The following is a 114922-nucleotide window of genomic DNA, read 5'->3' as shown; positions in this document are numbered from 1 at the left end:
CGGACGGCAGAGGGGGTCGAGGAGACGACTCGCGTGTGGGCCGATGTCGCCGGCGCCGGGGACGAGCGGGCGGAGGGCATCGGTCTCGCCGCGCGCGAATTCCTCGCGAGGGCGGCGGGGATCGGGATGCCGCTGCTCGGCGTCGCCTTCGCCGCCATCGGCTCGCCCGACCTCGCACGCCGGTCGACGGCCGCGATGCAGCCGGAGCCGCTCGCCCTCCTCGTCGGCCCGCCGGGGGTGCGGGCGGCGGGCATCGAGCCCAAGCGCTGGGCCGACGAGTTCGGAGCCGCCGTGGTCGGCAGTCCGCGGCTGCCCGGGGTGCTGCTGCGCCTGGGCTCGCCGGCGGGCGGCGGGTGGCAGCGCCTCGCCGAGGTGCTCGGCGCGCTCGACCCCGCACGGGTCGGCGCTCTCCTGTCCGTCTCGCCGCAGGTGGCGGCTCGGCTCCGCGCCGGCGGTGCGGGGACCGCGCCCGGCTTCCCGGGCCCCGGTCCGGAGTACGACCGCTCCACCCCCGGCGAAGGGACGGCCTGATGCCCGATCAGCGCGACACTGTGCTCATCGAGCAGGCGAGGATCCAGCGCATGCGGCTGGGCTCCGCCCTGCTCTACGGCCGCATCGACGAGCGGCGCACGGTCAACGACCACTCGAAGCGGCTCATGGGCTCGCTCATCCTCGCGGCCGTCGCGTGCGCCGCGTGCGTCGGCATCTCGTTCGTCATGCAGCTGCTCGCGAATCAGCAGGCCGCCACGCCGTCGCCGACGAGCACGTCCGTCTCGGCGCCTCCGTTCGACTCGACCCCCTGGGAAGCATCGTGAGCCCCTACACCCGGCTGACCGTCGCAGGCAGCACCCGCCGCGCCGAGGTCGTCGTCTCGAGCGACGAGCCCCTCGGGGCCGTCCTACCCCGTCTCCTCGATCTCCTGGGCGAGACGGGCGGCACGGTCGCCCGCCCGCTCACCCTCGTCGCGACGGACGGCGAGCAGCTCGACATCGGCCGCTCCCCGCAGCAGCTCGACCTCGGCGACGGCGCCCTGCTCCGACTCGTGCGCCTCGACGCGGCGCCTCCGCCCCCCGTCGTGATCGACGTGACGGATGCCGCCGCCGACGTCCACGACACGCGGCCCGACCGCTGGGACGATCGAGCCCGCGCCGTCGCGGGAGGCGTGGCCATCACGATCGCGGCGGCGGCAGCGGGTCTCCTCGCCCCTTACGGCGGCGCGGTGACGGCGGCCTGGGTGCTCCTCGTCACGATCGTCGTCCTCCTCGCCATCGCGACGATGCTCGGCCTCCTGCGCCTCCCGGGGGTCTCGGCGTGCGTGAGCGCGGCCGCCGCTGGCCTGACCGTCCCGCTCGGAATCGCCTCTCTCACGGCCGCCTCCGGCGTCGCGCCGGACTTCGCGACCGCCGCGCTCATCGGGGCGGCCGTCGCGATTGCGGCGGGATCGACCGTCGTCCTGCTCGGGCTCGGGGTGGCGCTGCGCCGCCCGGGGGCCGCGGCGGGCGGAGCGGTCGGGGCCGTCCTCGCCTCGATCCTGCTCGTCCTCCTGCTCCTCGGCGTCGGCGCGGCAGCATCTGCCGCCGTCGCGGGAACGATCGCCGCCTTCGCGACCGGTCCGCTGCCCTGGATCGCCCTCTCCGCCGCGGGCCTCACGCGCCTCGACCAGGGGGTCGCGGCCGGCGAGCGCCTCGAACGGCCTCGGGCCTCCGCCTCGATCGACGACGCCTACTCCGCGCTGACGTGGAGCGTCGTCGCCGTGTCCACCGTCCTCGCGGTGACCGGCGTGACGCTCGTGCTCGCGTCAGAGCTGTGGAGCGGACTCCTCGCGCTGGCGTTCGCGCTCGTCGCGGCCCTGCGCTCGCGCGCCTTCCCTCTTCGGGCGCAGGTCGGGTCGCTGTGGGCGGCCGTCGCCGCCATCGCGGCCACCGCCCTCCTGACCCAGCTCACCGGCACGCTCGCCTGGATCGGCGTCGCCGCCGCGGTGCTCGCGGCGGCGATGATCGCCGTCGCGGTCCTCGCTCGGCCCGCGCCGCACGTCCGAGCACGCCTCCGCGGCATCGGGAACGTCGTCGAGACGCTCACCGTCGTCGCGCTCCTCCCGCTTCTTCTCGGCGCGCTCGGCGTCTACGCCGAGCTGCTCGGCATGTTCGGCGGCGGCTCGTGAGCACCCTCGCGATCCGCGACATGCCGGCCGCTCTCTTCGGGAGCGCCGGCGCGCGCCGCGCGCGATTGACGGACTGGGATGCCTCGATCCGCGGCATCCGCTCGACCTCCCGGCGCATCGGGTTCGTGTCCCTCGAACCGGGCGCCGGTGCGACGACCCTCGCCGAGCAGGTGCTGCGGGTCATCGCGGCACGTCGCCCCGACCCGGCCCTCGCGATCGACGTGTCCGGCGGCGAGCGCGATCTCGGCGCGCGGCTCGGGGCCCCCGCGACGGCGCCCAGCGACGCGCGTGCCGGTGCGCGCACGACCGCGGACGCGCTCACGGGACTCTCCACCGGAATCGGCTGGTACGCACTCCGCCCGCCTCTGCCCGATGGAGGCGTCGCGGCGTGGCTGTCCGAGGCGGCGCCGATCACGCGGTTCTTCGACGTGTCGATCACGGACTTCGGGACGCGGCATCCGCTCGTCGACCTCGCCGCGTGCTCGGCGCTCTGCGACGTCGTCTGCCTCGTCAGCGACGGGCGGCGCTCGCCCGCCGAGCTCGCGCGGGCCGTCGCACCCGCCATCGCGGCGCTGCCGGAACGGCCGACGCCGGTGCTCGCCCTCGTCGACCACTCGCGAGCGGGAGGCGCTGTCGCGCGCACGATGGCCTCCGACGAATGGCCGGTCGTCGGCATCCCGTTCGATCGCGGCCTGCGCGGAGGCGGCCGCCCCGCCGGGCCTGCCCGCGACGCCGTCCTGCAGCTCGCGGCGACGCTGCTGTCGGCGCGGAAGGCGGTGGCCGCGTGACGGTCCGCGTCGTCCATCGCCCCGCCCGCGTCACGGAGCCCCTCGACGAGCCGGCCGAGGTCGTCCTCGCATCGCCGCCGCCGATCGGCGAGAGCTCGACCCCCTTCCCGGTGCAGTCGCTCCTGCCGATCCTCGGCAGCCTCTCCTCGATCACGATGATCGTGCTGCTGCGGAACAACCCCGTCATGGTCGTCGTGGGCGCCGTCATCCTCGTCGTCGCGCTCGTCGGCGGTCTGGGCATGGCGTTCACGGCGCGCGGCAACGCGGTCCGGCAGCGCCGCATCCAGCGCGAGCGCTACCTCGACTACCTCGAGGAGCAGCGCGCGACGGTCCGAGAGATCGCCGAGGCGCACCGGGATGCCTCGCTGGCCCTCGACCCCGCACCCGGCACGCTCGTCGAGGTCGGCGCCGATCCCGCCCGGCGCTGGGAGCGCCGCCCCGGCGACCCGGACTTCCTGCGGGTGCGGATCGGCACGGGCGACCTCCGCGCCGTGGAGGTGCGCCTGCCTCCCGAGCAGAACCCCGTCCAGCCCTTCGACCCGGTCATGAAGGGTGCCGCCGCCCGGCTGGTGCAGCTCGCGGGCGTCGTGCAGGGCCTTCCGGCCGTGCTCGACCTCGAACGCGGCGGTCACGTCTCGGTCGTCGGTCGGCGGGAAGAGGCCGTGGGCGTCTGCCGCGCCATCGCGGCGCAGATCGGTGCCCTGCACTCCCCCGACGACGTGCACGTCGCCGCCGTCATCCCGACGTGGGCCCGCGCGGAGTGGGAGGGGATCGACCTCCTCCCCCACGCCTCCGCGTCGACGGTCCCGCACGGGCAGGTCGCCGCGCGGCGCGTCGCCCCCACCCTGCCCGAGCTCATGACCCTCCTCTCGGAGGAGCTCCGCGACCGCGTCGCATCCGCTGCGGCGACCCGTCGCAGCGGCCGGCGCACGAAGCCCGCGCGTCTCGTGATCTTCATCGACGAGGGGACGGATGCCGCCTCCCCCCTGCCGAGACTCGACTCGGCGCTCGACCTCGCCGACCTCGGCATCACGGTCGTCCACGTCGTCGACGACCGTCTCAAGGAGCCCTCGGCCGTGTCGGCCCGCGTCACGCTCGACGACGGAACGGCCAAGGTCGAGACGCCCGGAGCCGGCGAGGACGCCGTGACCGGCATCCGTCCCGATCCCGTGCCCACCGCCCTCCTCGAGGTGATCGCCCGGCCGCTCGCGAGCCTGCGGCTGACCCGCACGAGCGCCGTGGACGCGCAGTCGACGCTCGCGCCCGACGTCACCGAGCTGCTCGGGATCGCGGACGTCGACACGATCGACCTGCGTGAGGCGTGGCATCCGCGCTCGGCGGGCGACTTCCTGCGCGTGCCGATCGGCGTCGACGACCGCGGCGCTCCGGTGCTGCTGGACCTCAAGGAGTCGGCGCAGCTCGGCATGGGTCCGCACGGCATCTGCATCGGCGCGACCGGCTCCGGCAAGAGCGAGCTCCTGCGCACGCTCATCCTCGGCCTCGCGCTCACGCACTCGCCCGACGACCTCAGCATGATCCTCGTCGACTACAAGGGCGGGGCGGCCTTCGCCCCCTTCGCCGGCCTGCCCCACGTCGCGGGCATCATCGACAACCTCGCCGACGACCCGCAGCTCACCGAGCGCGCTCGGGCGAGCATCCAGGGCGAGGTCGTCCGACGCCAGCGGCTGCTGAAGGACGCGGGGAACGCGGCATCCATCGGCCACTACCGCCAGCTGCGCCGAGAGCGACCCGACCTGCCCGCGCTGCCGCACCTCTTCCTCGTGATCGACGAGTTCGGCGAGCTGCTCACGGCCGAGCCCGACTTCGTCGAGCTGCTGCTCACGATCGGGCGCATCGGCCGCTCGATCGGCGTGCACCTGCTGCTGTCGAGCCAGCGCATCGAGGGCGGCCGGCTGCGCGGCCTCGACACCTACCTGTCGTACCGCATCGGCCTGCGCACCTTCTCGGAGTCGGAGTCCGCCGTCGTGCTCGACACACCGGACGCCTTCCACCTCCCCGCGATCCCCGGATTCGGCTATTTGAAAGTCGACACCTCCGTCTATACGCGCTTCCGAGCCGGCTACGTGTCGGGCCCCGTGCCCGCTCCCGTCGAGGCGGGTCCCTCGCGCTCGGACGAGCCGACCCTCCTCGAGCTGCCCCCGTACGATCGGGCGGCGGCCGACGACGACGATCTCGTCGTCTCGCCCGGTGCGCCGGAGACGCCGACGACGGGGCGGACCCTCGTGCAGGCCGCGACGTCGCGCCTCACGCGCGGCGTCACCCGCACCCGTCCGGTGTGGCTCCCGCCCCTTCCTCCCGTGCTGACGCTCGGCGGCGTGCTCTCGACCGCCGAGGGCCGCGGCGGCCTCCGGGCGCCCGTCGGACTGCTCGACGACCCCAGCCGGCAGCAGCAGGCGCCGTGGCTCCTCGACCTGACCCGCTCGGGTGGCCACGTGTCGATCACGGGCGCACCCCAGTCGGGCCGATCGACGTTCCTGCGGACGCTGGCGGCCTCCCTCGCCTTCACCCACTCTCCCCGCGAGGTCAGCCTCTACGGCATGGACCTGACGGGCGGCGGGCTCGCCCGGATCGAGCCGTTCCCGCACGTCGGCGGCGTCGCCACGCGCGGCCACCGCGAGCGCCTCTCCCGCCTCCTCGAGGAGCTCACCGGCATGCTGGCGACCCGGGAACGGGTCTTCCGCGAACACGGGCTCGACTCGCTGGCCGATATGCGCCGACAGCACGCCGAGGGGCGGCTGCGCGAGCTGCCGAGCGCCGACGTCGTGCTGCTCGTCGACGGGCTCGGCGCCCTCCGCGCGGAGTTCGAAGACCTCGAGCAGGCGTTCGGACAGCTCCTCGAGCGCGGCGGCAGCTTCGGCATCCACGTCGTCGTGACCCTGTCGCGGTGGAACGAGCTGCGCCTCAACCTGCAGGGCCTCGTCGGCACGCGCCTGGAGCTCAAGCTCAACGACCCGGCCGACTCGCAGGTGGCGCGCAAGCTCTCGTCGACGCTGCGGGCCGACGAGCCGGGCCGCGTGCTCACCGACGACAAGCTCTTCGCCCAGGTGGCCCTGCCTCTCCTGGAGGAGGTCGACGACGCCGACGTCGGCGAGGCCCTCGAGCGCATCGCCCGCGAGAGCGCCGCCCAGTGGGGCGGCCCCGGCGCCGCGCCCATCCGCCTGCTTCCCGAGGATCTCACGCCGCTCGAGCTTCCCGACGCCCTCGACGAGCCCGACGAGATCGCGGTGGGGATCCGCCAGGACACGATGACCCCCGTCCTCCTCGACCTCGCGAACCGCGATCCCCACCTGCTCGTGCTGGGCGACTCTCGATGCGGCAAGACGACGGCGCTCCGCGGCGTCGTGCAGGGGGCCATCGACCGGCACTCGCCCGAGGAGCTGGTGATCGCCCTCATGGATGCCCGCGGAGAGCTCGCCGCCGACGTCCCGGACGACTACCTCGGCGGCCATGCGACGTCGGGCCGCCAGGCCCGCCTGCTCGCCGAGTCGATCGCGACGGAGCTCGAGAAGCGCGCCGGCGACCGCAGCGCCGGCGGCCCGCGCATCCTCGTGATCGCCGACGACTTCGACATCCTCGCCGCAGGCGGCGCGGAGCCGCTGCGTCCGCTGCTGCCCTACCTCGCATCCGCGCGCGATCTCCGCCTCAACGTCGTGGTGAGCCGCCCCGTCGCCGGGGCGTCGCGAGCGATGTTCGACGTCGCCCTGCAGGGCGTGCGCGACACCGGCGGCACGGCGCTCATCATGTCGGGCGACCGCTCCGAGGGTCAGCTCCTCCCGAAGCTCTACGCCGAGCCGATGGTCGCCGGCCGCGGCCGGCTCGCGCGGCGCGGCGAGCGTCCCACGCTGGTGCAGATCGCGCGCTTCGAGCCCACGTCGGCGGCGGTTTCCACCGAACCGCTCGGCGCGGAGGCGACGGTCGCAGCGGCCGAGGCCGCCCCCGCCGCGCCGCCGCTCGAAGCGGTCGAGGGGACGGATGCCGGGGCATCCGTCGTCGTCGAATCCTCCGTCGATACCGGTGCTGCACCTCTCCCCGGCGGGGACGGCGAGACGCCTCGGACCGACGCGATCCCGCTCCGCCGGAGCCGGCGGAGGGCCGATACACCATAGGTGCGTCCGCGGAAAAGGGGACACGGGGGCGGTGCGACCATCGGCTAGCCTGGTGGACGTCCACGGAAGTCGAATCAGATCGGTGCGTTCCGTGCGCCGCGAAGAAGGGATGACGGACGAATGAAGTTCGCAATGGGTGCGGATACCCTGACCACGCTGACGAAGGCCACCTCGGGGTCGAGCGACGACCTGTCGGTGCTCGTCCGCCAGCTGTTCGAGGCGGCCGAGCCGCTCGAGGGCCGGTTCCAAGGTGCCGGACGCTCGGCGTTCGATCGCTTCAAGGGCCGCACCGATGCCATCTCGGCAGAGCTCAAGGCAGCCCTCGACGGCGTGCTCGGCGGCATCGGCGGCATGAACCGCTCGTTCATCGAGGGCGAGTCCGCGATGGTCGACCAGACGCAGAGCCTCGAAGCGGGGTCGTCGTTCGACGCCGCGCGCTTCGGCTCGAGCCGCTGAACCGGAAGGGACTGAGAGACATGGCGAACCAGAGCGACCGTCGCGACTACGACATCGCGGCATCCCAGAACGCACAGGACAACTTCAACCGCGTCGCGGCACAGCTCGAGGCGCTGATCGACCAGCGCGATCGTGACGTGCAGGCCGCGATGGCCGACTACGCCGCAGAGGGCGTGTCCGAGGACTACCGCGCCAAGGAGACCCGCTGGAAGAACGCGGCGGCCGAGGTGCGCGGCATCATCAACACCCTCCGCTCCTCGCTCGAGCGCAACGACGAGTCGGCGCAGGACGCGCTGCGCAAGGCGCGTGCGGCTGTGGAGTCGATCGGCTGAGTCCGGTCCGCAACTGATCGATGACGCACTGGAGCATCCAGCCGTCGGGGGTCGTATCCGTCCTCACGGACGTCAACACCTACGCGACCGCCCTCGGTGAGGCATTGAACGGGTTGAGCCCCGCCATGGAGGGGGCGGTGACGGCGACGCAGTCCGCCGCCATCTCAGAGGCGATCCAGTCGTACTTCACGCTCGAGGAGGGTCCCCGCATCCAGGGCATGAACGCCCGGATCGGTGCCGCGGCATCCGGAGTCGTCAAGGCCACCGAGGCCTACGTCGCGGGTGATCTCGAGATGGCCGCAAACGCGCAGTCGGCTTCGGTCGCCGCGGTGTACCCGCCCGACCTTCCGCGGGGGGTGAGGTGAGTGCCTTCTGCCATCGATCCCGACAAGATCCCCGGTAAGGACATCGATCCGGACGCGATCGAATCGAACGCGTCGACGATCAAGACGATCGGCGGCTCGGTCCGCGACAACGGGTCGAACGTGCACCTGAAGTGGCAGGGCATGGCCGGGGTCTACGAAGCCCCCGAGTCGGGCACGCTGCTGGGACTCATGCAGCCCGTGTCGTCGCAGGCGACGACGGCCGGCGACAACCTCGAGGTCGTCGCAGGCGCGCTGACGCAGTTCGCGGCCGACGTGCGGCCGATCAAGGCCGAGCTCGACTCGCTGCGCCTGCAGGCGCAGGCCTTCCGCGATGAGATCGCCGGCGGCGTGCAGGTGCAGGAGCTCAACCCCGCCTACCTCAGCACCCAGGGCTACTACGGCACCACACCGGCGTACTCCGGCTACTCGCCGTATTCGACGTCGAGCGGCAGCTCGACGACCGCGGCCGCCGACATCCCCAAGTACCAGAGCGTCACGAAGGAGTGGCACGAGGTCCAGGAGTACGTCGACCGCAACAACGATCTGATCAGCCAGGTCAACGCGCAGCAGGTCGCCCTCTGGGAGGCCGAGCGCACGTGCGCCAACAAGATCCGCGCTCTGTTCGGCGGAGCGCCGCTGCACGCCTACGAGTCCGAGAACGATCCGCTGGGCTACGGCCTCGATGAGATCCCCGAGGGCACCGAGATGCCGTGGGGAGCTCCGGTCGAGCGCAGCGAGGGCTGCGGCGAGGCCACCGCGAAGTTCGTCTTCAAGGACTTCCTCTGGGAAGGCGTCATCGTCGGCGGCGTATGGGGCACGATCGAGGGCCTCGGCACGCTCGTGCTCGGCTACAACCCCGCGACCGGCGACTGGTTCTCGGGCGACGCGTACGGCGCGGCGTGGGGCAACCTCGGCCTCCTGGTCGCCTCCGGTGTCATGAATTCCCCCGTCCTCGGACCCCTCATGTGGGCAGACCAGGGCATGGAGGCCTTCGGCGGCGGCGGGTTCCTCCCGCAGGAGGTCCGCGACTTCAAGGCCAAGGCCGACGAGGCCGCCCTCAACACGGGCAAGGCGCTCATCGCCTGGGACAAGTGGGCCGACGACCCCGGCACCGCGCTCGGCGAGTCGGTCTTCAACGTCGGCACGATCCTCATCCCCGGCGGCGCAGCGGTGACCGGCGTGAAGACGGCCGGGACCGCGGCATCCGTCCTGTCCAAGATGGCCCGCGTCGTCGACCTCGTCGACCCGGCATCGCTGGCCCTGAACGGCGTGACGCGCCTCGGCGGCCTCGGACTCGGATCGCTCGACAACATCATCGGCAACCTCGACCTCGGTTCGAAGCTCGACGCCCCCCACATCGAGGTCTACACGGCGACCGACACCGCGTCGGCGCTCAAGGCGCTCGACGATTGGGGCGTCGACATGAACACCGTCACAGCCCACGTCGACGGTCTCGGCAACAACGTTCTGGAGTTCCCCGGCGGCAAGATCGAGCTCCCCACGGGCTCGTTCGACAACGCCCTCGACGGTGTCCGCGGGGGCGACGGAGGGGTGGATGCCTCGGTTCCGTCGCCCGTCCGCGAGCCCGAGCTCGTGAACGCCGGCGGCGTGCGAGGCGAGACCGGTCCCGGCCCCGTGAACTCGATCGTCGACGAGGCGCCCGTGCGCACCGAGACGGGCGGGCCGGGCGAGTCGACCGTGGTGCGCGACCCCGAGACGACCGGCGGCACGCATACCGGCTCTGGCGGAGCCGGCCACGGAAGCGGCCATGGCTCCGGCGACAGCTCCGGCGGTGCCGGTGGCAATGGGCCCGACGACGGCGGTGCGGGCAGCGACGGTCCTGACGTTCGCGGGGATGAGACCCACGGTTCAGGCGACGACCTGACCGAGGGCACCGGCCCAGAGAACCCGGTCGACGGTGCCGCTTCGCCGAACAACGGTCCGGACCCACAAGACGTCGACCAGGTGTCGATCGGCGATCCGAGCATCTCCTGGGGAGGCGACTCCGGCTATGTCGACATCCGCTCCGTTCTCGACAACCCGACGCCGGAACCGCCGGTCGGCCCCGTGACTCCCGATGACGTCGTCTTCTCGATCGACCCGGACAAGCACGTGTTCTGGTCTGGTCGCACCGAGATCGATGTCGCGGGAGCGACGAAGCCCTACGGCAGCGGCGGCATCGCCGCTGGACTCGCGGAACGGTACGGGGCGACGACGCTCGAGCTGTACCTGCGCGACCACGCCATCGCCATGCCCCCTTGGGGGCGAAACACCGAGCACCTATGGGGCGAGGTGTCACGGAAGTTCGCAGAGAGCGCGTCGGGCGAGGTACGCGTCGTCCTCGGCCGTAGTCTGCGCCCCGGAAACGTCTGGGAGACCTACGAATTCGACGCACTCCGCAGCAACCCGGCCGTGACGAGGATCATTGCGATCGACCCGCAGTCCGGATCCATGCGACTGCTCTTCGACAGGGGGACCTGATGACCAGCGACGCTGTCCTGAGTGATGCCGTCTTTCGTTACGTCGGTCTAGACGTCAGTCCTCTTCCCGGCAGGCACCCGGAGCGCATCCAGTCTTCTGAGGAACGCGCCGAGGTCGAGGGGATCATCGCGCGTCTCGATGCGGTCGAACCGGACGAGACCGCGGACGATCTGTTCGACTGGGCCGAGCGGGAGGTTGACCGACTCCTCGCCACGGGCCCGGACCTCAACGCCCAGGCGCGCGAAGCGCTCGTGTCGCTCCTCAGTTTCACCTGGCGGTGAGCATCGGCGTGGTGACGTCTGACGTGCGAAGCCCTCGTGTCGATGACGTAGATCCCGTGGCGATCTGTCGTGATCCGCAACGCCGCTGAGGCTCGCCGACTCGGATCGACCCGACGCCGACGGAAGAGCGACCGAGGAACGGATGCCTCTCAGCAGCGTCGCACTGACAGCCGAGCCGCTCCGATGGTGACGACGAATGGCTGACCTGCTGGATGCCGGGCCGCTCGACACGTCGCGCGCGAGCTGCTGGCGCGGGCCGAGGCGGCCGGCGGTGTGCCGTGCGTCCTCGTCGGTGACACCGAAGACGACGGGCGCTGGTAGGTCCAGGGCTATCAGAGCCGCGCCTTCGTCGAGGACGGCGCCATCATGCGAGCCCTCGCCGGCAACGTGACAAGGGTCACCACGCCCCTCCGCGAGGCCGGATAGGCTCGGCAGGTCGCGGCGGATCCAACGTCCGCCGCCCGCAAGAGCAACGGAGGAACGGATGCCTCGCAGCAGCGTCGCACTGACGTCTGAGCCCCTCAGCGGCGACGCCGTCGTCTCGGCGGCGGGCCGCTTGTGGACCGCGACTGCCGGAGCCGATGCTGAGCCGCTGGAGGTTCGCGTGCTCGACGAGGGCGCCGTCCTGCAGCTCGTCGCCGGCGGCGAGGTCGTCTTGTCGGTTCTGCGGCCGCGGATGCTCCCCCGCCTCGACGAGGTCGAGCGGCTGCTCCCCGACGCCGAGGCGCCCGAGGGCACGCAGTGGTGGACGGATGCCTATACCCCCTGGCAGGCCGAAGGCACGATCGGCGTCGCGATCCTCGATGCGGCGGCCGAGGCATCCCGGGGCATCGTCGTCCACCAGGGGCTCACCCCGAACCGCATTCCTCGCTGATCCCGCTAGCCCCGCGCTGACCGCGCCGAGATCGCGCGAATCACCGTCAGCCCGACCCGCGACCGGTGATTCGTGCGATCTCGAGCCCCACCGGCCGACCCAGCGCCCCCGGGAGGCCGGGTCAGGCCCCGCGCAGGCGCTCGGCGAGGTAGTCGATGAGACCCTCGAGCGGCACGCGCTCCTGGCCCATCGTGTCGCGGTCGCGCACGGTCGCAGCCTTGTCGTCGAGCGAGTCGAAGTCGACCGTGACGCAGAAGGGCGTGCCGATCTCGTCCTGGCGGCGGTAGCGGCGGCCGATCGCGCCGGCGTCGTCGAAGTCGGTGTTCCAGCCGTGGGCGCGGAGGTCGTCGGCGAGCCCGCGCGCGATGGGTGAGAGCTGCTCGTTGCGCGAGAGCGGCAGGACAGCGACCTTGACCGGCGCAAGGCGCGGGTCGAGCTTGAGCACCGTGCGGGTGTCCATGCCGCCCTTCGCATTCGGTGCCTGCTCCTCGTGGTACGAGTCGACCAGGAACGCCATCATCGCCCGCGTGAGGCCGAACGACGGCTCGATGACGTAGGGGATGTACTTCTCGTTCGTCGCCTGGTCGAAGTAGCTGAGCGACTGCCCGGATGCCTCGGAGTGCGAGCGCAGGTCGTAGTCGGTGCGGTTGGCGATGCCCATGAGCTCGCCCCACTCCTTGCCCGGGAAGCCGAAGCGGTACTCGACGTCGATCGTGCCGTCGGAGTAGTGCGCGCGGTCCTCTTCCGGCACGTCGTAGCGCCGGATGTTCGCCGGGTCGATGCCGAGGTCGGTGAACCAGTTCCAGGATGCCTCGACCCAGTGCTCGAACCACTCGCCCGCCTCCGCCGGCGGCACGAAGAACTCGATCTCCATCTGCTCGAACTCCCGCGTGCGGAAGATGAAGTTTCCGGGCGTGATCTCGTTGCGGAACGCCTTGCCCACCTGGCCGACGCCGAAGGGCGGCTTCTTGCGCGAGACCGTCACGATGTTCGCGAAGTCGATGAAGATGCCCTGCGCCGTCTCGGGACGGAGGTAGTGCACACCCGACTCATCGTCGACGACACCGAGGTAGGTCTTCATGAGGCCCGAGAAGGCCTTCGGCTCGGTGTACTGGCCCTTGACGCCGCAGTTGGGGCACGGCACGTCGCCGAGCCCGTTCTCGGCCTTCCGCCCCTTGCGCGCCTCGAAGTCCTCGATGAGCGTGTCGGCGCGGAAGCGCTTGTGGCAGTTGAGGCACTCGACAAGCGGGTCGGTGAACGTGGCGACGTGACCGGATGCCTCCCACACACGCTTGGGCAGGATCACCGACGAGTCGAGGCCGACCATGTCGCCGCGGCCGCGCACGAAGGTCTGCCACCACTGGCGGCGGATGTTCTCCTTGAGCTCGGTGCCGAGGGGACCGTAGTCCCACGCCGAGCGGGATCCGCCGTAGATCTCGCCCGCCTGGAAGACGAACCCGCGGTGACGGGCGAGGGCGATGACTTTGTCGAGGCGGGACTGCTCGGCCACGGTGGCTCCAATGGTCGGGAATGTGCGGGGGTGTCGCGGAATCGCGGGAAGGGCGACGGATGCCGAGGCATCCGTGCATCTATGAATCCTAGCCGGGCGCAGCCTCGAGCGCCCGCGGGGTCCGCGGAGGTCAGAGCGGCACGGGCCGGCCGAAGACGACCGGAACCCCGGGCGAGTAGAGGACGCTCGGCGGCGGGCCGTCCGGTGCGGGCAGGCCGGCCGCCGCGATGAGCCCTTCGTCGAGGTCGGTGAGGGTCGCACGGTGAAGGGGCCAGCGGGGGTGGTCGTTCGGGACGTACAGCGTCCTCCCCCACGCGCGGGTGTGCAGCGCCCAGCGGGCGGTGACGAAGTGCTCGAGCGGCGTCGGCTCGGCGATCGGCTGTCCGACCTGCACCGAGAAGCGCACCGGGGCGCGGCCGGTCACATGGCGCGCGCTCCGGTAGGACACGACGTCGCCGGTGCGGGTCATCCGCATCCGTGACCACATGTACCGCAGCCGGAGCGCTGCCCGTGCGCCGAGGACCGGCACGAGCCGCGAAGCGTCGAGGGATCGGAAGACGACCCCGCGACGGCCGAGGCGGTCGACGCTGTACAGCCGCACGTTGGTCTCGCAGAACGTCCCGAAATACGGCAACCCGGGCCCGCGGCCGAGGCCGAGGCCCTCCATGCGGAAGCCGATGATGCCGACGAACGTGACGCCGTCGAGGATGTCGGGGCGGGTGCCGGCAGGGAGGAACGGTGCGACGACCTCCGGTGCGACGGGCCAGTGCAGGAACGTCGCCTCCTGCCAGCGCTGCACCATCAAGGGCCGCTCGACCGGGCGCGCGGGCTCGGGAGTGACGTCTTCGACGAACTGATCCATGGCCCCCCGCGCGACTCCGGAACTATTCGGCGGCGGGCTTCGGCGGCGGGAAAGGCCGGTCGTCCGACGCCTGGTCGAAGGCGCGGTCCCAGTCCTGCAGCTCCTTGCGCCGGCCGATGAGCCCGTCGAGCGAGACCTGGAAGTGCAGGCCACGACGCGCATTGACCTGCTTGATGTTCTCGAGGAGCTCGGTCGAGACGCCGTCCAGGGCGCCCTGCACCTCGCGCACCCGGTCGTCGGGGTCGTCCCACAGGTTGGGGTGCCGCAGGATGTCGAGCAGGTAGTCGCGGTTGAGGGCCGCCGTCAGCTTGCGCAGCTTGTCGTCGTACTCGACGGCGGCGATGTTCACCTGGTCCTCGACGCTGCGCCGGTCGAGGCGGTTGAAGAGCTCGGTGACGTTGTCGGCGAGCACGCCGATCTCCTGCGCCGTCTGCGCGGCGACGGCGTTGCCGGATGCCCCGACCGCCGCGTACTCCGGGACGAGACCGCGCAGGGCCACGACCTGGGCGCGCACGGCGTCCGGCAGCCCGCGGTTCTCGCTCGCTCGGCGGCGACGCGATCGCACGACGCCCACGACGGCGATGCCGGCGCCGAGGAGAACGGCGATCGTGAGGCCGATGCCGACGACGGGTCCGGCATCCACCCCCGGCGACGATGTGGCCGGGGTCTCGGCGATGATCTGCTGCACCGTCTGGGTGAGCGCAGCGTCGACGGAGTCGCTCGAGTTCTCGGCCTCGTTCGCGATGCGCAGCGCCTCACCCTTGGCGAGGGCGTTCGACCCGGCCGCCACGTCGTCGCCGACCGCCACGACGATCGTGTCGTACCCGGGGTTGGCCGATGCGAGCTCGCGGACGATGTCGGACGCCGACCCCTCGAGCCCCGCATTCTCGGAGAAGACGGCGACGCCGATCGAGGCATCCCCCACCTGCTGGTCGAGCTGCTGAGCGAGGGCCGGCGCGTTCGCGACCTCGTCCGAGACGTACACATTCGAGTTCTGCAGCGCCGCGACGGCGTCGTCGATGTACCCGTTCGTCGAGAGCGGGATCGGCGGAACCGGCATGATCCTCCCGCCGACTAGAAGTTGTTGATGACCGAGGCGAAGACGAGGTCGATCTTCGCCGCGTCCGACGCGTCGAACCACTGGCCGCCGGTCGCCTCGGCGATGCGCCGGAGCGCCGACGTGTCGGCACCTTCACCGTACGCGATCGGGAAGATGCGGACCGGCGCCGAGTCGTTGCCCTCACGGGACGACTTGCCGATTTTCGCGAGCAGCGAGTCGAGCGATGTCGACGAGTCGGTGTCCTGCCCGTCCGACAGCACGACGATGGCGTTGATGCGCCCGGGCTCGGCGCGCTGCTTCATCTCGTCGTACGCCTCGGCGATCGCGTCGTAGAGCGGCGTGCCCTGACGGTTGGAGAAGCGCAGGTCTTCGATCGAGGACTGCAGGGACTCCAGGTCCGACGCGAGGGGCGAGACGTCGCGGACGACGGCGATGTTCTCGCCGGCGGCGGATTCGAGCCCGGTCGTGAAAGCCCAGACGCCGACCTCGTCGGTGCGGCGGAAGTGGCCGAGCGTCTTCTGCGCCCCTTCGATCGCCCCGTCGAGCTTCGAGCGGCCGTCGCCGATCGGGTCGTCCATCGAGCCGGAGATGTCGATGACCTCCAGCACCGACGAGGGCTTGCGGATCTGCGTCCACTGGTCGATGGCCGTGGAGACGACGTCGACGCCGGGCTTCGGCAGCGACACCGTCGGCTTGGCCGGATCGACGCCGAACTTCTCGGTGAAGAGCTCGCCGAACGGCACCGACTCGTCGAGCGGACGGAAGCCGTACTCGGGGAGGATGCGCTGCGCGGCTTCGGTCTGCAGGAAGGCCGCGAACGCGAGGCCCGCTTCCCGCTGCACGTCGTCGACCCAGGGCGCGCCGAGCACCGTCACAGGGTTGTCGGACCACATCGATCCGCCCTTGGGATAGACGGCGACGAGCTTCTCTTTGGGAGGGGTGAGCTTCTCGCCCGGCTGAACGGTGTGCGAGTCGGGGTTGCCCTGGTTGTAGTTGAGGAGCGAGGTCTCTTCGAGCGCGATCGCCGAGACGTAGCCCGAGCCCCCCGTGCCGTTCTGCGTCTGGTCGTAGAGGCGCGAGAGCACCTTGCCCGTCGTGTCGCCGTAGTGGATGACGCACTCCTCGAACACCCGCGAGAAGTCGGCGGCCGCTTCGACATCGGCTGCCGTCAGGTCGGAGGTCTTGCCGGATGCCTCGTACGACTGCATCAGGATCGTCGACAGCCCCGTCGTCGAGGTGTTCGGGTTCGTCTTCGAGATCTTGAACGAGCCCCAGAGGTCCTTGCCGACGCTTCCCCAGCCTTCGGGGTCGGAGCACAGCTTCGCGAAGTCCGCGATGCCGATCTCGGCCGAGGGCCAGCCGAGCGCCTTGGCCATCGTCTCGGGAACGCCGAAGACGACGGGCGTGTGGGTGAACGACTCGGGCTCGCCCACGAGCGACGGGGATGCCGCGGCGGCGACCCGCTCGGTCCAGACCGTGGAGGCGGGCGACCACATCGTCGGCCAGCGGCGCGTGTTCTCGTCGGGCCAATCGCCGCCCGCCGTGAGATAGCGGGTGGCGTCGCCGGACGAGACGTTGATGGGCCGTACCGTGGCACACGTGTCGAGGCCGTCGAACTCGGGCGACTCCTTGAAGGCGTCGGCGAGCGCGTCGAGCATGTTGACCTTCTCCGACGACGTGGCGATGACGACGTTCGTGCAGCCGTCGTCGGCGAAGTCGCCGCCGTCGCCGTCCCCGCCGTCCGGCCCGGCGCCGAAGCATCCGGCGAGCGCGACCATCGATGCGATCGTCAGCACCGAGATCGCCGCGAGCCGCGCGGAACGCGATGCCCGCGGGTGGGGCGACGAGTGTTCAGAACCGGCGAGGGTGCGCCGAGGGCCGGCCATCATGGGAAAAGCATAAAGGGCCGGGAATTCCGCGTGCACCGGGGTGGGGACGACGGATGCCGCGCCCCGCGCTGCGGCGCGGGAATCCGGGGGTGTGCTCCCCCGCGGCCCTGTGATTGACTCACACCATCCGCACACCGGGGGGTTCACGCGTGCACACGAGCTGGATGAGTCGACGTACCTCTCGGCCGCCCGTGCGACGTGCCGTCGCCGCCGTCCTCTCGGCCGCGCTCCTCGTGGGCGGGCTTTCCGCGATCGCCGCTCCTGCCGCGGCCGACCCCCCGACGGGTGGCTCCGTCATCGTCGACGAGACCTTCCGGGGCGCGACCGTCGCCGACCCGGGGTGGACCGTTCAGGGCGACGCGTGCCTGACAGGTGCGGCAGCCGGCGCGACACCGCCGGCGGGTGCGGCGCAGATCCCCTCGTGTGTCGCGCACCGCTCGGGGCCCGTGCCGCCGATGGGCGGTGCGCCGGACGGCTTCCTCCAGCTCACCGACACCGCCGGCAACCGGGCAGGAAGCATCCTGTACAACCGTCCGGTGCCCGCGAGCAGCGGCATCTCGGTGACCTTCGAGCAGTACCAGTACGGCGGGAACGGGGCGGACGGCATCGGCTTCTTCCTCGTCGACGGGTCGACCTCGCTGACGAGCACCGGCGGTCTCGGCGGCAGCCTCGGCTACGCCCAGCGCAACAGCGAGCCCGGAGTCAACGGCGGGTACCTGGGAGTCGGGCTCGACGCGTACGGGAACTTCTACGGCGACGGAGAGAACCGCGGTGCGAACTGCCCGGTCGGTCAGAAATCGCCCACGACGGCGTCAGGTGCGCTCGCACCGAACGTCGTCACCCTCCGGGGGCCGGGCAACAACCTGACGGGCTACTGCTGGCTCGACTCGACGGTCCCGAAGCCCATCACGAACCCGACGAAGCCGGGGACGACGCTCAACGGCGGCACGGGCACGCTGCGCGCCGCGACGCTGGCGGCGTCGAAGCGAACCGTCAACGTGCAGGTCACTCCGGTGACGCCCGCCACTCCGGTCGCGCGCGTTATCGTGCAGATCCGCTACACCGACGCGGGTCCGTGGGTGACCGAGCTCGACATCCCCGCCCCGTCGAACACGCCGTCGACCTACAAGTTCGGCTTCTCGGCCTCGACCGGCGGGTCCAACGACGTCCACCTGCTCCGGCAGATGCGAATCGAGACGATTCTTCCGCTCGCCAGCCTCGCTCTCGAGAAGCAGGTGGACCGAACCGGCACGGCGCTGCCGCCCGTGATCACCGTCGGAACCGCTATCCCCTACCAGTACACCGTGACCAACACCGGAGCACCTGTCACCGGCCTGTTCGTCACCGACAACCAGATCGCCACGGCGAACATCGTGTGCGACGCGACGAGCCTCACGACGGCTCCCGCGGCGGGCTCGTCCACCGTGTGCCGCGGCTCGCATATCGTGACGGCGGCGGATGTCGCTGCCGGCCAGGTGGTCAACATCGCGACGGCCACCGCCGTCCCGCAGGGCGGCGGAATCGTCACGTCGCCCGAGGCGACGGTGACGGTCCCGCTCGTAGCGACCATGACCATCTCGAAGTCGGTGACGACGCCACCTCCGTACTCGATCGGACAGCAGGTCGCGTACTCGTACACGCTCACGAACACCGGGGGCAGCATCCTCCGCGGCTTCGTCGTCAGCGACGACCGCATGGCATCCAATGCCATCACGTGCCTCAGCGGCGAGCTCGCCCCCGGCGCCTCGACCACCTGCTCGGGATCGCACGCCATCCAGGCCGGGCAGATCAACAGCGCCGGGTTCCTCGTCAACACGGCGTCCGTAACAGGTCAGACACCGATCGGGCAGCGGGTGACGGCGGGACCCGCGCAGGCTCAGATCCCGGTCGCGACCGACGTCGGGGTCGCCAAGACCGTCGACGACAGCGCTCCCCTCGTCGGCAGCGACGTCACGTTCACGATCACCGCAACGGGCAACGGACCGGCGACCGCGACAGGTGTCGTCATCACCGACCTCGTGCCGGACGGCGACCCCGTGGGCAGCATCGTCTACCAGTCGTCGACCGTTACGCAGGGCGCTTACAACCCGCTCACCGGCGCGTGGACCGTGGGCACACTCGCGCCGACGCAGACGGCGACGCTCACGATCACGGCGACCGTCAACACCGGCACTCCCTTCACGAACACGGCGGTGCGGTCGCGCACCGATCAGCCGGACCGCGATCCGACCAACGACGTCGCATCCGTGACGATCAACCCGGTGCAGCCGTCCATGGACATCGCGGTCACGAAGGACGTCGATCTGCCCGAGATCCCCCTCGGCGCGCAGGCGACCTTCACGCTGACGGCTACCAATTCGGGGCCGCAGGACGCGACCGACGTCGAGGTCCGCGATGCGCTTCCGCCCGGACTCACGTTCGTTCCCGACGCCCCCGGAGACCCGGACGACGGCACGTACGATCCCGTCACCGGCATCTGGGACATCGGAGCCCTCGCGGCGGGGGACACAGCGACACGGACCATCACCGTCATCGGATCGGCGCTCGGCAGCTATGTCAACCTCGCCGCACTGACCGGGAACCCGAGCCCGCCCGACAGCAACCCCGGCAACAACGCGGACTCGGCGACGTTGCGCGTGGTGCCGGCGAGCTCCGACCTCGCGGTCGTGAAAGCCGTCTTCCCCCAGCGGATCGAGGTCGGTCAGGAGGTGACGTATCAGCTCGCGGCGTCCAACCTCGGGCCGGATGCCGCGCAGCAGGTCGTGGTGACGGACCTCATCCCCGCGGGGGTCGTCGTGCTGAGCGCGACGGCGACCGTCGGCACGATCACACCCGACGCGAGGACCTGGAATATCGGCGCGCTGGCCGTCGGGCAGCAGAACGTCACGGCCACCGTCACGGCGCGGATCGATAACGCGGGAACACTCGTCAACACCGCGACCATCAGCTCGCCCGTCGTGGACGACCCCGACCCGACGAACAATTCGTCCTCGGCGACGGTGACGTCGGCCGAGCCTGAGCTCGACATCGCCGTCGGCAAGAGCGTCGACGTGCCCTCCGGCGCCTCACCCGACGCCGTGCCGCTCGGCGACCAGGTCGAGTTCACCCTCACCGCCGAGAACATCCCCGGTCCGTCGAACGCCACGGCGACGGATGTCGTGCTGACCGACGCGCTTCCGGACGGCCTGGAATTCGTCTCGAGCGCCGGCGATGGCGCCTACGACCCCGCGACAGGGCTCTGGACCCTCGATTCGATCGCACCGGGAGCCACTGCGACCCGCACCGTCGTCGCCACGGTGACGGAGGCCATCTCGTTCGTGAACACCGTCAGTCTCACCTCTCTGACGCAGATCGACTCCGATCCGACGAACAACAGCGCATCCGTGCAGGTCGTGGGCGCCGTCGTGGCGGACCTCTCGATCACGAAGACCGCCGATCCGGCGATCGCGCGACCGGGCGACCACGTCACGTACACGGTCGTGGTGGCGAACGACGGCCCGAACGACGCGACGGGAGTCATCGCCTTCGACCCGTTCATGCCTGCGGCGGTCATCATCGACTCCTCGGTCACCGCCGGAACCTTCGACGAGGGCACCCGTGAATGGACCATCGGGGACCTCGCCGCGGGAGCCGACGCGACGCTGACCGTCGTCATCGAAGTGCAGCGGCCCGGCTGGACCCGCAACGTCGCGGTCGTGCTGGGACTGGACCAGACCGACCCGAACCTGGACAACAACGTCGACGACGCCGAGCTGTTCGTACCGGCGGCGGACATTGCCGTCGAGAAGACGGTCGACGCCCCCATCGTGTTCGTCGGCGACGACGTGACCTTCACCGTCCTGCTGTGGAATTACGGTCCGGATGCCTCGGGCGCCGTCGTCGTGAACGATCTGCTGCCCGCCGGACTCACCTTCGTGTCGGCGGCACCGAGCATCGGCACCTACGACCCGGCTACGGGAGCGTGGACCGTCGACAACCTCGAGGCGGCGAACCTTCCCCTGGCCGGGGCCGGCAGAGGGACTCCCCCGCCACAGGCGACCCTGACCATCGTCGCCACCGTCGATGCCGTGGGAGACTTCGAGAATGTCGCGACCGCTCCCCGGGAAGCGCCCGATGTCTTCGACCCCGATCTCGACAACAACGATGCATCGGCCGTCGTGACGGCGGTCCCCATCGAGGCGGAGCTGCACATCACCAAGACGGTGGATCCGGCATCCGTCCTCGCGGGTGGAGCGGTCACCTTCACCATGACCGTCTCCAACGCCGGTCCCGCCGACGCGGAGGACGTCGTCGTGGAGGATCCGTTCCCCGCGGGCGTGACGCCCCGGTCGACCGACACTCCGGGCTGCGAGATCGTCGCGGGGGTCTTCCGCTGCGACATCGGGACCCTCCCCGTCGATGCGACAGCGTCCCTCTCGGTCACGGCCACCGTCGATGAGGTGGGGCAGTTCCAGAACACCGCGACCGTCTCGACCTCGACCACCCTGGCGCCCGGATCCTCGTCAACGGCCTCGGCGACCGTCATCGGGGTAGCGAACTCGGGCGGCGGCTCGGGCGGCGGCGGGACGCTGCCGGTCACCGGCGGCACGGGGCCAGGGTCGGCCACGCCGCTCGCGGCGGTGGTGCTCACGATGACCGGCGTGCTGCTGCTCCTCTGGTCGCGGCGGCGGCGCCGTGAGGAATCGACGGCTTAGACGGCGCGGAGCGAGTCACGCCCGAGCTCGGCGATCGATGTGCAGCCCGCGAGGCCGAGCGTGATGTCGAGCTCGGCGAGGGTGTTGCGCACCACTTCGCGCACGCCCTCCTCCCCGGCGATCGCGAGACCGTACGCGTAGGGCCGGCCGAGGGCCACCACCGTCGCGCCCAGCGCGAGCGCGATGGCGACGTCGGCGCCCCCGCGCACGCCGGAGTCGAAGACGACGGGAACGCGGCCGCCGACCCGCTCGACGACGGCCGGCAGCGCGTCGAGCGTCGGGACCGACCGGTCGATCTGCCTGCCGCCGTGGTTCGACACCCACACGCCGTCGGCTCCGGCGTCGAGGGCGCGCGCCGCGTCGTCCGGATGCACGATGCCCTTCAGGATGATCGGCAGGCTCGTCCACTCGCGCGCCTTCGCGAGGTCGTCCCACGTCAGGGCGGGCGTCGAGAAGACGTCGAGGAAGGTCTCGACAGCGGCACGCGGCAGCGGCGAGCGCAGGCTCTCGCGCACGCCGGCCCCGGTGAGCGCCGAGCCTTTGCGAGCGATCGTGACCCCCGCCTTGACGGTCTTCGGGGTCACGCGCACCTTCGGGGCTGCGGGCGCCGCGGCATCCCGTCCTCGGCGCACACGCCCACGGACGAGCTCCTGGAAGACCGGGTCGCTCGTGTACTGCGCGATGCCGAGTCCGCGCGTGAACGGCAGGTAGGCCAGGTCGAGGTCACGCGTGCGCCACCCCAGTAGGTGCGTGTCGAGGGTGATGACGATCGCCTGGCAGCCGGATGCCTCGGCCCGCCGCAGCAGCGATGCGTTGAGCTCGTCGGAGGCCGACCAGTAGAGCTGGAACAGCCGCGCGCCGTCGGGCGCGGCATCCCGGACCTGCTCCATGGGGAACGAGGCCTGGTTGGAGAGCGTGTACGGAACGCCGAGGGATGCCGCGGCCCGCGCCACGGCGAGATCCGCCTCCTTGTGGGCCATCTCCATCACGCCGAGCGGCGCGAGGAGCAGCGGCGTCGGCCGGCGCATGCCGAGGAAGTCGGTCGCGAGGTCGCGCGTCGAGACGTCGCGGAGCGGGCGGGGCCACACCTGATGGCGCTCGAACGCGGCGCGGTTGGCTGCCATCGTGCGCTCCGCCCCCGCACCGCCGGCGATGTAGGCGAACGCCTCGGCGCTCAGCGCCCTGCGCGCAGCGTGCTCGAGCGCGACCGGGTCGACGGAAACACGAGGGCGGGTGCCGCTGATGCCCGCACGGTAGATGTCGGACTGGGTCCGGCGCGAGATTCCGCGGGCCGCGGCCGGATCGAGAGGAGCGACGTTGCTCATCCCGTCAGCCTACGGCCGACCCCTCCCCGTCGCCTCAGCTCGGGAATCCGCACCACTGACCGACCCACGTGAGGATGCGGCCACGCATCTCCTCGGTCGCCGCGAGCTGGATCTGACCCGGCTCGCCGTCGAGCTCGATGTCGACGTTGAAGACGGTGCCCCGCTTGTCCTCCTGCACGACGTGCGGGTCGCAGCGCAGCGGGACCATCGGCAGGTGGACCTCGATGGGTGCGACGTCGTCCTTTTTCACCTGGACGTCGAGCGGGTGCTCGACGTTGGGGTAGCCGACCCAAGTCAGGAGGTTGGTCGAATGGATGCCGTCGATCGCCGCCGCGCCGTCGCCCGTCGGTGCGATCGTGAGGGTCAGGTCGGCCGGCTGTCCGGATGGCGACGGCGTGAAGGACGAGATCGTCACATCGGCGGCCTCGGCGAGCGCCTGCGCCCGGCACTCGCGCTCGTGAAGCGGCGGCACGAACGAGAGCGGATCGGCCAGCGGCGCGGTCGCCGTGCCCGACGCTCCGTCCGTCGACCACCCGAGGGTCACCGTGCCGGTCCCCTCGTCGGGAGCCGGGCAGGCGACGGCCGGAAGCTGCACGGGGATCGCGACCTTCGACCCTGCTCGCACTGTGCTCTCGCGGTCGTTGATGCGCTCGGCCGGGCCGTCGAACCGGGGGTCATCGACGTGCAGCGGGCCCACGACGAGATCGGTTTCGCCGTCGTTGGTGATCATGACCTGCGCCCAGCGCGACGCGACGTCGGAGCGCAGCTGCCGCAGCTCGACCGTGACGTGCGCGGGCAGCGCCGTGGGCGAGGCATCCGTCGCTCCTGTGCCGCCCGCGGTCGTGCAGGCGGCGAGGGCCAGGGTCAGCGCGAGCGCTCCGCACGACCCGAGCGCGACGCGCCGCACCCGGCCCGCCCCGCGACGGCGTGCCGCCGTCTGGTCGTGCGCACGGCGCCGGCTCATGACCGGACGACGACCTTCTCGACCGTGACCTCGTCGAGGGCCACGGGGTCGATCTCGACGCCGAGCCCGGGGCCGGTCGGAACACGCACATGCCCGTCCTCGAGCACCGCGGGCTCGGTCACGATGTCGCGCCGGTAGAAGCGGCTCGACGCCGAGACGTCTCCGGGGAGCGTGAAGCCGGGAAGGGCGGCGAGGGCGGCATTGGCGGCGCGGCCGATTCCGGTCTCGAGCATGCCTCCGCACCACACGGGCACCGAGGCATCCCGGCACAGATCGTGCACGCGAACGGCTTCGAGATAGCCGCCGACGCGGCCGGCCTTGATGTTGATGACGGATGCCGAGCCCAGCGCGATCGCGTCGGCCGCGGCCTTGGCCGACACGATCGACTCGTCCAGGCACACAGGGGTTCTGAGCTGCTTCGCGAGCGTCGCGTGGTCGACGATGTCGTCCTCCTGCAGCGGCTGCTCGATGAGCAGGAGGTCGAACCGGTCGAGCTCGGCGAGGGTGCCGGCGTCGGCCAGCGTGTAGGCGGAGTTCGCATCGACCTGCAGCGGGATGCCGCCGAACGCGTCGCGCACCGCCGCCGTGTCGTCGACATCGCGGCCGGGCTTGATCTTGATCTTGATCCGCACGTACCCCTCGTCGAGGTAGCCCCGGACCGTCTCGACGAGGGCGGCGGGATCGCGCTGGATGCCGACGCTCACGCCGCTCGGCACCCGGTCGCGCACCGCTCCGAGGTGGTCTCCGAGCGATCGACCCTCCAGGCGGAGCGCCGCATCGAGCAGCGCGAGCTCGAGACCGGCCTTGGCCATGCGATGGCCGATGAAGGGCTCGAGTATGCCGGCCACCTCGTGCGGCGCCACTGTGCCGCGGCGGAGCAGCGCCGGGATGAGGAAGCGAGTCGCGACATCCCACGCTCCCTGCGTGTATTCGCTCGAGTAGAGGGGCGCGTCCTGCGTGACGATCTCGCCCCACCCCTCGCCGTCGGCCGTCATTGCGCGGACGACGATCACCTCGCGCACCGTCTCGGTCCCGAACGAGGTGGTGAAGGGTGAGACGAGCGGCAGGTGCAGCACGCGCAGCTCGAATCCCTCGAGGGCGACGGATGCCGCAGGCCGGGCGATGGGCATGGATTCAGGCTAGCCCCGCCCCGGCGCCGCAGTTCGGAGGCTTTCGGTTCCAAGCCCCTCAGTTCGGAGGCCTCAGTTCAGAGGTTGCGTGCCCTCGGGGATGCCGCCGCCCGCGTGCACATCCCGCACGAGGCTCTGCAGGGCAGTGAGCGCGACGCGCTGCGGGAACGGCCCATACGAGACGCGCGCGACGCCGAGCTCTTCGAGCTGGGCGAGTGGCAGCGAGCCGGGGACCGCGATGACCGAGAGCTTGCGGGGTCCGAAGGCGTCCACGAGGGTGCGCACCTGCGACTCGTCGAGGCGGCCGGGAACGAACACCACCGGCGCACCGGCCGCGAGGTAGGCCTGCCCGCGGGTCACGGCATCTTCGAGGTTCTGCTCGGGGGTGCGGTCCGCCCCGCGCACGAAGGCGTCCGTCCGGGCATTGAGCACGAACCGGATGCCCTCGGCCTCACCGGCGGAGAGCGCCGCCTCGACGCCGCGCACGGCCTCGTCGAGCGGCTTCAGCTGGTCCTCGATGTTGGCCCCGACGACCCCGACGCCGATGGCCCGGCGGATCGTCTCGCCGACGTCGCCGTACCCGGCCTCGAGATCGGCCGTGACGGGGAGGTCTGTGGCCTGCACGATCCGATCGATCGCGTCGAGGTGCAGGTCGAGCGGGATGTGCTCCCCGTCCTCGTAGCCGAAGCTCGCCGCGATCGAGTGGCTCGCCGTCGCAATGGCCTGGGTCGCGGGGTCGGCGGCCACGACCTTCGCCGAGATCGGGTCCCACACGTTGACGAGTGTCAGCAGCTTCGCGTCCTCGTGCAGCGAGAGCAGGCGGTCGGCGTTCTCCTTGAGTGTCATGCTCCGAGTCAACCGCGCGACCCCCTCGCCGTCTTCCCACTTGACGCCGGATGACGGCGAAGAGGACCAGGCCGCGAGCCGCCCGGTGGACCGCTCAGCCGAAGGGCGTCGACGTCGGCTCACCGGGCTCGCGGCGCCGGAGTGTCGGCGGAGCCGGCCATTCCAGCTCGAACCGCGTGACCGGCACGTCGATGGCTCCGAAGTCGTCGGTCTGCACGACGATCCGCCCGGCCGCGCCGACGCGACCGGGCGTCACCTCGACGAGCTTCACGCGCCACGCGTCGCCCTCGGGCATGTCGAGCACCCAGACCTCCGCCAGCCACGCGAGTCCGTTCGCCTCGAGCGCGGCTTCGGCCTCCAGCCACTCGACCGGCGTGGATGCCTCGTGCCCGAGCAGGTCGACGGCGACCCAGTCGTCGCCCTCGGGGCGGATCCAGCCGAGCAGCTCGCCGTCGTCACGTCGGTGCGGGGTCCAGTCGGCGGGAAGCATCCCGACACGCTATCGCCTCGCCGTCACGACTGCCGCACAGCCTCCATGTGCTGCTCGAGCCACCAGGTCTCGCCGCCGTCGGCCGACGACCAGCCGTCCCATGTGAAGGAGTCGGCGGTGATGTCGCTGAAGTTCCAGCGGATCGGGACATCGCGGTCGGCGCGGAAGTCGACGCCGTCCTGCCGGATGCCGTCGCCGCCGTGGGCGCGGGCGATGAGAGCGCCGTAGTTCGCGTGCAGCGTGCCGAACCAGTTCACCCGCCACGCGCCGATGCGCGGGTCGTACGCCCGCACCGTCGTTCCCGCCGCGACCTGGTCGTCGCCTCGGTCGCTGCCGATTATGACGTCCTGGATGGCCCGGCCGCCGAGCACCCACGAGAAGATCCACGTCCTCGCGGCCGACGTCCACTCCTCGTCGAGCGAGGATCGGTAGCGGTTCTGCACCCGCCACGAGCCGACGAACCGGCCGAAGAGATCGAGCTCGGCGGCGAGGGAGGGGTCGGGAGCATCGGCGACGAGGCCGGACACGAAGTCGCTCATGTTGCGACGCTACGGCGGGCCTCCGACATCCCCGGAGCCGCGGATAACCCATCGTCTGTCGGCTGTAAACCCCCGCGCCGGCGAGGCGGGAGCGACCTAGCGTCGGTCGCATGACCAAGACGCAGGAGTTCTTCCCCCGACGTGCGATCGTGACGGCCTCGGACTCGGGCATCGGGCAGGCGACGGCACTCGCCCTCGCCGATGCCGGCCTCGACGTCGGCATCACGTGGCACAGCGACGAGGAGGGCGCGCAGCGCACCGCCGACGGCGTGCGGGACCGCGGCCGCAACGCGTTCGTCGCCCAGTTCGACGCGACCAAGCTCGAGGAGGTGCCGGGCGTCGTCGACTCGCTCGTCGACCACCTCGGCGGACTCGACGTCTTCGTGAACAACGCCGGCGGAGGCTCCGGCGGACCCTTCCTCGAGATGTCGGTCGACGACTGGCGGCAGGTCGTGTCGCTCAACCTCGACGGGGCGTTCGTCGCGCTGCAGGCGGCTGCCCGGCAGATGGTCGAGGCGGGAGCGGGGGGTCGCCTCATCGCGATCACGAGCGTGCACGAGCATCAGCCCCGGGTGACCTCCGCTGCGTACGTCGCCGCGAAGCACGGCCTCGGCGGCCTGCTCAAGACGATGGCGCAGGAGCTCGGCGAGCACGACATCACGGTCAACGCCGTGGCGCCGGGCGAGATCGCCACGCCGCTGACGAGCCAGGAACCGGAGGATGCCGAACGCACCCACCGACCGGGTGTGCCGCTCGGCCGCCCCGGCAAGCCGGAGGAGATCGCGAACGTCGTCGCCTTCCTCGCCTCGCCTCGCGCGAGCTTCGTCACCGGCGCGAGCTGGGTGGTCGACGGCGGGATGCTGCAGATGGGCCCGCAGGCCGGCTCCCACCTCGAGAACGACGACTGGCGCAAGGGCTGACGCGCGCCCCTGGTCCCTGAGCTTGTCGAAGGGTCGAACCTGGGTGCCTCGCGGCCTCGGCCTCCGACCCTTCGGCAGGCTCAGGGACCGGCGTGGCGAAGGGACCCGGGTTCTACGCGGGCAGTTCGGCGAAGGCCCGCACGGGGAACGTGCCGAACCCCTCGACGGCGGGCGGCGCCGCCGTGAACCGGGCGCCGCTCGGCGGGAGGGAGCCGAGGTTCGTGAGGTGCTCGACGACGTGGATGCCGGCATCCAGCAGCAGTGAATGAGCCGGACGCTCGCCGCCCGACTCGGTGTCGTCGATGTTCAGCGCGTCGATGCCGACGAGCACGGCGCCCGCATCGATGAGGTGCCTGGTTCCCTCCTCCGTCAGGAACGGCGAGCCCTTGCCGTACTCGGGCCGGCCGAACCAGCGGTCCCACCCCGTGTGGAGCAGCACGGCGGCGCCTCGCACATCGCGGTCGAGCAGGGTCTCGGCGCGGATGCCCCGATGCTCCGGAGTCCAGGCATCCTCGAGGTGGAAGACCTCGGCGCGCAGCCCGACGAGCGTCGAGAGGTCGAGGCCGGCGAGGTCGGCTCCGTCCGCGTAGCGGTGGAAGGGCGAGTCGAGGTAGGTGCCCGTGTTGCCGATCATGTGGATGACGTCCATCGCGAACTCCGTGCCCGGCGCGTAGCGCGCCCGGGAATCCTCGCGCGTCAGGTGCGGCGTGATGGTTGGTGCGGGTAACCCCGGGTAGGTGACGAGCCCGGCCCGGATGCGGTGGCTCAGGTCGACGACGCGGGTCGCGGCATCCGTCACCGTCCCGGACGCCACCCCGCGGCTGCCGCGGTGGGGCTCCTCGACGATGCGGAGGCCGCGCAGCTCGACGCGGTCGACGAGGGCGAGGCCGAGGTGCTGCACGAGCAGCCGGCCGATGGCCGCCTCGTCGAGGTCGGCCGACGGCAGATCCAGGCGGAACCCGGTGCCGGCGAGCTCGCCGCCGTTCGCGAACGAGATCTGGAAGTCGAAGTGGGCTCGGTAGTCGGGCATGCGCGTCAGCCTAGGGGCGACGGATGCCTCGTCCCTCGCGAAGTCCGGACGATCGCGCGAACCTCGGACGATTCGGCAGGAATCCTCCGAGGTACGCGCATTTCTCCGACGTTCCCGCCTCAGGGCCGGACGAACAGATACCCGCGCTCGTCGTCGAAGCCCTCGACGACGAGGCCCTCGGCGAGGTGCCCGAGGAACCCCTCGCGCACGCGCAGACGCCAGGCCGCGGCATCCGTCGGCTCTTCGCGGCGCAGCGTCTCGATGTCGTGCGGGATCGCGACCGTCGCGACCACCTCGTCGTCGGCGGGGGTGGCGACCGGCGGCGCGGCGAGCGCCCACGTCACGAGCAGCCGGTCCGTCTCGTCGCCGCGGTTCACGCCGTCGTCCATGGGTCCGTACTGGTTGACGAGATACTCGGTCACCCGCGTGCCGAGCACCCGCAGGTTGAAGTGCGCGTTGCGCGCGACGAGCGGGTCGAACGTCCACGTGATGTGACCCACCTCCCGTGCGAACGCCCAGGCGCGCTGGTGCTGCTTGAGCACACGTCCGAGGCCCTGCGACTGGTACTGCGGCAGCACGCCGGTGATGTGGGAGTGCATCGAGCGCTCCGCGGGCGCCGCGAAGAAGGCGACGGATGCCCCGACCACCCGCTCCCCGTCGTAGAGGCCGACGGCGTAGTTGCCCGAGTGCGCGAGCGCGCGCAGGAGGTTCGGCGGCATCCCGCCGCGGTCTCCACCCCACACCTCGGCGAGGACCTCGGATGCCGCGAACACCTCCTCGACCGTCGTGAGGGGCCGGATCTCGATGCCGGGCGGCGTGACGGGCTCGGCGGAGGGGTCGGTCATGCGGTTAACCTACGCCGCCCCCGTCCCCGAACTCGTCGAGGGGTCGAACCCGCGCCGACGTCCTAAGCCGCCCGGTCCCCCCGGCGCCCGCCCCGCGCGGCGCCGATAGCCTTGAGGCGTGGCGTCGAAGGATGAGGAAGCGAGAAGGCGACTCACCCGGATGCCAAGCCAGGGCGCGATCGTCGCCGTGCTCGCGATCGCGGGCCTCGCCTCGTCGTTCATGTTCACGCTCGTCGTGCCCATCCAGTCGAAGCTCCCCGAGCTGCTCGACGCGAGTCGCGAAGACACGGCGTGGGTCGTCACCTCGACGCTGCTCGCGGCCGCCGTGCTGACGCCCATCTCGGGCCGCCTCGGCGACATGTACGGCAAGCGGCGCATCGTGCTCGTGCTCCTCGTGATCATGGTGATCGGGTCGGTCATCGCCGCGCTGTCGCCGGGGATCGTCGGCATCATCGTCGGCCGCACCCTGCAGGGCGCGATCGTCGGCGTCGTCCCGCTCGGCATCTCGATCCTGCGCGACGTGCTGCACGAGAACCGGGTCGACTCGGCCATCGCGCTCATCAGCGCGACCCTCGGCGTGGGCGGCGCGCTCGGGCTGCCGATCAGCGCGTTCATCACCGAGCGGGCCGATTGGCACGTGCTCTTCTGGGTCGCCGCGGGGCTCGGGGTCATCGTCTTCTGGCTGGTCCTGTGGATCGTGCCCGTGAGCGTGCTGCGGACGGCCGGACGCTTCGACTTCGTCGGCGCGGCGGGGCTCACGGTCGGACTGCTGGGACTGCTCCTCGCGATCTCGCGCGGCGACGAGTGGGGCTGGACCTCGACCCCCACCCTCGTGCTCGGCCTCGGCGGGCTCATCGTGCTGCTCGCGTGGGGCTGGTTCGAACTGCGCATCGACGCGCCGCTCCTCGACCTGCGGGTCGCGGCGCGGCGGCCGGTGCTGCTGACCAATCTCGCGTCCGTCGCGATGGGGTTCTCGCTCTTCGCGTCGAACGTCGCGTACCCGCAGATGCTGGAGCTCCCGGCCGTCGCGGGCGGCTTCGGGCTGTCGCTGCTCGCCGCGAGCTTTGTCGTGATGCCCGCCGGCATCGTCATGATGGTGCTCTCACCGTTCTCCGGTCGCCTCGCGCGCACCGTCGGGCCGAAACTCCTCCTCGTGCTCGGCGCCATCTCGCTCATCGTCGCCTACGGCTTCACGCTCCTGTTCTCGGCGGAGGTGTGGCAGCTCGTCGTCGCGAACTTCCTCATCGGCGCGGGGATCGGCTTCGGCTACGCCGCCATGCCGATGCTCATCATGCGTTCGGTGCCGCAGTCCGAGACGGGCGCCTCGAACGGGCTCAACGCCCTGTTCCGCTCGCTCGGCACGAGCACGGCCGCCGCCGTCATCGGCGCGGTCCTCGCGACATTCGTCGTGGACGTGGACGGGATGCCGGCACCCACCCCGACGGCGTTCACGCTGTCGTTCGTGCTCGGCGGCATCGCCGCCGTCATCGCCCTCGTCGTGGCGCTCTTCATCCCGCGTCGGCACGCGGCCGAGGAGAGGCATCCGTCGCTTCGCGAGTGAGTCCCCTGTCGGGCGGCGGGCTGCGCCGCTACCCTGACCGCATGAACGACCAGGCGCGGGGGCAAGGCGGCAGGGCGGGCGACGAACCGGAGCAGGTGCCGGTGGGGGCACCGGACGGTGCGACAGCGGCGGGCGCGGCGGCCGTCGATGCGACGGGTGTGATCGCGGCGGAGCGCAGCGGAATGGATGCCGCCGGCACGACCGGTCCGCGGAACGACGACACGCGATTCTTCGGGCAGCCGTGGCCGCTGTGGCACATCTTCGGCGTGGAGATGTGGGAGCGGTTCAGCTTCTACGGCATGCAGGGGATCCTGCTGCTCTACATGTACTACTCGGTCGCGCAGGGCGGCCTCGGCATCGACCAGGCGACCGCGACGGGCATCGTCGGCGCCTACGGCGGCACGGTCTATCTCTGCACGATCCTCGGGGCGTGGCTCGCGGACCGGCTCTTCGGGTCGGAGCGCGTGCTGTTCTGGAGCGCCGTCGTCATCATGGCGGGCCACATCGGGCTCGCGCTCCTGCCGAGCGTGTGGGGACTGGGCGTCGGGCTCATCCTCGTCGCGATCGGCTCGGGCGGTCTGAAGGCCAACGCGACGGCCGTCGTCGGAACGCTCTACCGCGCGGGTGACACGCGCCGGGATGCCGGCTTCTCGATCTTCTACCTCGGCATCAACCTCGGCGCGTTCCTGGGCCCGCTGGTGACAGGGTTCCTGCAGACGAACTACGGGTTCCACTGGGGCTTCGGCGCTGCCGCCGTCGGCATGGCGATCGGCCTCATCCAGTACTCGTTCGGGCGCAAGGAGCTGCCGGCATCCGCGAGCTTCGTCGCCAATCCGCTCCCGCGCAAGCGCTACGGCGCAGTCATCGGCATCGCACTCGCGGGCCTCGCCGTGATCGTCGCCCTGGTGCTGCTCGGGGTCATCCGGGCCGACAACCTGGCGGGCGTCGTCATCATCGTCACGCTTCTCGCCGCCGTCGCGTACTTCTTCGTCATCACCTCGTCGAAGGCGAACTCGTCGGACGAACGGTCGAGGGTGCTCGGGTTCATCCCGCTCTTCATCGTCAACGTGGGGTTCTGGTCGCTGTATCAGCAGCAGTTCACGGTGCTGACGATCTACTCGGATCAGCGCCTCAACCGCAGCATCTTCGGCTGGGAGATGCCGGTCTCGTGGGTGAACTCGATCAACCCGATCTTCGTCATCATCCTCTCGGGCGTCTTCGCCGCGGTCTGGACGCGGCTCGGCACACGCCAGCCCTCGGCGCCGGTGAAGTTCTCGCTCGGTGCGATCATCATGGGCCTGGCTTTCCTGCTGTTCCTGCCGTGGGCCAACGGCGCGCCGAACTCGACCCCGCTCCTCGCGATCGTGCTCATCCTCTTCGTCTTCACGATCGCCGAGATGTTCATCTCGCCCCCAGGCCTCTCGGTGACGACGAAGCTCGCGCCCGAGCGATTCCACACGCAGATGGTCGCCCTGTACTTCCTGTCGGTCGCGCTCGGCACGTCGATCGCCGGCTGGCTCGCGCAGTTCTACAACCCCGACGACGAGGTCCCGTACTTCACGATCCTCGGCGGCATCGCGATCGTGCTCGGCATCGCCCTCTGGCTCTCGGTCAAGCCCGTGCTCAAGCTCATGCGCGGGGTGCGCTGAGCGCACCGCGGGTGTCGCGTGCGTACGCTCTCGCCGAGAGCACACGTCCTCGTCGCGAAGAACGTGTGCTTTCGGCGAGTTCGTACGTTCTCGACCGCGTCGGAAGGGACGGATGCCGCGGCTGGGCGATGCGCGTCAGTCCGAGACCAGGGTTCCGCCGTCGATGACGATGTTCTGGCCCGAGACGAACGCTCCCGCTGGAGAGGCCAGCCACACCACGGCACCCGCGACCTCGGCGGGCGTGCCGAAGCGGCCGAGCGGCGTCTTGGCCAGGCGCGCGGGAGCGGCGGCCGGGTCGTCGGTGATCGGCCGGGCGAAGTCCGTTGCGACGACGCCCGGCGAGATGGCGTTGGCCCGGATGCCGCGGGAGCCCCACTGCACCGCGAGGTTGCGCGCGAGCTGTGCGTTGGCCGCCTTCGTGACCCCGTAGCCCGCCAGCACGCGGTTGCCGCGGAGCCCGGCGATGCTCGACATGACGATGAAGCTCCCGCCGCCACCCTCGGCGATGAGAGGGAGCGTCACCTCGGCGAGCCGCGCAACGGACCGCACGTGCAGGTCGAACATCCTGTCGAGCCGCTCGGCCGAGTCTTCGGCGCCGGGCTCGTCGAGCGCGATCCCGGCGTTCGCGACGACCGTGTCGATGCGGCCGAACCGTTCGACGGTCATGCCGACGAGGGCGGCGAGGAACGAGGCATCCGTCACGTCGCCCGCGAAGCCGACGGCCTCGAGGCCCTGCGCGCGCAGCTCGCTCGCGGCGGCCTCAGGGCCGGAAGACGGAAGCCCCGCGACCACGACCTTCGCGCCGGCGGCGGCGAGCGCCTCGGCGGTCGCGCGTCCGATGCCCGTCGCCGCGCCGGTCACGATCGCAACCTGGCCCTCGCACGAGAAGAGCCGCGCGGGCGCGAGCGGGGAGCCGTCCATGCTCACATCATGCCCGCGTCCAGGCGGCTGCCGCCCTCGGTCTCTTCGATGCCGCGCATCAGCGATGGCGCATTCCGGGAGCCCCGGTCCGCCGCTAGCGTCGAGCCATGAGCAGTGCCGGCCATCCGGGCCTCGAGGGCCGAACGATCGTCGTGACCGGGGCGGGCGGAGGGCAGGGCGCCGCCGCAGCCCTCGTGCTGGCCGCCGCCGGTGCTCAGGTCATCGCGACGGATGTGACGGATACCCCGGCCCTCGACCTCGACGGCGTCGACTACCGCCGGCTCGACGTCACGGATGAGGCTGGCTGGGCGTCCCTGGGGCGATCGCTCGCCGACGACCTCGGTGATGAGCCGCTCCGCGGGCTCGTCAACAACGCCGGTATCACCCACCGCGCACGGCTCGGCGCAGTGGCCCGCGAGGATTGGGACCGCGTGCTCGCCGTCAACCTCACGGGGCCCCTGCTCGGCATCCAGGCGCTCGCCCCGCTGATGGGGAGCGGGTCGTCGATCGTCAACATCGGCTCCTCGGCGGCGCTCAACGGGCACTACCCGGTCGCATACACGACCTCGAAATGGGGGCTTCGCGGACTGACCCACGCCGCGGCGACCGAGCTCGGGCCCCGAGGCATCCGCGTGAATCTCGTTCATCCGGGCTTCATCGAGACGCCCATGACGGCCGGTGCGCCCCAGGCGATGCGCGAGGCGCAGCTCGCCCTGACGCCGCTCGAGCGGGTGGGGTCCGCGGACGAGGTCGCGCAGGTCGTGGCGTTCCTGTTATCGGATGCCGCGTCCTACCTCTCCGGCGCCGAGATCCCCGTCGACGGCGCGTTCACGTCGTCGGCCGGCGCGAAGTTCATGTCCGACCGCATCGCCGGGGGCTGACGCTCCTCGGGACGGGTTCGACCCTTCGACAAGCTCAGGGACCGGGGTGCGAGGCATCCGTCATCGAACGACCTGCTCTGCCGGTGCGGCGGACAGCTCCTCTGCGAGGCGCCGAGCACCGCGGACCGCGATGGCGACGCTCATGAGGGTCGGGTTCATCGTGTTCGCGGTCGGGATGAGGGCGTTGCCGCCGACGACGAGGTTGTCGAAGCCCCACACGTGCGACCACGGGTCGGCCACCGACGTGCCGTCGTCGGCCGGGCCCATGCGCATCGTGCCCATGTAGTGCAGGCTCGAGCCGTTCGGCAGCAGCCTCGGCTCGGCGACGAACGTGCCGAGCGCGGCGCCGGCACGGCGCACGCGCGCGTGGGCCTCGTCGAGCTCGGGCTGCTCGGCATCCGTCAGCGCGTACTCGATCGTCATGTTCGGGAAGCCGCGGTAGTCGAGCTCGTCGTCGTCGAACGTGACGCCGTCCTCGACGCGCGGGTGCTTGCGCACGCCGTAGCCCATGTTCACGTAGCCCCAGCGGTTGCCCGCAGCGGGGTGCGAGGGGTCGAGCTGGAACGGCGGGTTCTCGGCGTACATGACCTGGAGCGACAAGGGGTGCTGGGGCTCCGAGAACGGGATGCGGTTCACCGCGGCGACCGGGTCGGCGGCGTTGACCGCGCGGCGGGCGAGCTCCGTCTCGAACTCCTCCTGCGAGATCAGCGCCCCCATGCGCTCCTCGTCGAGGGCGACCGTCGTGATGACGACGTGGTGCTCCGTGAGGTAGCGTCCCAGGGCGCGGGGACGGATGCCGGAGGCCCAGAGCAGCTGCGGAGACCGGAAGGCGTCCGCGGCGACGACCACGGCATCGGCCGGGAAGAACGAGACCTCCTTCGTCCGCAGGTCCTCGATCGTGACGCCCGTGACCCGTCCGCCGTCGTGCTCGATCCGCCGCACGAGCGTGAGGTCCCGCAGCTCGAAGCGGGCGGACTCGGGGGTGCCCTCCTCGATGAGCGGACCGAGGACCGTGTTCGCACCGGCCCACACCATCGATCCGTCGGGCTGCGGGTCGCCGGCCACCGGCAGGGTGCCGACGCCGTAGCCCGGGGGCAGCTCGGCGCCGAACTCGTCGTCGAGGATCGAGCGGATCGCCGCTCCGATCGGCGAGTCCGCGAACGCCGCGCTCTGCGCGTGCAGCAGGCCCTCGGCGGTCGTGATGAGTTCGTCCCACTCCTCGTCGTCGATGAAGTCGACCTTCTCGCTGAAGGCCGGGCGCGGGATCGCGCACGTCCAGTGCGCGCCCTGTCCTCCGACGTTGGTCGCGGCCGCGACGGCCGGGAAGGTCGGCGCGTGCGCCGAGCCCTCACCCCCGAAGTCGAGCAGGTGCGTGCCCTGGCGGGCGGTGAACATCCCCTCGACCACGGCCCCCGCCGGGATGCCGAGGGTCTCGCGATAGGCGCCGGACTGAGGACCCTGCGACATCTCACGCGCGCGGGCCTTCTCCTCAGGGTCGGCGATGTTGCGGACGCTCTCGCCCGGGATCGCGGTGAGCTGCGGACCGGCCTCGAACATCACGACGCGCGCGTCGGGGTCGTTCTCGAGGATCGTGCGGGCGTAGGCCGACCCGATGGGTCCGCTTCCGACGATGGCGACGGTGGGGATGTGCGACATGGGAGTACCTCTTCTTGTCACGCGGTGACGGGTTCGGGTGCAGTCGCGGGCTCCGACTCGTTCGAGAGCCGGCCCGCAGGAAGGAGGATCGCGGCGACGATGCCGGCCGCGTAGACGATGGCGAGCGCCGCGAAGACCGGCGCGAAGACGCCGGAGTAGATCGCGGCGACCTGTGCCTGGACGTCGGGGGATGCCGCGTGCACGAGCTGGGGCGTGAGGGTCGAGGCATCCATCGACCCGGGCAGCCGCGCGGCGACGCCGAAGCCGATGACCCCGCCGATGATCGCGGTCGCGACGGTCGAGCCGACCTGGCGCACGAGGTTGACCGTCGCGGTGACCGAGCCGGTGTCGCGCCGGGGCGCGGCGCTCTGCACGACGGCGATGACGAGGCTCATGAACGCCCCGGTGCCGACGCCGACGACCGCCATGACGAGCATCGGCACCCAGAGGGGCAGCCCGGCAGGGAGCAGCGACATCGTGAAGAGGCCGGCGGCCCCCAGTGCCGTGCCCACGATGGGGTACACGCGATAGTGGCCGGTGCGGCTCACGAGCCAGCCGGATGCGAGGTTGGCCACCAGCATCCCGAACACCGTCGCGATGGGAACGAGGCCCGAGACGGTCGCACTCGTGCGGTACGCCATCTGGAAGTACGTCGGGAGGTACGCGGTGATCGAGAACAGCCCCACGCCGATGATCGCCGAGAGCGCGACGCCCGCCGCGACGGTGCGGTTCGCGAAGAGACGCAGGGGCACGAGCGGCTCCTTCGCGCGCAGCTCGATGAGGAAGAAGGCGGCGAACGCCATCGCCGCGACGGCGAAGCAGACGACGGATGCCGCGGCCAGCGCCGCGTCGCCGATCCAGGTGACCGCGAGCACGAGGGCGACCATCGCGATCGTGAAGCTCACCGAGCCGGCCCAGTCGAACCGACGGCGGCCGAAGCCGGCGATGTGTGGCACGGCGACGGTCGCGAGGACGAGCGCCGCCACCCCGAACGGGAGGTTGATCCAGAAGACCCACTGCCAGCCCCAGTAGTCCGTGATGAGACCGCCGACGACGGGGCCGATCAGGATCGCGATCGGGAAGGCCGCCCCGATGATCGCGAGGTACTTGGGCCGTTCCCGCGGGGTGGTGACCTCGGCGACGATCGTCTGCGACATCAGCTGGATGCCCGCCGAGCTCATCCCCTGCACTACGCGGGCGGCGATGAGCTGGGGCATGTCCTGCGCGAAGCCGCACCACAGCGACGCCGCGAGGAAGAACGTGAGCGACGTGAGGAAGACGCCGCGCGGGCCGATGGCGTCGCCCAGCTTGCCGATCACGGGGAGGAGGACGGTGCTGGCCAGCGTGTAGCCGACGACGACCCAGCTCATGTGCTCGAGGGCGCCCAGCTCGCCCGCGACGGTCGCGAGCGACGTCGAGACGATCGTGTGATCGAGGGCACCCAGCAGCGACACCGTCAGGAGGGAGACGATGAGGAGGCGGAGCCTCCACGGTGACATGCTCATACGCGCAAAGACCCGTACGACCGGGCGATCGACGCGACGGGATGTGCCCCTGCTGCGGCTTCGCCCCAGGGAACGGGCTCCTTGCGGGCCCCGACGTCACTGTCGATTCTATCCGATCTTTCGTTCCTTTTCAACCAAAGGCGGGATTCGGGATCAACGATGGCGGGCGCGCGAGCGCTCCCTGGCGCGGGGAAGAGCCGGCGGCTCGACGGCGGGCCCGACGGTGCCGACGAGCTCGCCGATGCCTTCCACCGTCATGCGCACCTCGTCGCCCTCACGCAGCGCGGGGAGGGTGGAGCCCCGCCCCCACAGCTCGCCGAGGCATCCGCCGTTGCCGACCGTGCCGCTGCCGAGCACGTCGCCGGCCACCACCCGGGCGTTGCGCGACGCGTACGCGACGAGCTCGCCGAAGGGCCAGCCCATGTTCGAGACGAGGTCCTCGCCGACGAGCTCGCCGTTGACGCGCACCTCGGCGCGGATCGCGAGGAAGCCGTCGGCGTCGAGGTACTGCTCGAGCTCATCGGCCGTGACGATCCACGGGCCGAGGGTCGTGCCGAAGTCCTTGCCCTTCGCCGGGCCCAGGCGCACCTTCATCTCGCGGGCCTGGACGTCGCGCGCCGACCAGTCGTTCATGATCGTGTACCCGAAGATTCGGGATGCCGCGTCCCCCGCCGTGAGGTTCGACTCGCCGACCCCCGGGGCGTTGCCGATCACGACGGCGATCTCGAGCTCGAAGTCGAGGCGCTCCGTGACGGGCGGGCTCACGGCGTCGCCGGGACCCAGAATGGTGTGCGGGTTCGTGAAGTAGAAGGTCGGCGCCTCGTACCACTCCGGAGCGACGAAGCTCTTTCCCTCGACGCCCGCGCTCACGCCCTCGACGTGCTCCTCGAAGGCCACGAAGTCGCGGACGGATGCCGGGACCACCGGCGCGAGCAGCCGCACCTCGGCGAGCGGGGTGCCGAACTCGTCCTTCACTCGCCCGAGGGCCGCGTGAACGGCATCCCGTCCTCCGGCCAGGATGTCGGCGACGGTCTGCCCGTCGGGGAACGGGACGACCCGTTCGTCGATGACGAACCCCTCGCCGACGCCTGCCGCGGCCTCCCAGCGCGCGATCTTCATGCGCGCACCCGCGTCTCGAGGAGCGCCTCGGCGTTGCCCGAGAGGATGCGCTGAGCCACGTCGGCCGGGAGTCCGGCCTCGCCGACGAAGGCGACGGGGTCGTCGAGACCCATGTCGAAGGGGAAGTCGCTGCCCAGGACGACCTGGCTCTCACCCGCCACGTCCACGAGCTGCCGGAGGGCGGCCGGGTCGTGCACGACCGTGTCGAACCACAGCTTGCGGAGATAGGTCGACGGCAGGTGCTCGCACTTCTGCGCCTCGGGCCGCACCCGCCACGCGCGATCGGACCGCCCGATCGCGAACGGCAGATACCCGCCGCCGTGCGCCGCGACGATCTTGAGACCCGGGTGCCGGTCGAGGACGCCGGCGAAGATCAGGTGCGAGAGAGCGACGGCGTTCTCCGCGGGCTGGCCGACCGTGTTCGCGAGGTAGAACCGGTCGAGCCGCTCGTCGAGGCTGCAGCCGAAGGGGTGGAGGAACACCACTGCTCCGAGCTCTTCGGCACGGGCCCAGAAGGGCTCGAGCCGCTCGTCCGAGAGCTCGACGTCGCCCGCGAACGACGAGATCTCGACGCCGGCGAGTCCGCGGCCGAGGACCGCGTCGTCGAGGCACTCGAGGATCCGCGACGGATGCTGCAGCGGCACGAGCCCGAGGCCCGTGAGGCGGTCCGGGGCCTGCGCGACGTGCTCCGCGATGAGCCGGTTGGCCTCCGAGGCGATCCACACCCCGAGACCCTCGGGCGCCCACGGATAGAAGTGGTTCGGCGACGCGCTCACCCACTGCCGCTCGACGCCCTGGGCGTCCATCGCCGCGAGGCGCTCGGCGACCGAAGTGAGCTTGGGCACGCGGGCGCCGACCATCGGGCCCGAGACCGCCTGGCTCTCCGCGCCGTTGCGGCGGAGGTCCAGGGCCGCCGCCTCGGCGACCCCCTCGGGGGCTCGGCGCTCGACCTCGGCGTGCAGCGACGGCAGCAGGACGTGGGCGTGGACGTCTGTGACGCCCGTCGTGATCCCGCTCATGCGGGCTGCGCCATCTGCTGGGCGATGCCGAAGATCAGGCCGCCGGCGTCCGCATCGCGGTCTCCGTCGATCTGCCACTGCCCGAGCTGGACGGATGCCTCGACCACGGCCTTCGCGCGCGGCAGCCGACGGGCGTGGAACTCGTCCCACAGCGCCTGGTCGACGGCATCCCGCGTCGTCAGCAGCTCGGTGAGGACGAGGGCGTCCTCGAGGCCCTGCGCCGCGCCCTGCGCGATCGTCGGAGGGCAGCTGTGCGCGGCGTCGCCGATGATCACGACGCGGCCGCGGTTCCACGGCGCATCGACGATGTGCTTCGTGAACCACGTGTAGTTGGCGTGGGCGCCGTTCTCGAGATCGGTACGGATCGAGTTCCACGGCCCGTCGTAGGCGCGCGACTCCTCGAGCATGATGCGGGTCGCATCTTCGTCGCTGACGCCGAAGCGGTCCTGCGCCTTCTCGACCAGGAACGCGTACATCGAGTCCTCGCCGGTCGGGGTGTATCCGGCGATGTAGACCGGGCCGCCGTAGTAGAGCTCGCTGCGCTCGACCTCCGCGGGGCGCGAGACGAACGAGCGCCAGATGCCCATGCCGGTCGGCTCGGGCTTCTGCTCGATGCCGATGAGCTCGCGCACTGTCGAGTTGAGTCCGTCGGCGCCGATGACGAGGTCGTAGCGGCCGGCGGACGCGTCGTCGACGAAGACCACGACGCCGTCGTCGGTCTGCTCGAGGCCCGTGATCCTCTTGCCGAAGAGCAGGTTCGCCCCCGCCTTCTGCGCGTGCTCGAGGAGGATCCGGGCGAGTTCGGGCCGAGGCATCCCCATCGCCGACGGGTAGTCGGGACCACCGGTCTTGACGTCCGGAAGCTGCGCGACGATCGGCGCACCGGGGCCGGGCGCGCGCAGGTTGAGTCCCTCGAAGGGGTAGCCGGCCGCGCGGATGTCGTCCCACGCGCCGAGTGCGTCGAACACCCGGAGCGCGTTGCCCTGCAGCGAGATGCCCGATCCGAGGGCGCTCACCTCGGACTTGGCCTCGAAGAGATCGACCTCGACGCCGGCCTTGGCGAGCTGGATGGCGGCGGCGAGTCCCGCGACGCCGCTTCCGGCGATGGCGACCTTGCGAACTGCGGTCATGTCAGAACCTCCCTGTTCTGGTTCATCTGATTTCGGGTGCCTAGAGGACGGCTACGGGGTTGACGGGGGATCCGACCGCTCCTGTGATCGGAAGCGTCGGCGCGGCGAGGAAGAAGTCGTACCGGCCGAGGCGCGCGCACGTCTCGGCGAGCTCGTCGAGGTCCCACATCTCGCCGATCGACAGTCCCATGTTGGGGATGACGACCTGGTGCAGCGGCTGGAAGGACGGCACGTCGAACTCGTTCGGCCGCACCTCGAACCCCCACGTGTCGGTCGCGATGCCGGCGATCTCGGTGCGGTGGAGCCACCCGGCCGTGGTGAGCGACAATCCGGCGGCGGAGCCTCCCGCGTACCCGTTCCAGCCCTCACGGCGGGTGCGGGTGTACCGGCCGGTCCGCACGACGACGATGTCGCCGCGGCCCACCCGACTGGACGGCCCCTGCGCGGCGATCGTGGCATCCAGGTCGGCCGCGGAGATCGCGTACCCGTCCTCCAGCTCGCCGGTGTCCGGGCTCAGGTGCGCGGCGACGTCGAGGAGGACGCCGCGCGTGACGAACGCCGTCCGGGTGTGCTCGATGCCGGTGACGAGGTCGCCGTCGCTCGTGACGACGTCGCCCGCCCGGCGGCCGTTCCACGCGTTCCCATGATCGAAGATGTGGCCGAGGCCGTCCCACTGCGTCGAACACTGGAGCGGCATCGCGATGACGTCGTCCGCGCCGCCGATGCCGTGCGGGAATCCCTGACTGCCGCGCTCGGCGTCGGTGCCGGTGTCGGTCATGGTGTGCACGGGGTTCGTGCGGCGTCGCCAGCCGGACTGCGGCCCGTCGGTGTCGAAGGGCTGAGAGAGCGAGATGACGATGCCGTCGGTGACGAGGGATGCCGCGTCCACGCGCTTGGCCGCATCGATGAAGTTGAGCGTGCCGAGGCGGTCGTCATCGCCCCACCGGCCCCAGTTGCGGTAGGCCTCGGCGCGCGCCGCGATCTCGGCCTCGGGGTTCTGCCGGTCGAGGTCCGCGGGGTTCTCGGAGGGCGTGGTCATGTCAGGTTCTCCTTCGCCGTGGCGAGCATGTCCCGAATTGGGTCGGTGAGGAGGCCGCTGAGCGGCGCATTTCGGGACATGCGGGAAGGGAAGTGGGACTCCATCAGACCGCGGGGCCTTCCGCGAGGCAGCGGACGACCTGAGTGCCGAGGCCCTCGATGGTCCCCGTCATGACGTCGCCGTCGCGCAGGAACCGCTTCCAGTGCTGGCCGTTGCCCGGAGGGCTCCCGGTCAGCAGCAGGTCGCCGGGCAGCAGCGCCTGCGTCTGCGAGGCGGTCGAGATGAGGGCGGCGATGCCGAAGAGGAGGTCGCTCGTCGAACCGTTCTGCATCGTCTCGCCGTTGAGGTCGAGACGGACCGCGACGTTCGATCCGTCGACGAACGGCGCGGGCACGAGGAACGGACCCGTCGGAAGGAAGCCCGGCGCGTTCTTGGCGCGGTACCAGTCGGTGCCGATCTCCTTCATGTCCTTGCGGAACACGAGGTCACGCGTCGTGATGTCGTTGACGATCGTGTACCCCGCGACGTGGTCGAGGGCCTCTTCGCGCGAGACGCGGAACGCCTCGGTGCCGATCACGATCGCGAGCTCGAGCTCCCAGTCGTGCACCTCGCTGTACGAGGGCAGGACGAGGGGGACGTCGTCGCCGACGACGACCGTCGGCAGGCCGATGAAGAAGTAGGGCTCGCCGTTCGCGGCGCGGTCGTCCATCATCTTCGCGGCGAAGGCGCGCGCCTCCTCGGGCGTGCGGCTGCTGTCCTGCGTCAGACCCGCGACGACGAGCTCGATGACGTGCTCCCGGTAGTTCGCGCCCGCCTGCAGCACCTGGCGCGGCTCGACGGGAGCCGTCAGCACGACGTCGGCCAGCGGCATCCACCGCCCCTCGGCGGACTCGGCCAGCGCCCGCAGGCGCTGCCAGTCGGGGTGGGCGAGGAAGGCGTTGAGGTCGGGGGCGCCCAGGTCGTCCGCTGAGAGCGGGCGGATGCGCTCGCCCGCGACGAGCCCCAGACGCACGGAATCGCCGTCGCGGAATCGTGCGAGGGCGAAAGGAGCGGTCAGTCCGGCTGACGTCGTCGTCATGTGTCCTCCGAGTTCGTGGTGTCGAACGTGGTGCGAGGGCGGGGATGCCCTTCAGGAAGCATCCCCGCCCTCGAGCCTGTCAGCCCTGGCCCTGCTTGGCGTAGGGGTTGAGCAGAGCGTCGCGGATCTCGTCCGGCACGCCCTCCTCCGTCGCCGACGGACCGTCGGCCGGCGGGAACGACTCCGTCATCGACATCGGCATGACGCTGTTGCGGTAGAAGTTGTTCGATCCCTGCGACGGACGCCAGGTGTTGGCCTCCCAGTCCGGCACGTAGTTGCGGTACCCGCCGGTGTTCAGCTCGATGCGCAGCGACGAGGGTTCGCGGTAGTAGAGGAAGTTCTGCTCGCCGATGCCGTGGATCGACGGACCGTACTCGATCGGGTAGCCGTTCTCGCCGAGGATGTCGGCCGCGATGAGCAGCTCCTCGCGGGTGTCGACCCAGAAGGCGTAGTGGTTCACGCGGCCGGCGCGGGTCGAGCCGTCGAGCACGACGCCGAGGTCGTGCGACTTCTCGTTGGTCGTGAGCACCGAGAAGACCGAGATGGGGGCCTCGTCGAGCACTGTGCGGGCCATGAAGCGGAAGCCGAGCACGTCGACGTACCACTTGACGAAGGCGTCGACGTCGCTCGTCGCGACCGTCACGTGGTCGAGCTGGCGCGGGGCGCCCGCGACCTTGCTGCGGCGCGACGGACGGTCGGGGTAGATCGACGCCGCGTCGCCCTCGGTGTCCTTGTGGCGCGTGACGTCCCAGTGGAGCGTCAGCGTGTGGCCGAACGGGCCGGTGAAGCGGTACGCGCGGCCGATCTTGTGCACGTCGACCCACTCGCCCTGGACGCCCGCGGCCTCGATGCGCTTGACCGCCTCCTCGAGAGCCTCGGGGCTCGAGGTTCGCCACGCGGCGGTGTCGAGCGAGGGCTCGTCACCCGGCAGCACCACGACGGAGTAGGCGTAGTAGTCGCCCCAGCAGCGCAGGTAGACGGCGCCGTCCACGCGGTCCACGACCGTGAGTCCGACCTGGTTGACGTAGAAGTCGACGGATGCCTCGACATCCGGTGACGTGATCGCCACGTACGACAAGTGCGAGAGCAGCTTGATCATCTTCGATCCCTTTCGGTGAGTCATCGGGGTTATCCCGTCAACAACTTTCGTCGGAGACCGGCATATCGGGGAACGGCATATCGCCTATCAGCCGGATCAGCGATGTTTATGAAGTGGATGCCTCGGCCCGTACCGCGGCGCCGCCTCGCAGGATCGCCTCGGCGAGCGTGCGGTCACGCGCGAACTCGGCGACATCCGGGGGCGCCTGGCCGGTCTGGACGGCCGCGGCGCGGCGGAGGGCTAGGCGCTGCGGACTCTCGAACCGCGTCGGCCAGATCCGGCGGGACGAGGCATCCGTCGCCGCGAAGCGCACGTCCTGGTCTTCGATCTCGAGCTCCAGGAGGGTCTCCCCCAGCGCCGTGACCCGCAGCCGCCCGTCGGGCGGCGCACCCGTCGACGTCGCGACGACGAGAGAGACGGATGCCGCGCCCCCCGCCTCGATCAGCGCCATGCCGCGGCCGCCGGTGAATCGCGCGGACTGTACCTCGAGCTGCTCACCGGCGAACAACCGGCTCCAGCCCAGGGCTTCGGCGAGGGCGGCTTCGAGCGCAGGTGCCGGCGCGTGGCACTCGACGACGATCGCCGATGGGGGCCGGGCCGCGGACCGCGCCTCGACGACCTCGGACGCGAGGTCCGGCCGCACAAGCGGGCGCTCGAGGACGATCGGGAGGTCGGCGACGGCGGCGAGCACCTCGGCGGGAGCGGCGCGCGGCCGGCTGACGACGACCGCGACCGCACCGGCAGACAGCGCACCGCCGACGTCGTTCCACCACCGCCCGGCTCCGTCGAGGACGACGACGGCGCCTTCGGGCGACGCAGCGACGGCGGCCGTCGCGGGCAGTTCGGCGATCGCGCCGCGGTAGCGATCGAGCGAGGTGAACACAGGCACGCTCATGCCGACGCCTCCACGAGTCGCGACGCCTCATCGGCGAGCCGCAGGGCGTAACGGACGTCGTCGAGCAGCTCCTCGTACTCGACCGGCTCCCCGCTCTCGAGCAGCTCGGCGAGCGCCCGCCATTCCGCGACGTACCCGTCGGACTCTTCGCGCGGATAGTTCGTGTCGCGGCCGTCGACGGCGCGGAGCCGCACGGCGGCACTCCCCGCATGGACGAAGGCCGGCGGGAAGGTGACGTCCAGCCGATCGCGATCGGTCGTGACGGTCAGCCGCCACAGCGCGTCGGCGCCGTCGGGACGCATGACGGTCGTGAGCTGCACGGGCACGCCGCTCGCGATGTACCCCACCGCGTAGCCCACGGGTGCCAGCGCCCGGGCGAAGACGACTCGCTCGAATTGGGGGGCGAGGTCGCGGACGAGCGGGATGTCGTGGATGGCGAGGCCCGTCAGGAGTGCACGCACGACGCCGGCCGCGATCACCGGGTTCGTGAGGTCTGCCGGCGGCCGTCCCGGCGAGGGTTCGAAGGCCTCCGTCACGACGTCGTGGTACCGGCCGTTGGGCGGCAGGGCGAGGGTCACCGAGATGGACACGACCGGCCCGCCGGAGGTCGAGAGGTGGTGCCGGGCCCTCCCCCACGCGGGGTCGTAGTAGTGGTTCGTCCCGACGACGAGGGCGACGCCGGCGCGGCGACATGCGTCGATCGCCCCCTCGGCGCCGGCGATGGTCGTCGCGATCGGCTTCTCGCACAGGATGGCGCGCTTGCCCGCCGCGACGCTCGCCAGGATCTGCTCGTCGTGCTCGGCCGGCGGACTGCAGATCGCGACGACCTCGACAGCCGGATCGGCGAGCAGCTCCTCGATGCCGGCCGACGAGCGCGCACCCGTGCGAGCTGCAAGCGAAGCGGCTCGGCCGCTCCCGGCATCCGTCACGTGGACGACTCGGAAGTCGTCTGCGAGACGCGCGACGGTGGGCAGGTGGAGCGCCGCAACACCCGGCCCCGCCCCCATCACGCCCACTCCGTGAGGCATCTTCGCCCTCCCTCGCTTATGCGGAAAGAGTACATAAGTTTTCATCGCTGTGACGATAGATGTGCCCAAATGAACACAGGTTCATCGAGCTTGTGTCAGAATCTGCTATGGCCAAGGAGTCCACACTGCGCTTCGGCGCCCAGACCGACGAAGTGACGAGCCTGCTGCGCATCGTCAACATGGTGCGCACCCACGAGGCATCCACGCGTCCCGAGATCGGCCGCGTGACGGGCCTCGGCCGCGGCGTCGTGACGCAGCGCGTCGACCAGGCGATCGACATGGGCTTCCTCGAGGACGGCGAGTTCGGTCCCTCCTCCGGCGGCCGCGCGCCCCGCACTCTCCGCTTCCGCAGCGAGCGGGGCCGCATCGTCGTCTGCGCCCTGGGAGCCCTGCACATCCACGTGGGCGTCGCGCTGCTCGAGGGCGACATCATCGACCAGACGCACCGCGCATGGGACATCTCGCGCGGGCCGGCGGAGACCCTCGACACGGCGATGGCGATGCTCGACGAGCTGCTCGAGCGCACCCCCGATGTGCCCGTCTGGGGCGTCGCGGTGGGCGTGCCCGGCCCCGTCGACTTCCTGACCGGCCGCCCCGTCGCGCCGCCGATCATGCCGGGGTGGAACGGCTTCGACGTCCGGCGCAAATTCGAGCAGCGCTACAGCGCGCCCGTCTGGGTCGACAACGACGTCAACCTCCTCGCCCTCAACGAGCGCGCGCGCCGGCGCGACGAGCACGCCGACCTCATCTACTGCAAGATCGGCACGGGCATCGGCGCGGGACTCCTCTCGCAGGGGCGCCTGCACCGAGGCGCGAACGGCGCCGCGGGCGACATCGGACACGTGCGCGTCCGCGACTCGGATGTGCCGTGCCGATGCGGGAAGATCGGATGCCTCGAGGCCGTCGCCGGCGGGTGGGCACTCGTCCGCGACGCCGAGCAGGCGATCGCGGACGGGGCGACCGGATACCTCGCGCGCGCTGCCGCGGAGGGCGAGACCATCACGCCGGAGCGGATCTCGATGGCCGCCGAGGACGGAGACGCCGTCGCGATCGCGCTCGTGCAGCGGTCCGCGCGGGTCATGGGCGAGTCGATCGCCGCCCTCGTCAACATGTTCAATCCGAGCACGATCGTCGTGGGCGGGGCCGTCCCCGCCGCCGGCGAGATCTTCCTGGCCGAGGTGCGGCACCGCGTGTACGAACTGTCGCTCCCCCTGGCGACGCGCGACCTCACGATCGCCCAGTCCGTGAACGACGTGCGGGAGCCGCTGCGCGGCGGCGCCGAGATGGTGCGGGAGCAGCTCTTCGACGCGACCTTCCCGCGGTGGTTCGCGGACGGTCGCCCGACCGTCGAGGGCATCTTCGCCGTGGCCGCCTGAAACACTTCTTCCGCTTTTCGACAAAAGCGTGTAGCTTCCTGTCTCAAGCTCCGAGACACGAGGAAGTGTGCCCCATGTCCGCATCCGTCCGCCTCCGCGGGGAGTAGCCCGTGCCGCTCCCGATCCTGCTGCCCGACGCGCTGTCGTCGACCGAGTCCGGCTTCGCCCTCCGCGTCAGCCTCCCCTGGATCCGCTCCCTTCCGCTCGCGAGCGTGACCGACCTCGCCGTGTCGATCGACGGCGAGCCCGTCGACATCGTCGTGGCGCTCGAACGGCACCGCGTCGCGCCGTCGGCGCTCGCCTTCGAGTCCGGCTGGTGGTTCCTGCAGGACCGGCTCACGCTCGAAGGGAGACGGATGCTGCGCCCCGGCGCCCACGACGTGACGGTGTCGTTCACGCTGGTCGTTCCGTACCTCCAGGCCGGCCCCGATGGTCCGCTGACGCTGCCCTTCCGCGCCGATGCCGCCCTCACCCTCGACGCGCCGCCGCAGGCACCCGCCTCGGTCGTGGACCGAGCGGAGCGGGAGGAACCGCCGCGGATCGACGAGGAAGCGCCCTCCTCCGCGTGGGACCTCGGCGCGAGCGCCTTCAACTGGACTCCCGAGGTGATCCGCGCCGTCCGGCCCGCCACCGACCTCGCCCTCGGCATCGTCGAGGACGGCGTCTCATCGACGATCGAGATCGAGCCCGGTCAGCTGTGGCGCTCGTTCCCCGAGCCGTCCGCGAGCGAGGTGGATGCCTTCCGCTCGCGGATGGAAGCCGTCGGCGGCACCGTGAGCATCCTCGGCGGGAGCCTCGACGACTGGGCGCTGCCGGCCCGGCGACGGAGCGTCGACGAGCGCGTCGCGTTCCTCGAGCCGCAGCTGCGCGCCGCGGCCCTCCTCGGAGCCCGAGGTGTGCGGGTGCCGTTCGGCCAGGCGGGTCCGGAGCTGCTGCGGCGACTCCAGCCCGTCCTCGCCGAGCACGACGTCGTGCTGTACGAGGAGATCCAGGGACAGCAGACGCTCGACGTGCCGGCGATCGCCGAGAACCTGGAGGTGCTCCACGCACTCGACGACCCGCGCATCCGCGTGCTCATCGACATCAGCATGCTGATGCCGTCGCTTCCGCCGAGCTACCTCGACGAGCTGCGCGAGGGCGGCGTGGCCCCCGCCCTCGTCGAGCGGTTGGACACCGCCTGGCGGGAGCCGGAGACGCACGCGGCCGTCATCTCGGCGCTCCGCGGAGGAGACGTTCCGCCCGCCGTGCACACGCTGTTCATGAACCTCCTGATCCGCTTCGGGCGATCGACGGTGGCCGACATCGAGCCGCTTCTGCCGCTCACCGCCGGGGTGCACCTCAAGTTCTGGGACCTCGACGACGCCGACGGCCGGGTCTCGCGGCCCATCGCCGACATCGGCACGGCGCTGCAGCGCGTCGGCTTCACGGGCACGCTGACGAGCGAGTGGGGCGGCCACGAGTGGCTCGACGACGACTCCGCCACGATGACCCGCGCGCACCTCGCCCTCGCCAGGACGGCGCTGGCCGGGGCATCCGTCACCGTCGCCTGAGCGGCGCGCGGCGTTCGACCCTTCGACAAGCTCAGGGGCCGGAGGGCGGGCTCAGCTGTCGGTGGGGGTCCAGGCACTGCCGTCGTCGGAGCTGCGTTCCACCGCGGCGAGGACGCGCTGGATGTGCAGGCCGTCCTCGAACGACGGCTCGGGCTGAGAGCCCTCGGCGATCGCCGTGACGAAGTCCGCCACCTGGTGGCTGAAGCCGTGCTCGTACCCGAGCATGTGCCCCGTCGGCCACCACGGCGCGAGGTACGGGTGGTCGTGCTCGGTCACGAGGATGCGGCGGAAGCCGAGCTCCGTCCCGGGCGCCGTCGCGTCGTAGAAGCCGAGCTCGTTCATGCGCTCGAGGTCGAACGACAGGGCGCCGAGCGACCCGGCGATCTCGATGCGGAGCGCGTTCTTGCGGCCGGTGCGGAACCGGGTGGCCTCGAACGACGCCAGAGCGCCTGACGAGAGCCGTCCCGTGAAGAGCGCCAGGTCGTCGACGGTCACGGCGCCCCGCTCCTCGCGTGCCGTGCCCGACAGCCCCACGCCTTCGCCGAGCAGCGGGCGCTCGGCCACGATCGTCTCGAGGATTCCCGAGACGGTCTCGACCCGCTGCCCCGTGATGTATTCGGTGAGGTCGATCGCATGGGCCCCGATGTCGCCGAGGGCGCCCGAACCGGCGCGCTCCTTCTGCATGCGCCACGTGAGCGGCGCCTCGGCGTCCATCAGCCAGTCCTGCAGGTACTCCGCCCGCACCTGGCGGATCTCGCCGATCCGCCCCGCGGCGACCAGGTCGCGCGCGAAGGTGGCGGCGGGGACCCGGCGGTATGTGAAGCCGACCATCGACCGCACGCCGCGGGCAGCGGCGCGGGACGCGGCATCCGTCATCGCCTCGGCTTCGGCCACCGTGTTGGCCAGGGGCTTCTCGCACAGGACGTGCTTGCCGGCCTCGAGCGAGGCGATCGCGATCTCGGCGTGCGTGTCGCCCGGCGTGACGATGTCGATGACGTCGACGTCGTCACGGGCGATGACCTCGCGCCAGTCGGTCGCGGTCTCGCGCCAGCCCCACTTCTCGGCCGCGGCGGCGACGGCCGCGGCATCCCGCCCCACGACGACGTCCATCGACGGCGACAGGGGCAGATCGAAGAAGCGCGGGGCGACGCGCCAGCCCTGCGAATGCGCGGCGCCCATGAAGCCGTAGCCGATCATGGCGACGCTCAGAGCGCGGGGGGTCGAAGTCTCTTCGGTGGTCACGGCGGTGTGTCCTCTCGCGGGAAGGAGCCGAGGTGCCCGCCTCCCCCGCGGGCACCCCGGCACGATCAGTGTCGGACGGTCAGGACTCGAACGCCAGGTCGTAGTACTGGTCGACGTTCTCCTTCGTCACGACAGGAGCGTCCAGCACGATGCGGTTCGGAACGCTCGGCGTCACGATGTCGCTCAGCGTCTTGCTCTGCGCGATGAGACGGGCCAGGGCGATGCCGTCGGCCGCCTGCGTCGACGGGTAGATGACCGTCGCCTTGAGCACCGAGTCGTCGGCCTTGATCGCGTCCATGGCGTTCTTCGACCCCGCGCCGCCCATCATGAAGAACTCGTTGCGGCCGGCGGCGTCGATCGCGGCGAGGACGCCGACGCCCTGGTCGTCGTCGTGGTTCCAGATGGCGTCGATGTGCGGGTTGGCCGAGAGGAGCTGGGATGCCGCGGCCTCCCCGCCCTGCACCGTGAAGTCGGCCGCGACCCGGGCGCTCACCTCGAGGCCGCAGTCGTCGAGGGCGTCGGCGAAGCCCTTCGACCGGTCCTGCGTGAGGGGGAGCGAGTCGATGCCGGCGATCTCGGCGACAATGGCGTCGGGCTTGTCGCCGAGCTGCTCGCAGATGTACGTGCCGGCCGAGACGCCCATGCCGTAGTTGTCGCCCAGAATCGTGCTGCGGGCGGCGAAGGGGCTCGAGAACTCGCGGTCGACGTTGATCACCGGGATGCCCGCCTGCATCGCCTTGATCGCGACCTCGGTGAGCGCCGCCCCGTCGGTCGGGAGCAGGACGATGGCGTCGACCTTGTCGTTGATGAACGTCTCGACAGCGGCGATCTGCGCGCTCGCGTCGTTGGTGCCCTCCGCGATCTTCAGCTCGACGTCGTCGAAGCTGTCGGCCGCCGCCTGCGCGCCGGAGTTGATCGCGCCAAGCCAGCCGTGGTCGGCGGCCGGCCCCGAGAAGCCGATCGTGACGGTGTCGCCGCTCGCCTGGTTCTCGTCGCTCGTCGTGCCCTGGTCGACGACGTTCTCGCTGTCTCCGCCGTTGTCCGTGCAGCCCGCCAGCAGTCCGACCGCTGTGAGGGCCACGATGCCTGCGACGAAGGTCCGGGCACCCGCCTTCCGAAGTGAACGCATGCTTCCTCCTTGAATGTGATGCAGTTCCTCAGCGCACGGGGCGAGAGGCCGGAGCACATCGCACGGGTCCCGTCTGTCCACGCTGACGCCGCCACCGTAGCAGAGCCGCCGCGTAGAGCGACACCTTTTGTATATGTTGCGGCAGAAGTGAATTTGAGAGTCGCCCGGTTCTGCGGCGGCGTGAGGCGCCCGCCTCACGTATCAGTCCATCGACGCGGACCCGACCGCATGTTATGTTCGTGCCGTGATCAAAGATGACCACTCATCGTCGTTACTCGAGGTGAAGGGCGCGGCCAAGGCCTTCGCGGGCGTGAAGGCGCTGCGGGGCGTCGACCTGCAGGTGCTGCCGGGCGAGGTGCACTGCATCCTCGGGCAGAACGGTGCGGGCAAGTCGACGCTCATCAAGCTGCTCGCCGGGGTCTACCGACCCGACGAGGGCACGATCGTGTGGCGCGGGGAGGATGTCGAGATCCCCGACCCGCAGGCCGCCATCGGGCTCGGCATCGCCACGATGTACCAGGAGCTCGACGTCGTCGACGGCCTGACGATCGCCGAGAACATCTTCCTCGGCCACGAGCTCGCTCGCGGCGGCTTCACGAAGCGATCCGAGGCCGCCAAGCAGACCCGCGAGCTGCTGCGCCGCCTCGGCCACGGCAACCTCTCGCCGCACGCCGAGGTGGGGCAGCTCTCGGCGGCCAACAAGCAGATCGTCTCGATGGCGCGGGCGCTGTCCCACGACATCAAGCTCATCATCATGGACGAGCCGAGCGCCGTTCTCGACACCGAAGAGGTCAAGAACCTCTTCCACGTCGTCCGCGAGCTGACCAGCTCCGGCATCGCCGTCGTCTACATCACGCACCGCCTCGAGGAGATCCGGCAGATCGGCGACCGCATCACGGTGCTGAAGGACGGACGAAGCATGGCGAGCGGGCTGCCGGTCGCCGATACGCCCACCAGCGAGCTCATCCGCCTCATGACCGGCCGCTCGGTCGAGAACGTCTTCCCGCCGGCGGTCCCCATCCCGGCCGATTCCCCGACGATGCTCACTGTCGAGAACCTCTCGCTCGCCGACGTCTTCGAGGATGTGTCGTTCAGCGTCCGCGCCGGCGAGATCGTCGGGCTCGCGGGCCTCGTCGGGTCGGGGCGCTCCGAGATCCTCGAGACCATCTACGGCGCCCGCAAGCGGTCGGGCGGTACGGTGTCGGTCGCCGGCAAGCCGCTCCCACGCGGCTCGGTCACGAAAGCCGTCTCGGCGGGGATCGGCCTGTCGCCCGAGGAGCGCAAGAGCCAAGGACTCGTGCTCGACGAGCCGATCTTCGTCAACGTCACACTCTCGTCGTTCGGGCGCTTCGCGAAGGCGGGCTTCCTCGATGAACGCGCCGAGCGCCGCACCGCACGGGAGCAGATCGAGGCGCTCGAGCTGCGCCCGCCCGACCCCGACCGCGCGGCGCTGACACTCTCGGGCGGCAACCAGCAGAAGATCCTGCTCGCGCGATGGCTCGTGCACGGCACGCGCGTGCTGCTGCTCGACGAGCCGACCCGCGGCGTGGATGTCGGAGCCCGCTCCGAGATCTACTCGCTCATCCGCCGCCTCGCCGCCGCCGGCAACGCCGTGGTCATCGTCTCGAGCGAGATCGAGGAGGTGCTCGGCCTCGCCGACACGGTGCTCGTGATCGCAGAGGGCCGGGTGCTCAGCATCCTTCCCGCCTCCGACATCGACGAGCACGGAGTGCTCGACCTGGTCATGAAAGGAACAGCCGCGTGAGCGAGCAGCAGAGTACGGGCGTGGAGGCCCTCGCCGTGGCGCCCGGTCAGGCGCCGGAGAAGCCGGACCGGTCCGATCAGTCAATGCTCCGGCGCGTCCTCAGCGGATCGGTCGGACGCAACCTCGGCCTCGTGGTAGCGCTGCTGCTGATCTTCATCGTCGGCGCGATCACCGCGGGCGACACCTTCACGAGCGTCAACAACATGCTCGTCATCCTGCGTCAGGCCTCGATCATCGGCGTGATCTCGATCGGCATGACGTTCGTCATCATCTCGGGCGGGATCGATCTGTCGGTCGGCTCGGTGATGGGCCTCGCCTCGGTCGTCGCGACCCTCGACGCGATGCAGGACTTCGCCGACCGCAGCCACTGGATCGTCATGGTCATCGCGGCGCTCGCCGTCGGTGTCGCAGCCGGCCTCATCAACGGCGTCGTCATCGCGTACGGCAAGGTCGTCGCGTTCATGGCGACCCTCGCGATGCTCGTCGCGGCGCGCGGTCTCGCCGAGATCCTCGCCGAGCGGCGCACGCTCGTCATCCGCGAGCGCGGATTCGTCACGTTCTTCAACGCCGACTTCCTCGGCGTCGACGTGCTGATCTGGATCTTCGTGCTCGTCGCGGTCGTCGGCTGGATCCTCCTCAACCGCACGACCTTCGGCCGCCGCACGGTCGCGATCGGCGGCAACCGCGAGGCGGCGCGCCTCGCGGGCATCAACGTCCGCCGGCACACCGTGTGGCTCTACGCGATCTCGGGCCTCACCGCCGGCATCGCCGCCGTCATGATCCTCGGGCGCACGACGGCCGGGACGTCGACGCACGGCACGCTCTACGAACTCGACGCGATCGCAGCGGTCGTCGTCGGCGGCACGCTCCTCGTGGGCGGTCGCGGCACGATCACGGGCACCGTTCTCGGCGTCCTCATCTTCGCGACGCTGTCGAACGTGTTCATCCAGAACAACCTCTCGTCGTCGGTGCAGGCGGTCGCCAAGGGCATCATCATCGTCGTCGCCGTGCTCCTGCAGCAGCGCTTCGCCAAGCCGACCGGCCGAGCCACGTGAACGCCCGGCGGCGGCGGGGAGAAGCATCCGTCACCCGCCGGGAACTCGCGCGGCATCGCGCTGCCGGACACGGTGATTGACTGAATCGTGGTCACTCTCTCGTCGGAATCCGCCCCCGCCGGCAGCGGCGCGATGGAGCTGTTCCAGTTGCTGCGTGACGGCACACCGCGCACGCGTGCGCAGCTCGCCAAGTCGACGGGACTCGCACGATCGACGATCGCGGCGCGCGTCGATGAGCTCATGCGGATGGGCCTCATCATGCCGGTGGCGGATGCCGCGTCCACCGGTGGGCGGCCGCCTTCGCAGTTCGCGCTCAATCCGAGCGCACGCGTCGTGCTCGCCGCCGACATCGGCGCCTCGCACACGACCGTGGCCGTCATGGACCTGACCGGGGCGATCCTCGCGAAGCGCAGCGAGCAGCTCGCCGTGACCGAGGGACCCGTGGCGGTGCTGACGTCGATGGTGGACGCCGCCTCCGCGCTGCTCGACGAGGCGGGCCGCGACATCCGTTCGCTCGTCGCGATCGGCATCGGCGTGCCCGGACCGGTCGAGCACTCGACGGGGCAGCCCGTCAACCCGCCAATCATGCCGGGGTGGGATCGGTTCGACGTGCCCGGCTGGGTTCAGCAGCACCTGCAGGTGCCTGTGCTCGTCGACAACGACGTCAACATCATGGCCCTCGGCGAGCGCGCGACCGCGTGGCCGACGACGACGCATCTGATGTTCGTGAAGGTCGCGACCGGCATCGGCGCGGGGGTCATCTCGGGCGGCGAGCTGCAGCGGGGCGCCCAGGGCGTCGCGGGCGACATCGGTCACGTGCGCGTCGCACGCGGCTCGGACGTGCCCTGCCACTGCGGGAACGTGGGATGCCTCGAAGCCCTCGCCTCCGGTCCCGCCATCGCCCGCTCGCTGCGCGAGCAGGGGGTCAGCGCGCAGAACAGCAGCGACGTCATCGCGCTCGTCAAGCGCGGCAACCTCGACGCGATCCAGGCGGTGCGCCAGGCCGGGCGGGACATCGGCGAAGTGCTCACGGCGTGCGTGAGCCTCATGAACCCCTCGGTCATCGCGCTCGGCGGGTCGATGGCCCGCGTCGGCGAGCACCTCATCGCGGGCGTGCGCGAGGTCGTCTACATGCGGTCGATGCCCCTCGCCACCGAGCACCTCGCGATCGTGCCGTCGGCCGCGGCCGAGAACGCGGCCGTGCTGGGGGCCGGGATGCTCGCGATCGAGCACGCGCTGTCGCCCGAGGCCTTCCACTCCCTCGCCGGCTGACCCCCGGCATCCGGCACTGCGGCTCCGCCGCATCCTCGCCGCAACATCCGCCGTACTGCCTCCTCGGCACGGCGCGCTCGCCACAGCGTCGGAGATCGCCGCTTCTTCGGGTCATTGACGCCGATTCGGTCCGACGTCGTGGTTATCTCCGACGCTGTGGCGAGCGCAAGGCCGGGGGTCAGCGGGGTTCGAGCCCCGCAGCCCGGTAGATGTCGTCGACGACGCGCATCGTGCCGACGCCGCGCTCGGCGTCGAGGATGCTCGGCGAGCCGTCGGCGAGCACGGCCACGAGGTGCTCCAGTTGGCGCGCGTAGCTGTTCTCGCCCTCGGCGGCCTTCGCGTCGATCACGACATCGCCGCCCGCGGTGACGCGCAGCGTTGCTCCCCACTGCGGCACGATGACGCTCGTCGCCACGAGCTCCGCTGCCGAGCCGGACACCCGCAGCGACATGGCGCCCTTGTCGTCGCCGAGAAACGACGCCCGCACAGAGGCCGGCGCACCCGACGGCAGCCGGAGGACGGCATCCGTCTGCAGGTCGATCCGCGGATCATCTTCGTAGAGCACCGCCGTCGCGGACTCGACCACGGGCTCGCCCCACGCGGCGCGCAGGAGGTCGACCGCATAGCAGCCGACGTCCATGACGGCGCCGCCGCCGAGGTCGCCGTCGAGCCGGATGTTGCCGGGCTTCACGACGAAGTGCGGGATGCTGAAGTCGATGTCGGCACGCTCGACATCGCCCAGCACGCCGGAGGCGATCACTTCGAGCAGACGCTGGGTGAAGCCGTGCAGCCGGTAGTGGAAGCCCACGAACGCGCGCCGGCCCGTCTCGGCGGCGGCCTCCGCGATCGCCGCAGCGGTCGTGCCGTTCACCGACAGCGGCTTCTCGCACAGCACATGCTTCCCCGCCCGGAGGGCGCGGACTCCCCACGCGGCGTGCGTGATCGGAGGCAGTGCGAGGTAGACGAGGTCGATGTCGGGATCCGAGAGGATCGTCTCGTAGTCGCCGTGCTTCGGCAGGTCCAGCCGCTCGGCGAAGGCCTCCGCGCGTTCCGGGTCGCGTGCGCCGATCGCGTCGACACGCACACCGTCGACCTCCCGCGAAGGCTCCACCATCGCCCGCTCCGCGATGCCACCTGCGCCCAGGATGCCGATCCTCAGTTCTCCCGTCACGGCGTCATCCTTCGTGGTTGTAGTACGGCCACGGGAGGAAGCGGCGCTCGCCCCGGCGGTCGGGTCCCTCCAGCGACACGGAGCCGGTCGCGGCCCACTCGACGCCGCGCGGGAACATCCGGATGAACTCGATCCGACGGAACGTGTCGATGTCGTGGCCGATCGTGATGGTGAACGACCGCCCCTCGCCGTACTCGTTGATCCACGCGATGGGCTGGTCGGTGTTCATGCCGTTCAGCTCGGCGATGCCGCCCTCAGGGATCTCCACCGGGTAATGCGACATGGGCCACACCGGCGCCTTCTCATAGGCCTCGAGATCGTCGAAGGTCGTCAGCAGCACCTGCGCACCCTCGTAGAGGTCGACCCCCGTGAGGATGTCGTCGCCGGTCACCGTCCAGCGGGCGCTGATCCCCTCGGTGATGGGATGCCGCGGCTCGACCGTGTCGAGCTGCGCCTCGCCCCACGGCCGCGGGCGAAGACCGGTCTCGTAGGCGCTGAGCTTCGCGCCCCGCATGACGTTGTACTCCTCGGGGTAGCCCCACCGGTCCTCCTGCGCGGCCGAGCCGTGGAACCACACGATGCCCTTGCCGTCGTCGTGCACGAACTTCAGGATCGCGGCATCCGTCTCGGCTCCGAATCCGACGGCCTTCTCGAAGAACCCGTCGCGACCCTCGAACACGACGATGAGGACGTCGTACTTGTCGATGATGTCGGCGCCGAGGCCACGCGGGTCCTCGACCACGCGCACCTTGAAGCGCCCGGTGTCTTCGAGCAGCGTCGTGATCCACTGGCTGTGCAGCCGGAAGCTGCGGAACTCGTTGTCATGCTCGCGGGTCATGTGACCCGAGAGGATCAGGACATTCAACACATCGGGCATGTCACGCCGCTCCTGTTCTCGCTGCCGCGCCGCCTTCGACGATCGGTCTCAACACCTTCTGCACGTACCAGCCGGCGACCATCGCGCTCTCGGCCGGGCGGGGACTCTGATCCGATTCGACAACGATCCACCCTGAGTATCCGGAGTCGGCCACGGCCTGCGCGAACGCTTCGAAGTCGATCAGCCCACCCTCGTCGGTCGGCTCGAAGAACCAGCGCTCGATCCGGCGCGGGCCGCCCTCGGTCCGGATGAACTGCTCGGCGTGGGGAGTGAGCGCCTCTTCTTCGTCGACGATGTGTCGGGCGTTCTTCAGTTGGACGTGCACGACGCGGGGCGCGTGCTTGCGGAAGAGCTCGACCGGGTCGATGCCCGCGATGGCGAGCTCGGCGGTGTCCAGCGCGAGACCGACGAGGTCCGGGTCGGTCGCTTCGAGCAGGCGGTCGATGCCGCCGTCAAGCCGGAGCGCGGAGAGGAAGTCGACGTGCAGTCCGAGTTTGACGCCGTCCTTCGCGATCCGGCGCCCGACCTCGTTCCACAGACGCGCGAGCACGCCGATCTGCTCGTCGGTGAGCGGGCCGGTCTGCCAGGCCGATCCGACCGGGCGAACGACGAGTGCGCCGCCGCCGAGGCGGTGCACGGCGGTCGCGAACCAGGTCGCGGTCTGCGCGATCCTCTCCAGCGATCCGGGGTCCAGCGGGTCGGGACCCCTCCCCATCTCGACCTCGAAGCCGACGAACGGGTCGTAGACGTAGCTCGACACTCCCTCGAGCGCGCACTCCCGGAGGAAGGCCCGCAGCCCGTCGAGGGAGCCGTAGAGCTTCTCGATCTCGTCGGGGCTGCCGAACGGCTCCCACGGGCCGAAGCTCACCGCGGTGAGCTCGACCGCGCTGAAGCCGCTGATCGAGATCGTCTTGAAGGCGCGCTCGTGATCGCGTCGGCGGACGAACGCATCGATGTTCGTGTCCCACTGGTTGAGGGCGTAGGCCCATCGGACAGCGCTCATCGTGTGCCTTCCGCGTAGATGCCGTCGAGCACGTTCTTCGCGTACCAGCGAGAGATCGCGGTGCTCTCCGAGTAGTCACCGCCGAGCTTGTCGGCCTTGTCGTGCTCGACGCTGATCCAGCCCGTGTAGCCGTGATCGCGCACGGAGCGCATCATGGCCTCGAAATCGACGAGCCCTTCGGCGGTACCCATCTCGTAGAACCACTTCTCGGTCGTCACGGCCGAGAGCTCGGCATCCGGCCACAGCCGATAGTCCGCGTTCACGTCCTTCGTGCGGGTGTCCTTGAAGTGGAATCCCGTCACCCGCTCGTGGTGCGCTTCGTAGACCTCGACGGGGTCGACGTCGGCGATGCAGTGCTGCGCGGTGTCGACGAAGAACTTCACGAACTCGGGGTCCGCATACTCGTAGAAGGTGTCGATCTGCGCGCGGGTGCGGATGCCGCCATAGAACTCGTGGTGGCACGTCAGATTGACACCGTACTCCCGCGTGATCTCGCCGACCTTGCCCCACACGTCGGCAGCGTGCTTGAGCCCGTCGTCGCTGACGCCGGCCTCGTCGAAGTAGCGGGAGCCCGGCATGACGATGATGTTGTCGAGCTGGATGCCGGACCACCGGTCCATCGTGACTTTGAAGTCCTCGAGGATCGTCGGATGCGTCGCCGGCACCTCCGGGGCATAGCGGTCGGGCGTGTAGTAGACGCCGTGGAACGTGTTCACGATCCTTTCGAGGCCCTGCTCCTGCACGAACTCCTGATAGTTCGCCACCGACCCGTACTGCTCGAGGATCTGCCAGAAGCGGAAGTCGAAGGTGTCGATCGCCTCGAAGCCGACGGCCGCGACCTGGCGCAGGAACCGCGTCATCGCCAGCCTGGACTGCCACTGGTCGAACGGCCCGGCGGGGCCGTGGCTGCGCCAGTGGTCCATGTAGCTCCACTTGACCTTCTTGGCGGCGTTTTCGGGCGCGCCGATCACCGGTGTCGTCATGTCCTGTCTTTCTGCCGGCGGGGAAACCCGGGCTGTGAGTCCGCCCGGGCGCGCCGTCTACTTCGTAGAGAAGGCGGCGTCGAATGCCGCCGCGGGCGGAGTGATGGCGTTGAGCTTGCGCACGAAGGCGAGGGCCTCGGGAGCGCCGTCGAGACGATCCATGCCGGCGTCCTCCCACTCGACCGAGGTCGGGCCGTCGTAGCCGATCGCATTGAGCGCGCGGAAGAGGGGCTCCCACGGCACGGCGCCGTGGCCCGTCGAGACGAACGTCCAGCCGCGGCGCGGGTTCGCCCACGCGAGGTGCGAGCCCAGCACGCCGTTTCGGCCGTCGAGGTTGGTGATCGACTCCTTCACGTGCACGTGGAAGATGTGGTCGGCGAAGTCCAGCACGAAGGCCACCGGGTCCAGCTGCTGCCACATGAAGTGCGACGGGTCGAAGTTCAAGCCGAACGACTCGCGGTGCCCGATCGCCTCGAGCGTGCGCTTCGCGGTCCAGTAGTCGTACGCGATCTCGGACGGGTGCACCTCGAGCCCGAAGCGAACGCCCTCCTCCTCGAACACGTCGAGGATCGGGTTCCAGCGGTCGGCGAAGTCCTGGTACCCGGCGTCGATCCACTCGTCGGTTGCCGGCGGGAACATCGCCACGGCCTTCCAGATCGACGAACCGGTGAAGCCGTTGACCTGCGTGACGCCGAGCCGCGCCGCGATCCGCGCGGTGTTCTTCATGTCCTCCGCGGCACGCTGACGCACGCCCTCCGCGTCGCCGTCGCCCCACACCCGATCGGACAGGATGTCGCGGTGGCGCTGGTCGATCGGGTCGTCGCAGACGGCCTGACCGGTCAGGTGGTTCGAGATCGCCCAGACCTTGAGACCGTTGCGCTCGAGGATGTCCTTGCGGGACTGCACGTAGGCCTCGTCATCCCATCGCGAGACGTCGAGGTGGTCCCCCCAGCAGGCGATCTCGAGACCGTCATAGCCCCATTCGCCGGCGAGGCGCGCCACCTCCTCGAAGGGGAGGTCGGCCCACTGGCCCGTGAAGAGGGTGATCGGACGAGGCATCGCAGCTCCTTTGCTTTGTTGTTGGGTCAAACCTATCCGCTGAGCTCCGTCGGCTCAGCGTGTCGGCCAGGAAACTCCGGCGCCGACCCGGACCCATGCCGAATCGTTCGCCGAGCTCTCCTCGACGGCCGCGAGCACACGCTGCACGGACAGCCCCTCTTCGAACGACGGATGCGGGTCGCTGCCCTCGGCGATCGCTGTGACCAAGTCGACGACCTGGTGGCTGAACCCGTGCTCGTAGCCGAGCATGTGTCCCGCCGGCCACCACGCGGCGACGTAGGGATGCTGAGCCTCGGTGACGAGGATGCGCGTGAAGCCCTGCGTCGCCTCCGGCGCCGTCCGGTCGTAGAACCAGAGCGTGTTGAGGTCTTCGAGGTCGAAGCGCAGGGCGCCCTTGTCGCCCGACACCTCGATCGAGAGGTCGTTCTTGCGGCCCGTGGCGAAGCGCGTCGCCTCGAAGGAGACCAGCGCGCCCGTTGCGAGGCGTCCGGTGAAGATCGCGACGTCGTCGACGGTGACCTCCCCGTAGCCTTCCGCGGCCGTACCGGAAAGACCCGAGCCCTGGCCGAGCAGCGGACGCTCCTTGACGATCGTGTCGATGACGCCCGACACCGCGTCCACCGAGAGCCCCGTGACGAACTGCGTCATGTCGATGATGTGCGCGCCGATGTCACCCAGAGCGCCGGACCCGGCGTGCTCCTTCTGGAGGCGCCACGCGAGCGGCATCTCGGGATCGACGAGCCAGTCCTGCCGGTAGGCGGCGCGCACCTGCGCGATCCTGCCGACGGCGCCCTGTGCGATGAGATCGCGCAGGAACGTCACGGCAGGGACGCGACGGTAGGTGAAGCCGACCATCGAGCGGATGCCCCGCGCCGCGGCGCGGGCCGCGGCATCCGCCATCGCTTCCGCCTCTTCGACGGTGTTGGCGAGCGGCTTCTCGCACAGCACGTGCTTGCCGGCCTCGAGCGCGGCGATCGCGATCTCGGCGTGCGAGTCGCCGGGTGTCACGATGTCGACGATGTCGATGTCGTCGCGCGCGATGACCTCGCGCCAGTCGGTCGCGGACTCCTGCCAGCCCCACTGGGCCGCGGCATCCTGAACCGCCTCGGCGTTGCGGCCCACCACGACGGCCATCTCGACGTCCGCGGGCAGCGAGAACATGCGCGGCGCCTGACGCCAGCCCACGGAGTGGGCGGACCCCATGAAGCCGTATCCGATCATCGCGACCCGCAGCGGCCGACCGCCGGTCATGCCAGCACGACCTCGCGCTCGACGGGCACGCGGTTGGTGACGTACCGGCCGGGGCCGCCGTCGACACCCGGCATGATCTGCATGTAGAGCAGGCGCATCGTGAGGACGACTTCGACGGTCAGCTTCTCGCCCGGCTCCGGCGTGCGACCGAGGTCGATGACGACCTCGGGCTTGTCTGCGACGAACCACAGCGTCTCGGACTGCTCGGGCAGCTCCTCGATGCGGTAGCTCTTGCCCTGCAGCTCGAAGCGGAGCGAGTCCTTGGGGATCTCGACGCCGTTGACGGCTGCCGCCACATCGTCAACCGCCGACAGCCAGAGGCTCCGGTACCACGGCAGCTGAACCGAGACGGCGATGCCGTTGTCGGTGCGACGGACGTCTTTCTCGGAGAAGAGGGAATTGTGAGTGGCCATGGCTGTTCCTCAGGCGTAGGTGTCGGTGAAGGTCTCATGCGGCACGGGCGGCGCCGGCTCGAGCTTCTGCACCGTCTCGGGGCTGTACGGGTGGTTGTTCGACGGCACGGGTTCGTCGGCGGGCGGCATGAAGACGGGCTTCCCGTCGTCGCCGAAGTACATGAGGTCGAGGTCGAACGCGCCCTGGTTCTTCAGCCCGAAGCTCACCCAGTTCTCCTCGAACGGCGCGCGCGCCAGCTCGTAGCAGCGGAACTTCCAGAACTTCCACTCGCCGTCCTGCTTGAGGAAGTCGATCGCGTATTTGCACCACACCCAGTGCGCCCAGACCTTCTTGCCGAGCACCTCCTCAGGCGAGTACATGTCCGGGAAAGCCTTTGCGACCTCCGGGTCGGTGAGGCCCGACTCGGTTCCGGCCATGAGCCAGACACCCTTCGCGGTCTCGCCGTCGGCGGCGACCTCGATGACGGGCGTCGTCGTGGCGTGCAGGATGAGCTTGCCCTCGGGCGTCGGCCGTCCGCGGTGGTAGCGCGTCACGCTCTCCCACGTCGTGTACTGGCCGGCGTTGGTGTAGCGGGCGCGGATGCCTTCGGTGCCCTCCTTCACCCAGAGCGGGATGATCTGCTCGTCCTGGAAGGCGTTGTGCAGGTACATGTAGCGGTTGAACAGGTTCTCGACCTGGCCGCGGTCCTCGGCGCGCTGCGCCAGACGCTGCGCGGCGGCGAGCTGCTCGCGGAGGTCGGCGAGCTCGGCGGCGAGCTCCGCGACCGAGATGTCGGCCACACCGGTCGTTGAGCTTGTCGAAACGTCAGACATTGGCGGTCTCCTTCGACTGCTCGGCGACGGTGTCTTCGATGGCCTTGCGCATGAGCGCGTGCTGCTTCTTCACGACGTCGATCGGGTCGACGACGCCGAGGTCGACGAAGGCGTGCCCCTCCCACTCGCTCGACAGGTACCCCTGGTAGCCGCCCAGGACGAACTGCCGCACGATGCGCGGGATGTCCATCGCCGGCTCGTCGCCGTTCTCGTCGATGTCGTAGAACTTCGCGTGCACGTGGAAGATCTGCGGCATGATGTCGAGCCACTCCTCCGGCGGGACGAGTCCGTGCATGTTGAACGCGAGGCGCGTGTGCGGCCCGAAGCCGACCGGGTCGACGCCCTCGCCGACCAGGTAGTCCTCGAACTTCTGGTTCCGCTCGTTCATAGGCATCGGCTCGTGCCAGATCTCGTCCATCACGGCGAAGTGCTTCGGATCCATGCCCATCAGTTCGAGCTGGTCCAGCAGCAGCGGAGACAGGCTGTGCATGGTCGACGAGAAGTCGGCGGTGAAACCGAGGCGCTCGGACTGCAGCTCGTCGTACATCTCGCGCATCTGCACGACGGCCGGGTTGTTCGGCCCGGACGGCGCGTGGATCTCGTAGCCGAGGTACTGGTCGTACTTCTCGGCGAGCGGCAGGAGGCTGCGCAGCAGCTCCTTGCCGTGCGACCGGATGACGACCTTCTTGAAGCCGAGCGTGTGCGCGGTCTTCAGCTGACGGGCGAGGAAGTCGTGCTCCTCGTCGGGCGTCATGTCGCGATCCTTGCGGCGCCCCATGTCGAGGTTCGTGCCGACCGCGCTCGCTTCGAGACCGTACTTCTCGAGCGAATCGAACCACAGCTTGACGAATTCGTCGTCGACGTCGGGGTACGTGCGCAACAGCTGTGCGATGTTGAACTCGACGCCCGGGCCGATCCCCTCCTCCGCGACGGCGGCGATGAGGGTCTCGGGCGTGTACAGGCCGGCGGCGAACTCGCTCGTGAGCGAGTACAGGGTCGTGCCGAGCTTGATGCCCGTACCCGCGATTCCGTTATCGGTGGTCATGCTTTTGCTCCTGTCGTGCTGGGAAGCCACTGGGCCAGCTGCGTGCGGGCGGTCGCGGCATCCCTCGTCATGTGGGAGCCGGCCGCCTCGGCAGCCGAACGCTGCACGGCCTGCTCGTCGCGGATGATGTCGAAGGGGCTCTGCCAGGAGTTCCAGTGCCAGCCCTCGTACTCGCTCGAGATCGCGCCGTTGTAGCCGTTCTCGACGAGCAGACGGATGAGGTCGCGCACGGGGACCGAGGGCTCCTCATGCTGGTCGTCGATGCCGAAGAACTTGCCGTGGACGTGCTTGATCCACGGGAAGATCTCGAGCCAGTCGTCGACGCGCGCCGGCCCGAACAGGCCGGTCGCATTGATGCCCATGTCGATCCCGAGGTCGGGGCGACCGTACTGCGCCGCGAGGCCGATGAACCGGCCGAAACGCTGGCCGTGGTCGGCCTGGTCGGCGGGGGGCCCCTGCTGGTAGAACTCGTCCCACAGGCCGGTGACGGCCGCGAGCAGCTCCTCCGACGCCCCTCGGCGCCGGTACGCCTCGACGAGCGATGGTGCGAAGCCCGAGACGGTCGCACCCCAGTCCATCGTGAAGCCGAGGAACGGCGACCCCACCTTCTCGTAGCGGTCGCGGAGGGCGAGGATGCGCGGGTGCGACGCGTACTGGTCGGCGTGCACCTCGAGGGCGAGGGTGACGCCGTACTCCTCGGCGATCGGGGCGAGCGCCTCCATCGAGTCGGGAGTGATCGAGATCTGCACGCGCGCGATCGGGAAGCCGAGCTTCGCCGCGGCGGCGATCTGGCGGCGCATGTACTCCAGGAGCTCGTCCTGCGTGAGCAGCCGGTCGCGGTGGATGCCGATGTCGGCGTTGACCGCGAGGGACGTCGTCACGAGGCCCGTCTCGGCGATCAGGTCCTTGAACCAGCCGGCGTACTGGTCGTCGATCTCGGGGAAGCCGCGGAAGCTCGAGAAGCCGATGATCTCCAGGCCCGGACCGAAGTTCTCGGCCGCGGCCTTGCGGATGAGCCCTTCCAGGTCGTACTCGCGGCCGTGGAAGGCGCGAGTGAAGCTGTAGAGCGTGACGCCCTGGATGGGCGTGCCGAGCGCGGTCATGCCGCCACCGCCTTCCGTGCGGACATCGTCTTGGTGTCCTTCTCCTCGATGTGCAGCACCTCGTCGGCGCCGATGACGATATACGGGATGTAGAGGACGAGCTCGACCGAGACGGTGTGCTCGCCGTCCTCCGGGGTCGCGATGTCGCCGGAGAGGACCGCGGAATCCGTGGGGAACCACCACTCCTCGGTGTTCGGCGTGAGCTCGGCGAAGGTGAAGGTCTTGCCGTTCATCTCCCAGCGCAGCGAGTCGGCGGGCGCCTCGACGCCGTCGACGGTGAGTTTCGCGCCGGCGATGCACGAGGCCGGAAGGGCGCGGTACCACGGGAGTCGGACCTCGACAGAGGTACGCGTCCCATCGGTCGTGAGCGTTCCCTGCTCGATGATGCGATCGGGGATCACAAGGTTCTCCTGACTACTTTGTCTCTGTTCCTACACTGTAATGTCTGATTTAGACATAAGCAAGCGGAGCGTCAAGTTGCTCCGCGATTTCGGGACGACTTTCGTCCGGCACACGCCGGGGGCGTCGGCGCGTCGCGAACACATCACGCCCCGAACCCCCGCACGCACGCCGCGAGCATCAACCGAGCGCGCGAGCGATCCGGCGAGCGCCGCGGACGGCGAGCGCGACGGAGGTGAGCGTCGGGTTGCAGGCCGTGGCGGTCGGGATGACGCCGTTCCCCGCGACGAACAGGCCGGGCACGCGCCACACCTCGCTGTCGGGACCGCACACGCTCTCGCCGTCATCCGTCTCCCCCATGCGCGTCGTGCCCTGATAGTGCAGCGAGGCGCCGAGCGGCATCGTGAACGGGCGAGGGTCCAGCGGGTCGCCGATCGCGGCGCCGAGCCGCACGATCTCCTCGCGGGCGCGTTGGAGCACGGCATGGTCGTGGTCGGTGAGCCGGTAGTGGATGCCGATCGCCGGCAGGCCGTAGGCATCCAGACGGTCGTCGTCGAAGACGACACGATCGTCGCGCTGCAGGTCCTTCGCGCAGAAGAGGCCGAGCCCGACGATGGAACCGGGCTGCACGAGATCGTCCTCGGCGAGCGGAACCGGCGACGCGTCGAGCTGCATGATCTGCCCGTGGAAGGGCACCTCGTCGGTGAACGGCACCCAGCTCACGCCGCTGTACTCCGCGAGCGTGCCGTTGGCCGGCACGTCGGTGTCGAGATCGGGAAGGTCGCGCAGGCGTGTCGCGAAGACGACCTGGGCCTGGTCGTTGAGGTAGCGACCTAGGGCGTCGGGACGGATGCCGGATGCCCAGAGCACCTGCGGGGTCCGCAGTGCGTCCGCGGCGACGACGACGAACCGCGCGCGCACGGTGTGCGGCTCGCCGGTCCTGAGATCGCGCACCTCGACGCCGGCAGCGCGGCCGTCTTCGACGAGCACGCGGGTGACGAGCGACTCGTCGTGCAGGTGGAAGTTCGGGTTCGACCGGGTGACATCGCCGAGCACGACGTCCGAGCCCGACCACACCAGCCGGCCGTCCTCCCGTCGGTGGACGGCGAGGGGCATCCGCTGCACGCGGGTCTCGGCGACGCGTCCTTGATCCACGGCCGCGGACAGCCGCTCGCGGACGATGTCGCCGAACGGCGAGCCGTCGAAGGCATCCGTCGTCACTCCCAGCAGGCGGTCGCCTTCGGCGAGCAGCTCGTCGAGGTCGTCGAGGAATCCGATCCGCTCGCTGCCGCCGGGTCGCGGACAGGCCGCTGTCCAGTGCGCCGCCATCCCGCCGACGTTGCTCGACATGGCGGCGACAGGCAGCCCGTCCTCGCCATCGAACTGATAGCCCTCCGGCAGAAGGAAAGTGCCAGGGCGGCCCATGCGCTGGCCGCTCTTGACGGCACCCGGGCCGTTCACGGTCGCGGCCTCGGTGTCGGGGCCCTGCGACGCGTGCTGCGCGGCGGCGCGGCGGATCGGATCCTCGATGTTCTTGACGTGCGACCCTGGGGGATCTGAGACGGTGGGGCCGACCTCGAACATCGCGATCGTCGCGCCGGGTGCCCGCTCACTCAGGATCCGGGCGTAGGCGGCCCCCGTCGGACCGCTTCCGACGATCGCGACATCGACCTCGTCGGGGTACCTGCTCACGCGGCCGCCGCCACTTCGCGGATCAGCGCGACGGATGCCGCGGACTCCTGCGTCGGGTAGTACTCGAGGCCGATGGGACCGTCGTAGCCCGAGGCGCGGAGGATCCTCAGCCGCTCGGCCCAGTCGAGCGAACCCGAGCCCGGCTCCCCGCGACCGGGAGCGTCGGCGAGCTGGACGTACTTGATGATGTCGCCGGCGTTCTCGAGCTCGGCCGCCATGTCCTCACCCTCGACCGCGGAGTGGTAGATGTCGTAGAGCACGCCGAAGAAGGGCGAGTCGACCCCGCGCGCGATGTACACGCCCTCGGCCGTGCGGTCGAGCAGCGAGCCGGGGTGGTCGACGCGGACGTTCACGGGCTCCAGCACGAGCGTGATGCCCGATCCGTCGATCTGCGCGGTGGCCTTCTGGTAGATCTCGATGAGCTTGTCGAGCTGCACCTGGCGCTTCCAGCCGCCGAACCCCGTGCCGCTGCCGACGACGATGCGCGGGCACCCGAGGTCCTGGGCGATCGCGACGCCCTCGTCGAGCTTGCGGAAGAACTGCGAGTGATCCCACGGCGGGATCATGAACTGCGTGCGCGGCTCCGAGAGCTGCGCCGTCAGCTGCGTGCCGGTCTCCTCGAGGGCCGCCTTCAGCGCGGGGAGATCCTTGGGCGTCGCCGGGGCATCCGCTCCTGTGGGCCCCCACATCTCGACGGCGTCGAATCCCGCCGCCGCGGCTGCGCGCACGCGGGCGTGGTAGTCGCCGGCCTCGGTGAAGAGGAGTTCGATGTTGGGTGCGAGCTGGTACATGGCGTCTCCGAATCGAAATGGGATGAAAGTGGGCGACGTGCGGCGCGCGGTTCTGCGCGCCGCTCGACGATCCGGCCGCCCCCGAATCGATGGCCGGCGGTGTCAGCCTTTGAGGCCGCCGGCGAAACCCTGGATGAACTTCTTCTGCGCGAACATGTAGAAGAGCAGGATCGGCACCATCGAGATGATGACGACGGCGAAGATCTTGTTCCACGCCGAGACGAGTCCGCCGACGTAGGTGTACATCGCGACGGGGAGCGTCTGCGTCGTCGAGCCGCCCAGGAAGATCAGCGAGTTGAAGAAGTCGTTCCACACGATGAGGCCAGCGAGAATCGCGACCGTGCCGGTGGCCGGCGCCATGAGCGGCAGCACGACCCGGAAGAACGCCTGCGTCGGCGAGGCGCCGTCGATGACGGCGGCCTCTTCGTACTCGGTCGTCAGGCCCCGGAAGAAGCTCGCGTAGAGGAACACCGAGAGGGGCAGCAGGATGCCGATCCAGAGGAGGATCATGCCGATCGCGTTGCCCGTCAGGCCCACGGACCGGGCGCCGATGTAGAGCGGCACGGTGCCGAGCTGCGCCGGCAGGATGATCGCGATGAGCACGAGGTAGAACGTCAGGTTCGTCCACGTCCGCGTGCGCCGTGTGATGACGTAGGCCGCGATCGATCCGAACAGGACGAGCCCGAGGATGGCGCCGGCGGTGATGATCACGCTGTTGAGGATGCTGAGCGGGATGTTGTTGCGGCCCGTGGCGGTGAGCACCTGGATGAACGCGTTGAAGTCGAGCGACTTCGGCGGCGCCACGGCGCTCGTCGTGAGCGCCTCCTGGTCACCCTTGAACGCGGTGACGATGAGGAAGTAGAAGGGCAGCAGCCAGATCAGCGTGACGACCCAGATGAGCACCTCGCGGAGCGCGGTGAGCTTGGTGTAGCGGAACATGTCAGGCCCTTCCGACGGCGTCGCGGTCGCGGGTGGCGTACTGCTGGATGATGGCGAAGACGAGGATGATGAGCGTCAGGACGAGCGCGAGGGCCGAGCCGAAGCCGAACTGGCCGAGCGAGAACGCCTGCTTGTAGACCTGCGTCGCGAGGGTCTCCGTGGCGCCCGCCGGTCCGCCGCCCGTGAGGGCGAAGATCTGGTCGAAGATGCGCAACCCCTGGATGATGCCGAGGGTCGTCGCGATCGCGATGGAGGGACGGATCGCGGGGACTGTCACGTGCCGGAAGCGCTGCCAGATGTTCGCGCCGTCGAGCGCCGCAGCCTCCTCGATCTCGACCGGGACGGATGCGAGGCCGGCGAGGTAGATCACCATGACGAACCCGGTCTGCTGCCAGACGACGGTCACCAGGATCGCCCAGATCGACCACGTCGGGTCGGCCAGCCAGACCTTCTGCAGGTCCGGCAGTCCGATGAGGACGAAGAAGCCGTTCAGCGGGCCGTTGAACTGGAAGATGAACTTCCAGATGTACGCGACCGCCAGAGGGCTCAGCACGACCGGAAGGAACAGCAGCGTCCGCAGGACGTACCGGGTCTTCAGGGTGCGGTTGATCGCGAGCGCGAAGCCGAGCCCGATGACGTTCGTCACGATGACGGTGCCGAAGGCCAGGAAGAGGGTGTTCCAGACCGACCCCAGCAGCGTCGGGTCCTTGAAGATCCGCACGAAGTTGTCGAACCCGATGAACTGCCAGTCGCCGAGGCCGGTCCAGTTCGTGAAGGCGAAGAACCCGCCCGTGAGGGTCGCGGCGTAGTGGACGCCGATCACGAGCACGATGGCGGGAAGCGCCCACCACCAGTGGCCGTAGCTGATGAGGGGTCTGCGGCCCCTCGGCCGCGGCGTCCGCCGTGCCTCGGGAGGCACGGTGAGGGTGCGAGTAGCGTCTTGCTCGATCGTCACTGTCATCTGCTCTCTGACCTCGTCGTCACGCGCCGCCATCGGTGGCGCCTGCAGCAACTCTCACACACTTGAGTCGAAAGCACACATTAGTTGTAGCGATATCCGATATAAGTGGTGCAGACCTCTCCGGTGCTCGAGCAAATGCTCCCCTGACCTGGGGAGAGAGGTAATCAGCGGGGCTATTGCACCACATAAACGATACTAATGTCGAAATCGTGCGAATGTGTGTCAGGCTGAGTGGGCGGCCAGCGGCCGGGCCAGCACCCGAGCTGGCGACAACGAAGTCACGAAAGGGTCGAAATGCCACAGCACTCAGCCTCCCGGCCTCTCCGGTGGTCGCTTCTCGCGGCACCGGTGGTCGGAGTCCTCATCCTCGCCGGCTGCTCCGCAGGGGGCGACACGGGCAGCTCCGGCGGCGCGTCCGGCGATGCCGCGGGCGAAGGATTCAGCGTCATGGTCGCGCAGGCCAACGATCAGGACGACTACTACGCCAAGACGCTCGATGCCTGGTCGAAAGAGACCGGCATCCCCGTCGAAGTGATCCCCTATCCCTCCGAGGCCTACAACACGCAGGTCACGACCCAGCTGCAGGCCGGCAATGCCGCAGACATGATGATCCTCGCGCCCGGCACGGGTCAGCCGATCTCCGTGGTGAACCTGGCAGAGGCCGGTTTCCTCGAGGAGCTCGACAAGACGTCGGCGGGGATCATCCCGGCCGGCGCCGAGGCGGAGTTCTCGGTCGACGACAAGGTCTACGCCCAGCCCACGGCGCTCGCCCCGGTGGGTCTCGTCTGGAACGGCCCGGCCGGCGGCGAGGTCGGTATCGACGAGTACCCCTCGACCTACGACGACCTGCTCGCCGACTGCAAGACGGCCCGCGACGGCGGCAAGACCTTCACCGTGCTCGCCGGCGGCGTCCCGTTCAATACGGGCCTCATGTCGATGCTCATCTCGGCGACCCGCGTCTACGCGGACGACCCCGACTGGAACGAGCAGCGCGCTGCAGGCGATGTCACGTTCGTCGACAGTGGCTGGGAGGACGTCCTCAACGACATCGTCGAGATGGACAAGGGCGGCTGCTTCCAGGACGGCGTCGCGGGCGGCACGTTCGACACCATCACGCAGGGCATCGGCGGCCAGACGTCGCTGACGGCTGCGGTTCCGGGTTCGGCGGCTGCGTCGATCAGCGCCGGCGCGGGCATCGACCTGAACGTCCAGGCGTTCCCGCCCGCCGACGACGGCAAGGCGTTCACGCTGGCCTCGGCGAACTACGCCTGGGCGATCAACGCGAAGGCCAGCGACGGTGCGAAGAAGTCGGCACAGGAGTTCCTCGACTGGGTCGCCCAGCCCGAGCAGTCGAAGGCGTTCGCCGACCTGGCCGGCTTGGTCCCGATCACCGGTGCCACGGCCGACAACCTGCTTCCCGAGTACCAGCCGATCGGCGACCTGCTCGAGAACGGCGACTACGCAGGCCTGCCCAACGCGACGTGGCCGAACCCCGCCGTCTACGACGCTCTCGGCGTCGGCGTGCAGGGTCTGCTGACGGGCCAGAAGACGGTCGACCAGGTGCTCTCCGACATGGACGCCGCCTGGGACAGCTGATCCGGCGACTCTCCTTGAGAAACGTGCCGCCCAGGGCTTCGGTCCTGGGCGGCACTGCCCTTGTCTGACACGAAGGAAGAGCCATGACGAGTGAACGAGTCCGGCGGCTGATCGCCGAGATGACGGATGCCGAGAAGCTCGGCCAGCTCCAGATCGTGTTCCGCCCGAACCGCGAAGATGCCGCTCAGCTCGTGCGGGAGGGGCTGGGGTCGGTGTTCTGGCCGCCGTCGGCGTCGGCGACCAACGACCTGCAGCGCGTTGCAGTGGAGGAGACGAGGCTCGGGATCCCGCTGCTGGTGGGACTCGACGTCATCCACGGGCAGCGCACGATCGGCCCGGTGCCGCTCGCCCAGGCGGCGACCTTCGATCCGGCGCTCGTCGAGGAGCTCGCCGCGCTCGCCGCGGCGGAGGCGCGTTCTGGCGGGGTGAACTGGACCTTCTCGCCGATGGTCGACGTCTCGCGCGATCCCCGCTGGGGGCGAGTCGTCGAGGGGTTCGGCGAGGACGTCCACCTGACGGCGGTCATGGGGCGCGCCATGGTGCGCGGGTATCAGGGCGATGATCTGTCGTCCTCGACGGCGATCGCCGCCACCGCGAAGCATTTCGTGGCCTACGGCCAGCCCGAGGGCGGCCGGGACTACAACGCCGTCGACGTCTCGGAGCATCGCCTGCGCAACGTCTACCTCGAGCCGTTCCGCGCCGTCGTGGCCGAAGGCGCCGCGTCGGTCATGGCCGCCTTCAACACCGTCGCGGGGGTGCCGATGCACATCAACCGCCGCCTGCTGACGGACGTTCTGAAGGAGGAGTGGGGGTTCGACGGCGTCGTCGTGGGTGATGCGGACGGCGTCCGGAACCTCCTTTCGCACGGCGTCGCGGAGGACCTCGCGGATGCCGTCGCCCAGTCCTTCCGCGCGGGTCTCGACATCGAGATGGGCGGGGCGCCGGGCGACGTCGCGCAGTCGGCGCTCGGCAGGATCGACCGCTCCCGCCTGGACGATGCTGTCGCGCGGGTGCTGACGCTCAAGGAGCGCCTGGGGCTGTTCGAGCATCCGTACACCGACGAGTCCGCCGAACGGACCGAGCCCACGGTCGAGTCCCGCGCGCTCGCGCGCAGAGCCGCCGCCCGATCCGCGGTCCTGCTGAAGAACGATGGGATGCTGCCGCTCCGACGTCGCGGCCGCGTGCTCCTCACCGGGCCATACGCGGAGTCGACCGACCACCTGGGTGCGTGGACGCAGTTCTTCGCTGCCGGTGCCGGAAGCGTCGCCGACGAGCTGCGCGCCCACGGTGTGGATGTGACCGCTGTCCCGGGAGTCGACTTCCTCGACGACGTCGATGCGGGAATCGAGGATGCTGTCGCCGCCGCCCGTGCCAGCGATGCCGTGGTCCTCCTCGTGGGCGAGCCGAGCGCGCTCTCGGGCGAGGCCGCGTCGCGCAGCGACCTGCGGCTGCCCGGCCGCCAAGAGGAGCTCATCCTCGCGATCGCCGAGACCGGCGTACCATTCGCGGTCGTCCTCGTGACGGGCCGTCCGCTCGTCGTGTCGGACTGGATCGACGCGGCCCCCTCCGTCGTGGTGGCGTGGCACGGCGGCACGGAGGCGGCGGCGGCGATCGCCGATGTGCTCCTCGGCGACGAGGAGCCGGCGGGACGCCTGCCGATGTCCTGGCCGCGCAGCGTGGGTCAGATCCCGATCGACTACGCGCACGAGAACACGGGCAGGCCGGCCTCCGTCGGCGGCACGTTGACCGCGGAGGTGGCCGACGTCGGCCTGCACGGACCCGACAACCTCCAGGAGAAGTTCACCTCGAAGTACCTCGACCTCGACCTCGGGCCGCAGTTCTCCTTCGGCCACGGGTCGGGCTACGCGGCCTTCACGCACGGGGAGCCTCGGCTCTCGGCACCCGAGATCCCGGCCGACGGCGAGGTGCGACTCGAGATCGACGTCACGGACACGTCCGACCGGACCGGTGACGAGGTCGTGCAGGTCTACGTCGAGGACCTCGTGGCGAGCATCGCACCTCCCGTGCGCCGGCTCGTCGCCTTCGAGCGCCGGACGATCCGGGCCGGTGCGACCTCGACGTTCGCGTTCGATATCGGCGGCGAGCAGTTGGGCTTCTGGGCGACGGATGCCGGGACCCCCACGTTCGTCGTGGAACCGGGTCTCTTCCGGCTGCACGTGGGCCCGACCCTCGCCGCGAGCCAGTCCGTCGAGCTCCGCGTGCGCTGACCCCGCGGCGATCCGCGCCGGTCGGGGCGTTTCGTCTCGGTCATTGAGCGAGCGAAGCGAGACGAAACGCGCCGAGCCCGCGCGGAGACGTCAGCCCCGCGGCCGGTAGCGGAAGTCGCGGAACCGCACTCGCCCGTCGCCGGCGGCGTAGAGCGCGGGGCGCAGGCTCAGCAGGTCGGCCATCGTGTTCGCGTGGTAGCCGGAGGTCTCGTAGCGGATGGCGTGGCGCGTCCAGTCGCCGCCCGGCTCCCGGTACCAGCCCGTCACGATGTGCTCGTCGTTGCGGAGGCGGAACTGCAGACGACGGACCGGCGGGGCCGGCTCCCGCCAGTGCGTCCGATGGCCACCGGCGTAGCTCGGCATCCGCTCCCCATCGATCCCCATTCCGCAGAAGAGTCGATCGTTGAAGAAGAGCAGAACACCGCCCTCCACGCCGTCGTCGAGCAGTTCCACATCGACCTCGAACTCGTAGGAGTGGTCGCCGACGATCAGCGCGAGCGGCGACGTGTCGGCCGGACTCGTGCCCTTCGCCGTCAGGACGAGCCCGTCGTCGGCATCCAGGCGAGCAGCTTCGCCGGGCGCGGGCGCGTGGAACGTCCATCGCTCTCCGAGCCGCAGCACCGAGAAGTCGTCATCGAACGCCTTCGACGCCGGTTGCGCGGATGCCTCGCCCGGGGCATCCAGCACTCCTCCGATGTCGTCCGCACCCGACGCGGGCCAGCCGTCCTCCGTCCACCTGACCGGCTCGAGGAGGATCTGCCGGCCGAGCGTGCGATAGCCGTTCTCGTAGCCGTGCGACACCATCCACCAGTCGCCGGGTCCGGTGCCGCCGAGGATCGTGGCGTGCCCGCGGGACCACCACTTCTCGCTCGCGTCACGGGTGCGGGCGACCGGATTGTGCGGGCTGTTCTCCCACGGACCGTGCACGGATCGCGACCGCGCGACGATGACCATGTGCCCCGTCGGCGGGCCGCCCGTGCCTCCGACGGCGCTCACGAGGTAGAACCACCCGTCGTGCTGGAAGAGCTTGGGCCCTTCCAGCGCGTAGGCCTCGGTGACCCATTCGTCGGGATAGTGCCAGCCGTCGTAGACGTGCTCGAGCTCGCCGACGGTCGCGAGCCCGTCGTCGGTGAGCTGGACGCGACGGATGCCGTTGACGAACAGGTAGCGCTTGCCGTCCTCGCCGACGACGTGACCCGGATCGATCGCCCACCGGATGCCGAGATCGATCGGCTCGGACCAGGGACCCTCCATCGAGTCCGCGTGGATGACGAAGATCGCTGGAGCATCCAACGCCGACCACGGCGCCGGGATGAAGGGGATGTAGATGAAGAAGCGCCCGTCGACCTCGGCGATGTCGACGGCGAACGTGCTGCCGAGGGGCTCGGCGAGCGCAGAGCCGGCGTAGGTCCAGTTCACGAGGTCGGGGGACCGATAGAGCAGCAGCCCCGGCGCCGACTCGAACGACGAGTACGTCATCCAATACTCGTCCCCGACCTTGATGACGGCCGGATCGGGGCGATCGCCGCCGAGCACCGGATTGACGAACGTCGTCGGGTCAGCCACCGGTCACCCCTTCCACGACCGGTGCGTTGGCGTCACTCAGACCCATGTGTTCCTCCGGCCATTCGAAGCAGGGTGATCCGCGCTGCACCGACGCGATCGACGGGGACGACCTGGAGGCGCTCGTCTCCGTTGAGCACTCGACCGGGCACGATGCCGTCCTCGCCGAGGAGCAGTTCGACGACGGAGTCGTACTCGACGACCCGGTCGTCTGCGGTGAAGTCGAGCTTCACCCCTTGCCCCACGACGATCCAGCTGTCGTCGTCCTCTGCGAATACCAGGGCGAACGGCCGGGTTTCACCCGGTGTCGGGACAGGCTCGCGCGGAAGGGTCTCGTCCGGAACCGGCAGCGCCTCGTCCGGCAACTGCACGCCCACGTCCAGGAGGAAGTTCCGCACGATGTCGTTGAGGCTGCGCGCGCTCACCGTGAGGTCGCCGACCGGCGCTTCCGTCACCTCGGTGCCCGGCTCGACCACGACCGCGCCGATGCGGCCCTGCTGCTGGGCGCGGGCGATCTCGTGCTCGAAAGCAGTGAGGTACGCGAACGTCGCGGCCACCTGACCGTCGGGGTTGGCTCCGTCGATCCCGAACCCCGACCACCCGATGGCGCGGTGCGTGCCGATCGCCCGGACGAGCTCGCCCGCGCGCAGTCTGCTCTCCGGCACGAAGAAGGGCTGTGTGCCGGTCGCGTAGTCGCGCATCGCGGAGTCGGCGTCGTCGACGTAGATGTCGGGGCCGACGAGCGCCAGCGAAGGAGCCGCGACGCGCCAGACGTCTATGACGCGGCTCGACGGCCCGCCGCTCGGCCACTGCCCGGGCTCTTCCTGCCCCGGCTGAGGTCCGAGCCAGGCGTTCGCGTACATCGGGATGCGCTTGGCCGCCTGCCCCCGCGCCGCCACCCGCTCCACGTACGAGGCGATCGCCCACGCCATGAAGACCTCATCGGCGTCGGCGCTGTCGCCGAACACCTCGCTCCAGGTCCCTCCGTCACGCCGCCCCCGCTCGACCCAGAGGCAGTGCATGAGGGATGCCTCGTCACCCTCTCGCGCCGCGGCGATGAGCGCATCCGGCACGCCTTCGGCCCACGCCGACGCGGCGGGATCGCTCCGGTCGCGGCTGTCGCGGAGCAGTCCGGACTCGTTCTCCACCTGCACGAGAGCGACGACGTCCGACTCGTCGCTCTCGACGAGGTGGCGCATCAGGGCCTCGAATGCCGTACCGTCCGCCGCGCAGAGCGCTTCGCTGAAAACGGACAGCACGGGCGTCGGCGTCACTCCCGAGTAGTGGAAGGCGCTCCCTTTCGTCGTGGGATGGACGACCGCTCGGGGGAAGCGCTCCTGATCAGCACGCACCCAACGAGGAGCGTAGGTGGATGTCGCGTTCTTGAAGGCTCCGAACCACAGGAGCACGAGGTTCAGCTCGAGGCGGGCCGCCTCCTCGAGCATCGCGTCGACCAGTGCGAAGTCGAAGACGCCCTCCCGCGGCTCGGTCAGCGCCCAGCTCACCGGCGCCAGGACGGTGTTGGCATTGACGCGCTGAGCGTGGGCGAACGACTCGCGGATCGCCGCCGCCGACGAGCTCGACGAGTTGTGCACCTGCCCGCCGAGCAGCACCCGCAGCTCGGTGCCTTTTCGCAGACGGAGATCCTCGCCGACAGTCCAGCCGCCTTCCGCGGTCACGCGGACCCGCCGATCCACTGGGCGATCGCCTGGACGGTCGGCAGGGCGGTGGGGTCGGATGGCTCGTTGATGTGGCCGTGATCGGCGCCGGTCTCCACCCGCAGGGCCACCGGCACGCCGGCCTCCTCGAGCTGTCGCGCGAAGGCCTCTCCCGAGGGTCGGAGGCCATCGAGCTCGCACACGAGGATGAACGTCGGCGGCAAGCCCTCGGCCGCACCGAGGGCGGCGAACGCATGCGGATCGTCCAGCGCCTCGGCCGAACCGACGAAGTTGAGGGTGAGCACCCCGTGCGGCGACTCGAGGTCGAGTTCGGCCGAAGGATCCGGCGCGTTGGGGTGCACGACGGGGTAGACCAGCACGAGCCCGCCCGGCACGTCCTCCGCGGCATCCCGCAGTCGCGCCGTGGCGCCCGCCGTGAGGTTGCCGCCCGCACTCGCTCCGCCGAGGAGCACCGCGGAGGCCGGCACGTCGAACAGCTCCTCGGCGTGCGCGACGGCGTGGCGCCACGCGGCCAGCACGTCGTCGGACGGCTCGGGGAAGTGCGTGTCGCCGAGGCACTTGACGTAGTCGACGGCGAGCACGGGGATGCCGCGTGCCGCGAGCTCGAGCGCGACCCAGTTCGACTCCGGCATGTCGAGGTGACCGCCGATGAACGCGCCGCCGTGCACCCACACGAGTGCCCGACCGGATGCCTCGGCACCGGCATCCCGGTACACGCGCGCCGGCACGACACGGCCCGCCGGCCCGTCGATCGTGAGATCGCGCGTTCCGACGCCGGCGAGCCGCGGAAAGCGACGCTTGAGCGAATCGGTGTCGATGCCGGGTCGCGGGTCGACCGGCTCGCCGTTCTCCGCGAGCCAGCGAATCGCATCCGACACGGGCAGCGTGCGGAAGTCGACGTCGGTGTCAGACACGCGCGGCCTCCACCGCGTGCATCGACGTCCGGATCAGATCGTGCTGCTTGCGCACGAGCACGAGCGGGTCGACCTCGCCGAGCTCGGCGAAGGCGTGACCCTCCCACTCGCTCGACCAGTAGCCGCGGTAGCCGCCCTCGACGAACACGCGGACGAGCTCCGGGTAGTCGATCGCGGGCTCCTGTCCGTTCTCGTCGATGTCGTAGAACTTCGCGTGCACGTGCAGGATCTGCGGCATGATGTCGGCCCATTCGCGCGGGTCGACGTGCCCGTGCATGTTGAACGCGAGGTGCGCGAACGATCCGAGGCGACCCGGGTCGAAGTCGCGGCTGTTCAGATAGGCGATGAACTCCTGCTGACGGTCGCGCATCGAGGCATCCGTCGCCCAGATCTGCTGAAGGCGATCCACCGCCTCGTCGTCGAGCCCCGCGCGGCGCACGGCCCGCAGCAGGGTCGGCGACATGGCGTGCATGGTCGAGGAGAAGTCCGCAACGAACCCGAGGAGAGGCGAGTCGAGCTCGGCGTAGGCGTCGCGCACCTTGAGTATCTCGGGCGAGTTCGGCCCCATCGGCGCGTGGATCTCGTACGCGAGCTTCAGATCGAGGCTCTCAGCGACGGGGAGCAGCCGGCGGAGGAGCTCGGGCTTGGCGCTCTGGATGCGGACGAGCGGGAAGCCGAGCTTCTTGGCGCCCTGGAAGAGCAGCTCGCTGAACTCGAACTCCTCGTCGGGGGTCATGTCGCGGTCGCGACGGCGCCCCATGTCGAGGTTCGCGCCGAACGAGCTCTCGTCGAAGCCGTGCTTGTCGAAGGCGGCCCGCCACTGGGTGACGAACTCGTCCGAGACGACGGGATACGTCGGCAGAACCTGCGACGCGACGATCTCGATGCCCGGGCCGATGCCGAGCTCGGCCACGCGGTCGAGCAGGCCGTCGAAGTCGTACCAGCCGGCGCGGAACTCCGCACTGGCGGAGTAGAGCGTGAGCCCCAGCTTGAAGGGGTCGTCCGCCGACGCCGGCGGCGGAGCCCCGACATCGGTCACCAGCGCGCGCGGCGGGGCATCCTGGTCCGTCACCGTCAGCGAGAAGCTCTGGTGCACGATGTTCGGGACGTACATGCCGGGGCCGCCGTCCTGACCGGGTGCGATCTGCATATAGGGCAGGCGCAGCTCGCCGAAGATCTCGACCTCGTGCTGCTCTCCGAGCGCGACGGGCACGTCGAGTCGCGCGACCAGCAGCGGGTGGCTCTGGAGGAACCACAGCGTGTCGCTCTGCTCGGGCAGTTCGTCGAGCGCATAGCGCGTGCCGTCCAGCTCGAAGGCGAGGTCGTCGGAGGGTATCTCGGCCCCGTCGACGGTGAGGCGGATCGTCGACACCGACGAGAGCCACAGGCTCCGGTACCAGGGGATGGTGAGCTGCAGCGCGAGCCCGTCGGGGTGCGGGCGGAGGCTGTCGTCGGCGATGAGTCCGTTGGGCATTGTTCTCTCCGGTTCTGGCGGATCAGAGGCGCGCGGCGATCGAGCGCATGAGCGAGTGCTGGCGGCGCACCTGCTCGATCGAGCGCCACGGGATGCGCTCGCCCTCGTACTCGCTGGACAGGTAGCCCGTGTAGCCGGCGTCCTTGAAGGCGCGGAGCACGGGCTCCCACGGGATCTGCTGGTCCTCGAGGTTCTCGTCGATGTCGTGGAACTTCGCCTGGACGAAGACGACGTACTCCGCGATGTCGGCGATGTCGGCCGGGTCGACCGCGATGCCGTCCATGAAGGCCGGGCGACGGCCGGGGAGCTCGCCCGGCTTGAGCGGGATCGGGCGGTCCTGGAAGATGCCGGTGTCCAGCAGCAGGCCGAAGTGCTTGGTGCCGGTGCGCTGGATGAGGTCGATGTAGTCGTCGACGACCTCGTGCTTGATCGGCGTCGGAGAGTGGATCTCAGGGCAGATGATGACGTCGAGCTCGGCCGCGAGGTCGAGCGAGCGCTCGACGGACTCGGTCCAGATCGGGTGAGGGACCAAATCGCTCGACACGACGCCGATCTTGGGCCGGACGAAGCCGAAGCCGAGGCGCTTCGCGAGCCGCAGGTCGCGCTGCAGCATCCCGGCCCCCTCCTCCGCCGTCAGGTCGCGCGCGTTCACGCCGCTCGAGTGCAGCCGCGTGTCGATCCACGAGCCGTAGTTCGTCGGCTCGAGCGAGTACTTGTCCAGGAGGGCGAACCAGCGGTCGATCCACTCGGTCGTCGGCTCGGGGTACCGCTCGATGTGCCCTTCGCCGAGGATCTCGACACCGGTCGCCCCGACGTCCGCGACGGCGGCGAGCGCCGTCTCGAGGTCCAGCACGGTGCCGTAGTCGGTCATGAAGCTGTAGAGGCTGACGCCGTACTTGAAGGGGCCGCCCTCCTCCGACGACGTCAGAGTGATGTGCCGCGAGACGTCATAGCGCGAAGGCTGGTGCTCCTCGGGGATGTACGACATGCGCAGGCGCAGACTCACCGACACCTCGTGCGTGCCCTCCGGCAGCCCGCCGGGAAACGGCACGGTGACGATCGCGGCCTCTTCGAGGGGCCAGCGGACTCCGTCCGAGTCCCACAGCTCCTCGAGCGTGTAGGTGCGGCCGGCGAAGGTCCACAGCGGCACGTCGGGCGCGACGTCGACGAGGCCGCCGACCCGCACCGAAACCCCGTCGATGAGCGAAGCCGCCATGCCCCGGTAGGACGGCATGCGCAGACGGAGCTGGAACCCCGTCACCTGCCCGCCCTCGCGCACGTTGCGGAATCCGACGGACTGGATGAGCTCGCGCTCGAGAAGCATCGATGCTCCTTTCTCCTGGCAGGGGTGACCGCTGCCATCAGGGACGTCTGCCTTCACGCTAACAGCATTTGTCACTTTTGAGCATAAGCAAGACGGATGAGCACATTTCGACGACGGATGCCGAGGCATCCGCCGCCTATCGTCCCGGGCGATGTGGCCTGTTGTCGCCATAGATTGCGTTGATACACTCGGCGCCAGACCTCCGCACCCGAAGGATCACATCGCCGTGACCGATCAACCGCTTCTCTCTCGGCTCGACCTGAACCTGCTCGTCGCCCTCGACGCCCTGCTCACGGAGCGCAGTGTCACGCGGGCCGCGGAGCGACTGCACCTCAGCCAGCCGGCGCTGAGCGCCTCGCTTGCGCGGCTGCGCACGCACTTCAACGACCCGATCCTCGCCCGCCGCGGCAACACCTATGAACTGACGCCCCTTGCCCTCCGGCTCACGGAGCACACGACGACGGCGCTCGACGCGGCGCGGCGGGTCTTCGAGAGCCAGGCGATCTGGACGCCGCACGACTCGACGCGCGAGTTCTCGATCTACGGCTCGGACTACGGGTTCGCGACGATCGGCAAGGCCGTCTCGCGCCTCGCGGCCGAAGAGGCGCCGGGCGTGCGGTTCCGGTTCATGCTGCACAACCCGTCGATCGTCGACGACGCGCTGACGCGTCTGCGTTCGGTGGACGGCATGGTGATCCCGCACGGCCACCTCACCGAGCTTCCGTACATGGACCTCTGGCGCGACGGGTGGGTCGTCGTGGCTTCCGAATCCAACACCGAGATCGGTGACGAGCTCACCATGGAAGCGCTCGGCCGCATGCCCTGGGTCTTCACCTTCCAGACCCGCACCGCCTTCACGTCGGCGGCCCGACAGCTGCAGCAGCTCGGGATCGAGCCCCGCGTCGAGGCGGTGGTCGAGAGCTTCCTCGCACTGCCGCACTTCATCGCCGGGACCGACCGGCTCGGACTGATCCAGTCGAGCCTGACCGACTACGCGTCGAGCGTCAGCGGCATCCGCGTGTTTCCACCGCCCTTCGACGCCACGCCCGTCGTGAACGCCCTGTGGTGGCATCCCGTCCACGGCCGCGATCCCGAGCACACCTGGATGCGCGGTCTCTTCGCGCAGGCGGCCGCCCAGGTCGCCGAGGGTCCCGGTGCCCTCGTCGAACGGGCCTAGCCCGTCAGGATCAGAAGGCAGGATGCCGGTGGCACAGCGCATACTCGTCGTCGGGGGCGGCCCCGCCGGCCTCACCGCGGCGCTCGCCCTGACCCGTGCCGGCTTCGGCGTCGAGATCGCGGAGCTCGAGGAACACCTCGCGCCGGCGGGCATCGGGGTGCTCCTCCAGAACTCGCCCCTTCGGGCGCTGCACTCCCTCGGCCTCGCGGAAGAGATCGTCGCGCACGGCTGGCCGCACGGCCCGGTGCACATGGCGACCGCCGAGGGCCAGGTCTTCGACACGGCGAATCCCCCGGCGCTGGTGCCGGGGCTTCCGCCGACGGTCGCGATCTCGCGGCGTGTGCTCGCGGACATCCTCGGGCGAGCGGTCGCCGGGACCGACACGAGGCTGCGCTTCTCGACGACGGTCGACGTGCTCGCATGGGATGACGAGGGCGTCGACGTCGTCTTCAGCACCGGCGACCGCGATCGCTTCGATCTCGTCGTCGGGGCGGACGGCATCAACTCCCGCGTGCGGCACCTGGCCTTTCCCGACGTGGGTGAGCCCGAGTACGCGGGACAGTCGATCTGGCGCGCCCGCGCACCGCGCCCGGCCGATCTCACCGAGTACTTCATGTACCACGGCCACGGGAGCAAGGTCGGCCTCGTCGCCATCTCGGACGAGCATCTCTACGCGTACGTCGTCATCGACGCGCGGACCGAGCCGGCGCATCGGCGGGGCGATCTCACCGATGAGATGCGCGCGGCGATGGCGGGGTACGGCGGGTGGGTGCCCGAGATCGCGGCGACCCTCGAACCGGGCGCCGAGCTGCGTGCGCTCAAGGCGCTTCTCGTCGACGATCCGTGGGTGCGCGGTCGCGTCGTGCTGATCGGGGATGCCGCGCACGCCACGACTCCGCACATCTCCTACGGCCTCGGCATCGCCGTGGAGGACGGCATCGTCCTCGCCGACGAGCTCGGGCGCGCGTCGAGTATCGATGCGGCGCTCGAGGCGTTCATGGCCCGCCGGTTCGAGCGCGCGCGGATGGTGGTCGAGAACTCGCTGCAGCTCTCGCGGTGGGAGCAGCATCCGCCGGAGGACAGATCGGTCTACGGAGCCCTCGTCGGTCGCACGCTCGGCACTCTCGCCCAGCCGATCTGACCCGCCCCGCCGTCGACCCGGCCGCCCTCCGGTCCCCGAGCTTGTCGAGGGGTCGGACCCAGCAAATCCCTGGCTCCCCACCCCGGCCCCCGAGCTTGTCGAGGGGTCGAACTTCCAACCGATCGATAGCGCGAATTGATCACCTGATCTGGCAGAAACCACCCCTGGAATGTCGGTGGCCCTCGGCAGAATTGATCTATGACGCCGATCGTCGATGAGCTCCGGGCACTCGCCTCGCGCATCGACGAGGCCGTGATGCCGACGCTCCGCGAAGGCGGCATGAGGGGGCTCGACGACACCGAGCTCATCGCCGTGATGCGCGCGGCAGCCCACGTCCAGCGACAACTCGACGCCGTCATGGTCGAGTCCGTCGGTGAGGTCGACGCGCGATCGCGGACGGCGGTGCGAGACGAGCGGCTGACCTCACGACTCGGCTGCCACGACGTACCCGAGCTCGTCGAGCGCGTGACGCGGATCTCCCGCCAGTCGGCGAGCGGCTACCGCAAGGCCGCTCGGGCGGTGCGGCAAGAGGCATCCGTCACCACCGGTCAGCCGCTCGATCCTGCGCTGCCGCCACTCCGGGAGGCGCTGATGGATGCCGCGATCGGCGTCGACGGCCTCCTCCGCGCTGCCGACCCGCTCCTCGCCATGGGCGCTCGGGCGAACCGCGACGACGTCCTCACCGCCGACGCGGTCCTGGCGGCGCACGCGCGGGGTGAGGCCGCAGACGGCGCCCCACCCGCGTCCGCCGATCTCCTCAAGGTGCACGCACAGACGTGGGCGCTGTTCCTCGATCAGGACGGCGCGGAGCCGCGGGAGAACCGCACGACGCACCACCGCTCGCTGACACTCGGCGCAGCCACGGAGCGGGGTGTGCCGATTCGCGGGATGCTGCTCCCCGACGTCGCAGCGCAGCTGCAGCGCATCTTCGACAGCATCCTCTCGCCTCGGACTGATCGCGTGCGCTTCTCCGAGCCGACCGAGAGGGATGACGCAGCGCCGCCGGACGATCGCACCCGCCAGCAGAAGCAGCACGACGCGTTGGCCACCGCTTTGACGGTGGCTGCGGCAAGCGGCGAGCTTCCTTTCGTCGGCGGAGCCCCGCCGACGCTCATCGTCTCGGTGCGCGCGGAAGACCTCGGCTCGGGAACGGGTGAAGGACACGCACACGAGACCGACCTCCCGATCTCGGCCGCGGCCCTTCGGCACGTCGGCTGCGCCGGCGTCGTCCAGCGCGTGGCGCTCGATGACCGCGGGCGCATCCGCCGGCTCGGCACCGAGGAGCGCGTGTTCAACAGACACCAGCGCCGCGCGATCGGGCTTCGCGACGGCGGTTGCATCATTCCCGGCTGCGGCGTGCCGGCGGCGTGGTGCGAGATCCACCACGTGACCGACCACGCCCTCGGCGGGCCGACCCACACCGACAACGGAGTGCTGCTCTGCTGGTACCACCACCGCTATCTCGACAGATCCGGCTGGTCCATCCGGATGAACAGCGGTGTGCCCGAAGTCCGTGCGCCCAGCTGGTTCGATCCCTCTCGGCAGTGGCGCCCTGCCACGACCTCGAAGCCTCGGCTCCTGACCGCCATCCGGCGACAGTGAGCAGACGCGACGCCCCCACCGCCCGGGCCCGCACGCCCATCTTCGATTGCCGGCCCACGGCCGCCCATCTCTCGCCCGGCGGTCGCCAACCCGCGGCCGCCCGGTCCCGGCCCGTGACCCCGTCGCCGGCTTCCTCCGCCGACCGCTGGCCACCCGGTCCCCGAGCTTGTCGAGGGGTCGAACTCAAACCAGCCGCAACTCCGCGTCGATCGCGCCGGCCGTCCGCAGGAGAGCCGGTACATACTCCTCGACGAGGTGCTCGACCGAGTCCCGCGTCGAGCTGGTCGAGACGTTGAGTGCCGCCACGACGGCACCGCTCCGCCCGTGGAGGGGCGCGGCGACTGACCGCAAGCCCGGCTCGAGCTCTCCGTCGACCAGCGCCCAGCCCTGCTCCCCCACCCGGGCGAGTTCCTGTCGAAGCGCCGCCGGATCGGTCAAGGTCCGGTCGGTGAGCTTCTCAGGTGCGGATGCCGAAACCGCGGCAGCCGCGGCATCCTCCTCCAGTCCGGCAAGGAGCACGCGCCCCAGGCTCGTCGCGTACGCGGGGAAGCGCGTCCCGATCGTGATGCGCACGCTCATGATGCGCCGGGTCGGGACGCGGGCGATGTAGACGATGTCGGGCCCGTCGAGCACCGCCGCCGAGACCGACTCGTCGACCTCGCGCGACAGGCGCTCGAGGTGCGGCTGCACGATCTCGGGCAGCGACAGCGCCGACAGGTAGCTGAAGCCGAGCTCGAGCACGCGGGGCGTCAGGGCGTAGGTGCGGCCGGTGCCGTCGCCGCGGCCGCGCACGTAGGCGAGCGTCTCGAGGGTTCGGAGGAACCGCCGGGCCGCGGCGCGAGGCATCACGCTGCGCCGCGCGACCTCGCTGAGGGTCAGGTCGGCGTTGTCTCCGTCGAACGCGCGGATGACCGCCAGCCCCCGCGCCAGGGATTGGACGAAGTCGGCGGATGCCTCGGCATCGCTCATGCTGCCGCCCGGCCCGCCCGGTCGTTGAGGGAGGAGCGGAGCGACGAGACGAAACGCATCTGCTCCGGCATCGACGCCGGTCCGTTGCTTCTCGCCGATCCGGCGCGTTTCGTCTCGCTCCGCTCGCTCAACGACCGAAGGTCGGTGGACCGAAGGTCGGTGGACGACCGTGGACCGCCCATGCGACTCAGCGCTCCAGGACGACTGCGAGTCCCTGACCGACGCCTATGCAGATCGCCGCGACCGCGACCCCGCCACCACGGCGCTTGAGCTCATGTGCGGCGTGGCCGATGATGCGGCCGCCCGAGGCGCCGAGCGGATGGCCGATGGCGATCGCGCCGCCGTGGATGTTGACCTTCTCGGGATCCAGGTCGCTCCACAGGTGCACGCACGCGAGGCTCTGCGAGGCGAACGCCTCATTCAGCTCGACGAAGTCAACGTCCGCCCACGTGCGGCCGGCGCGCGCGAGCGCGCGGTTCGCCGCCTCGACCGGCGCGACGCCGAACACGTCCGGGTCGTTGCCGAAGACGCCCCGGCCGGTGATGCGGGCGAGGGGCTCGGCATCCAGCGCCCCTTCCCTGCCGAGCAGAACGGCCGACGCGCCGTCGTTGATCGGTGAGGAGTTGCCCGCCGTGACGGTGCCGTCCGTCGCGAACAGCGCGCGCAACGTCCCCAGCTTCTCGAGCGTCGTGTCGTCGCGGATGCCTTCGTCGCGGGCCAGCTCGGCGCCGGGCACCTGGATGATCTCATCGTCGTACACGCCCGCGGCCCACGCCTCCCCGGCGAGACGGTGGCTGCGGAGAGCGAACTCGTCCTGCGCCTCGCGCGAGATGTCGTAGATCGAGGCGAGCTTCTCGGCGGACTCGCCGTTGGTGATCGTCCACTCCTTCGGGAAGTTCGGATTGACCATCCGCCACCCGATCGAGGTGTTCCACAGGGTCTGGTTTCCGACGGCGGGGAACGGCTTCGCCGACTTCTCCACGACGAAGGGTGCCCGGCTCATCGACTCCACGCCACCGGCGAGGATGATGTCGGCATCCCCCGCCTCGATCGCCCGCGAGCCCTGGATGACGGCCTCGACCGACGAGCCGCAGAGGCGGTTGACCGTGACCCCGGGAACCGTCGTCGGGAACCCCGCGAGCAGCGCGCCGAAGCGGGCGACGTTGCGGTTGTCCTCGCCTGCCTGGTTCGCGTCTCCGAAGATGACGTCCTCGATGCGCGCGGGGTCGAGGCCGGTGCGCTCGACCGTCGCCTTCATGACGATCGCCGCGAGGTCGTCCGGGCGGACACCGGAGAGGGCGCCGCCGGCGCGCCCGAACGGCGTGCGGACGGCGTCGTACACGTAGGAAGCAGTCATGCTCGGTCTCCTTCTGCTGCGGTCAGCCGCAGTCCGGTGAGTTCGGCGAGGGATTCCACGGTGTTGTCGCCGAAGGCCTCGCGCACGGCGAAGCCCTCCGGCGTGACGTCGAAGACGGCGTGGTCGGTGTACACGCGGGTCACGCAGCCGACGCCCGTGAGCGGATAGGTGCACTCGGCGACGAGCTTCGACTCGCCGGTCTTCGTGAGGAGGTCGGTCATGACGTAGACGGCCTTCGCGCCGATCGCGAGGTCCATCGCGCCGCCGACAGCGGGGATCGCGCCGGGAGCGCCGGTGGACCAGTTCGCGAGGTCGCCGCGCTCGCTGACCTGGAACGCGCCGAGGACGCAGACGTCGAGGTGCCCGCCCCGCATCATGCCGAACGAGTCGGCGTGGTGGAAGAACGCGGCGCCTTCGAGCGCCGTGACGGCCTGCTTGCCCGCGTTGATGAGATCGGGGTCGACGTGCTTGGCATCCGGAGCCGGTCCCATGCCGAGCAGGCCGTTCTCGGTGTGCAGGATGATCTCCTGGTCGGCCGGCAGGAAGTTCGCCACGAGGGTCGGCGCCCCGATGCCGAGGTTGACGTAGGAGCCCTCGGCGATGTCGGCGGCGATGCGGGCCGCGAGCTCCTCGCGACTGATGCGGGCGCTCACTGGTCGCCTCCCTTGCTGTCGATCCTCGAGCTCGTCGAGGGGTCGTCGCCGGTTGCGACGGATGCCGCGGCGTGGGCGAGCGGCCGGCCCTCGAGGTCGACTCCCCCGACGAACCGGCCGTCGTCGAGCCACCGACGCTCGCCGACGGCCACGACGCGGTCGACGAATATGCCCGGAGTGACGACGGTCTCGGGGTCGAGCGATCCGAGCGGCACGACCTCGTCGACCTGCACGATCGTCGTGGTGGCGGCCGAGGCCATGATCGGACCGAAGTTGCGCGCGGTCTCGCGGTACACGAGGTTGCCCCAGCGGTCGGCCTTCAGCGCGCTGACGAGCGCGAAGTCCGCCTTGATCGGATACTCGAGCACGAACTGCCGTCCGTCGATCTCGCGGGCCTCCTTGCCCTCGGCGAGCTCCGTGCCCACGCCCGTCGGCGTGAAGAACGCGCCGATCCCCGCGCCGGCGGCGCGGATGCGCTCAGCCAGGTTGCCCTGCGGCACGAGCTCCAGCTCGATCTTCCCCTCGCGGTACAGGCCGTCGAAGACCCACGAGTCCGACTGGCGCGGGAACGAGCAAACGATCTTGCGGACCCGCCCTTTCGCAAGGAGCGCCGCGAGACCCGTGTCGCCGTTGCCCGCGTTGTTGTTGATGATCGTGAGGCCCGACGCGCCTTGCGCGATGAGGGCGTCGATGAGCTCGACCGGCTGGCCGGCTCGGCCGAAGCCGCCGATCATGACGGTCGACCCGTCGGGGATGCCGGCGACGGCGGCCGCGGCATCCGGAACCGTCTTGTCGATCACGCAGACTCCTGTTCGCTGTGCGAACGGACGTTCGCAAGGTGTATCGGCAACGATACTCGGGATGCCGCGAGCCGGCGCGAGCCGTCCCGTTGGGCGGGAGTGGGGTGAAACCGAGGGTGAGTGGTTGCCAATGGGTCGGGGTTCGACCCTTCGACAAGCTCAGGGACCGGAAGGGCTCAGGGACCGGGGCGGGCTGGGGTCCGGGGTCAGGGCTCGAGGGTGAGGGATGCGGCGATCGGCGCGATGCCCTCGCGGAGGCGGATGATCTCGCGCGCGTGCTCCCACAGCTGCACGTCCTCGGCCGTCGTCGGCGTCCACTGCGGCACGGGTGCGGCCACTCCGTCCTCCCCCGGCACGACGAAGACGCTCAGGCACTGCGTCGTCAGCGTCAGCTCATGGGGCGTGCGCGGATCGGCGGACGAGACCCGGATGCTCACGTGCATGCTGTGCGCGCTCGTGTAGACGATGCGCGCCTCGACCTCGACGAGGTCTCCGATCCGCACGGGCGCGAAGAAGTGGATCCCGCCGGAGTAGACGGCGACCGCACCGCTCGCACCGTCCCCGTCCTTCGCCCACGAGGCGGCGCACGCGTAGGCGGCCTCGTCGATCCACCGCATGACGGTGCCGCCGTGCGCCTTGCCGCCCCAGTTCACGACACCGGGCGGCACGAGGAAGCGCAGCGTGACGAGGGGCGCCTCGGTCGGTGCGCCGTAGTCCTCACCCAGCATCAGCTGCTTGATCTCGGCGCGCGAGGGGATGCGGTCGAGCGCGGCGGCGGCGAGCTTGCGGTCGGAACGGGATGCCGGCTCCCACGCCGGGACCTCGGTCGGCCGCCCGTCGGCGCCCTTGGCGACGAAGATCAGGATGCAGGTCGTCGCCGGCGTGTACACGCGGGTCTCGACCTCGGCCGATGAGACGGTGACCACGACGTGCATGCTCGTGCGGCCCGTGTGCACGAGTCGCGCCTGGACCTCGATGAGACTCCCGGGCGTGATCGGCCGGCGATGACGCACGTTGCCGACGTAGGCCGTGACGCAGTAGGCGCCGGCCCAGCCGACGGCGCACGCGTATCCGGCCTTGTCGATCCACTCCATGACGCTGCCCGCCGCGACCGACCGCCCACCCGCCGCGGTGTCGGCCGGGGTGGTCATGAACCGCAGCGTGATGCGGTCGTCGCGGCCCGCGGCGCGGGCGGAGGGAGCCTCGGTCACGGCGCCAGCCTAGGGCTGCGCATCCTCGTCATCCGCGAAGACCTGCGAGGCGATGCGGAACGCAGTGTTCGCCGCGGGAACCCCCGAGTACACCGCGGACTGCAGGATCACCTCGCGGATCTCGGCCACGGTGAGCCCGTTGCGCAGCGCCGCCCGCAGGTGCATGGCGAGCTCCTCGTGATGGCCATGCGCGATGAGCGAGGTCAGCACGGCGACCGAGCGGGATCTGCGGTCGAGACCCGGCCGCGACCAGATGTCGCCCCACGCGACGCGCGTGATGAAGTCCTGGAAGTCGGCCGTGAGGTCGGTCGTGTTCGCGATCGAGCGGTCGACGTGCTCGTCGCCGAGGACGCGACGACGCACCGTCATCCCCTGCTCCCAGCGCTCGGCGTCGGACAGTCCTTCGTTGGTCGTCATGAGGCGGCCCCTTCCGTGATCTCGTCGAAGAAGCGCAGCAGCACTCCGGCCGTGCCCGCGGGATCGTCGGCGGGCGGCAGATGGGATGCCTCGGCGAGGCCCACCGCCCGCCCGTCGCGCACACCCTCGGCGATCAGCCGCAGCGATCGCTCGTCGGTGACCTCGTCGTGCGCACCCCACACCGCGAGCACGGGCACCCCGATGTCGCGCAGGAGGGGCCGCACGTCGTACCGGGCGAGCGCCTCGCAGCAGAGGGCGTAGCTCTCGTCATCCGTGTCCTGCAGGACGTGAAGCAGCCGACCGGTGATGACGGGATCACGCTCCATCGAGCCCGGGGCGAACCACCGCTGGGCCGAGCCGATGATGAGCGTCGACGTGCTCTGCGCGCGCACTTGGGCTGCCCGGTCGAGCCACCCCTGCGGCTCGCCGAGGATGGCGCCCGAGGCGATGATCGCGGCGGCGCGGACGAGTCCCGGATGCCTCAGCAGCAGCTCCAGCCCGACCGCTCCGCCGAGCGACACACCGGCGTAGAGGAATCTCTGCTCGCCCAGCCCCCGGATGGCCTCGGCGACGGCGTCCGCGATGCCGCCGATCGTGAAGGGCTCACGCGCCGGCGCCGCCGCTCCGTGGCCCGGCATGTCGACGATCACGACGCGGTACCGCTCGGCGAGCGTCGGCACGACGTTCTCCCACAGCACGCTCGACGTGCCGAGCGACGCGCCCAGCACGACGAGCGGCGCGTCCTCGGGACCGACGGGCGCCGACAGGGCGATGGGCGGAACGGTCACGTGTCCTCGTTCTCTCGGGGGGCCGTGATGCGGTCGACGAGATCGCCCGCCAGGCCCGTGTAGTTCGCGGGGTCGAGCAGCGGACCGACGTCGACCGACGAAGTTCCCACCTCGACGAGGGCCTCCTCGACGAGCGCGTCGAGGTCCTCGCCCTTGCCTGCGGCCCGGACGATCCCCGACACGCGCTTCGGCCCGACGATCGGCCCGAGCACGATCGAGAGCCGCTCCGCCAGGATCAGCCCACCTGTCGCGGTCAGGTTCCGGGCGACCGCCTCGGGGTCGACCCGGAGGCCGCGCACGAGCGAGGCGCCGTGAGCCGTCGCCCCCAGCGCGAGGCGCAGCAGCTCGCGGAGCGTCGGCCACTCGGCATGCCACGCGCCGTCCGGCCGCTCGTCGACCGCGAGGGCCGCCGCGAGGTGCAGGGTCGCCCCGAGCTGGGGCGCGCGGAGCGCGGCGGACCGGATGAGGACGGATGCCGCGGGGTTCCGCTTCTGCGGCATCGCCGACGAACCTCCGCCGGAGCCCTCAGCGAGCTCGCCGATCTCGGTGCGCGAGAGCGTCGCGACGTCGGCGGCGATGACTCCCACGGCGTCGACGGCCTGCACGAGAGCGTCGCCGAGCTCGGTGACGGGCCAGCGGGTCGTATGCCACGGCGCTTCCGGGGTCGCCAGCTGCAGAACCTCGGCGTACGCGGCGGTCAGGCGGGACGCGGCATCCCGACCCGCGATCTCGACGAACGACGCGAGCGTGCCGGCGGCTCCGCCGAGCTGCGCCGGGAGGGCGCGGGTGGCGGCGTCGAGTCGCTGCTCGGCTCGGCGCACGCCCCGCAGCCAGTTCGCGGCGCGCAGGCCCACCGTCGTGGGCACGGCGTGCTGGGTCAGCGTCCGGCCTGCGGCGACGTCGTCGCGATGCGCCCGGGCGAAGTCCTCGAGCGCTTCGGCGACCTCCCGCAGCGTGCCGGCGACGAGGTCCGACGCGTCGCGGGCGACGAAGACCAGGGCGGAGTCGAGGATGTCCTGGCTCGTCGCGCCCCGGTGCACCCACGGCCGCACGTCCTCCGGCACCCGGTCCTTCAGCTCGGAGACGAGCGGGATCACGGGGTTGCCTCCGGCGACGGATGCCTCGGCCAGCGCCGCGGGATCGATCGGCGCCGCGCCGATCAGAGCGCGCTGCACGGCGTCGCCCGTCCCGGCGGGCGCCGTGCCGACGATCTCGTACGCACGGACGAGCGCGACCTCGGCGTGCACGAGCGCGGCGAGGAAGGCGGCATCCGTCACCGGCTCGTCGTTGCCCACGGCAACCGGAGTCAGCAGACCGACGTCGACGGGCGACTCGCTCACGATCGGGCCCTTTCGTCCGGGAGCGCGCGGGTCAGTACGTCAGGAAGACCGTCTCGTGCTCGCCCTGCAGACGGATGTCGAAGTGCAGCGATCCGTCCGGCTCGCGCGTCGCGACGAGCGTAGCGCGCTCGCCCTCGTCGAGGGAGGAGAGGAGCGGGTCGGCCGCGAGGCGCTCGGCGTCTTCCGGGAGGTAGATGCGGGTGTGCAGCTTGTCGGGCAATCCGCGCGCGAAGACGACGGCGGCGAAGAAGGGCGCCTCGCCGTCGACCGAGCCGGGGTTGCGCGTCCAGAACTCGAAGTGCCCCTCGTCGTTCGTGTGCGAGCGGCCGAAGCCCGTGAACGTGTGGTCGTCACGGCGGCGTGAACCGCGGCCGCGCGGGATCGTGCCGTCGGAGTCGGCGCCCCAGATTTCGACGCAGGCGTCGGGGATCGGGTGGCCGGCGCCGTCGTAGACCGTGCCGCCCAGCACGATGGCTCCGTCCGAGTGCGGGAAGGCGACCTCGTGCATCTTCGGGTAGTTGAGTCCGAAGGCGAAGAAGGGTCCGATCGTCTGACCGGGCGACGCGGCATGGGTCTTGTCGAGGCGTGCGGCGAGCGCCGCGGCGGTGTCGTGCGTCGCCATGTCAGGCCTCGCTCCCTTCCGGCTCGAACCACGTGGCGTCGGGACCGTCGACGACGATGTCCCAGCGGTAGCCCATCGAGAACTCGGGCACCGTCAGGTCGTGGTCGTAGGCGGCGATGAGACGGTCGCGGTCCTTCTGGCTGCGGATCGTGTTGTAGATCGGGTCGAGGGCGAAGAGCGGGTCGCCCGGGAAGTACACCTGCGTGATGATCCGCTGCGTGAACGCCGCCCCGAAGATCGAGAAGTGGATGTGCGCCGGTCGCCACGCGTTCACGTGGTTCTTCCACGGGTACGGGCCCGGCTTGATCGTCGTGAACTTCCAGTGGCCGTCGTCGTTCGTGACGATCCGGCCCGCGCCGGTGAAGTTCGGGTCCAGCGGAGCGGGGTGCTGATCGCGCTGGTGGATGTAGCGCCCTGCGGCGTTCGCCTGCCAGATCTCGACGAGCTGGTTCGACAGCGGCCGTCCCCACGAGTCCAGGAGGCGCCCCTCGATCGTGATGCGCTCGCCCTGCGGCTCGCCGGTGTGCTGGAGCGTGAGATCCGACTCGATGAGCGCGACATCCCGCTGCCCGTAGGCGGGCGACCACAGCTCGATCGTCTCGGGGTCGACGAGTCGGGGGTTCTTCGTCGGATGCCGCAGGATGCTCGACCGGTACGGCGCGAAGTCGTACAGCGTCGCAGGCAGGCGCTCACCCGCCGCGACGCGCCTCTCGGCGTCGGCGTGCAGGTCGGCGATCTCCCGCGTGATCTGGCTCTGCTCCGGCATGTCGTGCGATGCGAGCAGCGTCTCGGGCGCAGCGGCGGTCTGCTCGAGCACGACCGAGGACGAGAACGCCTCCGCGCCCTGAGGGTCCGAGTCGACGACGGTCATGAAGTCCCCTTCGACGGTTCACACGTGGTCGGTCCAGGGTCGCACCGGTGCCGGAGCACGCCCCGCAGCACTCCCGTTCAGCGGGAGTCGGCGAGGAGAGCGGTACGGATGTCGCGTGCCGCCTGCACCACGAGCGGTCCGAGGCGTCGCTCATCGGCGCGCTCGAGGTGCACGACGACGCCGATCGCCGCGGGCGGCAGCCCGTCGACGGGGCCGAGGGCGGCGGCGACCGAGACGTTGCCGAGGGTCATCTCCTCGTGCGTCGTCGCGTACCCCCGGGCGCGCGTGCGCTCGAGATCGAGCCTCAGCTCGGCCTCCGACGTGATCGAGTGCGTCGTCTCGCGCTCGAGCGGTGCGGCGAAGTACCGCTCGAGCCAGAGCGCGTCCCGCGTTGCGAGCAGCGCCTTGCCGACGCCCGTGGTGTGGAGCGGGTGCCTCCCGCCCATGCGGCTGAGGGTCGGGATCGATCCCGCGCCGGTGAGCCGCCCGACGTAGAGCGCCGAAGCGGTGTCGGGCGTCGGCGCGTCGAGCACGGCGAGATGCACGTTCTCTGCCGTGGCCTCGTAGAGGCGCAGCATGTGGGGCAGGGCCGTCTCGCGCAGCCGGAGCGAGAGGGGCGAGAGCTCGCCGAGCTCCCACAGGCGCGCACCGATCGTGTAGCGGTGGCCGGGGGCGCGCGTGAGCAGACCGAAACCGGTCAGAGACGAGAGCAGCCGGTGCAGCGACGAGCTCGGCAGGCCCGTGAGCTCGCCGATCCGGGCGGCCGACAGCGCGGGCTCATCGTCCGTGAAGCACTGCAGCACGCGCATCGCGCGAGCGAGCATTCCCTCTCCGTCGTCGGCCACGGGTCCTCCTGATCCGAGGCTACCCCGCCCCTCCGTCCGGTCGCCGAGCGGAGCGGCGAAGCCGCGAAGCAGCAAGCGCCGGTCGTCGACGGAGGCCGTGGCATCCTGTGGCCATGGCCAATTCGCCGTCGGGCGACTCGATGACGCAGCGGGTCGTGCGCGTGCTCGAGACCTTCACGGCCGACCGGACCGTGCAGACGGCGTCCGAGATCGGACGGCGGGCGGACCTGCCCTCGTCCACGGCGCATCGGCTCGTCGACGAGCTCGTGCAGGAAGGGCTGCTCGACCGCGACGACGACCACCGGGTGCGGCTCGGCCTGCGACTGTGGGAGCTCGCCCTCCGCGGCTCGCGCGCCCTGCGGCTGCGCCAGGCGGCCCTGCCGTTCATGGAGCGCATCCAGGCCCGGGTGCGCCAGCACACCCAGCTCGCCGTGCTCGAGCAGGACTCGGCGCTCTTCCTCGAGCGACTGTCGCACCCCGACGCCGGCGCGAACATCACCCGCATCGCCGGGCGCCTGCCGCTGCACGCCTCCTCGTCGGGGCTCGTGCTGCTCGCCTACGCCGACCCGGATCTCCGGGAACGCGTGCTCGCCGGCCCGTTGCCCGCCCTGGCCCCCGAGACGACGACGGATGCCTCGTCCCTCCGCCGCACGCTCGCCGAGATCCGCCGGCAGGGCTTCGTCGTCTCGCCCGGCTCGGTCGAGGCGGTGTCGACGGGGGTCGCCGTGCCCGTCCGCGACGAGACGGGCGAGGTCGTCGCGGCGCTCTCGGTCGTGCTCCCGCGCGAGGCGCCGCCCGAGGTCGCGATCACAGAGCTGCTGCGCGCGGCTCGAGACATCCGAGCCGCCCTCTCCGGCCGCCCCGGAATCCAACCAACTTCCCGTTGATCAGGAACGTATCTGCGCTAGCGCGAGCACTCGACCGACACTGGACCACAGCATCCGATCATCCGTCGAAGGAGACGCTCATGACCGCCACCGTTCGCACCCGCGTCGCGATCGTCGGCGCCGGCCCAGCCGGCCTGCTGCTCTCGCACCTGCTCGCGGCCTCCGGCATCGAGTCGGTCGTGATCGATCAGCGGTCCCGCGAGGAGATCGAGACGACGATCCGCGCCGGCATCCTCGAGGAGGGGACTGTCGAGGTGCTCTCGTCCTCTGGGGCGTCCGACCGCATCGTCAGCGCGGCCAACCGCCACGAGGGCATCGAGCTGCGCTTCGCGGGCGACGGGCACCGCATCGACTTCGCCGCCCTCGTCGGACGTGCGGTCTACCTCTACCCGCAGCACGAGGTGCTCAAGGACCTCATCAAGGCCCGGCTCGCCGCCGGCCAGGACCTCCGCTTCGGCGTGACGGCGCAGCGCGTCGAGGGCGCCGAGACCGACCGGCCCGCCGTCTTCGCGATCGACGCGGATGGTCAGCCCCTGACGATCGAAGCGGACTTCGTGGTCGGCGCCGACGGCTCGCGCAGCGTCGCTCGCGCCGCGGTCACGGGGTCGTCCACCGGCGGCTACTTCCGGGAGTACCCCTTCGCGTGGTTCGGCATCCTGTGCGAGGCGCCGCCGAGCGCCGAGGAGCTCATCTACAGCAACTCGCCCGACGGCTTCGCGCTCATCAGCCAGCGAAGCGCGACGGTGCAGCGCATGTACTTCCAGTGCGACCCGAACGTCGATCCGAGCGCGTACTCCGAGGAACAGCTGTGGGATGAGCTGCAGAAGCGCGTGCCCGGCACGACCCTCAAGGAGGGGCCGATCTTCCAGCGGGACGTACTGCGCTTCCGCAGCTTCGTCGCGCACGAGCTGCTGCGAGGGCGCGTCGCACTCATCGGCGACGCCGCGCACACGGTGCCGCCCACGGGCGCGAAGGGCATGAACCTCGCGGTCGCCGACGTCATCGTGCTCGAACGGGCGCTGCGGGCGCTGCTGCTCGACGACGACTCCCGCCTCCTCGAGGCCTTCCCCGAGAAGGCCCTCCACCGCATCTGGAAGGCCCAGCACTTCTCCTGGTGGATGACGAGCATGCTGCATGTGGCTCCGGATGCCTCGGACTTCGACCGTCGCCGCCAGCTCGGCGAGCTGCGCTCCGTCGTGGAGTCCGAGCACGGCCGCGCCTACCTCGCCGAGGCCTACACGGGCTGGCCGCTGGAGGGCCTCGCGTAGATCGCACGTGAGGCGGGTTTCGCGGGGTAGGAGATCGAGCGGACGTAGGACGGATGCGGCGGCTTCCGTCCTACGCCGGCTCCTTCTCCGACGCTGACACCGTCAAGGCGAGGGCACGGGTGTAGAGTCCGATGCCTATGGCCGAAGGCAAACGGACACCGGCAGTCGTCGCGCTCATCGTCGCGACGTGCCTCGTCGCGGCCAACATGCGCCCGACGATCACCGCGGTCGGCCCGCTGCTCGGTCAGATCGGCGACGACACCGGCTACTCGCCCACCGTCCTCGGGCTGCTCGGTGCGGTGCCGCTCATCATGTGGGCCGTCATCTCGCCGCTCGCGCACGAACTGAGCCGCCGGTTCGGGATGTCGCGTGCCGTGACGTGGTCGCTGCTCGTCCTCGCCGTCGGCACGGTCGTGCGGTCGCTCTCGGGCCCCGCCGCGAGCCTCTGGATCGGCACGATCATCATCGGCGCCGCCCTTGCGATCGTGAACGTCCTCATGCCGGCGGCCATCAAGCGCGACTTCCCTCAGCACGTCCGCGGGATGATGGCCGTCTACACGGCGCTCCTCGGCGGCGTCGGCGCGATCGCCTCGGGCGTCGCGGTTCCCGCCTCACACCTCGAGCTTCCGTCGGGCGAGGCGGGATGGCAGTTCGCCCTCCTCGTGATCGGCCTCGCGCTCCTCCCCTTCGCGCTCGGAGCATGGGGGTGGGCGACCCGCGGGGCGTCCCACGGCCGTCAGAGCGGCCGCCCCCGCGGCCGGACCGGCATCTGGTCGGACCGGGTGGCATGGACCGTCGCCGCCTACATGGGGTTCCAGGCATCCACGTTCTACATGCTCCTCACGTGGCTCGCGTCAATCTCGGCGTCGACGGGCCGGAGCGCCGTGGTCGCGGGCATCGACGTCATGATCTACCAGATCTTCTCGCTCGTCGGATCGCTCGTCCTCCCTCTCCTGCTGCGCGGAAGGGCGGAGCGCATGGTCCCGGCGCTCATCCCCGTGCTCGGCATCATCGGCGTCGCGGGCCTCATGCTGGCTCCGCGTGCGGTCATCGCGTGGGTCGTGCTCATCGGACTGTCGTCCGGCGCATCGCTCGCGATGACCCTGACGCTGATGGCCCAGCGCGCGCGTGACCCCGACGCCTCAGCCGCGCTGTCCGGCATGGCGCAGTCGGTCGGCTATGTTCTCGCCGCCCTCGGCCCTGTGCTCTTCGGGTGGGTGCACACGACGGTCGGCGGCTGGGTCGCCCCGCTCGTCCTCGTGCTCATCGTGATGATCGGCCAGACCGTGACGGGCGTCTTCGCCGGGCGGGAGCGCTACGTGCTCGAGCCGCGCTGAGCGCTACGGTGGCGCGCCGGGTCTACCGGGACTCGCCGGGGTAGGCGACGCGGGCGAGCAGGCCGGCGAGCAGGCGCCGATCGTCCTCTCCGAGCTCGCCGTGCAGCGAGCGCTCGGCCGCCTTGGTCGCCGACGCTGCCCGGTCGTGGAGCGCGCGTCCCTCGGCGGTGGCGACCACGACGTTCGCCCGGCGGTCGGCGGGGTCTGGCCGGCGCTCGACGAGCTTGCGCTTCTCGAGCTCGTCGACGAGCGCCACGACCTGGCTCGGGTCGAGGCGGAGGAACTCCGAGAGATCGCGCTGCGTCGGCCGCACCTCGCCGACCGAGAGGGCCAGCACCGAGAACGACCGCACCTTGAGCCCGAACGGGGCGAGCGCCGCGTTGCCCGCCGCCACCGAGAGAGCGTTGGCGCGTGCGAGGAGGAAGCTGAGGTCGGTCCCGAGTCCGCTCTCGCGGAGGCGGTCGGACGCGCTCCGCGCGGTCTCTGACGGCATCCTCGGCATGGCGTCACTGTATCAAAGGATGAGATCGACAACCATTGACATTCTCAATCAAACCGTGGTGTCATGATCGCGGGCGTTCCTCGCCCGTTCGCCTGCGTGTCGCGAAGGAGATTCGATGGAACTCGAGGGCAAGGTCGCCGTCGTCACAGGATCGGGCCGAGGCCTCGGCCTCGCCTACGCGCAGGAGCTCGCCCGCCGCGGGGCCGCCGTCGTCGTCAACGACGTCGACGCCGAGGCAGCCGCCGAGGCGGTCGCCTCGATCGAGCGCGAAGGCGGCCGCGCGGTCGCCGTCGTGGCTCCCGTGGGCCCGACCGAGACCGCTCGGAGCCTCGTGCAGGCCGCCGTCGACACCTACGGCGGCCTCGACATCCTGGTCACCAACGCGGGCGTCCTCCGCGACACCGTGCTCTGGAAGATGAGCGACGACGACTTCGACACCGTGATCGGCATCCACCTCCGCGGCACCTTCACGTGCGTGCGCGAGGCGGCGACGTGGATGCGCGAGCACGAGGTCGCCGGACGCATCATCTGCATCGGCTCGCCCACGGGCCAGCGCGGCAACTTCGGGCAGACCAACTACGCCGCTGCCAAGGCCGGGATCGTCGGCATGGTGCGCACGTGGGCACTCGAGCTGAAGCGCGCGAACATCACGGTCAACGCGGTGATCCCGGTCGCGGCGACCGCCATGACGGCCACCGTCCCCTACTTCGCCGCCGCCGTCGAGGCCGACGCGAAGGGCGAGCCCATGCCCGCCTTCTTCCGGCACGATCTCGGCTTCGGGACGTCCGACGACGTCGCCGGTCTCATCGCCTATCTGGCGACGGATGCCGCGGCCGGCGTCTCCGGTCAGGCGATCGGCGTCGGGGGCGACCGGGTGCAGCTCTGGTCGCATCCCGAGCCCGTCCTCACGGCCTACCACGACGGGGGATGGTCGTTCGAGGCGCTCACAGAGGAGTTCCCCGCCTTCATCGAGGGTCACGAGCAGTCTGTGGGCGAGAAGTTCCCGCCGCTGCCCGACGACCTTCAGCGGTGAGGGCGATCCCGACGATCGGAAGCCGATGACCACCCGCTACGAACCCGCGATCGACGTCGACACATTGACGGCGATCGACGTCCACGTGCACATCGAGGTCGACGGCGACGGGCACCACTCGCTCCCCGACGACCTGGTCGCCGCGGCGTCGCGCTACTTCTCCGCCGAGGGGCCCCGGCCCGACCTCGACTCGGTGGCCGCCTACTACCGCGAACGGTCGATGGCCGCGGTCGTCTTCACCGTCGACGCCGAGACGCAGCTGGGCCACGCGCCCGTCTCGAGCGCTGACATCGCCGAGGGCGCGGCGCATAACAACGACGTGCTCATCCCTTTCGGATCCGTCGACCCGCGCCGCCCGGACGCCCTCGACCGCATCCGCCGGCTCATCGACGACCACGGCGTGCGCGGCTTCAAGTTCCACCCGACGGTCCAGGGGTTCGACCCGAGCGACGTTCGGTTCCATCCGCTCTACGCCGCGATCCAGGATGCCGCGATCCCGGCCCTGTTCCACACCGGCCAGACGGGGATCGGCGCCGGGCTCCCCGGCGGTCGCGGACTGCGGCTGGGGCTCTCCAACCCCATCCTGCTCGACCCGATCGCGGCGGACTTCCCCGACCTGCAGATCATCATGGCGCACCCGTCGGTCCCCTGGCAGGACGAGGCGCTGTCGGTCGCGACGCACAAGCACAACACGTGGATCGACCTCTCCGGATGGAGCCCGAAGTACTTCCCGGAGCAGCTCGTCCGCGCGGCGAACTCGTATCTCAAGAGCCGCGTGCTCTTCGGCTCGGACTTCCCGCTGCTGACCCCCGACCGCTGGCAGCGCGACGTCGCCGCGACGGCGCTCAAGCCCGACGTGATGCCGGGGATCCTCAAAGACAACGCCGTCCGTCTTCTGGGACTCGCGGCCTGAGCCGGCGCCCGCGCGCCGTCGATCCACGAAGGAGAATCACCATGACCACCACCGTCGACTACGCCGACGTGGCCGGGCTCACCGGCACCGACCTCGGCTGGACCGAGTGGCTCGAGGTCACGCAGGACCGCGTCAACCTCTTCGCCGATGCCACCGACGACCACCAGTGGATCCACGTCGATCCTGCCCGCGCGGTCGACGGGCCGTTCGGCGGACCGATCGCGCACGGCTTCCTCTCGCTGTCGCTCACCGTGAAGTTCTGGTCGGAGCTCTTCGACGTGACCGGCGTCACGACGCGCGTCAACTACGGGCTCGACAAGGTTCGATTCGTCTCACCGGTCAAGGTCGGCGCGCGGGTGCGCATGAACGCCGTCATCGCCGAGGTGACGGAGGTGCGCGGCGGATACCAGTTCGCCGTCGATCAGACCATCGAGATCGAGGGCGCCGAGAAGCCCGCCGTCGTCGCCCGGGGGCTCTATCGCTTCTACGCGTGACCCGGGCGTTCGACGCACCGGGCTCGCGCTGCACGCTCGAAGGAGAGTCATGCGCAATCGCGGTATCGGGTTCTGGCTCGCCAAGCGGCGGCTGAGGAACCCGGACAAGCCGGCCATCGTCTTCGGCGACGACGTGCTGTCCTATCGGGAGCTGGCGGATGCCGCCGATCACGTCGCCGCTGTGCTGTGGCATCGGGGCATCCGCAAGGGAGACGCCGTCGCGTACATCGGCGAGAACAGCCCCCAGTTCCTGCAGATGATGTTCGGAGCCGCTCAGCTGGGAGCCGTCTTCGTGCCGGTGAACACCCGGCTGGCCGCTCCCGAGGTCACGCACGTGCTGGTCGACTCGGGGGCCCGCGCCGTCGTGCTCGATCCCGAGTTCCTCGAGCGGGCGATGCCGGGCGTCGAGGCGGCGCGGATCGCCCATGTCATCGTCACCGGAGACGGGGTGCCAGAGCACCCCGGCCTCGCACGCCTCGTCGCCGAGGCGCCGGGCGGCCACACCGCCGCCGACGTCGAGCTCGACGACCCCGCGGCCATCATCTACACGTCGGGCACGACGGGCCGCCCGAAGGGCGCCGTCCTCAGCAACGGCAACCTCACGTGGGTGGCCCTCAACTGCATCGTCGACTACGACATCGCGTCCACCGACGTCTCGCTCATGATCTCGCCGCTGTTCCACGTCGCCTCCCTCGGCATGGGCGCGCTGCCCGTCATCCTCAAAGGGGCGACGCTCGTGCTGGAGAAGGGCTTCGAGCCCGGGCGCGCGCTGTCGCTCATCGAGCGGCACGGCGTGACGATGCTCAGCGGCGTCCCCACGACCTATCAGATGATGGCGGACCACCCGGCGTGGGCGACGACCGACCTCTCCTCGCTGCAGAAGCTCACGTGCGGAGGGTCGGCGGTGCCGACGCGCATCCTCAACGCGTACGAGGATCGCGGCCTCTCGTTCTCGCAGGGCTACGGCATGACCGAGACCTCGCCGGGAGCGACGTCGCTGTCGCCCGAGATGACCCGCGCCAAGCAGGGCAGCGTAGGCCTCCCGCACTTCTTCACCGAGGTGCGCATCACCGACGAAGCGGGCGACGTCGTGCCCCGCGGGACGGTCGGCGAGATCGAGGTCGCCGGTCCCAACGTCTTCCTCGGCTATCACGGCATGCCCGAGGCCACGGCCGAGGCGTTCACCGACGACGGCTGGTACCGCTCCGGCGATCTCGGCTATCTCGACCGCGACGGCTACCTCTTCATCGCCGACCGGCTGAAGGACATGATCATCTCGGGCGGCGAGAACATCTACCCCGCCGAGGTCGAGAACCTCATCTCCGACATCGAGGGCATCTCGGGGGTCGCCGTCGTCGGCGTTCCCGACGAGCGCTGGGGCGAGGTGCCGTGGGCGGTCGTGACGCTCCGCGAGGGCGCGGACGTCGACACCGAGGCGGTGCGACGGCACCTCGACGGGCTCGTGGCCCGCTACAAGCTGCCGAAGAACGTCGTCGTCGTCGAGGATCTTCCTCGCACCGCCTCGGGCAAGATCCGCAAGGCCGACCTCCGTGAGCGCTTCCGGCGCGACTGAGGAAGAGTCTCAGGCGACGAGGCCCGCGAAGTCCCGCACAGCGGGGAAGGCGAACTCGCGATGCCGGCGGGTGAAGAGCTCGAACGAACGGTCGGCGGGCCAGTCGTCCCCCATGTACTGCCGAGGAAGACGGGGGTCGGCGCGCAGCAGCGCCAGCCAGTCCGCCACCAGCAGCGTCCGCGCCGTGACCGGAGACAGGCCGGACGCGGCATCCTCCCCCTCCCAGTGGGCGATGAACTCGTGGTGCGCCTCGCGGATCGTCTCGACGTCCCACGCCATCCGGACGGCGTCGGCCATCGGGAACCCATCGAGTTCGTTGGCCGAGAAGGCGATGACGGATGCCGGGGGCAGGTCCGGGATGATCGCGCCGAGTGCGGCCGCCAGGTCGACGCGGCCCGGCGCGATCCACAGGCCGTCGCGCAGCACCGCGAAGCCCGACCAGGTCAGGGCCGCCCGCAGCCGGTGCCGCAGATCCCGGAGGTTCTCGGGAAGGCTGAAGGTCACGAGGGTCCACCCCTCCCCCTGCGGTTCGAAGGGCGCCGGACCGTTCACACGACCGGATGCCTCGCGCAGCACCTCGCTGCCGTGCGGGGTGAGCTCGAAGCCGATCTCGCGGCCGAGCCGGCGACGCACGAGCATCCCGCTCGCCACCATGCGGTCGAGGTTCGTCCGCACCGCCGGGGCCGCGACCCCGGCACCCTCCAGCACGGAGAGCAGCACGCTGGTGCGGAGCGGCTCGAAGTAGCGGTCGCAGACGAACTCACCGAAGAACGCCAGTAGCAGCTGCCGGGGCTTGCGCGTGAGCACCGACGTGTCTGCGACGGCGCGCGCCGTCGCCGGACCGGCAGTCATCAGGCCGGCGTGCCCGGGCGGACGGCCTCGCCGCGCTTGGCCCGCTGGATCTGCTCGTAGACGTGCGTCCGCAGCTCGGTGAACCGCGGAAGCGCACGCGTCGTGATCTGGTCTCGCTCGGCCGCCAGATCGATCGCCAGGTCCTCCTGCACCCACGTCGGCGACTTGGACAGCACGACCACCCGCTCGCCGAGGTAGACCGATTCGTCGATGTCGTGCGTCACGAAGAGGATCGACATCCCGCGATCGCGGTGGAGCGCGCGCACGAGGTCCTCCAGATCGGCTCGGGTCTGCGCATCTACCGCGGCGAAGGGCTCGTCCATGATGAGCACTTCGGGCTGATAGGCGACGGCGCGGGCGATGGCCACGCGCTGCTGCATGCCGCCGGACAGCTGCCAGGGGTAGCTCCGCGACGCGTGCTCGAGTCCGACGGCGACGAGCGCATCGTCGATGAGCCGATCGCGGTCGGCTCGCGAGAGCTTCTTGTGCTTGAGCGGGAGCTCCACGTTGCCGCGCACGGTGAGCCACGGGTAGAGGCTGCGGCCGTACTCCTGGAACACGAGGGCCATGTTCGGCGGCGGCGCCGTGACGGAGCGCCCGTGCAGCTCGACGACCCCGGCGGTCGGCCGCAGCAGGCCCGCGATGCACTTGAGGAGCGTCGTCTTGCCGCAGCCCGAGGGGCCGACGATGCACACGAGCTCCCCGGCGCCCATCGAGAAGCTGATGTCGCCGATCGCCTCGACCGAGCCTGTGCTCGACTCGTAGACCTTCTTGAGGTGCTCGACCTCGAGGAGCATCTCAGGCACGCTCCACCTCCTTGATTCCGTGGTACCAGCGCAGGACTCGTCTCTCGACGAAGCCGAAGATCGTCGCGAGCAGCACGCCGATGAGCCCGAGCAGCAGGATGCCGCTCCACATCTCGGCGATGAGGTAGTTGCGCTGGAAGTAGACGATCTGGAAGCCGAGTCCCGACGAAGAGTAGCCGAGCTCGGAGATCACCATCAGGATGAGGGCGATCGACAGCGACTGCCGGACGCCGGCCATGATGCGCGGGCTGGCGGCGGGAAGGACGAGGAACCGCAGGCGCTCGCCGCCCGTCAGCGCGAAGGAGCGCGCGGTCTCGGTCATGACCGAATCCGTCGAGCGCACGCCCTCGATGGTGTTCAACAGGATCGGCCAAACGGATCCCACGACGATCACGACGATCTTCATGGCGTCGGTCGGGCCCATCAGGATGACGAAGATCGGCAGGAGAACCGGCGGCGGGACGGCGCGGAAGAACTCGAGCATGGGCTCGAGGAGTTCGCGCAACCACCGGTTCAGTCCGATGAGCATGCCCGCCCCGATCCCGATCGCGATGGAGAGGAGGATGCCGATCCCCAGCCGCGCGAGGCTCGGCAGCACGTCGGTGAAGAAGGCCGGTCCGATCCAGGTGTCGACGAAGGCCTGGAGGAGCTCGGCCGGCGACGGGAAGAACTGAGCGGGGGCGAGCGTCGCCCAGATCCCCCAGATCACGACCAGGATGAGCGGCAGCCCGAGCGCGTACGCGGTGTTCTCGCCGATCTTCGCCCACACGCGCGACGGGCGGCGCGGCGTGACGACGGTGCTCGTGTAGAGGGTCACAGGACCTCCTCCCCTCGGATGGACTGGTGCCACGACAGCGAGCGCCGCTCGATCGCGCGGAAGACGAGGTTGATGAGCAGGCCGAGGACACCGGTCACGATGACGAGTGCGTAGACGGTCGGGTAGTTGCCGGCCGATTGCGCGAAGACGATCTCGCGCCCGAGGCCCGGGTTGCCGATGAACATCTCCGCCGTGATCGCCAGGATCAGGGCGACCGCCGCCGCGAGCCGCAGCCCGGTCATGAGGTACGGCAGGGCCGTCGGGAACACGAGGTGCACGATCTGCTCACCCCGCGAGAGCCCGAAGCTGCGGGCGGTGTCGCGGGCGACGGAGTCGACATCGGCGACTCCGTAGAGCACCTGGATGAACACCTGCCAGAAGCTCGCGAAGACGATGATCACGAGCGCCGCCTGGAGCTGATAGCCGTACATGAGCACGGCGAGCGGGATGAGCGCGACCGACGGGATGGGACGCAGGAACTCGACCGTCGTATGGGTCGCCCGGCGGAGGAACGGCACGAGGCCGATGATCGTCCCGAGCACCGTCGCGAGGACCGTCGCGATGACGAGCCCGATGCCCCACGCGGTCAGCGTGCGGCCCACGTTGCGCCAGAACTCGAGGTCGCGCATCTGCTGCCCGAGCGCGGCGAGAGTCTCGGTGGCCGTTGGGAAGAAGCGCGGATCGACGACTCCGAGGGTGGGCAGCAGCTGCCAGGTCACGAGGAATCCCAGGATGCCTGCGAGACCCAGCCCGAGCTTTCGCAGCGTCCGGCGGCGGCGCGGCGACCGCGCGCGAGGCGGCGCGGCGCCGAGGGTGGCGGTGGCCATGGAGGGTCCGATCGACGGCGGAGTGTGTGGGATAGGGGGGTGGGATGCCTCGGGCCGAGGCATCCCGCCCCCCGGCGGCTCGGCTACTGCTGCTGGATCAGGCGGCTGTAGTCGGGCTCGTTGTCGATGTACCCGAACTCGAGCGCGAGAGCCCCGAGGTCCTCGATGCCGGAGTCAGAGAGGTCCCACGTGAAGGTGGGCAGCGTGATGCCCGCCGCGGCCTCGTCGGGGATCTTGAGGTTCTTGGCGATCGCGGCGCGCACGGCGTCCTCGTTCGAGGAGGCCCAGTCGAGCGCCTCCGACATCGCGGCGGAGTACGACTCGACGAGGTCGGGGTTCTCGTCGAGGAGCTTCTGCGTCGTGATGTTGGTGAGGACCGTGAGGCCGGGGATGGTCGCCTGGTAGGGCTGCACGACCGAGACGCCGCCCTGGCCGAGGATCATGGCGCGGAACGGGTCCGGAGCCCAGGCCGCGTCCATCGTGCCGGCTTCGAGCTGCGCGGGGACGTCGGGGAACGCCACCTCGACGAACTGCACGGCGGAGGGGTCGCCGCCGTCGTCCTGGACGGCTTTGCGGATCGTCAGGTCGCCGGCTGCGCCGATCGTGTTGACCGAGACGGTCTTGCCCGCAAGATCCGCCGGCCGCGTGATGCCCGAGTCGCCCAGCGCCACGACGGCGTTCACGTCGGTGCCGTCGGGGAGGCTGTTGGCGTAGTCCCCGATGATGGTCACGCCGAGGTCCTGCAGATCGGCACGGATCGGTCCGAACGGCTGTCCGATCGCGAACTGGATGTCACCGCTCAGCAGGGCAGGGATGGCGTTGGCCCCGCCCTGGGCGGGAACGACTTCGATGTCGAGGCCGTGGTCTTCGAAGATCCCCTCGTCGATCGCGGCCCAGAGGGCCCCGGTCTCGGCGATGGGCAGGGCGGCGACACGGACGTTGGTCATCTCGCCCCCCGACGCGTCGTCGGTGGGTGCGCTGCTGGGCTGGGCGGCGGAATCGGTGCAGCCTGCGAGGGCGAGGGCTGCGGCGGCGAGGATGCCGAAGCCGGCAAGTCTCTTCTTCATCGAGGAGGCCTCTCATACGGGTATGGGCAGGAACCTCGACGGCGGCTGTCGACGCGTTGCGGAGCGCCAGCACGCCGTCGTGGTGACGCTCTCATGGTGCGCCGCACAGCACCCGAATGTCAATGCTTTCTTGACGATCGACACGAATTGATTGAATATCCGTGCGACCCCTCGCGCGGTCGGGAGTCAGAGCGGGTACTGGCCGGGTTCGCGGCGGAGAGTGATCCAGCGGGTCTCGGTGAAGGCGTCGATGTTCGCCTGCGCCCCGCCGTGCCGCGAGCCGGTCCCCGAGGCGCCGACCCCGCCGAACGGGCTGTTGGCCTCGTCGTTGACCGTCTGGTCGTTGATGTGGACGATGCCCGTCGGGATCCGCTGCGCCATGGCGAGCGCAGCCATGACATCGCGGCTCACGATGCCGAGTGCGAGCCCGTACTCGGTGGCCGCGGCGAGTTCGACGGCCTCGTCATCCGTCGAGTAGGAGACGACGGATGCCACGGGCCCGAAGACCTCGTCGTGGTACGCCGCGGCATCCGCCGGGGTGTTGACGAGGACCGTCGGACGGTAGAAGAGGCCGTCGTAGGAGCCGCCTGCTCGGAGCTCGGCGCCCTGGGCCACGGCATCCTGCACGAGCGTGTGCACGCGGTCGCGCTGCACCTCATCGATGAGGGGTCCCAGGTGCACCTGGCCCGCGGCCGGGTCGCCGACGACCATCGAGTCGGCCTTGGCGCTCAGTTTGGCGACGTACTCGTCGAAGAGCGACTCGTGCACGATGTGCCTGCCCACGGTCATGCAGATCTGGCCCTGGTGGAGGTACGACCCCCACGTCGCGAGATTGACGGCCTGATCCACGTCGGCGTCGTCGCGGATGATGAAGGCCGAATTGCCCCCGAGCTCCAGATGCGCCCGCGTCAAGTGGCGCCCCGCCAGTTCGCCGACGATCCGGCCGGCCCGGGTCGAGCCAGTGAAGGCGATCACGCGCACGTTCGGATCGGCGACCATGGCCTCGCCGACCTCGGCGCCGCCCGGAAGGAGCTGCAGGAGGCCGGCGGGCAGTCCCGCCTCCTCGAAGATGCGCACCATCGACACTCCGCCGGTGACGACGGTCCGCGGGTCGGGCTTGAGCAGGACCGCGTTGCCCAGCGCGAGCGCCGGGGCCACGGCCCGGATGCCGAGGATGAGCGGGACGTTGAACGGCGAGATCACGCCGACGACGCCCACGGGCACCTGCTGGGCCAGCGACAGTCGCGGCTCCTCGCTCGAGAGGATGGAGCCGAGCGGAGCCGACGGGAGGGCCGCAGCCTCGTAGCACTCGGCCGCCGTCACGTGCAGCGCGAAGCCCGCGAGGGGCGGAATCGCCCCGACCTCACGGATGTTCCAGCCCATGATCTCTTCCGCGTGCTCTTCCCAGAGCTGCGCGGCCCGTCGGAGCACAGCCGCCCGTGCGGGATGCGGCGTCGCCGCCCAGGCCTTCTGCGCCTTCGCGGCCCTCGCCGCGGCGCGCGCGACATCGTCGGGCGACGCGATGCCGACGGTGGCGATCGTCTCGCCCGTCGCCGGCGCGATGGAGGCGATCTCACCGCCGCCCGCGGCGACCCACTCGCCGTCGATGAAGATCCGGCCCCGGAACACGGCCTCGTCGATGAGGGATCCAGTGGTCTCGATGGTGGTGGACATCGTCGTTCCTTCCGTCGGGTACGGGGTCAGCCCGCGCTGTGCGCGAGCCGGTGTGCTCGCCTGCCGGGTGAGCTGTCGGCCCACCCCTTGCGGATGACTCGGATCGCGTCGGAGGCGAGCTCAAGTCCATCATCGAACGGCGCCCGCCAGATGGCGAGCATGTCGGCCGCTCCCTCGCCGACGAGCGGCCGCGAGAAGGCTTCCACCCCCCACCGCCCGGTGTAGCCGTCGTCGAGCGCCTGCCGGACGACGGACGACACGTCCACGACGCCCGTGGAGAGAAGACCGCGGCTCGACTGGCCGAGTTCGAGGTAGGCGAGCCTCGGGATCACGGACCGGATCGCGGCGGACATGTCGGCTTCCTCGATCGCCATGTGGAAAGTGTCGAGGTGGATGCCGAGATTGTCCGAGCCGCTCGCATCGACGAACTCGGCGGCCTGCGCCGCCGTGTTGATCGCCGACGTCTCGTACCGGTTGAGCACCTCGAAGGTCATCCGCACGCCGTGATCGGCGGCGTAGTCGGCCACCGCGCCGACCTCGCGCGCCGCGCGCTCGAAGGCGGAGCGCGACGTCGGGCCGCCCGGCGGGCCGAACAGCCCGTACGGCACGCCGTTGAGCTGGTCGCTGCCGAGCGCCGCCGCGAAGTCCACGGCCGCACGGAGCGCCGCCGCTCCCGCGCGGCGCTCGTCGTCGTCCTCCGACGACACGTCGGCCCCCGGACCCTGCCCTGTCATGGCGATGGGAGAGATCCCCGCCTCGTCGTACGTCCGGCGGAGAGCCGCGGCATCCGTCCGTCCCGGATCCAGGGGCGGAAGCACCGCCCGACGGTAGCCTTCCGCGCGGAGCCCTGCGAGCAGGGGCCGGATCCGGTCAGGGGTCGGATCGGCCAGCGCGATGCTGAGGTGATAGGCGACATCGAGATCGAGGTCCAGATCGAGGTTCACGCCGTCGTCCGCTCGATCAGAAGACCGGAAGGTCGAGCCGCTGCTTGAACACCGAGTAGCCGTCGTCGACGTGCACGACCGTGCCGTTGATGACGTTGGCCTCATCCGACGCGAGGAAGGCGACGACGTCGGCGATCTCGTGCGGCTGCGTCATCTTGTTGCGCAGCTGCTCGGAGGCGAAGGTCGCCTTGAGCTCGTCGCTGAACTGGTTGATGATCGCCGTGCCGACACGGCCTGGCGTGATCGCCACGGCACGGATGCCGTACTGGGCGAGCTCGTAGGCTGCCGAGCGCGTGAACGAGATGACGGCGGCCTTCGCGGCGCTGTAGGTGAACGAGAGCTCCGCGGCCTGCTCGCCGTAGATCGACGAGGTGCTGATGATCACGCCCGGTGTCCCCTGCTTCCGGAACTGCCGACCGGCCGCGAGGATCCCGTAGTAGACGCCGTCCTGGTCGACGCGGATCATCGGCGCATAATCCACCTCGGGGTCGTGTTCGAGCAGCGGCTTGCCTCCGGCGATGCCGGCGTTGTTGAAGATGACGTCGAGCTTGCCGAATGCGTCGACGGCCGTCTGGACGGCGGCCTCGACCTCGGCGTACACCGAGACGTCGACGCCGACCGCGACCGCGGTCCCCGGTTCGAGGCCGTCGACGACCTCCTGGGCGCGGTCGGCGTTGATGTCGGCGACCGCGACCTTCGCACCCTCGCTGATGAACTTCTCGACGGTCGCGAGTCCGATACCGCTCGCGCCCCCGGTGATGAGTGCGACCTTGCCTGTCAAACGCATGTGCTCATGTCTCCAAATCTGTGTCGATCGCGGATGGGTCGGCGGCAGGAGCGGGGGTCACCCCCGCCCCGCCGCCGTTCGGAAGAGTCAGCCGAGCTTGTCCGAGGGCGTGATGTCGGCGGCGTTGCTCTTGTCGACGAGCGTCGTCTTCACGGCCTCGAAGTTCTCCGACGGCTTCGTCCCGTCCTTCTGGTAGGCCTTCATGTCCTCGATGACCGAGTCGAGGATCGAGGGCCACGGCTGCTCGATCGTCGCGAGGAACGGACCCCCGGCCTCGATGCCGGCGAGAGCCTCGCTCGTGGCGTCGACGCCCGTCACCCGTGCGTCCGCACCGGCCTCCGAGACCGCCTGGGCAGCGCCCAGCGCCGCATCGTCCCAGCCGACCCACACGGCGTCGAGGCCGCCCGGGTGCGCGGTGAGGTAGTCGGCGACGAGGGCCAGAGCCTCGGTCCGGCCGGTCGCGGGCGAGGTGACCTTCTGGATCTCCCCGCCGGCGATGGTCGCGCCGGCCTTGGTGAGTGCCTTCTCGGCGAGGCTGGCGCGCAGGCGGATGCCGGGGTGCGGGTCGTGGCCGATGACCATGACGGTCTTGCCGTCGAGGCCGCCGAGCGCCTCGTCGAGCGCGCCGACGGTCTGGTCGACGATGCCCTGCTGATCCGTCGTGATGTTGACGACGAAGCCGTCTTGCGGCTCGGTCGCGGCATCCATCGCGAAGATCGGGATGTCGGCATCCTTCGCCGCCGTCACGATCGAGCTGATCGAGGCGATGTCGGTGTACCCGTCGAAGATGGCGTCGGCGCCCTGGCCGATCGCGCTCTCGACGGCGGGGTTCATCTTCTGGAAGTCGAAGTCGCCCTGGATCATGGTGAGGTCCCAGCCGAGCTCGTCGGCCTGCTCCTGCACCGCCTTGACCCACCAGGCGCCGATCGGCGTCTGGTTGCCGGACGTGAACGCGATGACCTTGAAGGGCCCGTCCTCCCCACCTCCGCCGGCGGAGCCGCCGCTGCCGCCGCTGCCGGTCGAACAGCCCGTCAGCGCCAGTGCCGCCACGGCCGCGACCGCGAAGGCCGCCTTGAATTTCTTTCGCATCGATCCACTCCTTTGTTGATTGCGATCGGGTACTTGCATGTCCGAGCGAGTCGTCGCTCGGGGAGGCAGAGCGGGGCTACCGCTCCCTGTGCTTGAAGGACGAGAGGGTCACGGCCGCGATGATGATGAGGCCCGTGACGACCTGCTGGACGTAGGCGTTGACGCCGAGGATGTTGAGGCCGTTGCTCATGACGCCGATGATCGCGACACCGACCATGGTCCCGACGAGGTTCGCGGCACCCGACCGGACGATCGTCATGCCGAGGAAGACGGCCGCGACGGAGAAGAGCAGGTTGTCCTCTCCCTGGACGGCACTGGCGCTCCCGAGGCGGGCGGCGAGCAGGATGCCTCCGACCGCCGACACGAGGCCGGCGACCGTGAACGCGAGGAGCCGGGCGCGCCGGACGTTGACGCCCGAGAGCCGCGACACCTCGACGTTGCCGCCCGTCGCGTACCACCGGCGACCGAGCGTCGTGTACTTCAGGACGAACCAGAGGATCACCGAGATCGCGATCGCGATGAACACCGGGAGCGGGATCTCGAGGAAGCGCCCCTGGCCGAGCGCGTTGAACTCCGGCGGCAGGTTGAACAGCGTCGTGCCGTCGGTGACGAGGAACGCCAGGCCCGTCACGGAGGTCAGCGTCGCGAGCGTCGCCACGAACGCGGACAGGTTGAGATAGGCGACGAGCAGGCCGTTGACGAGTCCGATCAGGAGCCCGACGACGAGAGCGATGAGGATCGCCGGTGCGACCGGCATCCCGTTGAGCATGAGGGATGCCGCGACCGCCCCCGCGAGGGACGAGGTCGCCGCGACCGACAGGTCGAAGTCGCCGACCACCATGACGATCGTCTGCGCGCCGGCGATGATCGCCAGGATCGCCACCTGGTAGAGGATGTTGCGCACGTTCGTGAACGTGAGGAACACGTCCGGACGCATCACGAAGAAGAACACGACGAGCGCGATGAGCGCGAGGACCGTGCCTCCTGACAGAAGGGTCTGCCCCACGGATCGCCGGGGGACGGCCAGAGTGTCGGTCGTGTCCTCCAGCCCGGGGTTACGCGTCGTCGTCATGGGAGTCTGCCTTTCCGTAGCAATAGGCGAGGAGGACCTCTTCGTCCGCCCCCTCGGCCCTGACCGAACCCGCGATCCGGCCCTCGTGCATGATGAGGATCCGGTCGCTCATGCCGATGAGCTCCGGCAGTTCGGAGCTGACGGCGATGACCGTCGTCCCCCCTGCGACGAGCTCTCGGATCAGGCGGTAGATCTCCGCCTTGGTGCCCACGTCGATCCCCCGCGTCGGCTCGTCCATCAGGAGGACGCGGGGGTTGCGGGCCAGCATCTTCGCCAGCACGACCTTCTGCTGGTTGCCGCCCGACAGCTCGCCGACGTGCTGCCGGGAGCTGCGGGCCTTGATCTTGAGGTCCGCCATCCCCTTGTCGACGATGTCCGAGATGCGGGCGTTCGAGACGAGTCCCGCCGAGCTCACCGCGGGGATGTTCGCGAGGGCGATGTTGTCGCGGATCGTCGAGCCGAGGATGACGCCTTGGCTGCGGCGCTCCTCGGGCACCAGCGCGATCCCGGCATCCAGCGCCCGGCCCACCCCCGGGGAGTGCGGCAGCCGCACCTCGCCGACGGTGATGGTGCCGGCGGTGTGCTTCTGCGCTCCCGAGAGGATGCGCAGCAGCTCGCTGCGCCCCGCCCCCGCCAGTCCCCCGATACCCAGCACCTCGCCCCGGTACGCCACGAACGAGACGTCCTTGACCCGGCGGCCATCGAGGCCCTCGACGCGGAGTGCGACCTCGGTGGTCGCCGTGGTTCGCTCCGGGTAGAGGTCTCCCGCAGCTCGGCCCACCATCTTCGAGATGACCTCATCGATGTGCGAGTCGGCGACGTCCTTGGTCACGATCGTCTCGCCGTTACGCATGATGGTGAGCCGGTCGCAGAGCTCGAAGACCTCCTCCAGCCGGTGCGAGACGTAGACGATCGCAACGCCTTCGTCGCGGAGCCTCCGGAGCACCCCGAACAGCTCCCGGATCTCGGTGTCGGTCAGCGACGCCGTCGGCTCATCGAGGATCAGCACCTGCGCGTCCGTCGCGAGGGCTCGGGCGAAGGCGACCATCGTCTGCTGCACGGGCGAGAGCTCGCCCGCGAGCTTGCCCAGCGGGATCCTCTGGTGGATCCTCTCGAGCTGCGCACGCGCCCGGCGTCGAAGCGCCCGCCACCGCACGATGCCGCCGGTCGACGGGGTCTGGTCGCCGAGCAGGATGTTCTCCGCGACGCTGAGCGACGGGATGATCGAGAGCTCCTGATACAGGGCGACGATGCCGGCGCGGTTCGCGACCCGGACGTTCGCGAACTCGACCTCGTCGCCGTCGCGCCAGAGGGTGCCGGCGTCGGGGGCGTAGATCCCGGTGAGGACCTTGATGAGCGTCGACTTGCCTGCCCCGTTCTCGCCGAGGAGCGCGTGGATCTCGCCCGGACGGACCGAGAGCTCCGCCCCGTTGAGGGCATGCACGCCGTCGAACCGCTTGACGATCCCGCGGGCTTCGAGCGCCGGCGCGGCCGCGGTGCGCGGCTCTTCCACAGTGGTCATGCGAGCGCCTCCTCGTCGACGTCGTTGCACCGGATGACGACCTTCGGATGCGCCCCCGTGAGGTGCGCGGCGAAGGCGTCGGTCGCCTGCTCGAGCGGGAAGACGGCCTGGGTGAGCTCGGTCACGTCGAGGTGCGGCAGGATCTGCAGCGCACGGGGGAAGGCGTACGGAGAGACGAAGACGCCGGTGAGCGTCAGCTCCTTGAGGTACAGGTAGTCCGAGAGGTTGAGCGGCAGCTCGTAGTCGGCCGGGTACATGGCCCCGTAGACGACGGTGGCGCCCTTGGCCGCGATGTCGAGCAGCCCCCGCGTCGCCCTCGGCGAGCCGGACGCGTCGACGACGACGTCGTAGCCTCGGCCGGCCGTGATCTCATCGGCGCGCTCGTACTGGTTCTCGGCGACGGGATCGATCACGTGCTCGGCGCCGTGCCGCAGCGCCATCTCGCGGCG

General features: G+C 70.4%; 102 protein-coding genes (2 of these 102 running past the window's edge). 33 read left to right on the top strand and 69 right to left on the bottom strand.

The window, feature by feature from the left end; translation table 11 throughout:
* The 11 genes from G5T42_RS06785 to G5T42_RS06735 all read left to right on the top strand — a co-directional run.
* Positions 1–531 carry the end of a DUF6177 family protein gene (locus tag G5T42_RS06785; protein ID WP_165127070.1) on the top strand. 615 nt of this gene lie to the left of the window's left edge, so 531 of the gene's 1146 nt are visible here — the last part of the coding sequence; the start codon falls outside the window, past its left edge; the stop codon is at positions 529–531.
* On the top strand, positions 531–815 hold the full coding sequence (locus tag G5T42_RS06780) for a hypothetical protein (RefSeq protein WP_165127068.1): 285 nt from the start codon (positions 531–533) through the stop codon (positions 813–815). The genes G5T42_RS06785 and G5T42_RS06780 overlap by 1 nt, the downstream gene beginning before the upstream one ends.
* Complete coding sequence (locus tag G5T42_RS06775; protein ID WP_165127066.1) at positions 812–2161, top strand: EsaB/YukD family protein; 1350 nt, start codon at positions 812–814, stop codon at positions 2159–2161. Before G5T42_RS06780 ends, G5T42_RS06775 begins: the two co-directional genes overlap by 4 nt.
* Complete coding sequence (locus tag G5T42_RS06770) at positions 2158–2949, top strand: hypothetical protein (protein WP_165127064.1); 792 nt, start codon at positions 2158–2160, stop codon at positions 2947–2949. The genes G5T42_RS06775 and G5T42_RS06770 overlap by 4 nt, the downstream gene beginning before the upstream one ends.
* On the top strand, positions 2946–7076 hold the full coding sequence (eccCa, locus tag G5T42_RS06765; RefSeq protein ID WP_165127062.1) for a type VII secretion protein EccCa: 4131 nt from the start codon (positions 2946–2948) through the stop codon (positions 7074–7076). The genes G5T42_RS06770 and eccCa overlap by 4 nt, the downstream gene beginning before the upstream one ends.
* Positions 7077–7208: 132 nt before the next feature.
* Positions 7209–7532, top strand: a complete 324-nt coding sequence (locus tag G5T42_RS06760; protein WP_347104354.1) for a hypothetical protein — start codon at positions 7209–7211, stop codon at positions 7530–7532.
* Between the two features lie 20 nt (positions 7533–7552).
* Positions 7553–7864, top strand: coding sequence for a pore-forming ESAT-6 family protein (locus G5T42_RS06755; RefSeq protein ID WP_165127058.1), 312 nt, complete (start codon positions 7553–7555; stop codon positions 7862–7864).
* Between the two features lie 20 nt (positions 7865–7884).
* Positions 7885–8229 carry a DUF6507 family protein gene (locus G5T42_RS06750; protein WP_165127056.1) on the top strand — a complete coding sequence of 115 codons (345 nt, stop codon included), beginning with the start codon at positions 7885–7887 and terminating at the stop codon, positions 8227–8229.
* A complete protein-coding gene (locus G5T42_RS06745; RefSeq protein ID WP_165127054.1) occupies positions 8230–10710 on the top strand; it encodes a hypothetical protein in 2481 nt (826 codons plus the stop codon). It begins immediately after the preceding gene.
* The gene (locus tag G5T42_RS06740) at positions 10710–10991 is read left to right on the top strand and encodes a hypothetical protein (RefSeq protein WP_165127052.1); all 282 of its coding nucleotides are present in this window, start codon (positions 10710–10712) and stop codon (positions 10989–10991) included. The genes G5T42_RS06745 and G5T42_RS06740 overlap by 1 nt, the downstream gene beginning before the upstream one ends.
* A 484-nt stretch (positions 10992–11475) precedes the next feature.
* Positions 11476–11865: a hypothetical protein gene (locus G5T42_RS06735; RefSeq protein ID WP_165127050.1), complete on the top strand. Its 390-nt coding sequence runs from the start codon at positions 11476–11478 to the stop codon at positions 11863–11865.
* Between the two features lie 121 nt (positions 11866–11986).
* On the opposite strand, the gene G5T42_RS06730 is transcribed toward G5T42_RS06735, so the two are convergent.
* The 4 genes from G5T42_RS06730 to G5T42_RS06715 all read right to left on the bottom strand — a co-directional run bounded on the left by G5T42_RS06730 (position 11987) and on the right by G5T42_RS06715 (position 17186).
* Positions 11987–13375 (bottom strand): glycine--tRNA ligase, encoded by a 1389-nt coding sequence (locus tag G5T42_RS06730; RefSeq protein ID WP_165127048.1) that lies wholly within the window; start codon positions 13373–13375, stop codon positions 11987–11989.
* A gap of 130 nt (positions 13376–13505) precedes the next feature.
* Positions 13506–14237, bottom strand: a complete 732-nt coding sequence (locus G5T42_RS06725; RefSeq protein WP_165127046.1) for a DUF2071 domain-containing protein — start codon at positions 14235–14237, stop codon at positions 13506–13508.
* Positions 14238–14259: 22 nt separating this feature from the next.
* Positions 14260–15297, bottom strand: coding sequence for a hypothetical protein (locus G5T42_RS06720; protein WP_165127044.1), 1038 nt, complete (start codon positions 15295–15297; stop codon positions 14260–14262).
* A 14-nt stretch (positions 15298–15311) separates the two neighbouring features.
* Positions 15312–17186, bottom strand: a complete 1875-nt coding sequence (locus G5T42_RS06715) for a substrate-binding and VWA domain-containing protein (protein ID WP_241245991.1) — start codon at positions 17184–17186, stop codon at positions 15312–15314.
* A 164-nt stretch (positions 17187–17350) separates the two neighbouring features.
* Here G5T42_RS06715 and G5T42_RS06710 point away from each other — a divergent pair, with 164 nt between their 5' ends.
* Positions 17351–21880, top strand: coding sequence for a DUF11 domain-containing protein (locus tag G5T42_RS06710; protein WP_165127042.1), 4530 nt, complete (start codon positions 17351–17353; stop codon positions 21878–21880).
* Here the strand turns inward: G5T42_RS06710 and G5T42_RS06705 are convergent.
* From G5T42_RS06705 to G5T42_RS06680, 6 genes are all read right to left on the bottom strand, one after another.
* Positions 21877–23205: an alpha-hydroxy-acid oxidizing protein gene (locus tag G5T42_RS06705; RefSeq protein ID WP_165127040.1), complete on the bottom strand. Its 1329-nt coding sequence runs from the start codon at positions 23203–23205 to the stop codon at positions 21877–21879. The genes G5T42_RS06710 and G5T42_RS06705 overlap by 4 nt on opposite strands.
* 34 nt (positions 23206–23239) lie before the next feature.
* Positions 23240–24169 (bottom strand): hypothetical protein, encoded by a 930-nt coding sequence (locus tag G5T42_RS06700; protein WP_241245990.1) that lies wholly within the window; start codon positions 24167–24169, stop codon positions 23240–23242.
* Positions 24166–25299, bottom strand: coding sequence for an o-succinylbenzoate synthase (menC, locus tag G5T42_RS06695; RefSeq protein WP_165127038.1), 1134 nt, complete (start codon positions 25297–25299; stop codon positions 24166–24168). The genes G5T42_RS06700 and menC overlap by 4 nt, the downstream gene beginning before the upstream one ends.
* A gap of 72 nt (positions 25300–25371) precedes the next feature.
* Positions 25372–26145 carry an isocitrate lyase/phosphoenolpyruvate mutase family protein gene (locus tag G5T42_RS06690; protein ID WP_165127036.1) on the bottom strand — a complete coding sequence of 258 codons (774 nt, stop codon included), beginning with the start codon at positions 26143–26145 and terminating at the stop codon, positions 25372–25374.
* A 94-nt stretch (positions 26146–26239) separates the two neighbouring features.
* The gene (locus G5T42_RS06685) at positions 26240–26635 is read right to left on the bottom strand and encodes a hypothetical protein (RefSeq protein ID WP_165127034.1); all 396 of its coding nucleotides are present in this window, start codon (positions 26633–26635) and stop codon (positions 26240–26242) included.
* Positions 26636–26658: 23 nt separating this feature from the next.
* On the bottom strand, positions 26659–27174 hold the full coding sequence (locus G5T42_RS06680; RefSeq protein WP_165127032.1) for a hypothetical protein: 516 nt from the start codon (positions 27172–27174) through the stop codon (positions 26659–26661).
* A 110-nt stretch (positions 27175–27284) separates the two neighbouring features.
* Here G5T42_RS06680 and G5T42_RS06675 point away from each other — a divergent pair, with 110 nt between their 5' ends.
* A complete protein-coding gene (locus G5T42_RS06675) occupies positions 27285–28094 on the top strand; it encodes an SDR family oxidoreductase (RefSeq protein WP_165127029.1) in 810 nt (269 codons plus the stop codon).
* 112 nt (positions 28095–28206) lie between these two features.
* Here G5T42_RS06675 and G5T42_RS06670 read toward each other — a convergent pair whose 3' ends face one another.
* Both G5T42_RS06670 and G5T42_RS06665 read right to left on the bottom strand, forming a co-directional pair.
* Positions 28207–29124: a cyclase family protein gene (locus G5T42_RS06670; RefSeq protein WP_165127027.1), complete on the bottom strand. Its 918-nt coding sequence runs from the start codon at positions 29122–29124 to the stop codon at positions 28207–28209.
* Between the two features lie 119 nt (positions 29125–29243).
* Entirely contained in the window at positions 29244–29969 is a 726-nt protein-coding gene (locus G5T42_RS06665; protein ID WP_165127025.1) for a GNAT family N-acetyltransferase, read from the bottom strand.
* 160 nt (positions 29970–30129) lie between these two features.
* On the opposite strand from G5T42_RS06665, the gene G5T42_RS06660 reads away from it, so the two are divergent.
* Both G5T42_RS06660 and G5T42_RS06655 read left to right on the top strand, forming a co-directional pair.
* The gene (locus G5T42_RS06660) at positions 30130–31530 is read left to right on the top strand and encodes an MFS transporter (protein ID WP_165127023.1); all 1401 of its coding nucleotides are present in this window, start codon (positions 30130–30132) and stop codon (positions 31528–31530) included.
* A gap of 182 nt (positions 31531–31712) precedes the next feature.
* A complete protein-coding gene (locus tag G5T42_RS06655) occupies positions 31713–33179 on the top strand; it encodes a peptide MFS transporter (RefSeq protein WP_165130122.1) in 1467 nt (488 codons plus the stop codon).
* Positions 33180–33314: 135 nt separating this feature from the next.
* Here G5T42_RS06655 and G5T42_RS06650 read toward each other — a convergent pair whose 3' ends face one another.
* A complete protein-coding gene (locus G5T42_RS06650) occupies positions 33315–34100 on the bottom strand; it encodes a glucose 1-dehydrogenase (RefSeq protein ID WP_165127021.1) in 786 nt (261 codons plus the stop codon).
* A gap of 107 nt (positions 34101–34207) precedes the next feature.
* Between G5T42_RS06650 and G5T42_RS06645 the strand changes: the two genes are divergently transcribed.
* The gene (locus G5T42_RS06645; protein WP_165127019.1) at positions 34208–34981 is read left to right on the top strand and encodes an SDR family oxidoreductase; all 774 of its coding nucleotides are present in this window, start codon (positions 34208–34210) and stop codon (positions 34979–34981) included.
* Positions 34982–35041: 60 nt separating this feature from the next.
* Here the strand turns inward: G5T42_RS06645 and G5T42_RS06640 are convergent, their stop codons facing one another.
* The 10 genes from G5T42_RS06640 to G5T42_RS06595 all read right to left on the bottom strand — a co-directional run bounded on the left by G5T42_RS06640 (position 35042) and on the right by G5T42_RS06595 (position 46549).
* Positions 35042–36637 (bottom strand): GMC oxidoreductase, encoded by a 1596-nt coding sequence (locus G5T42_RS06640; protein WP_165127017.1) that lies wholly within the window; start codon positions 36635–36637, stop codon positions 35042–35044.
* A gap of 17 nt (positions 36638–36654) precedes the next feature.
* Positions 36655–38136 (bottom strand): MDR family MFS transporter, encoded by a 1482-nt coding sequence (locus tag G5T42_RS06635; protein WP_241245989.1) that lies wholly within the window; start codon positions 38134–38136, stop codon positions 36655–36657.
* Positions 38137–38295: 159 nt separating this feature from the next.
* Positions 38296–39261: a fumarylacetoacetate hydrolase family protein gene (locus tag G5T42_RS06630; RefSeq protein WP_165127013.1), complete on the bottom strand. Its 966-nt coding sequence runs from the start codon at positions 39259–39261 to the stop codon at positions 38296–38298.
* Entirely contained in the window at positions 39258–40280 is a 1023-nt protein-coding gene (locus tag G5T42_RS06625; RefSeq protein WP_165127011.1) for an amidohydrolase family protein, read from the bottom strand. Before G5T42_RS06625 ends, G5T42_RS06630 begins: the two co-directional genes overlap by 4 nt.
* Positions 40277–41410: an FAD-dependent monooxygenase gene (locus G5T42_RS06620; protein WP_165127009.1), complete on the bottom strand. Its 1134-nt coding sequence runs from the start codon at positions 41408–41410 to the stop codon at positions 40277–40279. The genes G5T42_RS06625 and G5T42_RS06620 overlap by 4 nt, the downstream gene beginning before the upstream one ends.
* A 40-nt stretch (positions 41411–41450) precedes the next feature.
* A complete protein-coding gene (locus G5T42_RS06615) occupies positions 41451–42449 on the bottom strand; it encodes a cyclase family protein (protein ID WP_165127007.1) in 999 nt (332 codons plus the stop codon).
* 103 nt (positions 42450–42552) lie between these two features.
* The gene (locus G5T42_RS06610) at positions 42553–43527 is read right to left on the bottom strand and encodes a fumarylacetoacetate hydrolase family protein (protein WP_165127005.1); all 975 of its coding nucleotides are present in this window, start codon (positions 43525–43527) and stop codon (positions 42553–42555) included.
* Positions 43528–43606: 79 nt separating this feature from the next.
* Positions 43607–44626 (bottom strand): VOC family protein, encoded by a 1020-nt coding sequence (locus G5T42_RS06605; RefSeq protein ID WP_165127003.1) that lies wholly within the window; start codon positions 44624–44626, stop codon positions 43607–43609.
* 106 nt (positions 44627–44732) lie between these two features.
* Positions 44733–45521: a hypothetical protein gene (locus G5T42_RS06600; protein WP_165127001.1), complete on the bottom strand. Its 789-nt coding sequence runs from the start codon at positions 45519–45521 to the stop codon at positions 44733–44735.
* Complete coding sequence (locus G5T42_RS06595; RefSeq protein ID WP_165126999.1) at positions 45518–46549, bottom strand: Gfo/Idh/MocA family oxidoreductase; 1032 nt, start codon at positions 46547–46549, stop codon at positions 45518–45520. The genes G5T42_RS06600 and G5T42_RS06595 overlap by 4 nt, the downstream gene beginning before the upstream one ends.
* A gap of 107 nt (positions 46550–46656) precedes the next feature.
* Between G5T42_RS06595 and G5T42_RS06590 the strand changes: the two genes are divergently transcribed.
* Together G5T42_RS06590 and G5T42_RS06580 are read left to right on the top strand one after the other, a co-directional pair.
* Complete coding sequence (locus G5T42_RS06590; protein ID WP_165126997.1) at positions 46657–47925, top strand: ROK family protein; 1269 nt, start codon at positions 46657–46659, stop codon at positions 47923–47925.
* A gap of 110 nt (positions 47926–48035) precedes the next feature.
* Positions 48036–49475, top strand: coding sequence for a sugar phosphate isomerase/epimerase (locus G5T42_RS06580; protein WP_241245988.1), 1440 nt, complete (start codon positions 48036–48038; stop codon positions 49473–49475).
* A 51-nt stretch (positions 49476–49526) separates the two neighbouring features.
* Here the strand turns inward: G5T42_RS06580 and G5T42_RS06575 are convergent, their stop codons facing one another.
* Together G5T42_RS06575 and G5T42_RS06570 are read right to left on the bottom strand one after the other, a co-directional pair.
* Positions 49527–50672: a Gfo/Idh/MocA family oxidoreductase gene (locus G5T42_RS06575; protein ID WP_165130120.1), complete on the bottom strand. Its 1146-nt coding sequence runs from the start codon at positions 50670–50672 to the stop codon at positions 49527–49529.
* A 124-nt stretch (positions 50673–50796) separates the two neighbouring features.
* Positions 50797–51846 (bottom strand): substrate-binding domain-containing protein, encoded by a 1050-nt coding sequence (locus tag G5T42_RS06570; protein WP_165126995.1) that lies wholly within the window; start codon positions 51844–51846, stop codon positions 50797–50799.
* Between the two features lie 244 nt (positions 51847–52090).
* On the opposite strand from G5T42_RS06570, the gene G5T42_RS06565 reads away from it, so the two are divergent.
* The 3 genes from G5T42_RS06565 (at position 52091) to G5T42_RS06555 (ending at position 55938) form a co-directional block, all read left to right on the top strand.
* Entirely contained in the window at positions 52091–53611 is a 1521-nt protein-coding gene (locus G5T42_RS06565; RefSeq protein WP_241245987.1) for a sugar ABC transporter ATP-binding protein, read from the top strand.
* A gap of 83 nt (positions 53612–53694) precedes the next feature.
* Entirely contained in the window at positions 53695–54666 is a 972-nt protein-coding gene (locus G5T42_RS06560; protein WP_165130118.1) for an ABC transporter permease, read from the top strand.
* Between the two features lie 132 nt (positions 54667–54798).
* The gene (locus G5T42_RS06555) at positions 54799–55938 is read left to right on the top strand and encodes an ROK family transcriptional regulator (protein ID WP_165130117.1); all 1140 of its coding nucleotides are present in this window, start codon (positions 54799–54801) and stop codon (positions 55936–55938) included.
* A 178-nt stretch (positions 55939–56116) separates the two neighbouring features.
* Here the strand turns inward: G5T42_RS06555 and G5T42_RS06550 are convergent, their stop codons facing one another.
* The 15 genes from G5T42_RS06550 to G5T42_RS06480 all read right to left on the bottom strand — a co-directional run bounded on the left by G5T42_RS06550 (position 56117) and on the right by G5T42_RS06480 (position 70438).
* On the bottom strand, positions 56117–57109 hold the full coding sequence (locus G5T42_RS06550) for a Gfo/Idh/MocA family oxidoreductase (protein WP_165126993.1): 993 nt from the start codon (positions 57107–57109) through the stop codon (positions 56117–56119).
* 4 nt (positions 57110–57113) lie between these two features.
* Positions 57114–57986: a ThuA domain-containing protein gene (locus G5T42_RS06545; RefSeq protein ID WP_165126991.1), complete on the bottom strand. Its 873-nt coding sequence runs from the start codon at positions 57984–57986 to the stop codon at positions 57114–57116.
* Position 57987: 1 nt separating this feature from the next.
* Positions 57988–58989 (bottom strand): TIM barrel protein, encoded by a 1002-nt coding sequence (locus tag G5T42_RS06540; protein ID WP_165126989.1) that lies wholly within the window; start codon positions 58987–58989, stop codon positions 57988–57990.
* Positions 58986–59972 (bottom strand): TIM barrel protein, encoded by a 987-nt coding sequence (locus G5T42_RS06535; protein WP_165126987.1) that lies wholly within the window; start codon positions 59970–59972, stop codon positions 58986–58988. Before G5T42_RS06535 ends, G5T42_RS06540 begins: the two co-directional genes overlap by 4 nt.
* Before the next feature lie 57 nt (positions 59973–60029).
* Positions 60030–61031, bottom strand: a complete 1002-nt coding sequence (locus tag G5T42_RS06530) for a sugar phosphate isomerase/epimerase family protein (RefSeq protein ID WP_165126985.1) — start codon at positions 61029–61031, stop codon at positions 60030–60032.
* Positions 61032–61085: 54 nt separating this feature from the next.
* On the bottom strand, positions 61086–62282 hold the full coding sequence (locus tag G5T42_RS06525) for a Gfo/Idh/MocA family oxidoreductase (RefSeq protein WP_206535722.1): 1197 nt from the start codon (positions 62280–62282) through the stop codon (positions 61086–61088).
* A complete protein-coding gene (locus tag G5T42_RS06520; RefSeq protein ID WP_165126983.1) occupies positions 62279–62695 on the bottom strand; it encodes a DUF6379 domain-containing protein in 417 nt (138 codons plus the stop codon). The genes G5T42_RS06525 and G5T42_RS06520 overlap by 4 nt, the downstream gene beginning before the upstream one ends.
* Before the next feature lie 9 nt (positions 62696–62704).
* Positions 62705–63508, bottom strand: coding sequence for a nuclear transport factor 2 family protein (locus G5T42_RS06515; RefSeq protein ID WP_165126981.1), 804 nt, complete (start codon positions 63506–63508; stop codon positions 62705–62707).
* Positions 63501–64553 carry a sugar phosphate isomerase gene (locus G5T42_RS06510; protein WP_165126979.1) on the bottom strand — a complete coding sequence of 351 codons (1053 nt, stop codon included), beginning with the start codon at positions 64551–64553 and terminating at the stop codon, positions 63501–63503. The genes G5T42_RS06515 and G5T42_RS06510 overlap by 8 nt, the downstream gene beginning before the upstream one ends.
* Positions 64550–65656, bottom strand: a complete 1107-nt coding sequence (locus G5T42_RS06505) for a TIM barrel protein (RefSeq protein WP_165126977.1) — start codon at positions 65654–65656, stop codon at positions 64550–64552. The genes G5T42_RS06510 and G5T42_RS06505 overlap by 4 nt, the downstream gene beginning before the upstream one ends.
* On the bottom strand, positions 65653–66057 hold the full coding sequence (locus G5T42_RS06500; protein ID WP_165126975.1) for a DUF6379 domain-containing protein: 405 nt from the start codon (positions 66055–66057) through the stop codon (positions 65653–65655). Before G5T42_RS06500 ends, G5T42_RS06505 begins: the two co-directional genes overlap by 4 nt.
* Before the next feature lie 178 nt (positions 66058–66235).
* Positions 66236–67747 (bottom strand): GMC oxidoreductase, encoded by a 1512-nt coding sequence (locus G5T42_RS06495; protein WP_165126973.1) that lies wholly within the window; start codon positions 67745–67747, stop codon positions 66236–66238.
* Positions 67744–68538, bottom strand: coding sequence for a TIM barrel protein (locus G5T42_RS06490; protein WP_165126971.1), 795 nt, complete (start codon positions 68536–68538; stop codon positions 67744–67746). The genes G5T42_RS06495 and G5T42_RS06490 overlap by 4 nt, the downstream gene beginning before the upstream one ends.
* A gap of 102 nt (positions 68539–68640) precedes the next feature.
* Complete coding sequence (locus G5T42_RS06485; protein WP_165126969.1) at positions 68641–69477, bottom strand: carbohydrate ABC transporter permease; 837 nt, start codon at positions 69475–69477, stop codon at positions 68641–68643.
* A 1-nt stretch (position 69478) separates the two neighbouring features.
* Complete coding sequence (locus G5T42_RS06480; protein ID WP_165130115.1) at positions 69479–70438, bottom strand: sugar ABC transporter permease; 960 nt, start codon at positions 70436–70438, stop codon at positions 69479–69481.
* A 294-nt stretch (positions 70439–70732) separates the two neighbouring features.
* On the opposite strand from G5T42_RS06480, the gene G5T42_RS06475 reads away from it, so the two are divergent.
* Together G5T42_RS06475 and G5T42_RS06470 are read left to right on the top strand one after the other, a co-directional pair.
* Positions 70733–72034 carry an extracellular solute-binding protein gene (locus G5T42_RS06475; protein ID WP_165126967.1) on the top strand — a complete coding sequence of 434 codons (1302 nt, stop codon included), beginning with the start codon at positions 70733–70735 and terminating at the stop codon, positions 72032–72034.
* Positions 72035–72117: 83 nt separating this feature from the next.
* A complete protein-coding gene (locus G5T42_RS06470) occupies positions 72118–74262 on the top strand; it encodes a glycoside hydrolase family 3 N-terminal domain-containing protein (protein ID WP_165126965.1) in 2145 nt (714 codons plus the stop codon).
* A 90-nt stretch (positions 74263–74352) separates the two neighbouring features.
* On the opposite strand, the gene G5T42_RS06465 is transcribed toward G5T42_RS06470, so the two are convergent.
* From G5T42_RS06465 to G5T42_RS06445, 5 genes are read right to left on the bottom strand one after another with little or no spacing between them, the layout of a single operon-like run.
* Positions 74353–75828 carry a family 43 glycosylhydrolase gene (locus G5T42_RS06465; protein WP_206535721.1) on the bottom strand — a complete coding sequence of 492 codons (1476 nt, stop codon included), beginning with the start codon at positions 75826–75828 and terminating at the stop codon, positions 74353–74355.
* Positions 75829–75860: 32 nt separating this feature from the next.
* The gene (locus G5T42_RS06460; protein ID WP_165126963.1) at positions 75861–77504 is read right to left on the bottom strand and encodes a DUF5597 domain-containing protein; all 1644 of its coding nucleotides are present in this window, start codon (positions 77502–77504) and stop codon (positions 75861–75863) included.
* Positions 77501–78418 (bottom strand): alpha/beta hydrolase, encoded by a 918-nt coding sequence (locus G5T42_RS06455; protein ID WP_165126961.1) that lies wholly within the window; start codon positions 78416–78418, stop codon positions 77501–77503. Before G5T42_RS06455 ends, G5T42_RS06460 begins: the two co-directional genes overlap by 4 nt.
* Positions 78411–79892, bottom strand: coding sequence for a DUF6379 domain-containing protein (locus G5T42_RS06450; protein WP_165126959.1), 1482 nt, complete (start codon positions 79890–79892; stop codon positions 78411–78413). The genes G5T42_RS06455 and G5T42_RS06450 overlap by 8 nt, the downstream gene beginning before the upstream one ends.
* 22 nt (positions 79893–79914) lie before the next feature.
* Positions 79915–81216: a DUF6379 domain-containing protein gene (locus G5T42_RS06445; RefSeq protein WP_165126957.1), complete on the bottom strand. Its 1302-nt coding sequence runs from the start codon at positions 81214–81216 to the stop codon at positions 79915–79917.
* Between the two features lie 226 nt (positions 81217–81442).
* Here G5T42_RS06445 and G5T42_RS06440 point away from each other — a divergent pair, with 226 nt between their 5' ends.
* The 3 genes from G5T42_RS06440 to G5T42_RS06430 all read left to right on the top strand — a co-directional run bounded on the left by G5T42_RS06440 (position 81443) and on the right by G5T42_RS06430 (position 85136).
* Positions 81443–82393, top strand: a complete 951-nt coding sequence (locus tag G5T42_RS06440) for a LysR family transcriptional regulator (RefSeq protein WP_165126955.1) — start codon at positions 81443–81445, stop codon at positions 82391–82393.
* A 28-nt stretch (positions 82394–82421) separates the two neighbouring features.
* Complete coding sequence (locus G5T42_RS06435) at positions 82422–83534, top strand: FAD-dependent monooxygenase (protein ID WP_165126953.1); 1113 nt, start codon at positions 82422–82424, stop codon at positions 83532–83534.
* A 198-nt stretch (positions 83535–83732) separates the two neighbouring features.
* A complete protein-coding gene (locus G5T42_RS06430; RefSeq protein WP_165126951.1) occupies positions 83733–85136 on the top strand; it encodes an HNH endonuclease signature motif containing protein in 1404 nt (467 codons plus the stop codon).
* Between the two features lie 183 nt (positions 85137–85319).
* Here the strand turns inward: G5T42_RS06430 and G5T42_RS06425 are convergent, their stop codons facing one another.
* From G5T42_RS06425 to G5T42_RS06375, 11 genes are all read right to left on the bottom strand, one after another.
* On the bottom strand, positions 85320–86105 hold the full coding sequence (locus tag G5T42_RS06425; RefSeq protein ID WP_165126949.1) for an IclR family transcriptional regulator C-terminal domain-containing protein: 786 nt from the start codon (positions 86103–86105) through the stop codon (positions 85320–85322).
* Positions 86106–86292: 187 nt separating this feature from the next.
* Complete coding sequence (locus G5T42_RS06420) at positions 86293–87462, bottom strand: thiolase family protein (protein ID WP_165126947.1); 1170 nt, start codon at positions 87460–87462, stop codon at positions 86293–86295.
* Positions 87459–88115 carry a 3-oxoacid CoA-transferase subunit B gene (locus G5T42_RS06415; protein WP_165126945.1) on the bottom strand — a complete coding sequence of 219 codons (657 nt, stop codon included), beginning with the start codon at positions 88113–88115 and terminating at the stop codon, positions 87459–87461. Before G5T42_RS06415 ends, G5T42_RS06420 begins: the two co-directional genes overlap by 4 nt.
* Positions 88112–88915, bottom strand: coding sequence for a 3-oxoacid CoA-transferase subunit A (locus G5T42_RS06410; RefSeq protein ID WP_165126943.1), 804 nt, complete (start codon positions 88913–88915; stop codon positions 88112–88114). The genes G5T42_RS06415 and G5T42_RS06410 overlap by 4 nt, the downstream gene beginning before the upstream one ends.
* Positions 88916–89121: 206 nt before the next feature.
* Positions 89122–90126 (bottom strand): acyl-CoA thioesterase, encoded by a 1005-nt coding sequence (locus G5T42_RS06405; protein WP_241245986.1) that lies wholly within the window; start codon positions 90124–90126, stop codon positions 89122–89124.
* A 9-nt stretch (positions 90127–90135) separates the two neighbouring features.
* The gene (gene pcaC / locus G5T42_RS06400; RefSeq protein WP_165126941.1) at positions 90136–90543 is read right to left on the bottom strand and encodes a 4-carboxymuconolactone decarboxylase; all 408 of its coding nucleotides are present in this window, start codon (positions 90541–90543) and stop codon (positions 90136–90138) included.
* A complete protein-coding gene (locus G5T42_RS06395; RefSeq protein WP_165126939.1) occupies positions 90540–91331 on the bottom strand; it encodes an alpha/beta fold hydrolase in 792 nt (263 codons plus the stop codon). The genes pcaC and G5T42_RS06395 overlap by 4 nt, the downstream gene beginning before the upstream one ends.
* Entirely contained in the window at positions 91328–92671 is a 1344-nt protein-coding gene (locus G5T42_RS06390) for a lyase family protein (RefSeq protein ID WP_165126937.1), read from the bottom strand. The genes G5T42_RS06395 and G5T42_RS06390 overlap by 4 nt, the downstream gene beginning before the upstream one ends.
* Positions 92672–92702: 31 nt before the next feature.
* The gene (pcaG, locus tag G5T42_RS06385) at positions 92703–93293 is read right to left on the bottom strand and encodes a protocatechuate 3,4-dioxygenase subunit alpha (protein WP_165126935.1); all 591 of its coding nucleotides are present in this window, start codon (positions 93291–93293) and stop codon (positions 92703–92705) included.
* Between the two features lies 1 nt (position 93294).
* Complete coding sequence (gene pcaH / locus G5T42_RS06380; protein ID WP_165126933.1) at positions 93295–94164, bottom strand: protocatechuate 3,4-dioxygenase subunit beta; 870 nt, start codon at positions 94162–94164, stop codon at positions 93295–93297.
* 77 nt (positions 94165–94241) lie between these two features.
* Entirely contained in the window at positions 94242–95009 is a 768-nt protein-coding gene (locus G5T42_RS06375) for an IclR family transcriptional regulator (RefSeq protein ID WP_241245985.1), read from the bottom strand.
* Between the two features lie 113 nt (positions 95010–95122).
* Between G5T42_RS06375 and G5T42_RS06370 the strand changes: the two genes are divergently transcribed.
* The 3 genes from G5T42_RS06370 to G5T42_RS06360 all read left to right on the top strand — a co-directional run bounded on the left by G5T42_RS06370 (position 95123) and on the right by G5T42_RS06360 (position 98501).
* Entirely contained in the window at positions 95123–95896 is a 774-nt protein-coding gene (locus G5T42_RS06370; protein ID WP_165126931.1) for an IclR family transcriptional regulator, read from the top strand.
* An 80-nt stretch (positions 95897–95976) separates the two neighbouring features.
* Complete coding sequence (locus G5T42_RS06365) at positions 95977–97164, top strand: 4-hydroxybenzoate 3-monooxygenase (protein ID WP_165126929.1); 1188 nt, start codon at positions 95977–95979, stop codon at positions 97162–97164.
* A 137-nt stretch (positions 97165–97301) separates the two neighbouring features.
* Complete coding sequence (locus tag G5T42_RS06360; RefSeq protein WP_165126927.1) at positions 97302–98501, top strand: MFS transporter; 1200 nt, start codon at positions 97302–97304, stop codon at positions 98499–98501.
* A gap of 22 nt (positions 98502–98523) precedes the next feature.
* On the opposite strand, the gene G5T42_RS06355 is transcribed toward G5T42_RS06360, so the two are convergent.
* Positions 98524–99003 (bottom strand): MarR family winged helix-turn-helix transcriptional regulator, encoded by a 480-nt coding sequence (locus tag G5T42_RS06355; protein WP_241245984.1) that lies wholly within the window; start codon positions 99001–99003, stop codon positions 98524–98526.
* 115 nt (positions 99004–99118) lie between these two features.
* On the opposite strand from G5T42_RS06355, the gene G5T42_RS06350 reads away from it, so the two are divergent.
* The 4 genes from G5T42_RS06350 to G5T42_RS06335 are packed head-to-tail and all read left to right on the top strand — an operon-like array spanning position 99119 to position 103016.
* Entirely contained in the window at positions 99119–100036 is a 918-nt protein-coding gene (locus G5T42_RS06350; RefSeq protein WP_165126925.1) for an SDR family NAD(P)-dependent oxidoreductase, read from the top strand.
* 25 nt (positions 100037–100061) lie between these two features.
* Positions 100062–100949 carry an amidohydrolase family protein gene (locus G5T42_RS06345; RefSeq protein WP_165126923.1) on the top strand — a complete coding sequence of 296 codons (888 nt, stop codon included), beginning with the start codon at positions 100062–100064 and terminating at the stop codon, positions 100947–100949.
* 41 nt (positions 100950–100990) lie between these two features.
* The gene (locus tag G5T42_RS06340) at positions 100991–101443 is read left to right on the top strand and encodes a MaoC family dehydratase (RefSeq protein ID WP_165126921.1); all 453 of its coding nucleotides are present in this window, start codon (positions 100991–100993) and stop codon (positions 101441–101443) included.
* A gap of 49 nt (positions 101444–101492) precedes the next feature.
* Positions 101493–103016, top strand: coding sequence for a long-chain fatty acid--CoA ligase (locus G5T42_RS06335; protein ID WP_165126919.1), 1524 nt, complete (start codon positions 101493–101495; stop codon positions 103014–103016).
* 9 nt (positions 103017–103025) lie between these two features.
* Here the strand turns inward: G5T42_RS06335 and G5T42_RS06330 are convergent, their stop codons facing one another.
* The 12 genes from G5T42_RS06330 to G5T42_RS06275 form a co-directional block, all read right to left on the bottom strand.
* Positions 103026–103868, bottom strand: coding sequence for a PaaX family transcriptional regulator C-terminal domain-containing protein (locus G5T42_RS06330; protein ID WP_165126917.1), 843 nt, complete (start codon positions 103866–103868; stop codon positions 103026–103028).
* Positions 103868–104665 (bottom strand): ABC transporter ATP-binding protein, encoded by a 798-nt coding sequence (locus tag G5T42_RS06325; RefSeq protein WP_165130110.1) that lies wholly within the window; start codon positions 104663–104665, stop codon positions 103868–103870. The genes G5T42_RS06330 and G5T42_RS06325 overlap by 1 nt, the downstream gene beginning before the upstream one ends.
* A 1-nt stretch (position 104666) precedes the next feature.
* Complete coding sequence (locus G5T42_RS06320; protein ID WP_165126915.1) at positions 104667–105491, bottom strand: ABC transporter permease; 825 nt, start codon at positions 105489–105491, stop codon at positions 104667–104669.
* A complete protein-coding gene (locus G5T42_RS06315; RefSeq protein ID WP_165126913.1) occupies positions 105488–106318 on the bottom strand; it encodes an ABC transporter permease in 831 nt (276 codons plus the stop codon). The genes G5T42_RS06320 and G5T42_RS06315 overlap by 4 nt, the downstream gene beginning before the upstream one ends.
* A gap of 83 nt (positions 106319–106401) precedes the next feature.
* Positions 106402–107385 carry an ABC transporter substrate-binding protein gene (locus G5T42_RS06310; protein ID WP_165126911.1) on the bottom strand — a complete coding sequence of 328 codons (984 nt, stop codon included), beginning with the start codon at positions 107383–107385 and terminating at the stop codon, positions 106402–106404.
* 186 nt (positions 107386–107571) lie between these two features.
* Positions 107572–109059 carry an aldehyde dehydrogenase family protein gene (locus G5T42_RS06305; RefSeq protein WP_165126909.1) on the bottom strand — a complete coding sequence of 496 codons (1488 nt, stop codon included), beginning with the start codon at positions 109057–109059 and terminating at the stop codon, positions 107572–107574.
* A gap of 26 nt (positions 109060–109085) precedes the next feature.
* Positions 109086–110003, bottom strand: a complete 918-nt coding sequence (locus G5T42_RS06300; RefSeq protein WP_165126907.1) for a sugar phosphate isomerase/epimerase family protein — start codon at positions 110001–110003, stop codon at positions 109086–109088.
* A gap of 16 nt (positions 110004–110019) precedes the next feature.
* Entirely contained in the window at positions 110020–110790 is a 771-nt protein-coding gene (locus G5T42_RS06295; protein WP_165126905.1) for an SDR family oxidoreductase, read from the bottom strand.
* Between the two features lie 87 nt (positions 110791–110877).
* The gene (locus G5T42_RS06290) at positions 110878–111879 is read right to left on the bottom strand and encodes a sugar ABC transporter substrate-binding protein (RefSeq protein ID WP_165126903.1); all 1002 of its coding nucleotides are present in this window, start codon (positions 111877–111879) and stop codon (positions 110878–110880) included.
* Between the two features lie 76 nt (positions 111880–111955).
* Complete coding sequence (locus G5T42_RS06285; protein ID WP_165126901.1) at positions 111956–112951, bottom strand: ABC transporter permease; 996 nt, start codon at positions 112949–112951, stop codon at positions 111956–111958.
* A complete protein-coding gene (locus G5T42_RS06280; protein ID WP_165126899.1) occupies positions 112935–114473 on the bottom strand; it encodes a sugar ABC transporter ATP-binding protein in 1539 nt (512 codons plus the stop codon). The genes G5T42_RS06285 and G5T42_RS06280 overlap by 17 nt, the downstream gene beginning before the upstream one ends.
* Positions 114470–114922, bottom strand: partial view of an alcohol dehydrogenase catalytic domain-containing protein gene (locus G5T42_RS06275; protein WP_165126897.1) — the final stretch only. Its footprint extends 615 nt past the window's final position; only the last 453 of its 1068 coding nucleotides appear in the window; its start codon lies off the right edge, out of view; it ends in the stop codon at positions 114470–114472. The genes G5T42_RS06280 and G5T42_RS06275 overlap by 4 nt, the downstream gene beginning before the upstream one ends.

The organism is Microbacterium sp. 4R-513 (genome assembly GCF_011046485.1).
Lineage (GTDB): Bacteria > Actinomycetota > Actinomycetes > Actinomycetales > Microbacteriaceae > Microbacterium.
This window is presented reverse-complemented; position numbering and strand designations above follow the sequence as displayed.

What these genes read in the sequence shown, in the direction of transcription:
- G5T42_RS06705 (WP_165127040.1), bottom strand. Translation starts at nt 23,205, where the DNA reads ATGAGCAACGTCGCTCCTCTCGATCCGGCCGCGGCCCGCGGAATCTCG.
- G5T42_RS06590 (WP_165126997.1), top strand. Translation starts at nt 46,657, where the DNA reads ATGGCCAAGGAGTCCACACTGCGCTTCGGCGCCCAGACCGACGAAGTG.
- G5T42_RS06655 (WP_165130122.1), top strand. Translation starts at nt 31,713, where the DNA reads ATGGATGCCGCCGGCACGACCGGTCCGCGGAACGACGACACGCGATTC.
- G5T42_RS06480 (WP_165130115.1), bottom strand. Translation starts at nt 70,438, where the DNA reads ATGACAGTGACGATCGAGCAAGACGCTACTCGCACCCTCACCGTGCCT.
- G5T42_RS06605 (WP_165127003.1), bottom strand. Translation starts at nt 44,626, where the DNA reads ATGATCAAGCTGCTCTCGCACTTGTCGTACGTGGCGATCACGTCACCG.
- G5T42_RS06640 (WP_165127017.1), bottom strand. Translation starts at nt 36,637, where the DNA reads ATGTCGCACATCCCCACCGTCGCCATCGTCGGAAGCGGACCCATCGGG.
- G5T42_RS06330 (WP_165126917.1), bottom strand. Translation starts at nt 103,868, where the DNA reads ATGACTGCCGGTCCGGCGACGGCGCGCGCCGTCGCAGACACGTCGGTG.
- G5T42_RS06740 (WP_165127052.1), top strand. Translation starts at nt 10,710, where the DNA reads ATGACCAGCGACGCTGTCCTGAGTGATGCCGTCTTTCGTTACGTCGGT.
- G5T42_RS06735 (WP_165127050.1), top strand. Translation starts at nt 11,476, where the DNA reads ATGCCTCGCAGCAGCGTCGCACTGACGTCTGAGCCCCTCAGCGGCGAC.
- G5T42_RS06570 (WP_165126995.1), bottom strand. Translation starts at nt 51,846, where the DNA reads ATGCGTTCACTTCGGAAGGCGGGTGCCCGGACCTTCGTCGCAGGCATC.
- G5T42_RS06525 (WP_206535722.1), bottom strand. Translation starts at nt 62,282, where the DNA reads ATGACCGGCGGTCGGCCGCTGCGGGTCGCGATGATCGGATACGGCTTC.
- G5T42_RS06505 (WP_165126977.1), bottom strand. Translation starts at nt 65,656, where the DNA reads ATGACCGCGCTCGGCACGCCCATCCAGGGCGTCACGCTCTACAGCTTC.
- G5T42_RS06555 (WP_165130117.1), top strand. Translation starts at nt 54,799, where the DNA reads ATGGAGCTGTTCCAGTTGCTGCGTGACGGCACACCGCGCACGCGTGCG.
- G5T42_RS06475 (WP_165126967.1), top strand. Translation starts at nt 70,733, where the DNA reads ATGCCACAGCACTCAGCCTCCCGGCCTCTCCGGTGGTCGCTTCTCGCG.
- G5T42_RS06620 (WP_165127009.1), bottom strand. Translation starts at nt 41,410, where the DNA reads ATGACCGCAGTTCGCAAGGTCGCCATCGCCGGAAGCGGCGTCGCGGGA.
- G5T42_RS06700 (WP_241245990.1), bottom strand. Translation starts at nt 24,169, where the DNA reads ATGAGCCGGCGCCGTGCGCACGACCAGACGGCGGCACGCCGTCGCGGG.
- G5T42_RS06645 (WP_165127019.1), top strand. Translation starts at nt 34,208, where the DNA reads ATGAGCAGTGCCGGCCATCCGGGCCTCGAGGGCCGAACGATCGTCGTG.
- menC (WP_165127038.1), bottom strand. Translation starts at nt 25,299, where the DNA reads ATGCCCATCGCCCGGCCTGCGGCATCCGTCGCCCTCGAGGGATTCGAG.
- G5T42_RS06360 (WP_165126927.1), top strand. Translation starts at nt 97,302, where the DNA reads ATGGCCGAAGGCAAACGGACACCGGCAGTCGTCGCGCTCATCGTCGCG.
- G5T42_RS06280 (WP_165126899.1), bottom strand. Translation starts at nt 114,473, where the DNA reads ATGACCACTGTGGAAGAGCCGCGCACCGCGGCCGCGCCGGCGCTCGAA.
- G5T42_RS06445 (WP_165126957.1), bottom strand. Translation starts at nt 81,216, where the DNA reads ATGCTTCTCGAGCGCGAGCTCATCCAGTCCGTCGGATTCCGCAACGTG.
- G5T42_RS06420 (WP_165126947.1), bottom strand. Translation starts at nt 87,462, where the DNA reads ATGACTGCTTCCTACGTGTACGACGCCGTCCGCACGCCGTTCGGGCGC.
- G5T42_RS06680 (WP_165127032.1), bottom strand. Translation starts at nt 27,174, where the DNA reads ATGAGCGACTTCGTGTCCGGCCTCGTCGCCGATGCTCCCGACCCCTCC.
- G5T42_RS06720 (WP_165127044.1), bottom strand. Translation starts at nt 15,297, where the DNA reads ATGCCGGTTCCGCCGATCCCGCTCTCGACGAACGGGTACATCGACGAC.
- G5T42_RS06625 (WP_165127011.1), bottom strand. Translation starts at nt 40,280, where the DNA reads ATGAGCGGGATCACGACGGGCGTCACAGACGTCCACGCCCACGTCCTG.
- G5T42_RS06370 (WP_165126931.1), top strand. Translation starts at nt 95,123, where the DNA reads ATGGCCAATTCGCCGTCGGGCGACTCGATGACGCAGCGGGTCGTGCGC.
- G5T42_RS06470 (WP_165126965.1), top strand. Translation starts at nt 72,118, where the DNA reads ATGACGAGTGAACGAGTCCGGCGGCTGATCGCCGAGATGACGGATGCC.
- G5T42_RS06755 (WP_165127058.1), top strand. Translation starts at nt 7,553, where the DNA reads ATGGCGAACCAGAGCGACCGTCGCGACTACGACATCGCGGCATCCCAG.
- G5T42_RS06310 (WP_165126911.1), bottom strand. Translation starts at nt 107,385, where the DNA reads ATGAAGAAGAGACTTGCCGGCTTCGGCATCCTCGCCGCCGCAGCCCTC.
- G5T42_RS06515 (WP_165126981.1), bottom strand. Translation starts at nt 63,508, where the DNA reads ATGTCTGACGTTTCGACAAGCTCAACGACCGGTGTGGCCGACATCTCG.
- pcaC (WP_165126941.1), bottom strand. Translation starts at nt 90,543, where the DNA reads ATGACGACCAACGAAGGACTGTCCGACGCCGAGCGCTGGGAGCAGGGG.
- pcaH (WP_165126933.1), bottom strand. Translation starts at nt 94,164, where the DNA reads ATGACCGTCGTCGACTCGGACCCTCAGGGCGCGGAGGCGTTCTCGTCC.
- G5T42_RS06430 (WP_165126951.1), top strand. Translation starts at nt 83,733, where the DNA reads ATGACGCCGATCGTCGATGAGCTCCGGGCACTCGCCTCGCGCATCGAC.
- G5T42_RS06780 (WP_165127068.1), top strand. Translation starts at nt 531, where the DNA reads ATGCCCGATCAGCGCGACACTGTGCTCATCGAGCAGGCGAGGATCCAG.
- G5T42_RS06290 (WP_165126903.1), bottom strand. Translation starts at nt 111,879, where the DNA reads ATGCGAAAGAAATTCAAGGCGGCCTTCGCGGTCGCGGCCGTGGCGGCA.
- G5T42_RS06285 (WP_165126901.1), bottom strand. Translation starts at nt 112,951, where the DNA reads ATGACGACGACGCGTAACCCCGGGCTGGAGGACACGACCGACACTCTG.
- G5T42_RS06335 (WP_165126919.1), top strand. Translation starts at nt 101,493, where the DNA reads ATGCGCAATCGCGGTATCGGGTTCTGGCTCGCCAAGCGGCGGCTGAGG.
- pcaG (WP_165126935.1), bottom strand. Translation starts at nt 93,293, where the DNA reads ATGGCGACGCACGACACCGCCGCGGCGCTCGCCGCACGCCTCGACAAG.
- G5T42_RS06305 (WP_165126909.1), bottom strand. Translation starts at nt 109,059, where the DNA reads ATGTCCACCACCATCGAGACCACTGGATCCCTCATCGACGAGGCCGTG.
- G5T42_RS06660 (WP_165127023.1), top strand. Translation starts at nt 30,130, where the DNA reads ATGCCAAGCCAGGGCGCGATCGTCGCCGTGCTCGCGATCGCGGGCCTC.
- G5T42_RS06545 (WP_165126991.1), bottom strand. Translation starts at nt 57,986, where the DNA reads ATGCCCGATGTGTTGAATGTCCTGATCCTCTCGGGTCACATGACCCGC.
- G5T42_RS06665 (WP_165127025.1), bottom strand. Translation starts at nt 29,969, where the DNA reads ATGACCGACCCCTCCGCCGAGCCCGTCACGCCGCCCGGCATCGAGATC.
- G5T42_RS06715 (WP_241245991.1), bottom strand. Translation starts at nt 17,186, where the DNA reads ATGATGGCCGGCCCTCGGCGCACCCTCGCCGGTTCTGAACACTCGTCG.
- G5T42_RS06760 (WP_347104354.1), top strand. Translation starts at nt 7,209, where the DNA reads ATGGGTGCGGATACCCTGACCACGCTGACGAAGGCCACCTCGGGGTCG.
- G5T42_RS06560 (WP_165130118.1), top strand. Translation starts at nt 53,695, where the DNA reads ATGCTCCGGCGCGTCCTCAGCGGATCGGTCGGACGCAACCTCGGCCTC.
- G5T42_RS06575 (WP_165130120.1), bottom strand. Translation starts at nt 50,672, where the DNA reads ATGATCGGCTACGGCTTCATGGGCGCCGCGCATTCGCAGGGCTGGCGC.
- G5T42_RS06355 (WP_241245984.1), bottom strand. Translation starts at nt 99,003, where the DNA reads ATGCCGAGGATGCCGTCAGAGACCGCGCGGAGCGCGTCCGACCGCCTC.
- G5T42_RS06365 (WP_165126929.1), top strand. Translation starts at nt 95,977, where the DNA reads ATGACCGCCACCGTTCGCACCCGCGTCGCGATCGTCGGCGCCGGCCCA.
- G5T42_RS06630 (WP_165127013.1), bottom strand. Translation starts at nt 39,261, where the DNA reads ATGAAGATCGCGCGCTGGGAGGCCGCGGCAGGCGTCGGCGAGGGGTTC.
- G5T42_RS06540 (WP_165126989.1), bottom strand. Translation starts at nt 58,989, where the DNA reads ATGAGCGCTGTCCGATGGGCCTACGCCCTCAACCAGTGGGACACGAAC.
- G5T42_RS06485 (WP_165126969.1), bottom strand. Translation starts at nt 69,477, where the DNA reads ATGTTCCGCTACACCAAGCTCACCGCGCTCCGCGAGGTGCTCATCTGG.
- G5T42_RS06650 (WP_165127021.1), bottom strand. Translation starts at nt 34,100, where the DNA reads ATGGACGGCTCCCCGCTCGCGCCCGCGCGGCTCTTCTCGTGCGAGGGC.
- G5T42_RS06685 (WP_165127034.1), bottom strand. Translation starts at nt 26,635, where the DNA reads ATGCTTCCCGCCGACTGGACCCCGCACCGACGTGACGACGGCGAGCTG.
- G5T42_RS06510 (WP_165126979.1), bottom strand. Translation starts at nt 64,553, where the DNA reads ATGACCACCGATAACGGAATCGCGGGTACGGGCATCAAGCTCGGCACG.
- G5T42_RS06595 (WP_165126999.1), bottom strand. Translation starts at nt 46,549, where the DNA reads ATGCCTCACGGAGTGGGCGTGATGGGGGCGGGGCCGGGTGTTGCGGCG.
- G5T42_RS06530 (WP_165126985.1), bottom strand. Translation starts at nt 61,031, where the DNA reads ATGCCTCGTCCGATCACCCTCTTCACGGGCCAGTGGGCCGACCTCCCC.
- G5T42_RS06315 (WP_165126913.1), bottom strand. Translation starts at nt 106,318, where the DNA reads ATGGCCACCGCCACCCTCGGCGCCGCGCCGCCTCGCGCGCGGTCGCCG.
- G5T42_RS06675 (WP_165127029.1), top strand. Translation starts at nt 27,285, where the DNA reads ATGACCAAGACGCAGGAGTTCTTCCCCCGACGTGCGATCGTGACGGCC.
- G5T42_RS06295 (WP_165126905.1), bottom strand. Translation starts at nt 110,790, where the DNA reads ATGCGTTTGACAGGCAAGGTCGCACTCATCACCGGGGGCGCGAGCGGT.
- G5T42_RS06600 (WP_165127001.1), bottom strand. Translation starts at nt 45,521, where the DNA reads ATGAGCGTGCCTGTGTTCACCTCGCTCGATCGCTACCGCGGCGCGATC.
- G5T42_RS06635 (WP_241245989.1), bottom strand. Translation starts at nt 38,136, where the DNA reads ATGTCACCGTGGAGGCTCCGCCTCCTCATCGTCTCCCTCCTGACGGTG.
- G5T42_RS06520 (WP_165126983.1), bottom strand. Translation starts at nt 62,695, where the DNA reads ATGGCCACTCACAATTCCCTCTTCTCCGAGAAAGACGTCCGTCGCACC.
- G5T42_RS06610 (WP_165127005.1), bottom strand. Translation starts at nt 43,527, where the DNA reads ATGACGACGACGTCAGCCGGACTGACCGCTCCTTTCGCCCTCGCACGA.
- G5T42_RS06325 (WP_165130110.1), bottom strand. Translation starts at nt 104,665, where the DNA reads ATGCTCCTCGAGGTCGAGCACCTCAAGAAGGTCTACGAGTCGAGCACA.
- G5T42_RS06340 (WP_165126921.1), top strand. Translation starts at nt 100,991, where the DNA reads ATGACCACCACCGTCGACTACGCCGACGTGGCCGGGCTCACCGGCACC.
- G5T42_RS06615 (WP_165127007.1), bottom strand. Translation starts at nt 42,449, where the DNA reads ATGACCACGCCCTCCGAGAACCCCGCGGACCTCGACCGGCAGAACCCC.
- G5T42_RS06425 (WP_165126949.1), bottom strand. Translation starts at nt 86,105, where the DNA reads ATGAGCGATGCCGAGGCATCCGCCGACTTCGTCCAATCCCTGGCGCGG.
- G5T42_RS06725 (WP_165127046.1), bottom strand. Translation starts at nt 14,237, where the DNA reads ATGGATCAGTTCGTCGAAGACGTCACTCCCGAGCCCGCGCGCCCGGTC.
- G5T42_RS06450 (WP_165126959.1), bottom strand. Translation starts at nt 79,892, where the DNA reads ATGCCCAACGGACTCATCGCCGACGACAGCCTCCGCCCGCACCCCGAC.
- G5T42_RS06535 (WP_165126987.1), bottom strand. Translation starts at nt 59,972, where the DNA reads ATGACGACACCGGTGATCGGCGCGCCCGAAAACGCCGCCAAGAAGGTC.
- G5T42_RS06750 (WP_165127056.1), top strand. Translation starts at nt 7,885, where the DNA reads ATGACGCACTGGAGCATCCAGCCGTCGGGGGTCGTATCCGTCCTCACG.
- G5T42_RS06710 (WP_165127042.1), top strand. Translation starts at nt 17,351, where the DNA reads ATGAGTCGACGTACCTCTCGGCCGCCCGTGCGACGTGCCGTCGCCGCC.
- G5T42_RS06345 (WP_165126923.1), top strand. Translation starts at nt 100,062, where the DNA reads ATGACCACCCGCTACGAACCCGCGATCGACGTCGACACATTGACGGCG.
- G5T42_RS06670 (WP_165127027.1), bottom strand. Translation starts at nt 29,124, where the DNA reads ATGCCCGACTACCGAGCCCACTTCGACTTCCAGATCTCGTTCGCGAAC.
- G5T42_RS06350 (WP_165126925.1), top strand. Translation starts at nt 99,119, where the DNA reads ATGGAACTCGAGGGCAAGGTCGCCGTCGTCACAGGATCGGGCCGAGGC.
- G5T42_RS06690 (WP_165127036.1), bottom strand. Translation starts at nt 26,145, where the DNA reads ATGACACTCAAGGAGAACGCCGACCGCCTGCTCTCGCTGCACGAGGAC.
- G5T42_RS06490 (WP_165126971.1), bottom strand. Translation starts at nt 68,538, where the DNA reads ATGTACCAGCTCGCACCCAACATCGAACTCCTCTTCACCGAGGCCGGC.